We start from the raw sequence: 111748 nt of genomic DNA on the forward strand, positions 1-111748 counted from the left end.
GCATCAGCGCTTCGGAACGCCGCGGTGGTGGCCGGTTGTCGAATGCGCGGCGAGGACATGTACCGCTTGTACCGCGCCGCCGCGGACACCGCGCGTAGTGCCGGAGATACGGCCCGCGCCGCTCGCGACCTGGCCACGGCCGCAATCACCGTCTATCGGATGGCCGACACATTCTCCCAGTCGCCGCCCTCGGGCGAGGCCGCGGCGCTGCTGTCGCAGGCACGCGAGCTGGCCGGCGACGACCCGGCCGCCGAGGCCGCGGTAGCCCTGGCCGAGTGCGGTGTTCTCGTCGACGCTGTCGACTCGAATCACGGTGTGCCCGAGGCGATCGCGCTCGCCGAGCGGGCAGTCGACCTGGCCGACCGGACCGGCGATCCACTGGCCCACAGTGCGGCCCTCGACGCGCTCGCCGCGGCTCAGTGCTGGGCAGGAGATCCCTTCGCCACCGCGGCAACAACCCATCGGCGAGTCGAGCTGCTCGCTGCGGTTCCGATGACACCGGCCAGCGCGCTCGAGCGGGTCAACGCGCTCTCCGAGGCGTCCGAGACCTGCATCGGAGCGGGTGATTTGGCGGGGGCTCGCCGGTGGGGTGAGCAGCTTCGCGACCTGCCGTTGCTGGCCGAACGGGGTGACTTCGCGACATCGCGGCTGCTGGTGGCGGATGCGCTGGCGGGCAATGTCGACAACGTGCTCGCCGGCAGCAGACGGTTCATCGACGCGTGGGAGCTCTCCGGACGCCTGCACGCGCCCAACCTCGCCACGGCAGCGGCCGCGGTGGCGCTGGTCCACGGCCTGCGCGGTGACGACGCGGCGCGAGCCGAGTGGCTGGCCATCGTCGACGAACTCGGTGTGACACCCGAGCAGAAGGCTGCCTACAGCGCCGTGTTCGACGCTATTGTCCTGCTTCACCACGGACAGGCCGACCGAGCCTTGGCAGCACTATCGGCCGAGCCCGACGAGATGGACGAGCAGGTCATCTGGGTGTGGCGGCATTGGTACTTCGCACTGCGTGCCGAAGCCGCGGCGCTCGCCGGTCATCCGGATGCCCGTGGCTACCTCGCCACGGCTCGAACCGTGGTGGCCGGTAACCCGATCGCCGGCGCGATCGTCGACCGAGCCACGGCTCTGCTCGACAACGACCCCGCACGCCTACTCACCACCGCAGCTGCCTTCGAAACAGCCTGCTGCCCCTATCAACAAGCCCGTACGCTGACTCTCAACGGCGGCGACTCCGCGGCAGCCGACAACGCCGCCCGTACCGACCAGGCCTAACTCTGCAGGAAGGGGACGAAGTTGTCGGAGCTATCAGGAACCCTTGCTGACGATCCGTTCGGTGATCGGCACCCAACCAGTCACGAGCGGCTGGCGGGACTGTCCTGGGATGCGTCGTACCACGACGGTCCTGCGCCTTGGGATATCGGTCGGCCGCAGCCGGCAATAGAGCGGGTGGCATCCGACGGCGGATTCGCCGGAGCGGTGCTCGATGCGGGCTGCGGGACCGGCGAGAACGCTCTGCACGTCGCCTCGCTGGGATTGTCGGTGCTGGGCGTCGATGTGGCCGAGACGGCACTGGCGATCGCCCGGGAGAAGGCGCAGGACCGTGGGATCGAGGTCGAGTTCGCTGCGGCTGACGCGTTCGGGCTGGAGCGATTGGGGCGCAGGTTCGAAACGGTGCTGGATTGTGGACTGTTCCACACCTTCGACGGCGACGAGCGACCCGGATACGTGGCGGGCCTGGCGTCGGTGACCGAGCACAACGGAACCCTGTATGTGTTGTGCTTCAGTGACGATGGTCCCGATACCGGCCCGCACCCCGTCGGTCGGGACGAGCTGAGGGCGGCGTTCAACCCCGGCAATGGATGGAATGTCGCCGCAATCGAACCCGACCGGATTCACACGAGATTCCACGACGACGGCGCACCGGCCTGGTTCGCGACAATCAAACGGATCTAGACTGCGACGTTCTGCAGGGGTGACCGAGTCTGTGGCAGTAGGCATTTCGGTGCCACGCCGTAGTCGGCGTGCTGAGTGCACGCTCGTCGTGGCGATCGTCTCAGGGTGCGGCGGCCAGGGACAGGGCGTCGGCGGCGCGGTGTTCGGCCGCAGGTAGGTCGGCTATGCAGGCTGCCAGGTCGTTGTGGTCGGGGGAGTCGGTGGTGGCGAGCGCGGCGAAGCGGCTCCAGATGTCGGCGCAGTCGCGGTAGGCGTCGGCGGCTGCGCGGAAAGGTTTGTCGCCGGTCAGGTCTGCGACTTCCTTGCAGAAGTCGGATTGCAGGCGGCGGAAGAAGCCGCCGCCGGTGCCTGCCTTCTCCACGAAGATACGGACGGTGCGCAATGCGATGCCGAGTTCGTCGGGAGTGAGGTCCGCGGGCCATCGGGCGACGTCGTGGCAGAACTTCTCGACTCCGGCCAGGCCGAGGGTGCGGGTGGAGCCGGGCGGGAGGGACGTTTCGGCCGCTCCGATCGGTTCCTCGGTCTTGCCGTGCAGGTTCGCGACGGCGGCCGTTGCGGCATCGCGGGCGGCGAGGAGCAGGTCGGGGAACCGGTCCGGGAAGTGCATCGGGTAAGTGGCGTGCCGGTTGGAGTCCGGAAAGCCGCTGGAGTAGCGGGCTTTCGCGAGTGCCTGTAGGGGGACCGTCTGTACGTCGTCGCGGTCGTTGTCGACGATATAGGCGATCTCGGCGTCGGTGTCGTAGCCGATGACGACGATGTCGTGGCGGGTATTGGAGAGTCGGACGCGCAGGTAGGGGAGTTCCATGATGTCTGCCCAGACCATGACCGGTCGGCCCGCGTCGAGTTCGCCGGTGACCCATGACCAGGCGAGGGCAGGATCATCGGTCTGGTCGCGGCGGGTGTCGATGCCGAGGCGGGCGCACAGATCCAGCTCCATATCGGCCGTGCGGCCGACAAAGTAGAGCGGTGGCATGAGGCCGGGGATCTGCAGGTATTGGAAACTCAGCCCGCCGCCCATACCGAAGACCAGCGCCTCACCGGGCGGGCCGTTCCAGCCGAGTCCAGCCCATTCGATGAGGTCGCGCAGGGCCCCGGAGCCGCAGTGGCCGCCGAGGCGGTGCGGGTAGTCCTCGATCAGCACGCGTGCCACGCGGGGTCCTCCATTGTTAACAGTCTTGTGTGGTCTGTAATGGAATAGCATGGGTTCGGCGCAGTGCGATGTCAACCGGAGGTGAACAGTGTCGGTGCCGATGACCCCGTGGGGTCCGGTGGCGGCGGACCCGCCCGCGGAGGATCGCAAGAATCAGATCCTGGACACCGCATGGCGTTTGGTGGTGGCCCAAGGCGTCTCGGCGACCTCGATGTCACAGCTGGCTGCCGAGGCGGGCATTTCCCGGGTACTGCTCTATCGTCACTACGAGAACCGGGACGCGGTCGTACGCGACCTGCTGGCCCGCGAGCTGTTCCGGTTCTATGCCGAACTGCACCGGCTGCCGCAGCCCGGCGAGGCGGTCGAGGGTGCCGCACGCAATATCCTGCACACCATTGCCTACCTGCGGAATAGTGTTCTGCTGCGCAAACTTCTGGTGGCCGAACCGGCGCTGCTGCCGTATTTGACGCTGGAGGCCGGGCCGCTGCTGGAGGCGTCGAGCCGGTGGTTCGCCAGCCAGATGATCGAATGGAGTGTGCCGCCGGAGCGGGCCGGCAGGGCGGCCGAGCTGCTCACGCGCTTCGTCGCCTCGGTCGCGCTGACGCCGCGAGTGAATATTGACTTCGATGATGTCGCCGAGAGTCGCGAGGTGGTGACGGCGCTGGTGCGCGGGCTGATTGGTCCCGGCGCTTCGATGTGACCGGCCGGGTGTCTGTCCGACGAGGTCTTGACATGCCGCGTTCGCGGACCGAGTCTGTCTGTTAACAACAGTGCATGGTGTGTCAACAGATTAGCCGCGCTGTCGGACAAGGAGCGTGCGCGATGACCGCTACCGACCAGCCGCCATCCTCGGCGGGACAGCTCCTGGCAGAGGTGCTGCTCACCGACTTCGGCGCCGCGGGACCCTATGACGGCTATCGGCGATTGCGGGAACTGGCCCCGGTATTGATTACCGGCAGTCGCACACTCGTGCTCTCCCGATACGCGGATTGTGATGCCGCGCTACGTAATCGGGCGATCGGCAAGGCCGACGAGTCGCTCGGATTCCGGCTCTCGCCGATTCCCGAGGAACTGCGGCAGCGGGCCGCGTACCGCTTCCGCCGGACAATGTTGTTTCGCAATCCGCCGGATCACACGCGGCTGCGTCGGCTGGTTTCCTCCGCGTTCACCGGACGTCACGTGGAGGAACTGCGTGCCGCCGTAGTCACGCAGATCGAGACACTGCTCGACGGCTTGGCCGAGTACGACACCGTCGACATCATTTCCGAACTGGCGCTTCCCCTTCCGGTCGGCGTCATCGGAGACCTGCTCGGCGTACCCGAGGGCGACCGCGCCGCCGCCGCGCCATTGATTCGCGACATGCTTGCGCCACTGGAGCCGAGCTCGGACGCCGCGGCCGTCGCCCGCTCCGCCGTCGCCGAGGACGAACTGGCCGCATACTTCGCCGATCTGCTCGCGGCCAAACGCCGCCGCCCGGCCGATGATCTGCTCAGCCGCCTCGCCACCGCGCGCGGGGCGGACGGGCTCGACGACGACGAATGTGTCGGCAGCGCCATCCTGCTGTTCACCGCCGGATTCGAAACCACCACCAACCTCATAGGCAACGGCCTCGCCGCCCTCCTGGCTTTTCCGGATCAACGCGAACTCCTGCGCAGCAGACCGGAACTCGCCCCCGGCGCGGTCGAGGAGCTGCTGCGCTACGACGCCCCCGTGCAGACCGACGGCCGCACTGTCCTGGAGTCGACGACCGTGGCGGGTATCGAATGCGAGCCCGGCCGCGTCATCCTCATGCTGCTCGGCGCGGCCAATCGCGATCCGGATCGCTTTTCCGATCCCGACCGCCTCGATCTCACCCGCTCCGGCTCCCCGAATCTCGCGTTCGGCTCCGGCATCCACTTCTGCCTCGGCGCACATCTGGCCCGTATGGAGGGCATCGAACTCTTCCCGCGCCTGCTGGCCCGGTTCCCTGCCATAGCGCCTGCGGGGGAACAGATATGGCGATCGGGGCTGTCCTTCCGCGGGCTGCAATCGCTACCGATCTCACTGAGCTGATCAGGAGTCGAACAGCTCGAACGATTCCGCCACGCCTGCCCAGTCGCCACCCATGTTCAGGTCCAGCGGTCTTATCGATGAAGAGTGCGGCGAAATTTGATCGCCGAGCGGATCATCCAGGGCGCAGCGAGTCCGGCAGCGATCGCGGTCAACGGCACGATGACATGGCCCCATGCATCACGGATCGGGTGGTAGCGCGCGACGCCGTGACTGATTTCGATGTAGCCCACCGGGCGCGCGTCGATGCCGCCGCCGACACTGTCGCCCCCGCCACCGAATCCGAAGCCCGCGCGCGCAACGGGGATGATGGTGATGCCGTCGGCGGTGATCGGTTCGCCGAAAACTGTTGCTGCACCGGCTCGTCCACCGATCGAGTCCACTATTTGCTCCAGCATTACCGTGGGGTAATCTGCGGCACCGGGCCCAATGGGCTCAGCTGTCGGGGAAGCAGGATCCTGCGATGCCTGCATGATTGTGGACCTCCGTAGCCGTTGAAATTGTTTGAGCACCGGTGGTGGCGTACCAGGCTGAGCGACGCGGTTCATTGCAACGCGTTCGACCGCTTCTTACCTGGCCGCCACGGCCGACCAGCCGTAATGTGTCGCCAATCCACCCGGAGCCACGGTCGCAGTGGGCTCACCTGTGCAATCGTTGGATGCGTACACCAGGAAATTGCGCTTACTGCGGTTTTCGAAGCGTATGTCATGCGGGAAACCACTAGCCCAGCACGAGTCCAGGTTACTCAGCTCCAGGGTGCCTTCGATGATCACCACTTCTCGGTCGTCCCCACCCCCGGCTGAGCCGGTGGGGAGGGCCGAGACAGTGGGAGCCGCGACCGACATTGCAGCGACGACGAGAGCGCCTGCGACAGAGCACATTCCAATTTTCACCAGCTGATGCTACAAGTGACCGCCCCCCGGCCCAGCCATCGCCTCACCCGCCGCTCGGATCCCCGACTGTCGGAAGCGCGGTCACCTCAGCGGCACCCGCAGTGGCGGATGTGCAGCGTTTTTCCTGGCCGCGGCAAGTTCAGCCCATGGTCGCTGTCACCAGGCGCGGCCCGGCCTTTTCGAGGGGTTGTCGGGCGTCGATTCGGCGACAGCTTTAGGGGTCAGGTCGCCGCATCGTGGCCGGTTCGAACAGCACGATATGCGGCTACCGTGCATTCTGAAACCGCCGAAAACCTCTCCTGTATTGAGATTCCCCCGCTTTCTCGGATAGCTCTGCGATTGCCAGTGGTGGGAAGTTGGTCGAGGCCCGGATGCCTAGTCTCGGGAGGGACCATGCCGGTCCTTTCATCATCGAAATCGAACATTTCCGCGTTCCTCTAGAGGATGTATGACTCACATTACGCCGCCACGCCCGGTCGATCTCGTGGCCGTCTTTCCCGAGCTGACGTCAGTGGCCCGCACCGCGACTCGGCTGCATCCGCGTCCGGGAACACCATCGGTGCACGACAGCTCGATCGGCGGGCCACTGTTGTGGCCGGCAAGCGAGCCATGGCCGCACTGCCACGCCGAGGATCACGACGCAGAACGGCTCCCGTCGATCTCTTTGGCGGACGCCAGGCTGGAGCGACGGATACGCGCGGCCAGAAACAGTGAGGGCAGGGAATACACCACGGAGGAGAGGGAAATCCTCGACCGGATGGAGGAGCGCCCGGCGACCGACGGTCCGATAGCGATGCTGCCGGTCGCGCAGTTGTACGTCCGTGACGTGCCGGGTCTGCATCCGCCCGAGGGAGCGGACCTGCTGCAAGTGTTGTGGTGCCCGTACGAGCACGACGACGATGGTATGCCCAAGACCGCACTGTTCTGGCGGTCCGCGGCGGCGATCACTGACGTTCTGGTGGATCCTCCGGAACCGGCGGAGTACGAGCAGGACCTGGTGCCCGAACCGTGCATGATCGATCCGGAACAGGTGATCGAATACCCGAAATCGGGGGAGCTCGAGGGGGAGCTTCGGCAACGAGTGAACCAGTGGACCATGGCTCAGATTCCCGGCGTCGAGTTCGACGGTCTCGAAGACGACGATCAGCCGTACGACTTGTTGTGTATCGCGCCCGGATGGAAGATCGGCGGATGGATCAGCTGGAACATGCAAGACCCTTATCCGAACCCCTGCCCCACCTGCGGCACCCCAACCGAGCCGCTACTGACGATCGCCAGCCGCGAGTGGGAAATGAACGGCCGCCACTGGGTCCCGTACGAGGACCAGGCCGCCGACATCTTGTGGGGTGCTGTACAAGGTGGCCCGAGCAGCCCGACCCGGATCTGTGTCTCTGACGTCAACAACCAGATCATCCGAATCTGCCCGACATCACATGAGCATCCGCACATCCAGATGATGCAATAACCAACTACGCGGCGAACGATCAGTTCCACGGACGCCGCACAACCGCTCATCGGCATTTGCGCACGTTGGGAAGCCATGTCGACCAACGGATCTGGACGATCGACCAACGCGCGATCAGCGGCATGTGAGTGCGTTGGAAGCTGTCGGCAAACCAAAGTTGACGGTCTTCGGCGTCAACCGAGCAATGGTTCGGCGATGGTTGTCGGCGCACACGTTGGAGATCCGGCGCTCGAAACTGCTCTACCCCGGCAAACCAGGATCCGGCCTGGTCGAGCTGGTGGCCAGATCCCGGTACCGCACGGCCGACAACCTACACCGTTACCTCATACCATCACTGATGGTCTTGCGCGGTATCGCCAGTCTGCTCGGACCCGTCCTCGCCGGTCGCCGATAATCCAAAGAGGTTGCTGACGTTTTTCGTTTGGCCCGCTGATACCTTCGCGATGTACCGATACCAGTAGCGTTGGCCGGCTGAACCGAACTCGAGCAGCTTCACGTAGCCGCTGATGGCCTTCATGTACAGGTCGTACCCGGCCGGCACGTCTGCCGAGTCGCGGGGAGTCAGCACGAACAGTTCATAATGCCGACTATCCCATTTTATGATGACCTGAACGGGTAGGGGGTAATCGTTGTACAGCCTGCCATAAGCGGTAACGTCTTGCTGGGGGTGGCCCGTCCCCAATGAATGAGACCGCTTGATATTAGAGTCCTGTTGGCCCTGGTGAGGGCTGGAAGGGACGATGAGTGACATGGCTGGTCGGAAGCGGCATTCCGCAGAGGACATCGTGCGCAAGCTGCGCCGCGCCGATGAGTTGGCCGCGGAAGGCAAGACCGGCGAACAGATCGCGGCCGAGTTGGGAGTGTCGGCGGCGACGCTGTACAACTGGCGCCGCCAGTTCGGTGGCATGGACACCGACGCCGCCAAGGAGCTCAAGGAGTTGCGGGAGCAGAACACGCGGTTGAAGCGGCTGCTGGCCGATGCGGAGTTGGAGAAGGACGCGTTGCGGGAGATTGCGAAGGGAAAATTCTAGGCCCGGCTGCCAAGCGTCGCGCCGTGGACATGCTCAGAGAAGTTCAGAGCCTGTCGGAACGGTTCGCGTGCAAGGTTGTTGGGCTCGCCCGAGCCACCTACCGGCGTATCCCGGTCGCGGCGACCCCGGCCGATCCGGACGCCGATCTGCGGGCCTGGCTGCGCGCCTATGCCACGAAACATCCCGGCCATGGGTTTCGCCGTGCCTGGGCCGCGCTGCGCCACGACGACGGCCGGGAGGTGAACAAGAAGAAGGTGCACCGGTTGTGGAAAGACGAGGGGCTGCAGGTGCGGGCGCACTCACCACGCAAGCGGGCCGGCGCCTCCTCGGCGCCCAGGATCGACGCCGACGCACCAAAAGTGGTGTGGGCGTTGGATTTCCAGTTCGATTCGACCGTCGACGGCAAGGCGGTAAAGATCGCGTCGATGATCGACGAGCACACCCGCGAGTCGGTGCTGCACCTCGTGGAACGCTCGATCACCGCCGAGAAGCTCGTGACCGAGCTGGAGAAGGTGTTCACCGCCCGAGGCGGCCCACCGCTGGTGCTGCGCATGGACAACGGGCCGGAGATGATTTCGGCAGCGCTGCAACAGTTCTGCGCCGACCGGGTGGGTATCTCCTATATCCCGCCCGGGACGCCGTGGAACAACGGCTACATCGAGTCGTTCAACCGACGGCTGCGCGCCGAGTGCCTCAACCGCAACCACTGGACGAGCCTGCTCGAGGCCCGGGTGGTCATCGGCGACTTCAAGACCGAGCACAACCTGCGGCACCGTCACTCGGCGCTGGGCTATCTCACCCCGGCCGAGTACGCTGCCCGCTGCAGCCACACCCACCACCCCGTGGCCTGCGACATCAACTGAACCTGGATCGAATACCACCCGGCTCTACTACCGGGCGGACTCGATATCGGGGACTCGCCAGGGGGACTCCGTCGAGACCGCCTCCGAATCCGGCACGACCAGTTCCTTGTCTTCAATGTCGACTTCAGTCACGTGCGCTCCTTTTCGGTTGTGCTCTCGGACAAGGCATCAGTAGCGCGAGCCCGACCGGATAACGCTGCAGCCCGCGTCGGTTGGTTGTGAAGACCCGGTCAAACACAGTATGAGCAGGGTTCCGCACCACCGCAGTCGTTTTCGGTCAACGGGAAGCAGGTCGTGGCGCACTTGGTTCGACGGCAGTTCGGCTCCCAGACGTACTGAACCGTCGTTCGAGCGGTACTCCACCCCTGTATTGCTCGAACATCCGAAGGGCGGTAGCTGACACAGCCCCGCCCGCGAAGTTGGACAGCGACGCGGGCGGGGCTGTTTCTGGGAGTTGACTGCCCGGCCTGACCTCCCGGACGCGCTCGATCGGGTCCGCACCTGCAACGACCAGCCTCCGATCGGGGGAACTCTGGCATTACAACGTCCGGAAATCGGCATTTGCGCGCGCTGGGAAGCCATGTCGACCAACAGATCTGGACGATCGACCAACGCGCGCCCAGCGGCATTATCGTGCGTTCACTCGGGGCTGACCGGGTGGCGTCGACTGCCGATGCTCGAGCGGCAGCGACCGGGCTGTGGCGCTAGACCCGCTTCTGTCGTTCGAGATCCCGGGAGCCACATCGGGCCAAGTCTTCGCGACGGCGGGCCAGCCCCCAGCGGCTTGCCTGTGGAACTGGAAGGCCATCAAGCACAAGCCGGTTCCGTCGCATTCGTGTCGACGGATATGTCGTAGCGGTGCCATAGCATTCGCCGAGAATCTGACGGATGCAGTTCGCCGAACGAAATGCACAGGTTGAAGGGCAATGGCACAACATGAGCAAGGACGACCGCGACTCTGATGAGAACTGGAGCGTGAGTGAGGATCCGCCCGCTGCTGTAGCGAGTCTCACCAGAATGCTGTCATGCATCGGGCCGACGTGTGGGGACTCTATCGACTGGGGTTCGGCGGAGCGGATCTACGGAACCTCCTTCCCGGCCGACTATCGAGCCTTCGTCGCAGCCTTCGGCAGCGGCACGATCGAGGAGATGGTCATGGTCTTCACCCCCGCCGTCTCTTCGGCCGAGTCGCACACGCTCGAGGTCTCGAGGCTCTCGGAGAGCGCGCTCGCCGACGATGTAGTAAACCACTGGGCACTGGCCGACCAAGGCCGGTATCGGCTGGAGGACCTGCTCATCTGGGGCTCAACAGCCGCAGCCGACACTTTGTGCTGGATCACCACAGATCCGAACCCGGACCTATGGCCGATCGCGGTCTACACACGCTTTGATCTCGAGTGGACGGTATACCCGTGTGGTATGGCCGAGTTCCTGCTCAAGCTCCTCCGCGACCAGTGGCACCCATGGCCGATCAGCGACACCTCGCTCCGGCACGACACGCACCCGCGCTTCCTGCACGACAAGGACGAGGCAGCCGCATACGAGGCGGGCCGCGACCCCTGGGAGCACTGATCCGACCGACCTGCTCGATCACTTTCGGAGAACCTCGGCTAATGGCGGCTCAGAACCCGATCGCACATCGGCATTTCAGTGCGTTGCGGGAGGCTGAACCGGTGGACAGCGTTGTTCGCGGGCCGCAGCCGCGCGACTCGATATTGTGGTTCGCGCGAGCCACCGCTCGAGGTCGGCGGTCCCCGGAGCCGTGCTGGACCCCGGGCCGGTGGTGGCTGCCGTTCCGCACGCCACGGCGGCGGCGAGGCATTTCGCCGGCGGCCAGCCGACGAGCAGGCCATGAACGAAACCGATGTTGAAGCAGTCACCGGCTCCGGTGGTATCCAGAGCCGAAATCTGTGGTGCGGCAACGTCGTAACGTTCGCCGTCGTGTGTTGCGGTGGCTCCGGCGCTGCCGAGTTTGATCACCACGGTCGGCACAAGTTCGTTCAGCCGCGATATCGCATCATCTATGGTCGGCGCCCTGGTCAGCCGCAGTGCTTCCTCGGCGTTGGGCGCGAAGATATCGGTGGAAGCCAGCGCGGCTCGCACTCCGGGGGTGTCGACATCGACGGCGACGTCTTGGCAGTCCATCACTACGGTGATGCCGAGGTGGCGGGCGAGCTTCAGTGCGTGCACGGTGTCGGCGTCGTAGCGTAGTTGCGGCACGATCAGGACACGCGGTCGGTATTGCCGCAGCAGCGACGAGAGCGGTTGCGGGGAGCTCGGGTCCTGGAAACTGACCATCGCACGGTCCTCGGGCGTCGACAGGGCGACGGTCAGGCTGCGCAGCGGCGTCGGCTGATGTCGATAGGCGCTCTCGTCCAATCCTTCTGCGCGTGCCGCCTGGAGGACATGGGTGCTGAAGGGGTCGGTGCCGAAGTCGGTCGCCCACACAACATCGTGCCCGAGCCGATGCGCGGCCATGGCCAGGGTGTAGGCGCCACCGGGCATCATTGTGAACCCATCAGCGAAGACCTCTCGGCCAGGTCGGACGGGCTCGGGTAGCCCGTGGAAGATGAGATCCACAAAATAGGCGCCCACCACGAGAATTTCCCGCCCACCCGGCTCGTCTGTGCCCATCCGATGAGCGTACCGGGGGTGCGGTGCCGGATGCGGGTGTCGGTCGAGATGGTCACGGCGGCAGGGGGATTCATGCTGCGGGTGTTAGCTTTGGATTGGTGATGAGGATTCTGGTCACCGACTTGGACGGTACGTTGCTGGGCGGGGAGATCGCCGACCGGCGTCGGCTGTGTGCGATGTTGGCCCGCCATCCCGAGGTGACGGTGGTTTTCGCCACCGGCCGCGGCGTGGCGTCGGTCACCGAGGTGCTGTGTGACCCGCTGGTGCCGAGGCCACGCTGGATCATCGCCGATGTCGGTGCCACCGTGGTCGACGGCACCGACCTACAACCGGTCGGGGATATTCAGGCCCACCTTCGTACCGGATGGCCTGGGACACAACAAGTTCGGCATGCGTTGAGCCGCTTCGGGCAACTGACGTACCAGCGGGTGGCGCAGGACGGGCGCTGCTCGTATCACCTGGCATCGGGCCAGCTGACCGACGAACTCACCGCCGCTGTCCACGCGCTCGGATGCCGGTGGCTGTACTCGGCGGACCGCTACTTCGACGTCGTGCCGCCGAACGCATCAAAGGGCAACGCCGTGGCAGCGTTGGCCGAAAAGTTCGGTTGGCCAATGGATTCCATCCTGGTGGCCGGTGATTCGCTCAACGATGCATCGCTGTTCGAACTGGGCACACACGGCGTGATCGTCGGCGCCGCCGAGCCCGCCCTATACCGGGCGGTTCCCCTCGACGCGCGTATCCATCGCCCCGAGCGTCCGGGCGCGGGCGGGATTCTCACAGCACTACACGCGCTGGGGTGGGTCGCACCGGACAACTGCACCGAGGACCGGCACTGCCTGATAGTCGGCTATCACCGACCACCGGTCTCCCGGGGTGAGCGACGATCACCGTCCAGCCCCAACGGGATTCTACCCAGCCTGACCGCCCTGTTCGCTCAGGGGTTGCCGGGCATCTGGGTCGCCGCTCAGGTCGGCGAGGACGGTGTCGACGCACGCGAGCACGACGCCCCGATGTCACTGCTGCCGGTGACCCCCGACGAATGGAGTGGCTACTTCCATCGCGCATGCAAGGACACACTGTGGCCGATCCTCATGTCCGAGCCGCACCGCATGCGCTTCGATACCGCGGCCTGGGCCCACTATCGTGTAGTCAACCAGCGATACGCCGAGCGTATCGGCGAGCGAGCAGCACACGGCGCGACCGTCTGGCTACACGACTACAACCTGTGGCTCGTCCCCGGCATGCTTCGCCAGGTCCGACCCGATCTGTGCATCGGACTGTTCCACCACACTCCGTTTCCGCCGCCGGAGGTGTTCGCCGCCCTGCCCACGGCAGACGAAATCCTTTCCTCGCTCATACAGTTGGACTGGGCTGGATTTCACACCAATGCCTTCGCCGACAACTTTCGACAAACCCTGGTTGGCCGGCCCACGCTGCCTGCCGTGGGTGTCCATCCGCTGGGTATCGATCGTCCAGCCATCGAAACACTCGCCCGCAGCCGTGCCCCGCGCATACAGCCCAGCCGTCACGCGTTGGTGCTCTCCGTCGAACGTCTCGATTACACCAAAGCCCCCGTACACAAGGTCGACGCCATAGCGGCGTTGCTGGAGCACCGCCCGGACCTGCACGGCCGATTGGTGTTCCGGCTCGTCTGCCCACCACCGGAACCAGGCATCTCCGCCTACGACACCACTCGCCGCGCGCTCGAGCGACGCATCACCGAGATCAACGACGCCTGGCGTGTCCGCACTTGGCAACCGATCGACTACATCCCGCACAACCTGCCGCTCGCCGAGGTGATGGACCACTACCTGGCCGCAGACGTGTTCTGGGTGACATCCCTGCAGGACGGCATGAACCTGACCGCAAAGGAATTCGTCGCCGCCCAGTCGGCGGTGATCGGACCCGGCTCCCGGCCCGGCGTGCTAGTGCTGTCCCGCTACGCCGGTGCCGCAACAGAACTCGGCGACGCCGCCCTACTCACCGACCCGCATTCCCCCGAAGACCTCACCGCCACACTTGCCCGCGCACTGTCCCTCGACCGCACCGAGCGCCGCACTCGCGCGAAACGTCTGGCCCACCTCTTGGGCCACGACCGCCCCATCGACTGGGCAACCCGCATCATCGACGCCATCCGCGGCCGCACCCCCGACCCGGCCGCAGTGCCGATCACATACCAGCCGTCCTGATCGCGCAACTCGGCAGATTCGGACATCGCGAAACACGCGGAAATCGGCATTACCGCGCGTGCACACCGCCATTCATTCACCCGGTCGACGCAGCTTTTCGACCGACCGACGGCCGCCAATAGATTCACGCACGACATGGGTCTGTATTTCGATGTGGACACGATATCGAGGACTGCCACTTCAGCTCACCGCACCCAGCACACACTCGAACGGGCCAAAGATCCAGTAATCACCTTTCATGCTTGGACACCTGTATAGGTTTGCTAACTCGAAAGGAACTGCGAAATGAGCGCTTTGGGCACCCCAATCAAGAAGATCGTCGCCACCAGTGCGATTATTGGCGGGGCCGGCATGGCATTCGTTGGCCAAGCTTCCGCCGCTACCGATCAGGAATGGGACAGCCTCGCCGCGTGTGAGTCGGGTGGTAATTGGAGTATCAACACCGGCAACGGGTTTCAGGGCGGCCTGCAATTCTCGCCGGGGACCTGGGCTGCATATGGCGGTGCCGCGTATGGGCCGACTGCCGACAAAGCCAGCCGTGAACAGCAGATCGCCGTCGCCGAGCAGGTACTCGCCGCTCAGGGCTGGGGCCCTTGGGCAGGTTGTTCGGCAGCGCTGGGCGTTTTCCGGTGAGACAGCAGAGCTGTCCGGCGGGTAGGCCCGCGCCATGACACTGCGGCTCGGCGGGCGCATTCAGATCGCCGAGTCACGCGCTCCGCGACTATCGCAGCACTATCAATGCGCGGGCCAGGTTCCGAGATCGAAGCGGATACCGGCACGCGGCATTGTTGTGGCGGACAGTCAGATCATGTCGCGGAAGGTTTCGCTGAAGTGGGACGGGGTGGCGAAGCCTGCGTCGATTGCGGATCGGGTGAGGTCGTGTCCGGCCACAGCCTTGCAGACCGTGTGGACCATGCGGTTCCACCGCTGATACCCGCGGAATGTGGTGCCATACTGCTGGGTGAATAGCCGCAGGAAATGGGTGGTGGACAGGCCCAGGTTCGCGGCTATCCGGTCGGCGCGGAAGGTTCGGGACGGGTCAGCGCGAATAGTGGCGGCGACCTGCTCGATTCGCCGGTCGGCGGGCCGTGCGGTGCCGGCGATGGCACAGGCGTAGATGTGGTCGGGGTCTACTCTCTCGGCTCGGCACAGCTCCGCCAACTCACGTTCCCGGCGATGGTTGAGTCCGAAAGATCCTGCGGCAGAGGTCATCTCGTCAACAATTGCGGTGGCCGGTGCGCCCGCGGGCTCGACGAACAGCGCCAGGATCCATCCCTCGGTGGCGACTATGCGCTGCGTCGTGCGGGCGGGAGCGAAAGAACTGCCGGTGCGTATCCGCCCATGCGTGCCGGTATGCAGCACAAGTGGCGCGTCCAACCCGACGCTGAGCATCGCGACCGAGGGAGAATGCGGGTCGACGCCGAGATCCGGCCCGACGTATCCGATATGACCAGGCCGCATCCACGCCACCGGTGTCCGCGCGGGGCCGCGGACCTCGGAAAGCGCATCAGTCGTCACGCCTGCCAGGTTAGCGCTACGCCGCCTGCAATACAGCGGCCGACGGATGGCATCACGAAGAGCCCGGAGGGCGCATCACTCGAAGCGACCTGTATCGATTGACCAGGAACGTTCCGTTTCGCGTAGTCGCGAGTAGTGCTGACACTACCTGCCATTGGGGCGGCAGCAGGCTGCTCGCTGCAGGTCGCTTTCCGTAGCTTGATGCCGTGAGGTTGAAACTTGCGTTGCTAGTGGCGGCGATTTCGACAGCAGCGTCCTGTGGCGTGGACAATTCGGCCGATACGAGGGAAGCGGGTCGGGAGCAGGTCACCGCTGCCTTGAATGATGCTGTGCGTCTGGGGTATCCGGGTGCACAGGCCGTGATCGACGATAAAGGTCACACCTGGACGGTCACCGCGGGCGTCGGTGACCTAGCAGTGGGCAAGCCGTTCCCCGACGATGCCCGGGTACGGATAGGCAGCATCACCAAGACATTCGTGGCGACGGTAATGCTGCAGTTGGTGTCCGAGGGCAAGGTCGAATTGGATGCGCCGGTGGAACGATATCTGCCGGGAGCGGTGCGCGGGCCGGGTACCGACGGGAATCGGATCACGATCCGAAATCTGTTGCAGCACACCAGCGGATTACCCGAATACGCGGCGGAGTTCGGGGCGACCCCCAAGCCTGGACAACTCGAGATCCTCACCGAGCAGGTGCGGTGGGGAAAAACGGATATGGCCGAAGCGGTGCGCAATGCGCTGACCGCGCCCGCCGATTTCGAACCCGGAGCACAGTGGGCATATTCCAACACCAACTACGCCCTGGCGGGGATGGTGATCGAAAAGATCACCGGAGGCTCGGTCGGCGCGGAGATCACCCACCGCATCATCGAGCCGCTCGGCTTGCGTGGCACCTACTATCCGGATCCTGACGAAACCGATATCCGCGGTCCGCATCCTGTCGGCTACAGCGAGGTCGGCGGCAAACGGGTCGACTACACAAGCCAGAACGTGTCGTCGGCTGGTGCAGCGGGCGCGATGGTCGGCACCGGCGCGGACCTCAACCGGTTCTTCACGGCACTCCTGGCCGGAAAACTGCTTCCGCCAGTGCAATTGGCAGAAATGAAGAATGTCAGGTCCACCGGAGAGAGCAGCGAAATGGCATACGGTCTCGGGTTGATACGGATCTGGATGCCTTGCGGAAGAGAATTCTGGGGGCACGCCGGAGGCATACCGGGGTCGCTGACCTATGCCGGCGCGGTTCCGGCTACAGGGCGGACGGTGACCATCGCGCTCAACCAAGACTTCACCGATGAAGAGCGTTCGCCCGCTGGAACTCGTGCGCTCAGTGCCGCGGTCTGCGCGGCGCCCTAGAGTCCACACCAGCACGTCGACACCCCGGTCGCCGGATTACCAGCCGTATGAGCTGGGTCGGAACGCTCATCGGCGTTACCGAGCGGTCGTGGTTGACGTTCTGTGGTGAAATGCAGCGACATGTTGTGAACCTGCAGGTGAGAAGGATCCCCGCCCGGATCGGTACCAGAGACCATAACGACTCCCGGCTGCTGCACGGCAGGGGAGAGACCGGGCAGGACGGCATCCGGTCTCGAGTCTGTCGCGCCGTCGCGCGGCACGCCACCTCGCCTGGTACCGCCGGATCACCGTCATGCCGGCGGCCCCCGAGAGCACGTCGTCGGCTCGGGTCGCGCCGTGCCGGGATCGAAGGTCCGCCGGCTCCGCCGCCCGCCGATACGCGGCGCATCGGATAAACCAACCGAATTCGATCACCGAATTTGATCTTCGAATCCGCATCCGGGGTGAAGATCAAATGCGAGATCGACTCCGCCGCACACCGATACGGGCACCGTCGAATAAATCAACCTAATTTGATCTTCGAATCCGCACCCGGAGTGAAGATCAAATTGCGTTACCTCGACACAATAGAGTGTTAGCCCATTATTAACGGTGATTCATCTCACAATAATATAAGTGGATTTACAGATCTCTTTTTCATAACGTTGCTGGTGCCGCCCGTTATGGCGTCGTTATCCATCTGTGGAAGGAAGCCCCGTACATGTTCTCTCGCAAGATCCTCGCCGCCGCCGGCACCGTCTCCGCCGCCGCCCTGTTCTTCGGCCCGGTCGCGGTGGCCTCCGCCGCCACCTCCGCTGACTCCGCCGCCACCGGCTCCGCGGGTGCGGCCTCGGGTTCGGCCTCGGGTTCGGCCTCCGGTTCGGCCGGCTCCTCCACCGGTTCGGCCGGCTCGTCCTCCGGTTCCGCCATGCTCGACTCCGGCAGCTCGGCCCTCGACGGCGGCACCTCCGCCATCGTCAACATCATCGATGCCATCACCGGCGTCAGGGACCTGAGCCAGCCCAAGCCCGCCGCCTGATTCGGTCTCGGTAGATCACCGCTTCCTCCATGGCGCCCCCGGGGCCGGATCTCTTTTGTGCCGCGACGCTACGCATCAGCGAGCGCACGCTATTGCAGTGAATTTGCCAGAACCGCACCGGTCATTCCCGGTGTCGGACGCCTCGGGGCGCTAGCGCATTCGATGTGCATGCCCCGGGCGCGTGAACGGTTCGCTCGCCGAGTCACCGGCCAGCCCACAAGCATTCAACGCCGAATGCCATCCGCGCCAACGCCGCCGCGGTCGGGAGTACGTCACGAAACTGGTCGGTGCCGGGAGCGGTTACCGCGGTCGGCAGATGGTGATCGGACCCGTCCATACCGCAACGGAAAGCCCTTCACCGCACGCCGACTTCCTACCCCTCGGACCCGCGTCGGCCAAACACCGGCGTCTGCGCGGGCAATACCGTAGCTGAAGGTGCGTTCGACTCAGATCCTCGCCTAGCGGCGAGCCGTTATCAGCCAGGCGCGCGAGTCGAACCACACGCCGCCGGTTGTGCTGTGCGCGGCCATCACCAGGCGCAGCCGTTCGAGCGCCCGCTCGGTCTCGTCGGCATCGAGCTGCGCGAGCAGATCGCTGGCCATGCACAACACCAGCACCGCGTCAACAGCGGCGTCGGGGTCCGCGCCGTAATAGACGGGCTCGCATACGTCGGTGATGCGTACGTCGGTAAACCCGGCCGTGGTGAGAATGCCGTTCACTGTGGCCGGATCGGCCAGGGAGAACGGGCCGTCACCCGCAATGGGGACCGGTGGGTCACCACCCAGGAGTGCGCGGTGTATCGCGGCCACCCACTCTTGTCGACTACTGTCCTGCCAGACCAGTTGCACCAGCCGCGCCCCGGGCAGTAGCGCGCGCCCTATGTTGGTCAATGCCTCGACCGGATCGGCGAAGAACATGGTGCCGAACCGACTGATCCCGAGAGTGAAATGCGCCGGTGGGAACGGATGGACCTGTGCATCCGCCCGCTCGAATCGCACATTGGAGTCCCTCGGCTGCGCCGAGTCGGCGAGCACGCGCCACCATTACCGAGGATGCGTCAACGCCGAGTGCGCTGCCCCGGATCGCGAGCCTGGCGGCATCACGGGTGGTCTGCCCGGCGCCGCAACCGATGTCGAGGACGTTGTCGTCGGGTGCCACGTCGATGGCGTCGCGCAGCCGCTGATGATAATGGCGTAGCTCAGCGTCGTAGTCGAACACTCTGTTCGAGTCCGGTCCTACGCGATTCCCACGGTCAACCATGGAGCCATCTTGGCAGCCACGCCGCGCCGGGGCGCGGCAACGCCCGCGCGAATGTCTGCACCGAGATCGCGGGTCCGGTTCGGCTGTTCGAGGGGGGCATGGATGGACTCAGACATGGAGGGTGGGCCGGTAGATGAGCTCTTGGATGTTGCCGTCGAGCGTCCGGCTCTCGATCAGTTCGAGGTCGAAGTCGGCCGCACCCTGGAAGATCGGGTCATCACCGGTCTGACCGGTGATCACAGGGAAGAGCGTCACCTGGACGCGGTCGACCAGGCCGGCGGCCATCAACGCCCGGTTCATCGACAGGCTGCCGTGCGAGCGCAACGGCACCTCGGACTCCTTGAGCCGGGCGACGACGTCGACGGCGTCACCGCTCACGACGGTTGCGTCCGGCCAGTCGAGGGGTCCTTCCAGGGTGGTCGACACCACCGTTGCGGGCAGGCTCCTCATCCGGGTGACCCATGGGTCACGCACTGACTCGTCGGTGCCAGAGGCCAGCATCTGCGCGAACGCCCGATAGGTGTTGGCCCCGAAGACCATCCGCTGCTCCGTCTCGTACAAGGCGAGGCGGTGGTCGAGCAGTTCGGGGCCTTGCTTGCCCCAGTAGCCGCCCCAGTCGCCGCTGCTGACGCCGCCGTAGCCGTCGAGGCTGGAAAAGACGTCGAAGGTGTAAGTGGCGGTCATGATGCTCTCCTCGGGTGCGGTTGATCGGGTGTGTGGATACAGACGGGAAACCACGGCGAAACTCATCGCCGTTCGACTCCTGGAGTCCGCTCGCCCCGTATGCGGCCCAGGACTTGACCGCGTCCAAGCGTGGTCGGCAACACGGGCGGCATGGCTCTGCTCGATCGGGCAGCGACGACCCGAGCATCGAACGAGGCCGCCGCGGCTGGTGGCGTCGCTTCATATTCTGATTTCGGACACGCCTCTTACCGCACTGAATTCGGCACAATGGGACATTCTGCGCCGCAATCGATCTCGCCGCGCAGACCGCCCGCCCAGCGGCTATTACAGTGCGTTGCTGAGCGCTATCTACTCAAAGTGGATGAACGAGAAGACCTCTCGAAATCGCTGCAGGGAGGGGAGTTGGCGTCGTCGTTGCGGTTGTGCTGCGCATCGTAGGCTTCGGTGCTGCCGATCAGCACGCCAGGGTTGTCAGTTCCCTTGCGCCGGAACATTTCCGGGAATGCTGTCCGACTTCTTCGCGGACGCCGGTGGAGTGGGCTCGGTGTTCGACCGGGCATTGTGCCTGTAGGGTTCGGTGATCAATCCGGGGAGGACTACCGCATGGCGCAGCTTCAGCATCGGATCGACGAAATGACTGATGACTCGGGATTCCTCGGGCTTGTCGACCCACACGCGTACACATCGTTCGTGGGCGAAGACTGGACCTTGGAGATGCTGTTCGAGCGCGTCGAATCGGAGCTGCGGCAGCGGACGATGCTGCTCTGGGGAACCGGCGGCGAGGAGCAATGGCGGATCGACCTGTCGGATTCGCCGGTAGATCCGCGGCTGCCGATCATCAGGCAAATCGCCGGCCCCATCACCGTGACGCGCGGTGAGCTGGTCGTCGTCAATTTGGACACGGTCACCATGGCTGCCCAGTTCGCGGACTCCGCCGTGGACGACGACAAGGATATATACGGGTCCAGTATCGAACTCCCGAACGGCGACTACATCTGCACCATCAGTCAACTCACCGATCCCGAAAAGGATCGGACACATGAAGGCCCCGACTTCCACCTCCAGCTGCTAGCTGGACGAACCTCACCATGGTTCGAGGTCGCGTGGTCCGAACTATGACCCTCCGACGGATGGTCCGCAGCTCCGCCCGAGGGCATGCTCGGCCCGCGCGGTACGCGGCATTACGGTGCGTTCGTCGCACGGTCGAGAGGATCAACGCCGGTGAGAGCCGAACTGGCGGCCCATAGCCCGGCGGCGGTGTCGAGGTCGGTCATGTGCGGGTAGGGCGTTTCTTGATGTGGTCGTCCGCGGAGACCGAAAATTCGTGGCCCCCAGAGTTGCCCGCTCGTGATCTCGGTGTCCAGAACAGCGCGGACGATAGTGTGGGCCCCCGTGTGTTTGCCGTGCAGCACAACATTCGCGGGAAGTCCGCGCAGGCGTTGAGCGATGGTGCGAGCGAACAACGGTGGCCGTGCCGGGGTCAATGTGTCCAGGGCACCGCCGGGGTGGACGACAATGCTGGCGGTGCTCGCGGCACGCGCGCGCAAACGGCGATCCAGTTCGAAACCGAACAGCATCTGCGCCAGTTTCGATCGCCCATAGCTACGCTTGGGCCGATAGTCGTGCTCGGACTGCAGATCGGCAAGATCGAGCCGCTCCGTCCGGGCCGCGAAGCTACCCACGGTGATCACCCGGCTGTTGGCGACGGCTGTCAGCATCGGCGCCAGGTGAGCGATCAATGCGAAATGCCCGAGATGGTTTGTCGCGAACATCAATTCGTGCCTCTGAGCGCTCACGCGGCGTTCCGGACCCGACAGCATGACCCCGGCATTGAGCACGACCGCGTCCAAGCCGTCGACGCCGAGGGCATCCACCGTCGCAGGCAGAGAGCGCAGATCCGCCAGATCCAAGTACACCTGACGCAGCCGAGCACCCCTGACACGTGCCCGGATCGCCTGCACCGCCAGGTCGGCCTTGACGGTGTCGCGGCAGCCCAGCACCACGGTGGCGCCGCTGGCCGCGAGTTGTTCTGCGGCGAAGTACCCGATGCCCGCGTTGGCGCCGGTCACCAGAAACGTCTTCCCGTCGGCACGATGGCCGCTCTGCCAGGTCATGGCATCGACCCTCACACCAAGCTCTTGCACCGCCCTCACATCGCACTGGCATGGCAGCGCCGCGCCGGCTCGCAGGGTCCGTTCCGCTGCGCCGGAGCCCATCGACAGCTATCCGGTATTCGGGATGAGCGGGCGTTGGGCCTTCGTGATCCGGACCGATGAGTGGTACGCAACTTGCCCACCGGTGTTTCCTGGGTGGGTAGTCGCGGCGTTGCGACTACCCACCAGGCATATTGCGGGTCGGGTTCGCGTGCGGACTGTCCGTCCGACATGACTTGTTGAACACCAACCATTTCCGGCACGTTTGTTGCACCGTGGTCGTTTTGGCAACCGTCAGGGCTGGCTCGTACTCGGGGTCTCACATCCCAGGCAGTTCAGCGCCTGCATGGCCTCGCGCTCTATTCGTGAAAGATCGCAGAGGATAGTGCCTGCCTGCACGAGGTACTGCGCATCGCCCGATTCGCCAGCTTTCGTGATCAGTGCTGCGTCCCAGTAGATGAAGGACAGACCGGAGCCCGGGCCGAAGAGCATGGGCTCGGACAGATCGAGTCCTTGGTGCCGCAGCAGCACCCCGAGAGCTGTCGTTTCGCAGTGCTGCGTATCGCGGGCATCGATGTCCATTACCGTGGTCATGCCGTGCTCTCCTGGACGGGGATGATCAGCCAGGTCATCAGTGCTTCTTGCGGTGCTTCTGTCGGTCCGACGGGATAGGCGCGAGCGAGACGCCCGATGGTGAGAAGTTCGTCTTGCACGCGATCATGGTGGACCCTCCTGCGATGGGAGAGTCCAACGCTGTACCCATTGGCTTCGAGGCCGTCCTACTCTTGTTCGCCGTCGTCATCGCTTGGGACGGCCTGGGCACACACGGGCGCAGTCCGCGGCTGGGCCTGCCGGCGACGATGTCGAATTGGTGAGGATCGACTTGCCGATAGTCGAAGCGCCTTCTCTCGATCACGCGGCTGCGCCGGGGCCTGGGAGGAGATCGACGTCGCCGGCGTGCATCGGCTCGCCGCAGTGAGCGCAGCGCAGGTCGACTCTGCTGATCTCACCGCATGCGTGATGGCGGTAGAGCACCGGCGGACCGGCCGCACCCGCGAGCCACTTGTCTGCCCACCCGACCATGACCATGAGCATGTCGACGAGTTCGGTGCCCTTCTGTGTGAGGTGGTATTCGTACCGTGGCCGCTGGTCATAGGCCTTTCGCTCGAGTACGCCGTGCTCGACGAGGTGGTTCAACCGCTCGGTCAGCACCTTGCGTGAGATGCCGAGGTCGGCCTGGATCTGCTCGAACCGGGTGAGCCCGACCCACACGTCGCGCAGGATCAACGGTGACCACGCCTCGCCGATGACATCGAGGGTGCGCGCGATCGAGCAGGTCATCTCACCGAAGTTCGTACGTTGCATGCCAGCAGTCTAGCAATTGGGGTTCCCTTAGGGAACTTTGACTGCTACGGTTTTGGAGTCTCTTGAGGGAACTTCGAAAGGATTACGGCGATGAGCAAGGTCTTCAGCGCCCACGCAGTCTCGGTCGACGGGTACATCACCGGTCGCGATCCCGGTGCCGGGCGCGGACTCAGCGACGGGGCGACGCTGTTCGACTGGTACACCGACGGGGACACCTCCAGCGCGGTGTTCGACATGTTCGAACTGAGCGAGCCGAGTGCCCGCGTTTTCGACGCCCTGGCCGGGCGAGTGGGTGCGATCGTGGCGGGACGCAATACCTACGAGGATTCCGAGCACTTCGGCGGCGGCAGCCCGCATCCGACGGCCAGGCTCTTCGTCCTCAGCCATCGGCCCGCACCGGAGATGACCGAGCGGCAGACCCTCGTCACCGGGATCGAGGAGGCGATCGCGGCGGCCCGGAAGGCGGCCGGCGACAAGGACGTTGGTCTGATGGGCGGCGGCGTCGTGACCGCGGCGTTGCAGGCCGGGCTCGTCGACGAGGTGATCCTGCATCAGGTGCCGATCCTGCTCGGCGTCGGCCGGCCCTTCTTCCAATCACTCCCCGAGCACGTGCGCCTGCGTCTCGTCGAAGCCATCCCGGCGCCGGGTGTCACCCATCTGCACTACGAGGTCCAGCGATGATCCTCGACCCCGCCCTACGCCGGGTGCTCGATGGCACCCCGCTCGCCCACCTTGCCAGCATCCTCCCCGACGGTGCTCCCCACTCCGTTCCGGTCTGGATCGGCACGCACGGTGACCACATCGCGATCCTCACTGGGCCGGGCTCCCGCAAGGCCCGCAACATGCGGCGCGACCCGCGGGTCGCGCTCTCACTGGCCCTGGCCGACAACCCATTTCAGCCGGTTGCCGTCCGAGGCAGGGTCGTCGAGTGGCTCGAGGGCGACGCCGCTTGGGCGGTTATCGACCGGATCTCGACGAAATACATCGGCGGTCCCTACTCGCGCGGCGAGGATCGGGTCGTCGCTCTCATCGAGCCCGACCAACAAAGCATCAGCTGAGAAACGGATGGTTCGAGCGCAATTCGCTTCAGGGTCGGCGCGAGATCGTGGCCTGATGCCGAGATCATCGACAACATGCCACTCGGTGTCGGCACTGGCATCGGCTACTCGAGAGGGCGCCGCTACTTCGAGCTCGGCCGAGTTCCGCTGTCTTCAAATCACCCACATGCCTTGGCGGCCAACGGAATTCGATACCGTCGCACGCATCCCCCGGATCGGCATCGACGCAGCATCCGCCGACTTGACTGCTGGCCCCCCACGTTAACTACGCAGCATTGGTGCTAGAGGGTCAAAGCAAAAATTCCCATCTTTGGGAATGTGCATTTTGTGGAGCAAGCTGGGGCCACCTGAGGAAGGAACCATGAGATGAATGTAATCAGAATCGCGAGCCGAGCGGTGGTGGCCGCCATAGCGGCCGCCACCATGCCGCTGGTCGCGCTATCACCCGCAAATGCGGCTACACCTGCGGGGGTGTGCGGTTCGGGATTCTACGAAATCGACCATCACGCCGGGTTGCGCTACGGCACGATCTACCTGATGTACAACGGTAGCGTTAATTGTGTTGTGACCATGAAGACCTCGTATGTGGGGACTGCCTCGCTCACAAACGCATATGTGTTGACCAGTCCTAGCAACATCAGCCAGGATCAGAACCAGTACGCATACTATGCGGGCCCAGCAAAGCTCTCAGCGAAGGGCCAATGCATCCAATGGGGTGGCGGGGTTTCGCCTCCTGGTGCTAACGGGTGGGATGTGCGCGATACTTGGACATCCGATTTGGGTCATTGCAAATAGGCGGGTGACTACGACCAAAATCGGTGCGGCCGGCGCGAGTGGATCAGACTGAAGGTCTCGCGCCGGTCACATGATTTGTGCGCCGCTAGCCCAGATCTTTCGCGTGGCTGATGTGCCGGCCGGTGAACCGATCCACCTGCGACTGGCCCCCACTCGCCGACCGGCACCTGGTTGCGCGATCCGGTCTACGGTCCGCCCGTGCGTGCCGCCCTTGTGCGCGCCGCGGACGGCTTGGTCGGAGCCCTGTTGGGCGATCCCAACCTCGACCCCGGCCGCTACGAAACGACGCAGCATCCGCCGACTTGACGGCTGGCCCGCCACCTTGACTACGCGGCATTGGGACTAGGCGGCGTGCACGATATAGCGGCCGATGCCGCATCAGCCCTCCACCGCCCAATCCGATTCTCGAATCTGCGTCCGGCTGTGAGTATTTCGGCGTCGCCGACTTTCTCGATGCCGTATCTCACATGCTCAGTCGACGCGGATCACGATGGCGGTGGCGTTGTCGCTCCCGCCCGCCGTATCGCTGGCAGTCAGAATGTCGCTTACGACGGACTGTGGCCGTGTATCACGACCGAGGAAGGTCCGTAGGCCGTCGTAGTCGACCTGATCGGACACGCCGTCGGTGCACATCAGGTATCGATCGCCCGGTCTCATCGTCACGCTGAGCACATCCGGTTCCGGTGCGCCCCCATGCCCGATGTAACGGGTCAGCTGATACCGCGCCGACGCGGCCTGCGCCGAGTCGAACGGGTACCAGCCGTGCACGGCCCCCAGCCACGCCATCGTGTGGTCGGTCGTCAGCAGTTCGAGCAGCCCGGCACGCAACCGGTACACACGGGAATCACCGATCTGTACGAGCCAGCAGCCCTGCGGCGCGGCGGCCATGGCAGTCAGCGTGCATCCGGCCAGACTCTGCAATTCGTGGCCGATTCGGCTCACCTGGTCATGAGCCGCTGCCACCGCAGCTCGCAGCATGTCGGGGGTTGGTTCCGGCGCACGCATGACGTAGTCGACGAAGATATCGACTGCGGTCCGACCTGCGGCCGCACTGCCCGGTCCATCTCCCATGCCGTCGGCAAGCACCGCCAGCAGCGGTCGCTCACGGAGGTAGGTGACATCGAAGTTCGCCGAATAGCGTTTGCCGATATCGCTGCCCGCGGCAACGTCGATCAAGGGACTGCGCACCCGCGAATTCTGGCATGCCGAGTCGGCGTAGGTGGGTGACGAAGTCGCCACCCGCAGAGCGCGAGCCCACCCACCCGAACCCGCAGGCATTTTCGGACGTTGCCGGACCGTTCCGGAACTCGGCGTCGCTCAGCGATTCATCGTCACCACGCATCGGCTGCCCCGGTCGGTGTTTCCGTCGAAGGAACACGTTCAGGTGGACATCTGCCTCGTCCGGCCTCCGGAAACCGTCGGGGCTCACGGTGTTTCCGTGTTGGTGGGGCGTATCGGGATCGCTTCGAGGTTGTCGTGGCCCCTTGCCGTCGCTGACCTCCACTCCTGGGCAGATCTCCAACCTGACACCAGCTCCATTGCTCGACTGACACGCCGGGCGGTGGACTGGGATTACATCGAATACAGAGCGTTCAGCGGGAGGTCGCCGCGGAGGGCTGGTCCGAACCAGATTCGGTTCGTCGGCGCGATGTTCAATGGCACCATGACAATCGAGATCACCAAGGCGGCGGACCCCACCTTCGAGTGGCTGGCCGCGCAGGTCGGCGTCGGTGCCCTGTGGCGTCCGGCCGAGCTGCCCGAGCGGTTGGAGCACGCCGAGTCGCGGGCCTTCCTCACCGAGGTGGGATTTCCTGCGGTGGCGTTGGACGGCGAGTGGTTCGACTCGGCGGACCTGCCGGAGAAGGGCATGTGGGAGGCCGACCCGGACGAGCTGTTCGGCCGCCGCTATCCCGACGACGACTCCCCGCCCGCGAAGTACGCCTATGGTCTGGGCGAGTTCTACGGTGAGATGACCCTGATGCTGGACGGTGAGACGGGCGTGGTCCAGGTCTACGCGCCCAGCGGCTGGGACCACGGCGAGGGCGACCAGGGCGTCGCGTTCACCTCGGTGCGGGAGGCGGCCGGGGCGGTCGCGTTGATGGCGGGACTCGCCTCGCAGCTGGAGGGTCCCGACTCGGACGAGGCCGCGCGGGAGCTGATCGCCGCGATCCGCGCCCACGAGTGGGGGGAGTCAGCGTATTGGGCCTGGGCGTTGGAGCGCCTCGAAGAGGACTACCTGGACTGAGGAAAGGAACGATCAAGCGCGTCAGGCGATTATATGATCGGCGGATCGAGGTCGGTTAGTGGTGGGGCAGATTCATTCGTACGTTTTCGAACTGAGCGATAGCCGCGCAACCCAACTGCGGTCGAGGTTCCGTGCGGCCGGTGACCCGCACGTTCCTCGGCAATATCGGACGTTGCCGGACCGTTCCAGAACTCGGCGTCGCTCTGCGATTGATCATCGCCGCTCGTCAGCCACCCCAGGTGGTGTTTCAGCCGAGCTGCTCAGCGTCGTTGCTGAGGGTTCCAGAAATAGCCGCTCATTGGGCAGCCGTGCCAACCCGGTCGTGTCGCCGGGGATCACGTGCACCGCATCGACGTAGTGGCGTGCTCGGTGGTCTTCGATGAACCGCAAGGCCGCAGCCGGGCACGCGGCGAAGTCCAGCCGCATGCCGTGCAGGAACACGCTCAGGTGGACATCCGCCTCGTTCGGCATCGGGGAAGCGTTGGTGCTCATGGTGTTTCCGTGTCTCGAACGCTGGTGGGGTGTACCGGGATCGTTTCGAGCTCGTCGAGGTTGTCGTGCAGTTCGGGCCAGCCGTTCTCGTCGACGGCACACAGGGTTCCGTCCGACCGGTGGACGATGGGCGGACTGTCGGTGGGGGCGATCGCGAGTTTGTGGGCGGTGTCCTCGTGAAAGACCGCGAGTAGCGCTCGGACGTGTGGGGCGATCTCGCCGGGTGGTAGGTGAGGGATCATGTCGCACATCGGTTTACGTCCTCGTCGTGTCGCCGAGATGGGTGCGATCTGGCCACGCGATTGCTGGCCTGCCGTCGTTGTCAGGCATGTGACACCGCTCGCACCCGGCCCGGTCCCACGCACGCGCGAACCGATTCGATGACGAGAAGACCGGAGGGGCGGAAGGTGTCATGTGGTGGTTCGATCCATTGCCTGATCGCTCCGGATTGGGTGGTCGGTGACGGTAATGCCACTGTTCCGCCGTTGCGGATGACAGATGCGTTGTGGCGGAACAGATCAGCGAACAGCGGCACATCGTCGGGTACGTCGGGTCGGATCAAGAAGGTCCATCTGTTGGACCGGGGATGCGACAGGATCGGACCGATCGCGGCTCCGCGTCGGCTCATGTCGTGTTTGACTGCCTGGCCCAGTGGTGCGGGCATCGTGAGCCCTCCGACGTGGGTGGCTTTCATGATGATGCGGCCCAGGCTCGGCGGATCGATGGTCGCGGGTAGATCGCATACCCGCCTGTAGAAGACGCAGCGGGATATGGGGGTGTCACCGAACGGTATGTGGTCCATCGGGTTTGGCCTCTGCTCAGTTCGACAGTGGGTTGTGTGCGCCTGGTACCGCGGACTCGTTAGCCCAGCGCAGGGTTGATTCGGTTGCGGTGGGCGGGCCTGCCCATTTCCGTAGCGCGGTTGCGAAGCGATCGACCACGTCGGCCTTTGCCCCGGCGTAGGCGACAGGTGGACCGTTGAGCGGATCTCGTTGCGGGAGATGGTTGTTCGGCATTTGCCGACCTCCGGTGCATCGACTGTGGCTGTAGGTGCGCCAGGCCCTTCAGCTCCTGATGAAGGGAAGGGGGTCGTCTCTCCGGGCGCACGCTCAGCAGATCACCTTCTCCCATTCGGGACCCGGAGAATTGGGAACCCGAGTTGAGTTGGACCATTTCCCAACGACCCGACCCATGCCCGCGGTACAACAGACCCATAGGCGGGGTAGAGCAGACCCACTTATAGAGACCAGCTGATTCGAGTTTGCAACGAGAGGAGCGAAGCAATGGCAAGCAGGGACGACGAGGAAGGTCCAGCCTCAACGCTGCCTCGACGTCAGCTTGGCCGGTTCCTACGTGACTGGCGCGAGAGGAACGGTCTAACGATCGAAGCGGCAGCGAATCTCGTTGACCTGTCCAAGTCGGCGTTGCAACGGATCGAGGCCGGACGCAATCAGCGGGTGCGCAAGCAGGATGTCCAAGCGTTATGCGAACTGTATGAGGTGGAGCCCGAAGACACACGGCATGCTGTTGATCTGTCGTTGCAAGCCAAGCGCAGGAGCCTCTATCACACCTACGGCGGGTTGTTCTCCGACACGTTCAACATGTACCTCGGGCTTGAAGCCTCTGCGCGGCGGCTGACGCTGTATCACGAGCAGATCCATGGTCTATTGCAAACACCTGACTATGCGCGCGCACTGATCTTCGCCTTCTATCGAGACGGCGACCAGGACGACATTCACCGCCGTGTCGAGCTGCGTATGAAGCGGCAAGCAATCATCACCCGGAAGGCGAGCCCGCTCGAGGTAGAGGTGCTGCTCCACGAGTCGGCGCTTCGTCGGAACATCGGCGGGCGCAAAGTAATGGCGGCCCAGCTGCGGCACCTGGCCGAGATCAGCAAGCTCCCAAATGTCACGGTGCGGATGCAGCCGTACGACGCTGGGTCGACTTGGGGCATCTTGCATGGCGCGTTCACGATCGTTGAGTTCGGGACGAACGCCAAGGGCGAGCCTGTGGAGCCGCCAATCGTCTACCTCGAAGGGGCTCCGGCAAGCGATGTGTACCTTGAGAAAGCCGATGAGGTACAGACCTATAGTGAGCTTGCGGCGGACATCCGACGCACGAGCCTAGATGAAGACAGAACCCGAGAGCTGATACGGCGGGTGACGAAGGAGTATGAGCGTGAGCATTGACCTGTCCGGAGTCCAGTGGTTCAAGAGCAGCCACAGTGACACAGGGGGACAGTGCGTTGAGGTCGCACACCTTGACGCGGGGATGGTCGGCCTTCGCGACTCCAAGAACCCCGATGGTCCGGCATTGGTCTTCACGCCCCGAGAGTGGGATGCCTTCACCGGTGGCGTACATAACGGTGAGTTCGACCGTCCGTAACCACGATACGAAGACGACGCGCAGTTTCCACACCGCACGATGCTTCGCTGAGACCTGCTGACGCACAGCGCTGCTGAGGAACGCAAAGGAGTGCAAATTGTGAACGTGAACCTTACTGGTGCCGAGTGGTTCAAGTCGAGCCGCAGTGGTTCGACAAAGGATTGCGTGGAGGTAGCGCACCTGGATGGCGGACTGGTCGGCGTCCGGGACTCCAAGAACCCGACCGGCCCGGCACTAGTCTTCACCCCCAACGAGTGGGACGCCTTCACCACAGGCGTCAATGACGGCGAGTTCGACCGCCCGTAGCGTGGAGCGACTAGAACGGCCCCTAGCTCGGATGTGGGGGCCGTTCGCACAGTCTGGTGTCAACTCGCCCGCATCCTGGATCTGGCCAAACCATCCGTGATGGACTCCGTTGAAATGCATACGGGCGCTTGATGATCTACGGTTTGCGCGCGATCGCATCGATCTCCACCTTGAACCCCAGAAGGTTGGTGACGAGGGTGGCGCGAGCGGGATACGGCTCGGTGAAGTACTGCTGATAGATCTCGTTGAACGTGGCGAAGTCCGCCGGGTCGACGATGTAGGCCGTGAATCCCCCCCGGTGAGTCCGGGGACTTCATCTTCTGTGAAGGATGGAGTTGTGTCGTCGAGGAAGAAGTACCCGGCCGAGCTGCGCGAGCGGGCCGTGCGAATGTATGCCGAGGTTCGGGAGCAGCACGAGTCGGAATGGGCGGCTATGCGTGCGGTCGCCGAGCTGCTGGGTGTCGGGACACCGGAAACGGTCCGCAAATGGGTGCGGCAAGGCCAAATCGACACCGGTGCCCGCCCGGGCATCACCACCGACGAGTCCGCCGAGTTGAAACGACTGCGGCGGGAGAACGCAGAACTCAAGCGCGCCAACGCAATTCTGAAATCTGCGTCGATTTTCTTCGCGGCCGAACTGGACCGGCCACAGCGCTGACCGTCAAATACATCAGCGAATATCAGGGCCATCGTGAGAACGGTGGCCTGCGATGGGGTGTCGAGTCGATCTGCGCCGTGCTCACCGAGTTAGGCGTCGAAATCGCCCCATCGACCTATTACGAACACCGCAACCGGATCCCGACCGCACGGGAGCAGCGCGACGAGGAACTGAAAGTAGAGATCACACGGGTGCACACGCAGAACTACGGTGTCTACGGCGCGAGAAAGGTGTGGCTGCAACTCAATCGGGAACGGATCCGGGTCGCCCGCTGCACCGTGGAGCGGTTGATGCGCGAGCTGGGACTGCGTGGGGCGGTGCGGGGGCGGGTCAAACGCACCACGATCGCCGATCCGGCCGCGCCGCGGCCGGCGGATCTGGTGCAACGAAGATTCGCGCCCACGGCACCGAATCGGTTGTGGGTGGCCGACATAACCTATGTCCGGACGTGGTCGGGGTGGGTGTATGTCGCGTTCGTTGTCGATGCCTATGCCCGACGCATCCTGGGCTGGCGCACCGGAACGTCGATGACCACCGCATTGGTGCTCGACGCGATCGAGCACGCCATCTGGACGCGCGAACGCGACGGCTGGGATGTGAAAGACGTTGTGCACCATACGGATAGGGGGTCGCGATACGCATCTATTGCGTTCAGTGAACGACTCGTCGACGCCGGGATCCACCCCTCGGTCGGAGCGGTCGGATCCTCCTATGACAACGCGCTCGCCGAGACGATCAACGGTCTCTACAAGACCGAACTGATCAAACCACGCGGCCCCTGGCGCACGGTCGATCACGTCGAGTTGGCCACCGCCGAATGGGTGGATTGGTTCAATCACCGGCGGCTCTATCAACACTGCGGTGACATGCCGCCTGCCGCGATGGAGACCGCCTACTACTGTCAACAACCAGCCCCAGCAAACCGCTGAGCTGTCACACCCGTAAGTCTCCGGACTCGCCGGGGCGGTTCACACCGACACGCCGGTCGAGTGATGGCGAAATTCGCGACCAGAAACGGGCCGCAAGCGGCTCGACCGATGCCCGAATTCGCGATCAACTGACGCCAATTTTCACGACTGAAGCCACGCGGCCGGCGGCACCCAGAAAGGCGATGTATGCCGTTGGCGCGGTGAGGATTCCATTCAGCCCTACTACGGCGATCTCTACCTTCGAGAGCGGGGCTGCTGGTGGCCGAGGTGATCGAGGCGTTCCGCCACCGCGGGAAACTCAGTCGCCGACGTGCACGTGGGCGGCCCACCTGGTCGGCACGGCTGGATAGGCGTTCCGCATGCGGCGCAACGTTTCGGTGAGCGCGGTGGCAGCCTCGGCCGTGTCGGCAGAACGGGTGCCGTGCGCAGTGAGCGCAGCGTAGACCGCCTCAGCGGTCTCGGTGCTGTCCGCGGTGTGCCACAGCGTGCCGATGACGCCGCGGAAGCCCGCGAGGTGGAACGCCGACGCCAGGTTCAGCGGCTCGTCCAGCAGTGCCGGGTCGGGGCCCGCGGTGTCGCACGCGGACAGGAACGCGAGCTGTGCCTGGGTGGTGCGCAGGTCGCGCACGAACGAGGGCACGAACATCCCGTCGCTGAGCATCAGTCCGCCCTGGTCGGGGTGCTTGGCCGAGCTGACCGCCCGGCCGTGGCAGGCGAAGTGGGCGATCGCGTGCTCGTGCAGGCCCTGCTCGATGGCCTCCGGGTCGGCGGCGGAGTCGATGAGCACAGTGGAGCCGGGCAGCAGCCCCGCCACCGCCTCGGCCTCGGCGCGGGCGCTCGGCAGCACGGGCACGCCTTTCCGCTCGCCCACGCCGACGACGAGCGCGGTGTGGCGGGCGTGCTGCGGCCGAGGCGTGGTCAACGTGTCGGCGAGCGCGGTCAGCGACGGCGTGTACGAGGAGACGACCCGGTCGAACACGGTCTGTCCCGCACCGTCGCGATGCCTGCCCGCCGCGTGCAGTGGCAGCTGGGCCGTGATTCCGATCGGGCACCACCACAGCCGCGTCGTCGTGACCCGGTCCAGCACCGGCCCGGCCGTGGTGTCCCACAGCCATTCCAGCACGGCGTGCACGTCCAGTTGGGCCTGCTCGCGTCGGTCGAACGAGCACGCCGGGTCCTTCACATCGGCGAGGGCCGCTCGCAGCCGCCTGACCTGAGCGCGGGCGGCGGTCTCGGTCATCTGCCGTAGCGGCACAGCCTCGACGGGCTGCCAGTAGTCGGCGGGAACCACGAGCGCGGTGCCCGCGGCGCTGACGACCACCGCGGTGTGCCCGGCTGTGCGCGTGCGCAGGACTTCGAGGTTCGGCGGCGCCAGCAGATCCTCGAACCCCGGCACCGCCCGCGCTTCGGCGAGCAGCCGGTCCCGCCGCATCGCGTGCTGCCGGATCCGTTCGACGGCCTGTGGTCGCGGGTCCCAGTCTCGGGTGGACGTCCGGCCGTCGAACTCGACCTCGATGTGGAACTTCACGTCGGCGTACGCGTCGGCATCAGCCAGCTTGCGCTCGACCTCGCTGAGCTCCTCGGCCAGCTGCGGCCGTATCTCGCGCAGTCGTGCCCAGCCGCGGCGGATACCCCACGCGTCGCCGAACAGCACGCCGCGGCACTGTTCGACCAGCTCCAGCGCCCGGTCGAGCTGGCCCGACCGCACCCCCGCGTCCACCACCCGGTCGGCGAGGCCGTCCAGCTGCCGCACGGCCTCCAGCCTGCGGTACCGCGGCAGCGCCCGGCTGACCGTCGCGGGGATGGCGGCAATCACGCGTTCCTGCGCGTCCAGCCACGTCGCCGGGTCCGCTTCGGCGAGCATCGCGGCCTGGGCCTGTTCGCAGATCATCTGGTGCTGCGCGCTGGTGGCCGGGTGCGCGGAGACTGCCCGGTAGTGGGTGATCGCGAGCTGGCGCAGCTGGTCGGCACGCGGCCCGCCGAACATGGCGAGCTCACGCGCCGAGCGTGCGAGTGCGATCGCCCGCAACGGCCACCAGTGGTGGGATTGCGGTGTCAGATCGACGGCTCTCTCCGCGAGCTCGAGCGAATCCTCCAGCGCGTCGAGGTCGCCGCACTGCCGGTACCGGTGATACAGCACGTCGGCGATGGTGCTCTCGATCCGCGGAACGTCGGGGTGATCAGGACCCACCAGCGCGAGTGCGGCCCGGTAGGCGCGTTCGGCCTCGCGGAACGGTTCCGCGTCTGTCACGTTCGTGTTGACCGCCTGGGTCTGCACGGCGCCGGCGTAGTTGTAGAGCATGCCGATCCGGCGTACATCGTCCGCCGGGATGGTGGCCACGGCGGACGCGCCCGCGTCGACAGCTTTGGTGAACATATCGTGGTCACCGGCCTCGGCCACCTTCTCCGCCGCCCTGGACAGCGTCGACCAGCGCAACGGGAGGTTCGAGTCGCCGGGTGGGGTCAGCGCGACGGCCTCCTCGGCGACGGTGACGGCCTCCTGGCCCGCCGCGGGGTTGCCGCCGACTTGGAACTGCATGATCAGCGCGGACGCCAGTGTGGAGAGCCGAAGTGCACGCTGGCCATGGTCTGTGGTCGGCAGGTCCAGCGCGGTGCGGGCGGCGGCGACCGCCTGCTTCGCCTCGTCGCGGGAGCCGGTCCACATGGCGGCGGTCGTCGCGGAGTGGGCGAGTGCCGTCAGCAGCTCCGCCCGGCCTGCGTCGTCCGGTGACGTGGTGAGTAGCGCTTCGGTCACCGTGTCGTAGACGAGCGCAATCGCATCCGTGTCGCCGCCGATCTCCCAGAGGTCGTCGTGCGCGTGGTAGAGGTCCAGCAGCGCGTCCAGTCGGCCGTCATGGTCCAGCGGCAGCCCGATGGCGAGCACCCACGCCTGGTCACGTCGCTGCACGAGCACATCAAGCGTGATCGACTGCTGCTGCAGGCTCCCGACCAGGTCGTACTGCGTCTGGAGAGCGTGGGGATCGCGATGGCATGTCATCAGGAACCGCGCTATTTCGGGACCGATCCGGCTGCTTACCTCTTGCTCGAGTTGCCGGAGCGCGGGCACGGTAGCCGTGTTGCCGAAGTCCCGCTCCAACGCGTCGGCGAGGTCACGGCATGCGACCAGCGCACCTGCCAGGTGGATGGGCGCCCCGCCGTCCGCGTAGAGATCGGACTGGTACTGGGCGAGCTCGAGCACGACGTCGCGCCAGACCGGGCGTTCCCGCAGCGCCAGCTGAGCAGCGGCCCGGTAGTCGGCGAGGATCTTCCCCGGCCGCCTGCCTGCGTTCACCTGTGCTCGGGCGCGGTCGACCAGCCTGCGGGCGCGTTGCGGATCGTCGCGGGGTGTGTGGGCGATCATCCAGTTCAGCGCGTTGAGGACGATCTCGCGGTAGGCGTCCGTACCGTCGTGCTCGTCGAGCATGAGCAGCAACGTGGCGTGGTCGGCGGTGAGCGCGGCCTTCATTCGCTCGTCGTCCAGCGCGTTCATCAACGTCGTGTAGGCGTTCGCGAGCAGCGCCAGCGACTCGCGGTCTTGGTAGTCCTGGAACTCCTCGCGTGCCTCGTCCAGCGCCCGGTACTGCGGCATGGCGGTGACGCGCGCGACCGTGGGATCACCCGGACTGTCGGCGAGGGCGGCCGCGATCTCCCGGTCGACCAGGCCGGTGAACCCGCTCTGCGCCTGGAACCGGTGCCAGTGCGCTTGGGCGAGGTGCGGCAGCAGGTGCCGAGGGCACTGCTGCGGTGGCGGCAGGCCGGCGGCGAGCAGTGCGCCGACGTCACCGGTGTACTCGAAGTTCTCGACCACCAACCGGACGTCGTCGTACACGTGCAGCCCCAATCCCTTTCAGTCCACGGTAGCGTGATCTGGTTGGCGGAGAAGGAGGTTCGGAGTCGGCATGGCACCAACGACGGGTCCGCGGGTCGAAGTCCTGTGCGCACAGGCTGGAGAGGCGCTGGCCGAACGCGCTTCCCGCTACGGCGTCGCGGACGTGCTGGCCAGAATCGTCGCGGCGGCCGAGCGGGGCGAAGTGTCCGAAGCAGACCTCGACCTGCTCGACAGTGCCTTCGCCCGGCACGGCATCGACAACCTGACGCGGGCGCACCGCGGCTTCGAGTCGTGGAAGGGAGCGCGGGGCGTCGTGGTCACCGCATGGGTGTGCCCCACGAGTGCGTGTACGCGTGCCGCGACCGGCGAACGTCCGTTCTGCAGGCTTTCCGCGCGGCCGTTCCGCGAGACCAGGATCGACCTGTGAACGCGTTTCTCACCGAGCTCGGCAAGAACCTGGCTACCCGCTGGGCTTCCGCGATCGCGCTGCCCGCCGCGGTGTTCGTGGCCGTTGTGGTTGTGGCGGTCGTGCTCGGGCCCTCTCACGCACTCGATTTCAACCTGTTGCGGACGCGAATGACAGCGGTGTCGACCGGGCCCGCGCTGGTGTGGGCCGCGGCGGCCTTCCTCGCTGCGACCGCCGTGGTGGGGTTGGCGATGACCGCGCTCGGCGGCGTCGTGATCGCCGCGTGGGGAGCGACAGGCACGGGTGCCGGCCGGCCGTTCGTCGCGCTGCGCCACCGCCGTTGGCGGCGTGCGGCGGCGCAGGCGGACGCCGCGGTCAAGGCGGTGCTGGTCGACCGATCGAACCGGCGAGCCAAGAGCAAAGCGCGTCGGGCCGTGCTGCGGCGCGACGCGATCTCCGAGATCGAACCGGCATGCCCAACGTGGGCGGGCGACCGGCTGCGGACCGTGGACGATCGTGTCAGCCGTGGCACGGGACTCGACCTGACCACGACGTGGCCGCGGCTGTGGCTGGTGCTGCCCGACGCGGCGCGGATCGAGGTGACGATGGTCCAGGAACGGTGTGCCTCCGCCGCCCGCACCCCGGTGTGGGGCTTGGCCTATCTGGCAGTCGGTGTGTACTGGTGGCCGGCGCTCGTGTCGGGGGTGTGCGCGTTGCTGGTGTCACGCCGCCGGATTCGCCGTGCGGTGGGGGTATACGCGGACCTCGTGGAGGCCTCGGTCGACCTGTACGCCCGGGACGTCGCCAACCAGCTCGGGTTCGAGCTGACGGGCAGGTTGACACCGGCGATCGGCGAGCAGTTGACCGAGGTGCTGCAGAAACGGCCTAGGTAGCTGGGCAGCGGTTCTCATGGCCGCTGTCTCCGCTCACGATTACGCTCGAATAGGGCGATTTCGGTACGGCGAGACCAGTGGGTTGCACGGCTTCGCGGTTCGGCATGGACGGGATTCCTTTCGGGGAGGGATTCTCGGTCTTTAGGTGAGCCCCGGCTTCCTTTCGAATGATGCCTCGCGGGCGAGGGTTATATCCCGGTCAGGGTTGTCCCGAATATGTGCGGTCCTGGCCACAGGCCGGGTATTCCCGGTGGCGGGAGAGCTGGTGACCGCTGGCTCGGCAGGATGTGGGGTGTTGGATCACTGATCTACTCGGAGGAGGTATCAAACGTGGGAGCCAAGACTGCATTGATCGCATACTCCGACGGTGATTTGGTTGCGGCGCTGCGGGATGCCGTCGGCACCGATGCGGACAGAACTGATGCGTTCGTCGAGCTGATCCGGCCGGGTCTGACCCGCACGCTGATTGGACGGGAAACGCTGCTCGAGTGCACATATCCCCCGGAAGGCATCGTATACGCGGCGAGTATGCCAGGCGTGGACATTGCCTGTGGTTGGCAGCTGGTCGGCGAATACCCGTCCGAGCTCCCTGCTCATCTGGTCGCTGCGAGCGCGGGTCGGCGTCTGGTTCTGCATGCGATGCACAGCGTCGTGGATTTTCTGGCGTTCGCGGTGTGGGAGGACTGCCGGCTTGTCCGGTCTCTCAGTCTGTCTCCCGGTAGCGGGATCATGGAGAATATCGGTGAACCATTCACGTTCGAGGCACCCTACTGGGCCGGATACCGCACCGTGGAGCCCGAACCAGGGTGGACCGATCGGCCACCGTACCCTCTGCCGTTTCACCCGTTGGCCCTCGGAGAGGACGCGTTACAGGCGTTGTTCGGATTCGTGCTCGAAGGCATGCCCAGTCCCGAGGACATCGATGCCGACCGGATCGAGGTACTGGGCTTCCGGGTCCTTGCCCCGCAAGAAGAAGCCGCCCGGGAAGCCGCACGCCGTGCAGTGGCGAAGAAGATGGTGGGCACGCCTCGGTTCTACAAGTCCCGCCCCGACGGCTCCCGCATGGAGGTCGATCCGCTGGGGCGGTGACAGTCACTCCCGACCGTGTCTCCGCCCGCCGCATCCGCTTTCGCGACCTCGGCTTGCTCGCGTCGATCGAACGAGCACGCCGGGTCCTTCACGTCGGCGAGGGCCGCTTGCAGCCGGCTTTTGTGGCACTGTGGCGTCGTGGGATATCGATACTGGAAGGTAGCTGCGGGGATCAGCGTATGGTGCGTGCTGCTCGTCGGATGCGCGCACGACTCGGCGACTGCGCGCCCGAGCAAGCCGACCACCAGCGCAGCGCCGGAGTCGGCTGCTGGTTCGCCCGATGCCTCGACAGTCCCCGTCGCCGACGACCGTGTCGTGGTGCTGGATCCTGGTCACAACGGCGGCAATGGCGCGCATCCCGGGGTGATCAATCAGCAGGTCCCGGATGGTCGGGGGAGGACCAAACCGTGCAATACGACGGGGACGTCGGCGAACGACGGGTATACCGAGCACGAGTTCAATTGGGATGTCGCGACATTGGTGCGTGACGCGCTCGTCGCTCGCGGTATCCGCGTCGTGATGACGCGGCCCGACGATGCCGGTGTCGGGCCGTGCATCGGAGAACGTGCCGCCATCGGAAACAGCAGTGGGGCAGCGGCGGTAGTGTCGATTCACGCGGATGGCGCGGCCGCCGGCGCGCACGGTTTCCATGTCGCGTACTCCTCGCCGCCGCTGAATCCAGCCCAAGGTGAACCGTCGATTCGGCTGGCGACGACGTTGCGCGACACCATGGTCGGTTTCGGATTCGTCACCTCGACCTACATCGGCTCCGACGGGCTGAACCCCCGCGCGGACCTGGCGGGCCTCAACTTCTCCGAACGCCCGGTGGCGCTGGTGGAGTGTGGAAACATGCGCGATCCCGGTGATGCGGCATTGCTCGAATCACCTGACGGGCGCGCGAAATTCGCCGATGCCATCGCGGCTGCGATCGTCGCCTATCTCGGGTAGTGCCGATGAATCATGGTGGAGTGCAAGCCTTATCGCAGTAGTGCGTCGGCGGCTGCGGCGATAGCGGTGGCGATGCTGCTCAGCGCGGGGGACTCGAGCCGCCACTGCTGCCAGTAGAGCGGGACATCGATATAGGAGTCGCCGTCGATGGGCACCAACCGGCCTGCGGCTTGATCCGCCTGGGTTTGCAGGTCAGGAAGCATGCCCCAGCCGAGCCCGCTGCGAACGGCGTCGCCGAAGCCGGTCGAGGAGGGGATGTAGTGGCGGGGCGGGTCGATGGGCTGTCTGCTGCGTCGTCGCATGTGCCGGTCCTGCAGGTCGTCCTTGCGGTCGAAGAGGACGACCGGCGCCACCGCGTAGGTCTTGGCGGTGGCACCGTCACCGAACCAGGTTCGGGCGAAGTCGGGGTTGGCCATCGGCCGGTAGCGCATCGCGCCGAGCCGTTCGACCTTGCAGCCTTGCACCGCCGCCGCAGTGGCGGTGATCGCCGCCATGACCGTCCCGTCGCGCAGCAGCCGGGTGGTGTGCTCCTCGTCTTCGCGGTGGATCTCGAAACACACGCCGGACGATGCCCGGCTCAGCGCGGGCATCACCCAGGTCTCCAACGAATCGGCGTTGACCGCGATCGGCAGCCGAATCGGCCGATCGATACTGAGCTCCTGACCGGTGTCGCCCAATTCGCGGGCGGTGTCACCGGCGAGCAGTTCGATCTGCCTGGCCAGCCGTAGCACCGCCAATCCGGATTCGGTGGCGCGCACGGGCTTGGTGCGCTGCAACAGGATGCGACCCGCCGCATCCTCCAGCGCTTTGATCCGCTGGCTGATCGCCGAGGGGGTGACCCGCAGGCTGCGCGCGGCGGCGTCGAAGGTGCCCTCGGTGACGGCCGCGTTGAGGGCACGGAGCTGGTCGAGCTGGAGGTCCATTAAGAAATGGTAAAGGTACGTGAGAATCTTTAGCTGGTCTTGCCTCGATTGCCCGCCTAACGTCGGCGGACGTGACGGCTTCCTCGGCAGCCCTGGCTGCGCTCTCAGGTCTTGGTTTCGGGCTCTCGCTCATCGTGGCGATCGGCGCGCAGAACGCTTTCGTGCTGCGACAAGGGCTGCGTGGGCAACATGTGCTGGCTGTCGTCACGGTGTGTGCGGTGTCGGATGTGGTGCTGATCGCCGCGGGTATCGGCGGCTTCGGGATGGTCGTGACCTCCGTCCCCGCAGTTGTCGAGGTCGCACGCTACGGCGGGGCGGTCTTCCTGGCCGGATACGGTGTGCTCGCGGCGCGCCGGGCGCTGTCGAGCGGCGCGCTCGCCGCGGCAGCCACCGGCGCCTCGGTCGCCCTCGGCGCCACCATTGCTACCTGTCTGGCGCTGACCTGGCTCAATCCGCATGTCTACCTGGACACCGTGGTGCTGCTCGGTTCCTTCGCCAGCACCTACGCCACCCCGGACCGCTGGTTCCTCGGGGCCGGCGCGATGCTCGGCAGCATTATCTGGTTCACCGCACTCGGCTACGGGGCCCGGCTGCTCGGCCCGCTGTTCGCCCGTCCCGCCGCTTGGCGGGTACTGGATTCTGGTATCGCCGTGGTGATGTGCGGTCTTGCCCTGGGGTTGGTGCTTACCGGTTAATCAACGCTCGGTCCATGGCTCGCCGAGCGAAGAAGCCGTCCGGCTGCTCGCCTGGCGGGTACCGGGTTCTGTTATCGCATTTGGTGACATGCGGTCCGGCCTTGGGGTTTGGTGCGCACCGGTTGAGCATTTCGCCAACCGTGCGGAGCTGGTGCTCGCCATTGCCGACGAGGTCCGCGACCAGCTGCTCGCGGCGATGGTGCAGGCGCGTGGCTGTTCGCCGGATGCACCGGAGTAACTGCCGCGCTCGGCGGGTTCAGGCCGGATACAGCTCCTGTAGCTGCCGCTTGTAGATCTTGCCGGAGTCGTCGCGCGGCAGTGCGGTGACGATGCGCAGTGTGGCGGGGATTTTGTAGTCGGCGATCCGTCCAGTCAACCCGGCACGCACCCGCTCTTCGGTGACGGTCGCGCCGGGCCGGGCGACGATATGGGCGGCGACGGACTCGCCGAGGTCACCGGTGTGCGGAATGCCGAAGACCGCAACATCTTCGACATCGATGTCGGCCATGATGGCGGCCTCGATTTCGGCAGGGTAGATGTTGACACCGCCGGAGATGATGATTTCGCTGGAACGCCCGGTCAGGTAGAGATAGCCCGCGTCGTCGAGGTAGCCGGTGTCACCGACGGTGAGGTAGCCGGGCACCGCACTCGCCGGGGCATCGGTTCGGTTGAGATAGGTGAAGTCGGGCCAGTAGTCCGCACCGTGGACGAACACCTGCCCGATTTCGCCTGCGGGCAGCGCAGTTCCGTCGTCGGTGGCGACCACGACACCGGACCCGTCGACACCGCGGCCGACGCTGCCGGGATGCGCCAGCCATTCCGCGGCGCTGATCCAGGTGATGGTGCCCGCCTCGGTGCAGCCGTAGAACTCGATCAGAGCATCGCCGAACCAGTCGATCGCCGCCCTTTTCACCGCCGGTGGGCACGGTGCGGCGGAGTGGATGAGATGGGTGAGGCTGGAAATGTCGTAGCGGTCGCGAACCTCGGTGGGCAGCGAAAGCAGCCTGGACAGCATCGTCGGCACCACCTTGGCCTGCGTGATGCGGTGTTCGTCGACGAGTTGCAGGAACCGCTCGGCGTGCCAGCGAGGCATGATCGTGATGTCGGCGCCCATGCGCAGCCCGAGCACGGCGACCGCGTTGGGGCTGGTGTGATACATCGGTCCGGCCACCAGCATCCGGCCGCCGGGGGTGAGACCCATGCGCTGCGCGGTACCGCCCGCTATGGACAGCAGTTGATGTGGCGTCATGCGTTCGCGGAGTACACCTTTCGGTGTTCCGGTGGTACCGGAGGTGTAGATGAGTCCCATCGAATCCGCGATGGCGCCGTCGAGATGGCCGAGCGGTTCCGGATGATCCAGGATCCAGTCTTCCAGGGTGGCGTGCCGGTGGGTGAGCTGCATTCGGTCGAGCCCGGCTTCGTCGAGGAGTTCGGCAGGCATGGCCACCTCGACGACCACCGGGTCGACGCCGGCCAGGGCAATGGCGTCTTCGACGATGCCGATGAACTCGGTATGCGCGATGATCAGACGGGCTCCGCTGTCGGCGAGTACATGCGCGACCTCGCGGGCCTGCCACCGAGTGTTGATGGGCACGGGATTCGCCCCGCACGTCGCGATGGCCAGCGAGACCTCGAGGAACTCGATGTCGTTGCGCAGCATGACCGCAACGCGGTCGCCGCGCGCGAGGTCGGCCGCGGCGAGAGCTGCCGCGAGCTGCCCGGCCCGCCGATGTGATTCCGCCTGCTTTCTGGTGCGGGCGCCACAGCTGATGGTGGGGATTGGTGAACCGGCCGGAGCATCGTTCATAAACCGCAGTCTGCCATGCGGATTCGGTGCGGCGAGCCGATCACGACCGGTGCCGCCGTGGGTGGATTCGGGCCGCGTGAGGCCGAAGAATTCGGTGATGACGGCAACGGCGTCGAGCCCGCGGGGAGCTGGGCCGAACCGCAGGCGCGTGCTGGTGGAGGCCCCGGGAATCTGGTGGCCGCCGCCGACCGCGGTGTAGAAATTGCGCAATCTCCGGTCGGCCGATCTACCAAAATTTGTTGGTGGCACCCACAACTGTTATTGTTGGTTGCACCCACGTTGGGGCAACCAACAATAATGTCGAAAGGGTCGTCCGATGAACAAGCTCCGCCGTACACTTCCGATCCTTGCGTTGCCGTTGCCGTTGCCGTTGCCGTTGCCGTTGCCGTTGCCGTTGCCGTTGCCGTTGCCGTTGCCGTTGCCGTTGCCGTTGCCGTTGGCGCTGCTGGCCGCCGCGTGCTCGACCGACGCCACCGCGACCGAGGATGATTCCACTCGGCGGCAGTTGCGAGAACTGCTGGACCGCCAGGAGATCCATGCCTTGGTCGACCGTCTCGCAACCGCCCTCGACGAAGGTCGATTCGACACGTTCAACACGATCTACACCGCCGACGTGAAAGCCAAGTCCCCTGGCGGCGAGGCGCAAGGACGCGACGCCGTGATCGCGCTGGCCAGTCGGACCCATTCGATAAGGAACGGTGGACCGGGCCGCGTACACCTTGTGTCTGCTCGAGCAGTTCCACCGGCATCTGAAGTACCGCAACATCTTCGCCGAACACTCGTCGAAGTGGCGTGACCCGCGCACGCATCTGCTGTCGGGAATGGCGTGGGAAGCCGCGCGCGAGCGCGGCGTGAACGCTCTCGGGCTGCCCGACACCCCGCGTGAGCTGCTGGCCGATCTCGGCGAGGACCTGGGCGCCGCCTACCGGGAGCTGACCGGCCGCCTGGGCAACGACACCCCGGCCTCGGTGGATGAGGACGGGAAAACTGCATGTGGCCGCGCTGGCGGCGTTGCCGGATCCGCCGAGCCTGATCGATCCGCGGCGCCGCGTCGCGGCGAAGATGCCGCGGGTGGATCTGCCGGAGATGGTGCTCGAGGTGATGAGCTGGGGCCCGGAGTTCGTCGAGTCGTTCACGCACGTCGCCGGGACTGGCGCGCGGGCGGCGAATCTGGGGGTGTCGGTCGCGGCGGTGCTGTGTTCGCAGGCGATGAATGTCGGTCTGGCGCCGGTGGTTTCCCCGGGCGCGGACGCGCTGACCCGCAACCGGCTGCGGCACGTCGATCAGCATTATCTGCGGGCGGAGACGATGGCGGCGGCGAACACGGTGCTGGTCAACGCGCAGGCGGCGGTGCCTTTGGCGCAGCTGTGGGGCGGCGGGGTCCTCGCCAGCGTGGACGGGATGCGGTCGTGGTGCCGGTCCGCACCATCCACGCCCGCCCGAATCCGAAATATTTTGGCCGCAAGAAGGGCGCGACCTGGTTGAACATGCTGAACGACCAAGCCGCCGGCTTGAACGCGGTCGTGGTGTCCGGCACCCCGAAGGGCTCGCTGAACTTCATGGACGTACTGCTGCGTCAGCCCGAGGGCAGCAAGGTGCCCGAGGACATCATCACCGACTCCGGATCGTATTCCGACATCGTGTTCGGGCTGACGCACCTGCTGGGGTACAAGTACCGGCCACAGCTGGCGAACCTGCCCGATCAGCGGCTGTGGCGCATCGACCCGGCCGCAGACTACGGGCCGCTGGACCGGGCAGCGCGAGGGAAGATCGACGTAGGCAAGATCGCCTCCCACTGGGAAGACATGTGCCGGGTCGCAGTGTCGATGTTCCGTGGAGAGGTGTCCGGCCACGAAGTGACGCGGATGGTGTCCCGGGACGGGAACCCGACCAGTCTCGGACAGGCGATCACCCACGAGAACCAGCTCTCGGCGCTGGGCCTCATTTTGAACTGCGTCGTGCTCTGGAATTCGGTGTACAGGGACCGGGCACTGACCGCGCTGCGGGAGCAGGACTACCCGGTGCGCGACGAGGACGCCGCCCGGCTCTCGACGTTCGGGCGCCGCCCCATCCGGCTCGAAGGCCACTACAGCTTCCAGCTGCCAGACCTCGGTGGCCGGCACCGGCCGCTACGCGACCCGGACGCCCCCGAGGACGACGACTGAGCCCGGATCCACTTGCGAGGTTTCTGGCCTGCGTGCAGGCTTTACCGGTCATCGAAGTATTGATATCAACTCATCCATCGCGCCGAAAAGTTTGCATTTCGATATCAGGAAACGACTCGAGAAACAACAGATTTCGTTTTCGGCGGTCATGCCCGAGATTTGTTGTCTCTTATATTTCAATCCGAAAGGCGTGCCATTCTCTCCATAATGCAAAAAAAGTATCGTGACCTCGATGAATGGCAGAGAACAAAAGTCGGAGGAATTGTCAAGGTTCTCGAAGATATTGGTTGTCCGGCCACTCTCGGTGTACCGTCGATCCGGCGGCCCGATCCCTTATCCGAGCGGGTTTCGTGCTGCCTATTTCCGGCTACCGAATCAGAGGATGTAATCGAATGACAGTCGTGGTGACGGGTGCGACCGGAGCGGTCGGCCGACATGTCGTCCAGCAGTTGATCGACGCCGGCCGGGCGGTACGCGCGGTCACTCGAAACCCGATGGGGGCCGCGTCGGCCGCGCCGGCCGAGATCGTCGGCGCCGACCTGGACGAGCCCGACTCGTTGACCCGGGCGTTCACCGGCGCGGAGAGCCTGTTTCTGTTGTCCCGCCCGGCAACCGCCGTCGCGGTGGCCCGACTGGCGCAGCGCTGCGGGGTAAGCCGGATAGTCACCCTGACCTCCATCTTGGCCGACCGCGAGCTCGCAGGTGAGCACCACCATCTGCGGGTCGAGCACGCGGTGGAGTCGACGGGCCTGGAATGGACCCACGTCAGGCCGGGGATGTTTGCCTCGAACCTGCTCGGCTGGGGCGAGGCCATCCGCCGGACAGGCGTTGTCCGCGAGCCGTATGCGGACGCGTCACAGACCCCGATCCACGAAGCGGATGTCGCCGCGGTGGCGGCGGCCGCTCTCCTGCACGACGGGCACGCGGGCAAGATCTATCCACTCTCGGGTCCCCAGACCCTCACCAAACCCGAACAGTTGGCGGCGATCGGCGCCGCTCTCGGGCGGCAACTCGACTTCGAGGAGATCGAACCGGATGCCTGGCGCCAAGCGCAGGCTGATTCCGTACCGGGGTTCGTGCAGGACTTCCTGCTCGAGATCTGGACTCGCAGCACAGAAGCCCCGGAGCCGGTCCTGTCCACGGTCCAGGAGGTGACCGGTCGGCCGGCGCGAACACTCACCGAATGGGCCACCGATCACCGAGAGCACTTCGGCGGTGAATTCCGGTGACATCCCGAACGATCCACGTCGAGGACGTTGAACTGTGGACCGAAAGCCTCGGCGAGCCAACCGATCCGGCCCTACTGCTCCTGTCGGGGGACACGATGTCCTCGACGGGCTGGCCGCAGCCGCTCGTGCAGCGTTTCGTGGCCGCTGGACACCGGGTACTCCGCTTCGACTACCGAGACACCGGCAGATCGACGTGGCGGGAATTCTCCCAAAGCCCCTATACCTTCGACGACTTGGCCGCCGATGCTGTCGCGGTGCTCGACGGCTGGGAGGTCGGCGCCGCACACATCGTGGGTTTCGGAATGGGCGGCGGGATCGCGCAACTCCTGGCGCTGGACCACGCGTCGTGGGTGCGGACCCTCACTCTGAGCAACTGCTTCGCGCTCGGAGTCGACTTTTTCGGCAACTGGGAGCGCGCGTTGACCGGCGAGCCGACACCAGACGGGCTGCCCACACCCGATCGAGGGTTCGTCGAGCTGGCCTTCGGTCTGAGCACACCGGGTAACAACATTCGGCAGGTATTGGCCGGCGAGTTCTACGACGAGGCAGAGGTCCGGGCCGCGGAGCAGACCTCGCACAGACATGCGGGCCGGAGGGACACGCGACAGTCGCACCCGCACAGCGAAGTTCGTGTCGGACTCGATGGCCGCGGTCCGGACCTGTCCGGAATCGCCGTCCCGACTCTGGTGATCCAGGGCATGCGCGACCCGATAAACCCGCCGCCACACGGTCGTCACCTCGCCGGCCGAATCCCCGGCGCGCGGCTTGTCGAGATCCGGGGAATGGGGCACTCGCTGCCCACCACCGTGCATCACGAATTCGCCGCCGCGGTCCTAGAACACATCGAGATGGCCACACCGCAGCGAAACCACCCCCACCCGACAGAGAGGCAAACACAATGACAAACCTGCTGCACCGCTTCCGTGCCGGCACCGGAAAACTTGGCTGGAACCATCCCAGTGCCACGAACGTGCCCGAGACAATAACCGTGTCCAGCCCCGCATTCTCCGAAGGCGGACCGATTCCGAGCCGCCACGCCGGGACGGGCGTGGGCGACAACATCTCACCACCCCTGAACTGGGACAACATTCCCCCCGGTGCACGGGAACTCGTACTTCTGGTCGAAGACCCCGACGCACCTCTGCCGCGGCCGTTCGTCCACTGCGTCGTCACCAACATCGCAACCGACACTTCCGGCATCGAAGCCGGTGCACTGTCGGTGCCCGCGGACGGTCCGCAGGCACCGTTCACCATCGGCAAGGCGTCGATGGGGAAAACCGGCTACCTCGGCCCCGCACCGATTCGCGGCCACGGTCCCCACCGCTACATCTTTCAACTCTTCGCCCTCGACAAGACGGTGGACCTGGCAAGGCACCGAGTGACGAAAAGGCGAGTTCTCAAAGCCATCAGCGGCCACGTCATCGCACGCGGACAGCTCACCGGCACCTACGAACAAGCCTGAACCACGTGCCGTGCCGGGCAACGGCAACCGCCGCGGCACGGCGCGTCTGTCCGGAATGCGCCAGCGTGTGTGTGCGTCGCCGCTGCGAGTGCCTCATCGAATGTCGGCTCACGACAAGGTATGCGCCAGCGGCGTCAGGGTGCGTACAACTACCGAGTGTGGCCGACGAAGCGGCGACCGGCCACCCATCGGTCCTACTAGACTCGCACTCCGGCGGCACAGCCTGCCCGTTCGACATCGTTGATCCCGCCGGTACGGCGGTGCGTAGCCAGGAGAGTTCGCGCGGCCCGACGGGGCACGGGAAGGGGTGGGCCGGATGTGGTATCTGATCGACGTCGCCGAGCCGGATCGGGGAATTCGGTACATGCCGGAGGAGGGCATGGCCCGCGAGCGGTCGCTGCTGCGGGCGATCCGGCCGAGTTCTCTCGCCGTCTTGGCGAACTCGGCTCTCGCGCAGGCGATCGAGTCCAATGAGCAGTGTGCACGTGAAGTTCGTATTCGCGGCGAGCTACATGGTGTGCTGGCGGTGCCGGTGGCAGGTCCGGACGGGAAGCCGATGGCCGTGCAGCTGTGGGCGGGTGCACGGCCCGCTGATCGGGTAGATCCGCCGGGCATCGATGTGTTCGTGTGGGACGACAGGCAGTGGACCTTGATGAGTCACGGTTCCGGTGGCGCGGTGCTTCCCGCCGGTCACGAGTTGCTCCACGGCGCGTGGTTCCTGTCGCGGATCATCGAGTGTGAGGAACGAGACCGGCTGATCACCGCGGCCCTCGACCCGCGGCCGGGCGTCGAATGGCAGGGCCCGATGCGGATGCTGACCGTCGAAGAGGATCGGACCACCCGCGTGTTCGGCTTCTTCCGCTACCACGGACCGCATGCGTTGCGTGGTCTGTTGTTGCAGGGGGAGGCGGAACGGGCGGCGGGCATTGTGCTGCCGACCTACCACAATGACGCGGCCGCCGCCCTGCTCGGCGGCACCACCGCATTGATCGATATCGAGAGCATGCAGATCATCGAATGGCTGACGCCGCCGCTGGCCGCAATCGCCTGGCGGCACCATCCCGCATCGAAGGGTATGGATCCGGCTGATCGCGATGAATTCAATTTGGCCACAACACATCTCATCCACCCTGACGATAGGGAATGCTATCTCGCCGTCATGGCCGAGCTGGCCGCGCACCGCATCGAATACGCGCGCGCAGTGGTGCGATTGCTGACCGTGGATCGCGACTGGCTGCGCGTCGAGCTCTATTGCATTCGGCTGCCACGCGGCCTGCCGCGCTTTCTGGCCTGCCTGATCCGGCCGGTCGGCGCGGAGACGCCGACGGGTGTGGTGTCCGGGCAGTCGGTCGACGGCGCATGGGCGATTCCGGCATATCGGACCGAATGAGACGGGGGTCACTGAACGGTTGCCGACGGGCTCTGTTCGTTCTATGTTAACGGCGTTACGCTAACCCTGTTAAACCCACGGGCAATCGAACAAAGGGGAGTTGCTCATGCTCGTTCGGATCGCGCACGCGGCCACCAGGCACCCGCGCACCATCCTGCTGGCCGCGGCGCTGCTCGCGGTGCTCTGCGGGGTGTTCGGCGCCTCGGCGACCTCCCACATGAAGACGGGCGGCTTCACCTCTGGCGATGCCGAATCGACGCGGGTGGCGCAGCTGATCGCCGACAATTTCGGCGGCGCCCAACCCAATGTCATCCTGCTGGTCAGCACCGAAGCGGGCGCCGACAGCCCGGCGGCCCGGGCCACAGGTGCCAGGCTGGTCGACTCCCTGCGCGCCCGCGGTGACGTGATCGGCGTCCAGTCCTACTGGAACACGCCACAACCGCTCGCCGCCGCGCTGCGCAGCAAGGACAACAAGAGCGCACTGGTACTCGGGTACATCACCGGCGACGAGACCGCGGCCCAGCAGGTGGCGGGCGATATCGCCGAGCAGCTCACCGGGACCGCCGACGGCGTCACCGTCGATCAGGGCGGCCTCAGCTCCGTCTATCACGATGTGAATACCCAGATCACCCACGATCTCGCGGTCGCCGAGGGGGTCGCGATCCCGCTGTCGTTCATCGTGCTGGTGCTCGTCTTCGGCAGCCTGGTCGCCGCGTTGCTGCCGCTGGCCGTCGGCATCTTCGCGATCCTCACCACGCTGGCGATCCTGCGCACGCTGACGGTATTCACCGACGTGTCGATCTTCGCGCTGAACTTGACGACCGCACTCGGACTCGCTCTCGCCATCGATTACAGCCTGTTCATCGTGAGCCGCTACCGCGAGGAACTGGCCAACGGCCTCGAGGTGGAAGCGGCCGTGGTCCGTGCGGTGCAGACCGCAGGGCGCACGGTGCTCTACTCGGCGCTGACCGTCGCGCTGTCGGTGGCGGCGCTCGGTGTGTTCAACCTGTACTTCCTGAAATCCTTTGCCTACGCGGGCGTCGCGGTCGTCGTCGCGGCCGCGGCGGCATCGATACTGATCCTGCCCGCCGTCTTGATACTGCTCGGAGAGCGGGTGAACGCGGCCGATGTCCGAAAGCCATTGGGACGCCTGCTCGGTCGAGCCCCACGCGCCGATGTCCCGCTGGAGGAGACGTTCTGGTATCGGACGGTGAGCCGGGTGATGCGCCATGCCGCACCGGTCGCCATCGCGATCATCGTGCTGCTGCTCGCTGTCGGGTCCCCATTCCTTTCGGTGAAATTCGGCTACCCGGATGATCGGGTGCTCAATGCCAACGCCGCCGCGACCAGCCGCGAGGTCGGTGACGCGCTGCGCGACGACTTCGCCGCCGATGTGGCCGCGAACACCACCATCGTGCTGGACGGCTACCAGGGCAGCCCCGCCGCGCTCGGCGACTATGCCGCCGGATTGTCGAAGGTGGAGGGCGTGGCCGGTGTGCTCTCCGGTGTCGGTGTGTACTCGGGCGGCATGAAGGTGTCGGCGGGCCCGCCGACCATGTCGAACAACACCGGCGCATTCCTCACTGTCGCAACGACGGTCGATCCGTTCACCGCGGCGGGCAAGACCCAACTGGCGCAGCTGCGCGTGGTGCCGAGTCCGGTGCCCGCGCTCTTCGGCGGCGCCGCGGCGACCAATGTCGACGCGCTCGACGCACTGGGCGCCCGGATCCCGCTGGCCGGTGCGTTGATCGTGCTCGCCACCTTCGTCGTCTTGTTCCTATTCACCGGAAGTGTGCTGCTGCCGCTGAAAGCGCTTGCCCTCAATACACTTTCGCTGACAGCGGCCTTCGGCGCGATGGTTTGGATCTTCCAGGACGGGCACCTGTCGAACCTGCTCGGCAGCTCCCCGACGGGATATCTGGTCCCGACGATGCCGATCCTGATGTTCTGCCTCGCCTTCGGTATGTCCATGGACTATGAGGTATTCCTGCTATCCCGCATCCGCGAGGAATGGCTGGCTTCGGGACGCACCGCCGCCGACAACGTGCGCGCGGTCGCGATCGGCGTCGCGCGCACCGGGCGAATCTTCACCGCCGCCGCGTTGTTGATGGCGATCATCATGGCCGCCATGGTCACCTCGAAGGTATCGTTCATCCAAATGATGGGCCTGGGGCTGACTTTGACAGTGCTCGCGGACGCGACACTGATCCGCGGTCTGCTCGCGCCCGCGCTGATGCGGCTGCTGGGCACTGCGAACTGGTGGGCGCCGGCTCCGTTGGCTCGGCTGCACGCCAAGATCGGGTTGAGCGAAGAGCCCGCCGTCCCCGCGTCCGACGAGCACACCCTGGCCGGTCGCCGATGACCTTTGCGCGCAGACAACGGTCGGCCCGCGGCTCCGGACAGCAGCTGCGTGCCGAAATCCTCAGTGCCGCCAAGGAATTGCTGGCCCGCACCGGCAGCGTCGAAGCGGTGTCGATCCGTGAAATCAGCAAAATGGTCGGTGTCAGCGCGCCCTCGATCTACCGGCATTTCGCGGACAAGGATCAGCTCATCGAGGCGGTGGTCGCGCAGGTCTTCGAGGACCTGGAGACGGTGATGCGCGCCGTAGGCGACCCCGCGGCCTCGCCGATGGAACGCCTGCGTCAACAGGGTCTGGCCTACGTCCGGTTCGCCATCGAACACCCCGAGCAATACCGGCTGGCCACCACCCCCGGTCAGACCGCAGGTGCGGTCGATCAGGTGCTCGGCAGCGGCGCCTTCACGCATTTCGCCGCCGCGGTGAGCGAGTGCATGGCCGCCGGATTGTTCGAACCGGCCGACCCCATCCCCGTGGTACTGGAACTGTGGGCGAGCGCGCACGGCATCGCCTCGCTGCTGATTGCCAAACCGTATCTGCCGTGGGGTGATCTGGAAGCCGTCGCGGATCGAGTGATGCGCGCGGCCTGCGCCGGTCGCGTCGTGATCGATAACGTGCTCGGCGACGACGCGACACCGGAAGACCTCAGCCGGTGGGTGATCGAACAGCGACAACACCGCTGAGCGCGCGGTCAGTCGACGGCCGCAGGCACCCGCCCCGACGTGATCGCCGCAACGAGGGCTCGATGGTCGGCGATCGTCTGGTCGGCATAGGCGAGGGCGAATTCACCCATGGCACGGTCGAAGGCGTCTCCGGCGCCGAGATAGGCGGCGATGGCAATGCGCTCGCCGGAGCGGGCGTGGGCACGGGCCAGGGCGAGCCCGCACAATGCCGAGTACTGGCGCAACGTTGTGCGGGACATGTCCTCGATCACCGCGGAGCCCTTCATATCCCGTAGCTGCCGCAAGTAGTAGTGGCGTTCGTCGGATCCGGTGGCCCAGCCGAGGAAGATATCGCTCGCGGCCTGGATCAGCCGCTGTCCGTTGACGACTCGGTGTCCATGGTGGCGGAACTTGCTGGGTGTGGTGTGCGGTGCGAGCACCGATGCCTGGGCCTCCTTCACCTGAAGGAACAACGGATGGCCGGTCTGGCGGCCGGCCAACAGCACGATGAAGCAGCGGGTGCCGACGCTGCCCACCCCGACCACTTTGCGTGCGATGTCCAGCACGCGGTGCCGTTCCAGCAGCACCCGGCGTTCTTCGGCGAGCGTCCGGCTGTAGTCGGCCAACACCTGATCGAGCGCGAGCGAGTCCACCTGCGTGATCGGTGTGAGCAGCGGTGGGCGGTTTCGGATACGCGGCATGCCGTAGGTACCGGCCTCGGTCAGCTTGCCGAGTGCCTGCAGGCTGGTATTGGACTTGGCCTGAGCGAGTGCCTTCTCGACGCCCTTGCGGTGCGTGGGTTTGGTCACCAGCGCCGCCACCTGTTCGGCGTCGACCTGCTCATACCAGACGCTCAGCTCGTCGAGACCGGACAGGTGATTCATGGACTCGCGATAGGAGCGGGCGGCGGCCTCGGCCGACCGGCGCGCGTCCGCGTCGTCGCCGCCGTTGCCGCGCACGGCCACCGCGATGCTCGCGACGAGCCGTTTGACGTCCCACTCGAAGGGGCCGGGCAGGGTTTCGTCGAAATCGTTGAGGTCGAACACGAGCGAGCGTTCCGGCGAGGCGAACAGCCCGAAATTGGACAGGTGCGCGTCACCGCAGAGTTGCACGGTCAGCCCGGTATTCGGCGAGCCGGCGAGGTCGGCGGCCATGACCGCCGGCGCGCCGCGCAGGAATGGGAACTGTGCCGCCGCCATCCGGGCGTAGCGGAGGGGGACGAGCTCTGGCACCCGGGTGGCAGCCTGTCGCTCGAGCACCGAAATCGGGTCGGCGCGGTCCGGGGCAGCCGCCCAGCTGCCGAGCGCGGAACGGGGGACCCGCTGCCGGGCCGCACGGCCCATGTCCACAGCGGCCTGCGCGGTCATCGCGATGGTGTGGTCCGCCATCCGCTCAGTCTTGCCCGCCGGTCCGGCTACGACAACCATCCGGCAATCAGCTGGCGCGTCGCAGCCCCGTGCCTGCCCGGACCGCCGGACACGCACGGCGCAGCGTGACCTGTGTCAGAGCCTGCTCACTGCTGGGCGGGGACGATCGGTGTGCTGCCACCGGGACCCGGTGCGGGGGGAACCAGGGCGCCGGCCGGTGTATTCCCGCTCGGCGCGGGCTTCGCGGGCGGGGGTGCGAGCATGTGTAACGGCAATGGCGGTGCTTGGGGCGCCGGGCCGCGCGCGGGCGGCGGACCGGCGTTTTCGCATGCGGTGGCCTGACTTTCGCTGCACGCCGCCGGACCGATCGGAACGATCGGTTCGGCAGCGGCGGTCGCCGCGGCGAAAACAAGCGTGACCGATGCCCCCGCAGGCACGATCCACGAGCGCCACCCGCTCGATCGAATCACAGCCATATCGGGTCACCGTAGACCGCGACCGAATTGTCGGCCGTCGCCGTGGATATCGAGACGATCGCGAACGAGCGCAGGCTGACCGCACCGGCACACGCATCGATCTTGATCTGTACCTGGTCGACCGAGATCGAACCATGTGCTCCGGCAAGCGTTTTCGTGCCGAGCGTGATGCTGCTGATGGTGCCCGGCTTGATCGTCGCCGACATATTCGGCAGCACGAGTGCGCTGCCGCCGACCGCGAGGCCGGGTTGCGGGACGATGGTCACCATCGCGTTCGGGCCGATCGCGGCCGACAGTCCGAGCGACAGACCATTGGTCACATCGGCCTGGCACCCGATCTGGTATCCCAGCTGCACCGTCCCCGAATTCACCGCAGCCCGGCCTTCGCCGCTGATGTCAGCGGCTGCCGACAAGCTGACGAAACCCTCACGGGTAAAAGGCGTCGCTGCCAGATTGGGGACGTGTTGAACGTCTTCCGCAGTCTTGCTGACCTGCAGATCCCAGCCGTCTTCGGTGCTGATGGAGCGGGATTTGTCCGCTAGTTGATCCGCGGTGGCGGTGGCGGCAGTCATGCCGAATGTCGCCACCGCAGCGACGCTCAGCATCGCTATGGTCGAGCCCTTCAATGAAAATCCTTAACGCTAGTCACAGTCCGGCGCTATAGTACGGGCTCGACCCCGCAGCGCGGCATCGGACGAATGCCCCCCATTGCTGGGTAATGGCTGGTTTGACGGTCAGTCGGCAACCAAGTAGTGCTGGGCACGTCCGTATTCGCGTTGGCGGCGGATTACATAGCGCCCCGGTGCATTTGCGCTCGCGCCATGTTCGGGATGGATGAGGTAGGCGAACTCCGATGCCTCGAGCATGCCGATTGCCAAGCGGGTGGTATCCCGAATGGTGGTGGTCCACCGGCACGTCCGGTGGTCGGCGACCAGTGCATGGGGATTGCCGCCCGCCGCGCTGCCATCGCGCTCGACCGAGCCGTTCACCACGAGCAGCACTCGGACGTTGCCGCCCCACTCCGGTGGCGAATCGTAGAGTTGCACTGCCGAGCCCGGATTGCCTGGATCGTCGGCCTCGCCGATCAAGCAAATGGGGCAACGCCACCGCATGCATCGCTCTGGCGGCGCTACCGGTTATCGCCGCTCTGGCGAGCGGCTTTCACGCGCGGCAGCGCCGCAGGTGCTCAGAAGGTCTTGTGCGGGACGCCGACGGTGAGGCCGCCGTCGATGACGAATTCGGCGCCCGTCGAATACGAGGACTCGTCGCTGGCCAGGAAGGTCACCAGTGCGGAGACCTCGGCGGGTTCGGCGGCGCGGCCCATCGGGATCTGCAGGAAGTCGGCGGGAATGCCCTCGGTCATCGGGGTGCGGATCAGGCCGGGATGCACCGAGTTGACTCGAATTCCATACTGCGCCAATTCGAGTGCGGTGGACTTGGTCAGGCCGCGGACGGCGAACTTGGTCGCGGTGTAGCCGTGCAGGCCGGGGCTGCCGCGCATGCCCTCCACGGAGGAGATATTGATCATCGAGCCACCGCCCGCCTCGATCATGGCGGGGGTGGCGGCCTGCATACCGAGGAAGGTGCCGGTGAGATTGATGTCGACGATCCGCTGCCATTCGGACAGTTCGAAGTCGACCAGCAGGTTGCCGTTGACGATGCCCGCATTGTTCACCAGAACGTTCAGTGAGCCGAATCGGTCGACCGCTGCGGAGACCGCGTCGCGCCACTGCTGCGGCTCGCGGACATCGAGGTGAACATAGGCGGCGTTGTCGCCGAGTTCCTTGGCCAGCGCGGCGCCTTCGTCGTCGAGGAGATCGCCCAACACCACGCGCGCGTCCTCGGCCACCAGCGCCTTGGCGTGCGCGGCGCCCATGCCGCGCGCCCCGCCACTGATCAATGCCACCTTGCCGGTCAACCGCGCCATCGCGGCACCTCCGTTTCTCGTCTGTTGCCGAACACCGTCAACCTACTGGAACGCGTTGCAGAAATGTGTCGATCGCGCTGCGTCGACGAGCCTACCGACGGCCGCTCGCGCAGTGTCTCGGGCGGATACTCCGGGTGGAACGTAGGGTGCGGCGTATGAGCGAGCCCACCTCTTTCACCATGGAATCGCTGCGGAAAGCCGCGGGTGCCGAGCTTGGCGTGAGCCGCTGGATCGAGATCGGCCAGGACCGCATCGACGCGTTCGCCGAGGCGACCGAGGACCGGCAATGGATCCACGTCGATCCCGAGCGTGCCGCGACCGGCCCGTTCGGGACGACCGTTGCCCACGGTTATCTCACGCTGTCGCTGCTCCCGCCGATCATGGCCGACTTGATGGTCGTCACCGACGCCGCGGCCCGACTCAACTATGGCCTGAACACCGTGCGGTTCCCGTCGCCGGTGCCCGCGGGGTCGCGCATCCGCGGCAGCGCCCGGATTGTGAGTGTCGAGGAGGTTCGTGGCGGTCTGCAGGCCGTCGTGCGGGTGACGATCGAACGCGAGGGCGGCGACAAGCCCGCATGCGTCGCCGAATACATCGTCCGCGCCCTGGACTGAAGCCGAGATTCCGTCGGGAGCACTGCGCGGTCCTGTGGCATCATCGATATGGAACGCGTTCTAATTCTGTTCGGTGAACCGTGCGGAAGGAGGCTCCCGATGTCGAACCCGAACCGCGATGCGGCGATGGCGATGCGACGGTTCGGGCGGCGCACTCGGGTGCCCGATATCGCCGAGGTGCCGGGTGGGCGATTGGTGGACTTGCCGGGGCGCGGGCGGACCTACGTGGTCGACATACCGGGGCCTGCGGGTGCGCCGACGCTGGTGTTGTTGCACGCGACGGCCTGCACCGGATACCTCACCTGGTTTCCCGCGCTCGACGCGCTCGCCGAGCGGTTCCGGGTGATCGTGTTCGACCAGCGCTGGCACGGCCGCGGCATTCGCTCGCCGCGGTTCTCGGTCCAGGACTGCGCCGACGATGTCGTCGCGGTGCTCGACGCAGTGGGTGTGCAACGCGCCATCTGCGCGGGATACTCCCTCGGCGGAGTCGTCGGATTGCTTGCCGCGCACCGTCATCCGGATCGAGTGAGCGGTCTGGTGTTGTGTGCGACGCCGTATCGGTTCCAGGAGAAGTTGCGCGAGCGAGCGTTTCATCAAACCTTCGGTGCACTCGCGGATGCGTTCGGCCCCTATGCCTTTCAGCGGGCCGAGCTGTATCACGAACGGCTGCCGGAACTGCCGGATCACACCTGGCCGCCCGGCAAACTCGAACGGTGGGCGCTGGCGGAATTCCGCAGCACGAGCGGATGGGCGCTTGCGCAGGTCATCGCGGAGGTCGGTCGATTCGATTCGACCCCGTGGCTCGCCGGCCTGAAAATGCCGACAGCTGTTGTCATCACGACCCGGGACCGGGCGATTCCCGTCTATCGCCAGCTGGAGATGGCAACCATGATTCCCGGTGCGACCATTCATTTGGTCAAGGGCGGCCACGCGTCGTGCGTGCTGGCGGCCGACCGCTTCGTGCCGGTACTACTCGACGCGTGCGCCGCGGTTGCCGCCCGAGTGACCTCGAGCAAGGCTGCGACAGGGGAGTGATTGCGCACCGGCCGCGCACGGCTATCGGTCTCGCGCGGGCTTCGGGAAGGCGATTTCGCGCCGGGCGGCGGGCTACAACCTGCCGGGCGCGGGGAGAGGTGTCGCCGGCTGGCTCGGGCGTCGATGCCCGGTGAGCCTGGTTGGCAGACCCTGTTCGGCGGCGATGGCGAACAGGGCGGTGGTGGATCAGCGCAAGGTGCGTGCCGCGGCGAGTAATTCGTCGACTACGTCGGGTACGGCGTCCGCGAGCGTCGCGACGTCGGGCACCAGTTCCTTGCAGGCGATGAAGCCGAAATCCAGATCATCGTTGTTGGACAGCACAGTGACCGTGAGCCCGGCGCCGTGGAAGACCGGACCGAACGGATACATGCCGTCCACGCGGACGCCGAGGAAATACAGCGGCATCGGCGGGCCCGGCACATTGGAGACCACCAGGTTGTGCACCACAGGATGGTGTTCGGCCAACTTCAGCGACGAGTAGACGCGGGCGGCGAGCTGAAAAGTGTTCGGCGGGGCGTACTTCGACCAGTCCTGCAGGAAATCGGCGCCGATGAGCTGGTACTCCTCCTTGGCGCCGCGATTGAACTCGGCCACCTGCCGCAGGCGCTCCACCGGATCGGCGATATCGGTGCCGAGGCGCGAGAACAGCGTCGAGACCTTGTTGATGCCCGCGTCGTGGCGGGAGTCTTCGTGCGTCGAGACCGGCACCGAGGCGATCAGCGAGCGGTCGGGCAGTTCGTCGTGCTTCTCCAGATAGGTGCGCAGCACTCCGGCGACGATGGTCAGCACCACGTCGTTGACCTTGACCCCGAAGGCGGTCTTGATCTCCTTGATGGCATCGAGTTTCGTCTCGGTGAACGCGACTGCTCGATGTGGGGTGATCGCCCGATTGAACGGTGTCCGCGGTGCAGTCAGCGGTAAAGCCATGCCCGCCTTGTTCTCTCGGCGTCGCTGTACGAATCCGGCCACCATGCCGAGAGTCTTCGGCACCATGCCGACCAGGCCCGCCTTGTTCGGAAAATTGATCAGCCCTTCGGCGGCCAGCTTCCAATCGTTCGGCTTCGGCTCCGGTTGCCATTGCTCGGTCGGTTCGGGTCGCGTTGCCCCGGGTTCCAGATCGCACAGGTGCATCATCATGTTGGTTCCGGTGATGCCGTCCACGGCTGCGTGGTGGTACTTGCAGATCACCGCGATCTTGTCGCCCGCGAAGCCCTCGACCACGTTCATCTGCCACAGCGGACGGTTGCGATCCATCGGCCTGCTCGCGATATCGCCGACTAGTTCGGCCAGCTGTTCGCGCCCGCCGGGGCTCGGAATGCCGATGCGTCGAATGTGGTAGTCCAGGTCGAAATCCGGGTCCTCCACCCAGACCGGATGGTCGAGATTGAAAGGCACCTCGTGCACGCGCCGTCGCATCTGCGGGACCAACGGTAATCGTCTGCCGAGTTCGGCTTTGAATGTGTCGAACGAGTAGTGCGTGCCCCCTGCGGTGGGATCGAGGATCAGCAGTGCACAGACGTGCAGGTGCTGGGTCCCGGTCTCGAGGTACAGGAAGCTGGCATCCAATCCGGTTAGTCGCTCCATAGCAAAACCCTACTAGAACGCGTTCTAGCGTTCTGGGTAACGGGAGGGAGGTGAGTCACAGTGGAGGTCTCTATTGTCACGTCGGTCGATACGGCCGGTGGGCGCGGTATATCCGGCACGCATTGTGTGTTACCCGTGGTTCCATGTATGTGTATGATCGTTGCTACAGCCACGCAGGAAGGTGTGCAACGAAGCGGTGTGGCTCGTGCGGAAAAGGAGTACCGATGAAGCTACTTCGCCGGGCTGAGCGGCGGCTGGACATCGATCCGGGTGAGGTCGCGCTGCATGCCCGCAATGTGCAATTCGACTGGGCCGACACGCCACTGCACTGGATGCCGGCCGAGCCGATCGCGTCGCATCTGATCAACGCGCTGAATCTGCTACTGCCCGAGGGCGAGCGCATGTTCTGTGCCGCGTACACCGAGGCGCTGCCATTCGTGAAAGACGAGAAGCTGCGCGAGGCCATGTTGGGCTTCATCGGCCAGGAGTCGATGCACGCGGAAACGCACGACAAGGTGCTGCACGAGGTGCTCGCCGCCAACGGCATCGACCCCGGGCCGTATGTGCGCCAGGCCGAGTTCCTGTTCCGCAAGACGCTGGGGCCGAAGGATGTAGCGGGTATCGCGCAGCGTCAGGTGATGGTGGAACGACTCGCGGTCATCGCGTGTTTGGAACACTTCTTCGCCTACCTCGGTGACTGGGTGCTCAATGCTGATCTGGAGAGGTTCGAGGCCGACCCGCGCGTCGCGGATCTCTTCCGCTGGCATGGTGCCGAAGAGGTAGAACACCGGCATGTCGCGCACGACGTAGCGGTCTACTTCCACGCGGGCTACCTTCGGCGTGCGGCCGTGATGATGATGGTGTTCCCGATCTTCATCACCCTGGTGGTGCGCGGGACCAAATTCATGGTGTATCAGGATCCGGCGCTGCCCGACCTCGGCTACCCACGGTTGATCACACGTGTCTTCGGATCGATGTGGCGAGGCGCGCTGCCTGGTGTGCCGTCACTGCTGTGGAGCGCGTTGACGACCTTCAAGCCGGGCTACAACCCGGAATCGGTCGGATCTACCGCGCAAGCGGTGGCCTATCTGGCCAAGTCTCCCGCCGCCCGTGCGATCGCCTCGTGAGCGAGCGGAACATGGTTGCCGGGCGTCACGAAACGGTGGCGGCGAGCACGAGTCGGGCGGCGTTGTGAGCTACTTGCCTGCCCCGGGACAACTGCCGGCGGACCTGTTCGGCAAGCGCGATCGCGACCGGGCAGTTCGAGTGCTCGACGTGGTCGCCTCCGCGCGGCTGCGTTGGAGCACGCTGATCAACCGCAAAGATCTCGCGCCGCGGATCGACGACCGCCGTCTGGCGCTGATACTGACCGGCCGACGGATCGAGGCGCACGATCAGGACGTGGTGAGCCTGCGATTGGAAGCGCCGGACGGTCGCGAACTTCCGCCGTGGCGTCCCGGCGCGCACCTGGATCTGGAACTGCCCTCGGGGCGGTTGCGCCAGTACTCACTGTGCGGTGATCCGGCCGATACCCGTGCCTATCGGGTTGCGGTACGCCGTATTCCGAATGGTGGCGGTGGATCGATCGAGGTGCACGACGAGCTGCCGGTCGGCTCTCGCATCATGGTGCGCGGGCCGCGCAACGCGTTTCCGTTCGCGGTGCCCGGCCACGGATCATCTGCCGCCCGCCTGCATTTCATTGCGGGCGGCATCGGGATCACGCCGATCCTGCCGATGGCACGACTGGCAATGCGGCTCGGCATCGACTGGTCGATGGTGTACACCGGCCGCAACCGTGACACCATCCCGTTCCTCGACGAGATCGAGACATTCGGTGATCGTGTCACCATCCGCACCGACGACAACCACGGGTTGCCCACTGCCGCAACGCTATTGGCGGGCGTCGACGCCGACACCGCCGTGTACTGTTGCGGCCCGGTGCCGATGATCACCGTCGTCACCGACGCGGTGCGCGAAATGCCGGGCGTGGAGTTGCATTCCGAACGATTCGCACCGCCACCGATCATGGACGGTCAACCCTTCGAAATCGAATTCGCCGCTACCGGTGAGGTCGTCGAGGTGGCTGCGGACCGGTCCGCGCTCGACACCATCCTGGAGAGCCGTCCGGACCGGCCCTACTCGTGCCGCCAGGGCTTCTGCCGAACCTGCAAGGTTCGGGTGCTCTCCGGTGCGCCCGATCATCGCGAAACCGTGCTGACCGCGGCCGATCACGCGGCGGGCGACATGCTCGTCTGCGTCTCGCGGTCGCAGGGCGGGCGATTGGTGCTCGACCTATGAGCGCGCACCCGCGCCACAGCGGCCACGAGCGACCGGCCGACCGCCGACAGCACGCCGCTGGGCACAACGGATCCGAGCGCCCGCACGGCGCGGTCATGAGCACGAAACCGGGGAACAAGGAGACACGGCAATGACGACGACCGACATCGGCTCGGCGGTCACCGAGCGCATCGTCCGCAGCGGCGAATTCGACATCGCGGTATACGAATACGGCGATCCGAGCGCGGAAACCATTGTCCTCGTGCATGGTTGGCCGGACACCCATCATCTCTGGGACGCGGTCGTGCCGTTGCTCGCCGGACGGTTCCACGTCGTCACCTACGACACCCGCGGTCACGGTCGATCCACCCGCACCCGGCGCACCGAGGACTACCGGCTGGACGCCCTCGCGACCGACTTCTTCGCGGTCGCCGACGGGGTCAGCCCCGACCGGCCGGTACATGTGCTCGCGCACGACTGGGGTTCGGTGCAGGTGTGGGAGGCGGTCTGTGAGCCGCAGGCGGCCGAGTGGGTCGCATCCTTCACCTCGGTGTCGGGTCCCAACCTCGATCACATCGGAAAGTGGATGCGCGACAGGCTTTCCCGGCCGACGCCGCGCAATATCTGGCAGCCGTTCAGTCAGCTGCTCTCCTCGGCGTACACGTTCTTCTTCATGACACCGGGACTGCCGCGGGCGACCTTCGGGTTGCTCGGCACCGAGCGGCGGTGGCAGCGGGTGGTCTCGATCATGAACGAGACCCCGACCTCGAACATCACGCTCGGACCGACCTTCCGCAAGGACATCGTCGATGGTCTGCTCATCTACCGGGCCAATATCGTGCAGCGCATGCTCGCCCCGCGCGAGCGGCATACCGAGGTCCCGGTGCAGCTGATCGTCGCAGGTCGTGATGTCGCCGTCCGGCCGGCGGGCTTCGACGACGAGCCCAAATGGACCTCGCGGCTGTGGCGGCGCGATATCCCGGCCGGGCACTGGATGCCGTTCTCGCACCCCGAGTTGCTCGCCACCGCGACCACCGAGCTCATCGATACGCTCAACGGCGGATCGGTGCCGCGCGGGCTGCGTCGCGCCGAGGTCGGCCGCAGCAAGCGGCCCTTCGAGGACCAGCTGGTTGTGATCACCGGCGGCGGCAGCGGCATCGGCCGCGAGACCGCGCTCGCCTTCGCCCGGCTCGGCGCCGAGATCGTGCTGTCGGACATCAACCTGGTGGCCGCCAAGGAAACCGCGGAGCTGATCGGCGCCGAACACGGCGTTGCGCACGCCTATGAGCTGGACGTGTCGAACGAGTCGGACATGACGGCACATGCGGCGGCCGTGCTCGCGGTGCACGGTGTGCCGGACATCCTGATCAACAATGCCGGAATCGGCCAGGCGGGCGGCTTCTTCGACACCCCGTCGGCGGAATTCGATCGTGTGCTGCGGATCAATCTGGGCGGTGTGGTCAACGGCTGCCGCGCCTTCGGCTCCGCCATGGCCGAGCGTGGGCTCGGCGGGCACATCGTCAACCTGTCCAGCATGGCCGCCTACAGCCCGCAGCAGGGGTTCAGCGCGTACTCCACGAGCAAGTCGGCGGTGTTCATGTTCTCCGACTGCCTGCGCGCGGAGTTGGCCGCGAACAATATCTCCGTGCACACCATCTGCCCAGGCGTCGTACACACCAATATCGTTGCCACCACGACCTTCTCGGGTGTCAGCGCCGATGAGGAGAAGCGCAAGCAGGAGCAGTACGACAAGCTCTACCGGATGCGGCGCTACGGGCCGGAGAAGGTCGCCGAGCAGATCGTGCGGGCCGTGGAACGCGACCGCAGCATCGTCCCGGTCACTCCGGAGGCGCGGTTGCAGTACCAGTTCAACAAGTTCGCTCCGGCGATCGTCCGGTTCGTAGCCGCGCGGGTGAAGCTCACCTGAGTCTCATCCGGATGACTCCGACGCTCGGCCGAGTTCGGCTTCGATAGCCGCGACTCGCCGGGCGTCGATGCCCCACGGATGGTCGACGCCGACCTTGGTGTCGAGGTCCCAGAGCACGCAGGTTTCGCCGGGCGCGGCGACCATGGACCACGCGACCACGGTGCGTCCGAGTTGTTCCGCCATCGTGCCGTGCGAGGACTTCTTCGGCGAATTCTCCGGTGGCCCAACGCCGTCCGGATAGTGGTGCAGAAACCGCCCGTAGGCGGTAGCGCAGAACGCGGCGTAGCGCTCGGTGCAGAGAATGAACCCGTGCCATGCCTCGTCGACGGCGTGCGACGGCATTCCGATCACCTGGCCGTCGCGCATCGCGGCACCACAGCAGCGCAACCACTGCCGCAGGCCGGTTTCCACCAGGTCGCGTGGCTGCCACGGGCTGGTCTTGAAGACGGCCTCGGGCAATTCGAGCGCGGCCACGGTGCTGTCGACTTCGTGGAGATCGATTCGACGCCGTAGTCGGTTTCGGAGGCGCAAGAGGACCACAATTCACTGTACGGCTCTTTCGTATTCCGCCGCGATCTTGGTGGTGTGGAACCATTGGCCGGACAGCGAACAACCGCTGCTCGCCGGTGAAATAATCGGGCTCCGATCCGTGCACGTGGACGGTGCGGGCCGATACCATTTCCGTATGGTGTCGTCGATCGGCCTCGCGCTCGTCGTTTTGTTTGTTTTGGTGGCTGGGGTCGGCGGCATAATCGCGGTCGTCATCCTGGTAATCGTCAAGGCGTCCAGTACGCCGCCACCGCGCCGCCGGCGTCCCGGGCGTGGTTCGCCGTGGATGGCCGGGGGCTCGGGCGGTGGCAGTGATTCCGGCGGGAGCTGCGGTGGCGGAAGTAGTTGTAGTGGCGGCAGCAGCTGTAGCGGTGGAAGTAGCTGCGGCGGCGGTGGAAGTAGCTGCGGCGGCGGCAGCAGTTGCGGGGGCGGGGGCAGCAGCTGTGGCGGCGGTTCCTGACCGATTCCGGCGGCGGCCGGAACTGCTGCGGCCTGACAGTTCAGCGTCGGCGTGACGGCGCGTCCGTGCGACGCTCGACGCGCACCCTCGGCAACCGAGAAGCGTGGCAGCAGCGAGCGGCTCGGAGTCGTGGCCGGTGTCGACCCCGCCGTCGGGTGATTCTGCTCGAAGAGTAATCGGCAGTCGTCGGCTTGACCTGAACAGTGCTTCAGGTTTCATGCTCGTTCACGAACCGATCGAGCAAGAAACGATGGAGGATGTCATGCGGGCCGTGCAGGCAACAGAATTCGGTGGACCGGAAGTACTCGCGGTGCGTGAGGTGCCGGAACCGGTGGCCGGGCCGGGTGAGGTGGTCGTCGACGTCTCGGCCGCCGACGTGATGTTCCTCGACACACAGTTGCGTAGCGGTTGGGGCACCGAATTCTTCGAGCTGGAACCGCCATATGTGCCGGGCGGCGCCATCGGCGGGGTGGTCTCGGCGGTCGGTGCGGGCGTCGAGGAATCCTGGCTCGGGAAGCGGGTTGCCACGGCCACCGTGGCCAGTGGCATCGGCGGTGGGCGGCCGATCGGGGGATACGCCGAAAAGGCACTCGCCAAGGCGGACACTCTGGTCGCCGTAGCCGACGGCCTGAGCGTGCTGCAGGCGGTCGCGCTGGCCCACGACGGCAAGTCGGCCCTCGCGGTATTCGACAGGGCAGAGATCAAGCCGGGGGAGTGGGTGTTGATCACCGCGGCGGGTGGCGGTTTGGGCACCCTGCTGATCCAATTCGCCCGCGCCGCAGGCGCACACGTGATCGCCGCGGCGCGCGGTGCCGCGAAGCTGGAATTGGCCACTCGGCTCGGTGCGGAGGTCGTCGTCGATTACTCCGAGCCCGATTGGCAGGCTGCCGCTCGTGCCGCGACCGGTGGTACTGGTGCGAACGTCGTATTGGACGGTGCGGGTGGCGCTTTGGGTGGGGCCGCCGTCCAAGCTGCCGCCGATGGTGGTCGATTTATCGGATATGGCGCTGCCGCAGGTGGATTCGCCGAGCTGGATCAGGCCGATGCCGCAGCCCGCGGCATCAGCGCGCTCGGGCTGTTCGACATCACCGGTGACAGCACCGATTGGCACGCGCTGGCACAGCGCGCCCAGTCCGCGGTGGTGGCGGGCAACGTGGAAGTGGTTATCGGCCAGACCTTTCCATTGGAGGAGGCCGATCGTGCGCACGCCGCAATCGCCTCTCGCGCCACGGTGGGGCGCACCTTGCTGACGGTGTGAGCTGAGACCGGCGGAGCCTGGGCGACCGCTGGTCTGTGCTCCAGACCCGGGTCTTTACAAGGGCAGGCTGGTTCGGATCGTCGGCTGGTACATCGCACAGCGGACGGCGGTATTTCACTGTGTGAGCTGACAGGCAGACTCGCAAAGTAGCTGCGGCAGTGGACAACTGGTCGTCAGACTGGCTGCAGACGTACCGACCAGGCGCTAATGTGCCTGCGTGCAAACTCTGATTGTCGTTGTCGTTGTCGTCGCGGTGCTGGTCCTCGCGACCGCGGTCGTGCAGTTCGCCAGCAGGCCACCGGAGGACGATGGTCGTTGGGATAGCGGCGATTCCGACGAAGACTGGGATGACAGCGAGGACGACTGAGGGCGCTCAGCCGACCGGGGTCAGCACCACCACCGCGATCGGCCGCTTGGTCAACTTCTGATACGCGGTGTACCGCCCCTGATTCACCTTGTCCACGATCTCCCACCGCCGCGCATAATCCGGATCATCCGGCAACGTCGGCCGTGCAACAACCTTCATCTTCCGTCGCCCGACCTGGATTTCGCACTCCGGCTTCGCCTTCAGATTCGCCAACCACCCCGGTGGCCGCGGCGACCCACCATTCGACGCGGTCACCAGATAGTCATCCCCGTCCCGCCCGTACGTCAGCGCCGACGTCCGCTCCTGCCCCGTCCTGCGCCCCACCGTCCGCAACAACAAGGTCGGATTCCCGAACAACACCCGATGCCCCACCACCCCGCCACTGTTCTCATAAACCCACTGATGAACCTTCAGCACATTCTCGAACACACTCGCCACGGCCCGACCCTCCAAATGGTGGTGTTGACGCCCCACCCTAACCACTCCTGGGTATCCGACTGGTGCAAGCCACGCCGCACCCGGTAGCATCCCCCACGCCTGCGGGACACCCGCAGAAGAGGGGCGGTAGCTCAGTCGGTTAGAGCCGTGGACTCATAATCCATTGGTCGTGGGTTCGAGCCCCACCCGCCCCACAAACACCCGCTGACCAGCGGGTTTTTGTTTTTCTGGAGAGGTTTCGATCTAGAACAGCGCTCTTCCACGAATAGATTATGGGAGTACCATCGCGGGATGGGGAGCGCTTCGCTGGACGTGAAAGACGACTTCGCGACCGAACTGAGGCGGAAGAACCGGGCCAAGAAGACGATCGATGTGTACCTCGTCCACATCGGCTACTTCGCCGATTATCTGATCTCCAAGTCCCTCTCTACGGAGGCACCCGACATCACTCGTGATCACATCGGTGGATACATCGAGACGCTGCTGGCCGGGACGAATCGGCGGACCGGGGAACCGCTCTCTCCGCAGTACGCACGCAGCCAGTACCGGAGTCTTCAGCAGTTCTTCAAATACCTTGCGGTTGAAGAGATCATCGATGTCGACCCCTTCATCAAACTGAGCCTGCCGGACGCGCCGGACAAGCTAGTTCCGGTGCCGACTGTCGAGGCGCTGCGAAAGCTGCTCGAGGAGTGCGCTGGCACGGATTTTGTGTCGCGCCGGGACAACGCGATCATCCGCCTGTTTGCCGACACGGGCTGTCGCTGCGGCGAAGTCGCGAACCTCGCTGTCGACGATCTCGATTTCGAGGAGGACACCGCGCTGGTAGTCGGGAAGGGCGGTCGACCGAGGTCGTCGCCGTTCGGCGACAAAACGCGGATCGCTCTGCGGCGCTATCTGCGTGCCCGCGGTCAACATCCGTTCGCGAAGAAGAGCGAGCGATTGTGGCTCGGCCGGCAAGGGCCGATGACCGATCACGGCATCCGGCAGATGCTGGAACGCCGTGCCCAAGCGGCCGGGATCGAGCACATTCACCCGCATATGCTTCGGCACTGGTTCGCTCACAACTGGCTCGCTAACGGCGGTCAAGAGCAGGACCTGATGATGCTGGCTGGATGGCGCTCGCGGCAGATGCTCGACCGCTACGGCAAGTCTGTGGCAGATGAGCGAGCCAAGTCTGCGCACCGCCGTGCGCGACTCGGCGACAAGCTGTAGGAACGGACCTGACCACGGCTGACTGCACCCTCGTGCACGCCGTCGTGGATGGGCGATAACGTGAATGTCATGACTGACGATCTCGTCGCATGGGCCGAGCAGATCGCCCGCGAGCAGCTTGGGGCGCTGCCTCGTCGGCTCAAGCATGTTGAGGGCGTCGTCCGGCAGTCGGAGCGGGTTGCTGATGCGGTCGACGACCCGGAATTGCTCGTCGCAGCGGCCTGGCTGCACGACATCGGGTACGGGCAGGGAATCGCCGCCATAGGGTTCCATCCGGTCGACGGTGCGGAGTTTCTGGAGGCTCAAGGCGCGTCACATCGGCTATGTGCCCTGGTCGCTAACCATTCCTGCGCGCATGTCGAAGCGCACCGCCGGTCCGTGTCGCTTCCCTGGCCGGACGAACGCACCGTGTTGCGGGACGCCCTGTGGTGGGCCGACATGACCACAACGCCGACAGGTGACACGACTGACGTTCACCAACGTCTGTCCGAGGTGTGTGAGCGGTATGGACCTGACCATGTCGTCACTCGGTCGGTCACCGAGGCCGCGCCGGAGCTGCTGGAAGCAGTCGCTCGCATCGAGTCGTTGCGACAAGCGGCTAGGTGAAGAACGGGCCGTCTGTCTGTTGGAGTCCGCGTTCGATTCGAAGGGCAATCGACGGGTGAATGTCCAGTGCCGGGATGTCCTGCGCGGCGATCCACAGAACCTCTTTTGACTCCGAGCTGGTGCGAAGGGTGCCGCCGACGGGATCGGCGCGAAAACAGATCGAGAATTCCTGTCGGACTTCGCCGTCGTCGTAGGCGATGACATGGTCCGGGTTCGAGAAGATTCCGACCAGCCCGGAGACCTCGACATCTATTCCCGTTTCCTCGCGAACCTCGCGAACGACAGCCGCGGTTACAGTTTCGCCCGCATCGAGCCCACCGCCGGGTATCGAGTACTTGTCGTTATCCGTACGCCGGATCATCAATATCCGGCCGTCGTGATCTCGGACGAATGCGCTGACGGCCACTTTGATGCTGTTGGCTCCCGGCGCGTCCGGGTCATTGAAGTAGTCGACGCGACTCATCCACTCACCTTTCGGCCGTTGCGTTCAGCCAGACGTGTTCGAAACTATTCATGTAGGTCTCGAAGAGATCGCCTGCCGGTAGTTGACGCAGGTGCATCGCCGGGGCGTACGCCCCGGGCAAACCGTACGCATGCATGTTGACGATCATCTCGTCATCGAAGCGGAACACCGAGTTGTACAGAGTGGTGTCGTGGTATCGCAGCTCGACGCCGTCGATATCACCGAGCGGTTCGACCAGCGCCAGAGCGTTGTTGATGCGTGCAGGAACAGTGCCTTCGGCGAGGCGTTCCTCAGCGCTTCGCTTACATGCCTCGGGTGCTTCCGGGCGACCGAACAGGAGTCGTACCCTCAGCCCCTGCTGGGTCTTCTTGCGAACGGCTCGGGTGAATTCGGGTTCCTCGGCGAGAAAAAGTCCGGCCAGGACCAGCACGTCGAGGCGTTCCGATGCGCTCGCCAGCAGGCGCTTCCATAGATCGCTCGGAATCGAACTGCGGTGCGGATAGACCTTCAGCACCTCTGATTGGGCGACTTCAGCTTTCCTCTCGGGCGCCAGGGCGTCAGGCCACAGATAGTTCTCAGTCTCCTTGACGAGCGCGGCGATGGCATGCCGATGCCGCGGGTACGGCGTGCGCGCTTTGGTGATCCAGCGTTCGACGGTCTTGGCCTCGACTCCAACTTCGGTGGCGACGGTCGCGATATCGAGACCTGCTTGCTGCAGCGCGTTGCGAAGGCGTTCGTTCGCCATCTCGCCTCCCAATTGAGGGACGTCTAGGGACGACTTAACGGTACCGCAGACGTCCACAGCGCGTCTACCCATGGGGTGCTATGGATTCCTGATTTCGCGAAAAGTGGTGAATAGCAAGGAATTTCCCACTTTTGAAGGAGCGTCGACTTCATGGACAGAACTTCTATCGAGGCCCGAAACCTGATCAGCCTCAAGGTGGCCGCAGCGATGGTCGACGTCAACACCAAGACGATCCGGAACTGGATCGCAACAGGTGATCTCGAGGGCTTCCGCGTCAACGGACATCTGCTGCGAGTAAAGCGCGACCAGGTGCTCGCACTGATCGAGCCGACTGCGGTCGTTGCCGACGGTGGTGCGGCATGAGCACCCCGGTTGAGAGGAGCCTAAAGGCGCGTCTGGCTGCCCACGAGTCGTGGGTAAAGACCCCGGACCGTGCTGCTCGGACCGAGAAGGCGCGCGACGCTCTGCTGACCAAGTTTGACCGGCTGGTGGACCCCGATGGCCTGCTCAGCCCTGAGGAGCGTGCATATCGCGCAAATCAGGCCCGCAAGGCGCACTTCACTCGACTGGCGCTGAAGTCTGCGCAGTCTCGCCGTCGGCGTTGCCAGAACCGACACAAGGGTGGTGCAGCGTAATGCGCGCCCGGACTGCCGGATTCATTGTCGCTGCTGTATCGGTTGGGCTCGTGGCGTTGACCGCGCCGTCCGTCGTCGGCGTCATATTGATGCTGCTCGGTGTAGTCGCCCTGTTCCGGTCGACTCGCAAGTGGGGTGTGCGGCGATGAGCATCAATGAGCCGCAGCATGATCCGGCCGATCTGCTGGATGAGTTGGACGCGATCATCCGTGAGCAGCAGCTGTTGCAGGCGCGGACCATCGCGTTGCAGGCCCGCTACAAGTCGCTGGAGGCCTACGCCGATCGTTACGACAAGCCGGGCCCGTCGTGGGCGCATAGGGAATTCGGCAGCGTCAACGTCAAGAGCACAGTCGACCGTCTCCGCTACGCCGCCCGGGACATGAAATGGCCGGTGGAGTGGGCGGTGATGGCGCGGGAGGAGGCGGAGAAGCTCCAGGAGTACCCGCAGCCGGACCGTGAGTTGGACGGCACTGGGCGGAGGCGGCCGCTGTGATCGGCCCTGTCGCCAGAACGGACGCTGCGGCCGCTCGCGCAGGCTCCCGGCTGTTCCAGGCATTGCCCACTCAAGTGCAGCTCGCACTGCTGGTGCTGGGTTTGCTGGTCGCGTTAGTCGGATGCGGTGTCGCCTTGGTCGATCAGCAGAGCTACCAGCCGTCACCGAGTATCTGCCGCGCCGACGAGGTGCACCGGACCGATTGCGTGCACCCGGTTCGTGTGGCGCCGACCGCGCCGACTGAGTGGGTGGCGCGATGATCGGGCCGAAGGACGCGCGTACCCGGGATCTACCGGACCTGGAGGGCGAGAAGTTCGGGGTGCCGACCTTTTACTGGGGTACGGCGCCTGACGGGCTCGCGACGGTTCGTCAGCTGCGTATGGACGGGATGCGCCCGCGCAATCGCAATGAGCCTGCAGCGCAAGCGATCCGGCCTCGGCGTGGTGGACGAGACCCGTTGTCGGCACACCTGTATCGGGTTGAGGAAGCGGTGGCGAAGCGACCAGCTACGCCAGCCCAATTGGCAGCGGTCGCTCGCGCGACACGTGCCCGGCAAGAGCTGGCGATGCTCCGTCACGGAGTGGACCCGCACCCCGAGCCCCCAGAGATCGAACACGACCACGACCGGGAACCGGCGTGGGAGTGGGACGGGTTCGAGCGATGAACCGCCGCCGAAACCAGCAGCCCGCCATGCCGAACGAGCCGCCGGTGCCTACCGATCTGGTCTCGATCACCGACCTGCCGCACCTGGCAGCCGCCGCGATCCGGCTGGGACAGACCGACCGCAAGATCCACGTCGAACTCGCTCAACCGGTCGAAATCAAGACACCAGGCCGCATGCCCGGCCAGTGGCTGAGGTCCGGCCAGCAATTGGAACAGCCTCCGCCGCAATACCTCTCGTGGTCGGAGATCGACCGCGACGCATGGGAAGGGTTCGAACGATGACCAGCATCGAAGACCGCGATACCCGACCGGGTCGGGCCGCCGGCATCCCTGTGAATCAGCGTGCGGACCTGGTCGCCGAGATTGAGCGGCTGCGTGCGGTGATCGCTGATCGTGATCGCCGGATCGCGGGCCTTTCTGGGGAGCTGGCGAGCATGGGCCGCGTGGTGGATGACCTGCTGGACCGGGAGTCCATGCACGTCTACGACCCGGACCTGGAGCGGCTGGCGACCCCAGCAGTGATGCAGCGCCTCGGGGCGCCGCGGGCTCGCCACATCGAACTGCCCGAGCTGTCTGGTCCCGCGACGATGCCCGGTTTGGACACCGCCATGGGTGGGGGATGGGAGGGATTCGACCGATGAGCGTGCGTATCGGCCCGCGTGACATGTGGGCGGTGCAGTGGATCGCCGAGATGCGTGGCGTGCCGATGACGGTTCTCGCAGCACTGCTGAGCACGAGCGAGAACAACGCCTACCGGGTGTGGCGGCGCCTGCGGAAGGCCGGTCTGGTGCTGGATGTGCACGAGCAGTTGCGTCCGGTGCCGGGGCCGTCGTGGGTGGTGCCGACCGCGCCTATCGCCTCGAAGCTGTTGCAGTTCGAGGTCGACGAGTGGTTGCCGCGCCCGAAGGACGCCCGCCACCACGAGATGGTCGCGCTGACCCGTCTGGCGTTGGCGGGCAACGAGATCGGCAGCGATGACGGGTGGATCAGCGAACGGCTGCTGTGGCACGCCAACGCTGGCCAGGTCCCGCTGGGTGCTTCCCGCCCGCATCTGCACGACGGCCAGTGGACCGACAACCTCGGTCGTTTGCACGCGATCGAGGTCGAACTGACCCGCAAAGGCAGCAGCGACGCCCGGACAACGCTGGCTGCGGCATACAAGGCAGCAGCTCAGGTCAAGGCACATGACCTCATCTACTACTGCGATTCACCGGAAGTCGCGACCCGTGTCCGCGCGGCGGCTTCCGTTCTCCCGCAACCAGGTCCGGGTGATCCGGGCCTGCTCGTCAAAGACCTCAACCAATTGCTCAACCCTCCGGCCGTCGATGGCCAGGGTTTGCGTGCTGCTGGAGGTGCAGCCTCATGACCAACGAATTCCTCGAATCGCCTGCGTCGTGCACTCCGGTGCTGACCCCGACCGACTGCCAGCCCTACGCACCGACACCGGTCACACAGCCGCCAGCGGCGGGTGTCCCGCAGATCACGCCGGAAGCGCCACCGATCTCGGGCGCGCACATCGGCCCGCTGGAACACCTGGACGGCTGGAGCTTGCCCGACTTCTTCGACGGCGCTGACGCTTTGGGATCCCTCGAAGTCGCCGCAGTGTTCAGCGGCGCTGCCGCCGCAGTAGGCGCGACCGCGCTCGCGGCGTCGTGGCTATGGACATTGACACCAGTTCGGTTGCGTAACTTCGCATTCGGTGCCGGTTCGCTGCCGCTGGCGGCTCTGGCGCTGGACGGCTGGTCCGGGCCGCGTGAGGACGTATTGCGCGGCGTCGACGAGGTGCTGGCCGGTATGCCGGTCACTGGTGTCGCGTCGGCGAGTGTGGCGATCGTGCCGACCGGGATGATGCTGGCCGCGCTGGTCAGCGCCCGCTATGCCGATCTGCTGGAAACCCGTGGCCGCAAGTCGCCTGCTCGGACGCAGCGGGCGAGCTGGGCCCGGGATCAGCGGGAGATGGCGGCGGCAAAACGGATGTCGCGCAACACCATTCCGTTGACCTGCGGCATGGTGCGCCCGGAGCCGGTGATCGGGCGGGCGGCTCGCCGCTCGTCGATGGATCCGGCCAAGTCGATGGCTGGTCGGCTCACCGGCCGTCACGAGTCGTTGTTCACGGTTCCGTGGTTGGCGTTGCGGGAACACGTGGTGTGGCTGGGCAATCCCGGCAGCGGCAAGACCACTGCGATGGTGCGCACCATCCTGAGCTTCTGGGCGACGGCGTGGCGGATGCATCAGCAGTGGTGGCGCAGCGATCGGCCCGGTCGGCCGTTGGCGATCACGATCGATATCAAGGGCGCGCGCGATGCCCGCGCCACGGCCCGCAAAGTGAAAGCCGCGGCGCTGAAGCTGGGCATCCCGCCCGAGCGGGTGTTGATCTGGCCTGACGGTGGCCAGTTGTCGCTGTGGGTCGGTACGGCCGATGATCTGCGGCCGCGGTTGGAGGCGCTGGTCGGTGCGGGTATGGACGCCAGCGGTGTCGACCCCGCCGAGGCGTACTACCTGCAAATGCGTAAGACGATCATCCATTTGGTCGTCGACGCACCCGACCCTGACAAGCAGCTCGGCGAAGGTCAGGACCCGCCGCGCGACAGTATCGAGTTCCTGCGGCGCATGGATGCCGGTGTGCTGCGGGCTCGGTGGGCGAATTACCCGGGTGAGCTGAGCGACATCACCGCGGTCACGACCAGCAAGACCGCGACACCCCTGGCCGCAGAGCGGGCAACGATGGCGAACCTGTTCCGTGAGCTGGGGTCGGCGTTCGACGGCGACCGCGACCTCACCGACTACGACCTGGTGTATTGCTGCCTGGAAGGCACCACGGCACCCGCGTTGGCGAAAGCGCAGTTCTCGGCGCTGATCGCGATGATCGCGGGGCTCGCGAACACCGACCACGGTCGATGCATCGAGCTGTTCTGCGACGAGTTCGCCCAAGTCTGCGGCGACGACGGCGCCGCGCGCATCGTGGAGCTGCTGCGCTCGGCGGGGGTCGGGTCGGTGTGGTTCGCACAGTCCTGGATGGGTGTCGGCCCGAATGACGATGCCCGCCACCGCCTCATCGATTCCTGCTCGGGCGGCATTTTCGCGATGCGTTCCTACGGTGCCGGCCAGCTCGCCGAGAAGATCGGCACCCGCCCCCGTCTGGCGTTGTCGCGGAAGTTGATCGGCGGGCACCGCATCGGCGACGAGGGCAACGTCCAACCCGAGGACACCTTCCTGGTCCCGCCCGCTGTGCTGGCGAATTTCGGGCCGGGCGACATCGTGCACGTGCGTGGCGGCAAAGCCGTCTTCGGGCACGTCTCCCCGCTCGACATCGAGCAGTTGCGTCCGCTTCCCAAGCTCGCTGAATCCACATCCCCGCAGGCGGTTTCGCCTGCCCTCACCCCGAAAGCAGCGTGAATTGCCATGAGCATCGACCCGAACGAACCCCACGCCGATGACGAGATCGTCCTCGCCCGCTATGACGCGGAACTGGCTTCCGATAACAACATCGCCGACCTGGTCGCCCACGCCGACGTGGTGGCTCCGATCCCGGTGCCTTTGGTGGCTGGCGGTGGCCGCGCCGAGGAATGGGTGAAACCGGCCATCAGCGGCGCGAACACCGTCCGTGACACCGTCCGGTTGTGGGCGCCGGGAATTGTCGATACCACTGCGTTCGGTGTCGTGTTGTTCGCGCCGGTCCCGGTGCCGATTACCGGCCCGCTCACTGTCTACGCCGGACTCTGGGCCGGATTCGGCTGGTGGACCGCCGCCGGCCGACCCGGCCCGAGCGATTCGGTCGTGTTGCTCGGTCGCGCGATCGCTACCGGCGCGCGGTGGATCGCTATCGCCGCGGTCGCGATCGGCGGCCACATCGGTAAGGGCGCTCACACCATCACCGCACCGATGCGCCGCACCGTCGTGCAGCCGGTTCTGCCTGCAGCCGAGGGGCGGTAATCCGATGGCCGAGAACATGACCGCGAGGTTCCGCGCCTGGCGCCGCCGCACATTCCTGCGCCGCGATCCGTTCTCCAACTACGGCAATTCGTTGCTGTTCCTGGCGGCGATGTCCGGGCGATCGGTCGCGATGGGCCGCGATGGCAGCCGGACCGGAATGCAGCTCGACGGCCGAGTGCGGATCGTGTTTGACCCGGACGCGGACCGCATCGATGTCCTGGACGGCGACGATCCGGCCCCGGTGCAGAACTGGGCAAGCCTGCCGCCGAGTTTCGACGCGCTGGCCGACTTGGTGGCGGCCCGGCTCGGGATCGCCACCGCCCGCCCGCAGCCGGACGGCGGTGCACAGCGATGACCTCTGACCTCAACAAATCCCCTCAGCCGAAAGAAAAAGGAATCGTCATGAACCGCACTCTCATCCAGACCGCCATCGTCGCCGTTGTCGCGGACGCTGCTGTGATGGCCGCGATCTACGCCGGGACCAGGGTGGTCGATGCCAGGGCCAGTCGCCGGACTCGTGAGCTGCTGTCGGAAGCCGAGGCGCGGAAGGCGGGTCGGTCGTTGGCCCCGGCCGAGCAGGCCGAGCTGCGCAGCCTCCAGCTGGCCCGGGCGGGCATGGCGGAGCTGCCGGACTATTTCCCCTCTCGCGCTGCCTATCTGGAAGCCGTCGACGGCTACAACGTCGATCTGCTGGCTGGTGACCAGGCGGATTTGCTGCTGTTGTCGGTGACGGCCTTGGTTGGCGAGATCACGTACGCGAAGGCCCAACTGCGTCGTGTCCGTCAGGCCGGGCCGCCGACCTGGAAGTGCAAAAGCCAGGCCGTGATCGATATGTGGGCGCTGCACCTGGGGGCGCTGCGGGCGGAGTTCAACCGCCGCTACGACCGTCAGACGACCTTCTCGGAGCTGGACCAGGCCATCCTGGACGCCGCTTTCGTGGATGTGGCGACTGCTCGCGACGAGTGGCCGACCTGGGGTATCGCCGACAACGACGACGACCTCGACGATGTCGACGACTCGACCGAGTGCCCGAACTGCCATGCGGACGCGTTCCGTGCACCGGGCATGGATGTGCCCGAGTACCAGTGCGCGGGCTGCTACCGGCATTTCACGGCCAAGCCCTACAGCTGGACCGCTGAGCAGTGGCGCGACTGGCAGGCCCGCGATGTCGACGAGCACCAGGCCGCCGATGACCAGGCCGCCACTGACTGACACCTCCCACGACATCAAGCAACCAACCTCAAGGAGATATCGCTATGTCCGATCTGACGCCCGAAGACGAAATGACCCGCGAGATTACCCGTTTGGGCCGGTCGGCCGCTGCGGTGGTCGCGGCGTGGCAGGCCCGCAACCCAGGTAAGACCAAGGTTCCGCGCCGGGTGCGCAAAGACGCTATGAAGCAGCTGCGGGAGGCGATGCGCGCACACGAACTGCTGCTCGCCAATCAACGAATCCAGCAGCGCGCCGGCGTCGAAGAGGTCATCGGTAGACACCGCTCCCACAGTCTGCGGATGCACGAGACCCTGCCCGCCACCCCCGAGGAGTTCTCGCGGTGGCAGTGGAATCACGCCCACCAGCGCCGCGCCATCGCTGAGGTAATCAACGTCCAGCAGCACTTGACGCGTGAGGAGCGCGGTCAGGCGGTGATGGCGTTGGTCAGCGCGCATTACGCCGACAATCCGAACGTGCCGCAGCGCCCGGTGTGGGGTCCGGCCCCGACTGGGATCTCCGCGTTGAAGGCGCGCCTGGCTGAGCGGGTTTCGCGGGCCAGGGAAGGGCTGGAGCAGCGCCGGGATATCCGTTCGGCACGGAAGGCGCCGCAGTGGCCTGCCGGGCCGAGCGCAGCTGGTCTGCATCAGTACTGGTCAGCGCCGATGCCGCAGCAGGATCAGGCCGCGAACGCGCGGATCGCGCAGATGCAGCGTCAGGATCTGGCCGAGGAAACCTGGTGGCAAGAACGGTGGGCCGAGGCCGGTGCCGTACAGGATCCGATGCTGGATCAGGCCGCGAAGGCGCAGTTCGCTCGTCTTGAACAGCAGCTCCGGGAGCTCGCGGACTTCCGCGAGCGCGAGCGCGCCTTGATCATCGAGCGTGACGAGTTGCAGGCCAAGGTCACCGAATTCGAGGGACCGGAGGCGACCAAGCCGGTTTGGCATGATCCCGAAATCGACCGGCAGGCAGCACAACTTGACCTCACCATCGACGAACGCGCACTGCTGATCGAGGAGTCGCCGCCGTGGGAGTTCGACTCGCCGCAGCAGTGCGGGGTGTGGGTGCGTGACATCGTCATCGCTCACCGCGGCTACAAGATCAACACTCTCGAACAGGATGTCGTCCACGCCTACGAGACGGTCACAGAGATTCGCGATGAACGCGACAGCGTCGCTGCGACGCTGGACTACCTTCGTGACGACCGCTCCGACCGCCGAGTCGAGCTCGACGGGCTTCGCAGTGACGTCGATGAGATCTGCAAGGAGCTGGCGAGCGTGACCGGCGAGCTCAACCGGGTCACCGAGGAACGCGACGCGCTACTGCTGGAACGCGACCGCGGCTGGGAACGCACCGACATCGCCGACACCCGGTTCGCAGCCACCGAGGAGCCTCCGGACTTCGCCGACACACCCGGCTACGCCGATGCCGTTGCCGGACCGCCGAGCGTGAACGGTTCGGCGCCGGAGATGGAGTGGGAAGGGTTCGACCGATGAACGGTGCACAGACCATGGCAGCGGTGCGCAGCGATTCCGGTGCGCACCACCCGACGCCGAGCGGTGCGCAGGCTGGTGCGCGCACTCGCGAGGAGGTGTCGGCGGTGCGGTTCTTCTGGGGCGAGTTGCTGTTGGTCGCGGCGATGTCGATCGGCGGGAACATCGTGCACGCCTGGATGAACGCACCGGAGGACAAGAAGGTGGTGGCCGCGGTCGTGGCCAGTTTCCCGCCGATCGCGTTGCTCGCAGCAACCCACGGCGTCGGCCTGCTCGTGCGCGCTCAACGCAAAGCGAAGCTGGCGTACTGGGCTGTTGTCGCACTGACAGCGGCGATCGCGGGTATCGCGTTCCGGTTGTCGTTCGACGCGTTGAAAGAACTGTCGATCCAGGTGGGAATGAGCGAACACCTGGCATGGCTGTTCCCGCTCATCGTCGACGGCGCGATCGGGCAGGCCACCGTCGCTCTGTTGGTGCTCGCGCGCACCGACCGCACCGAGACAGAACCGACGGAGCGCACCGAGTCGGCAACGGAGTGCATGCCTGAACCGGTACGCACCGTCTCGGTTCGGGAGGTGCACACCGAAACCCGGTCGATGACTAGTGAACTGACCGCCCACAGTGGTGCGCCGGAGCTGGATGGTGCGCAGCGGATTGGGATCGAGGTGGGTGCGCACCCGCAGCGCACCGATTCGATTCAGCGCATCGACCGGTGGGCCGCAGTCGCCGAACTGGTGTGCAGCGCGGATCCGGCCGGGCGCCGCGACCCGGACACACCGTGACCGCGATCCTGCGGATGAAGCACGAACAGAGCTGGTCGCACTCGCGGATCGCCGACCAACTGGAGATCAGCAAGTCGGCCGTGACTCGCACGCTCACCGCGGCGCAGCGAGTCACCGAAGAACACGGCGACGAGCGTCAGGACCCGCCGGAGGACGAGGAGGCCACCTTGACCTTGATCAGCTGAACGGGATTCGCCGATAACCGATCTGGGTGGTTCGGGAGTGTGCGGGGTGGCGCTTCTCCCGCGTCAAGGGCGCCGACGGCGTCACTGCGTGATGAACACCCTGGACCCGCGAGCCTCCGGCCACCCCACCGGGCAGAGCCCTTCGAGGGCAGGTGCACCCGCTTGCCCCATCAATTCCCTTCACCACCAGCACAACCCACCTACTTGGAGGAACCGAAAATGACCATCAGTGACCTGGACCAGATCAACGCCGACCTCATGGGCGGCAACGCCCGCAACGCCTTCGGCCGCAACGTGCAGCCCGGCGACGAGCTCACCGGTGAAATCATCGCCGCGGTGCGACGCCAACGTCGCAACAGCGAGGGACAGCCGTTGTTCTGGGTGAACCGCAAGCCGACGCCGGCAGTCGACGGTCAGCCGGTCATCGACTCGATCCTGATCGTGGACACCGGCATTCGCGCCGACGAGGAGGACGAGGGGATGCGGTCGCTGTACATGGACCGTGACGTGCAGCGCGCGCTGTTCGCGGCGATCCGCCAGAGCGGTGCCGAAGGCATCAAGATCGGGGCCCGTATCGAGGGATTCGTGTACGTCGGCCCTGCGGAGGTCGGTGTCGGCCGCGTATACAGCGGCGGCACCTACCTTCCGCCGACCGTGTAGTTCGCTCGGCGACCAGCGCCTCGGCCCTCGTTGGGTCGGGGCGCTTTCGTGTGCTTGGGGGTTGCCGGGTTGGCGATCGTTGGTTCTGTGGTGTGCACGGTATTCGCTGTGCCGGTTGGCGAATCACCTGTAGATAACCGGTTCTTTGCCCGCTTCCTCCCGCAGTGCGGCCGGCCGTCATCCGCGGCTGGGTCAAGGGTGAGGTGGCCGAAGGCCATCGGCGCAGCCGACGCGTAGCGCCTCGCCCTTGATGCAGACGTGGGGGCGGCACACAATCAGGCCGCTGAGGGAGCGGGCGTCGGCATCTCGGCCCTCGATTCGGCGATCTTCATCGTGTCGTGAGGCTGACTGGTCGGACCGGTTTGTGTTCATGACTTGTTGAACAAGTGGTCAACAATCGATCGACAATCACTCGACACTCGGTCAACAAGTGATGAACAGTTCGACTGTTCATCACTTGTTGAGGTCTTCTTCTCAGATCCACACTCTGACCTGGGTTTTCGGGGTGGTCCCTCCCACCCACCACCTTGGAGATCAAACACACACTGCGTGCGCATTTGATCTCCAAGGTGGTGGGTGGGAGGGACAGTTGGGTGGGTAGGTAAGTCAGAGTGTGGATCTGAGAAGAAGAGAAAAGAAAAAAGAAAAAGAACAGTTGGCATGGTGGTTGCGTCGCGTGCGGATCTTGCGTTGGGTTGGTGGTATCGACGCCGTCGGCGTCGCTTCCAGTGGCTGAGTCATGGTGTTGGCTGGCGGTTTACTGATCCGTGAGTTCGGTTCTCGGATAGGTTCGTTCGGCGGCTGGCGTCGTAGACGTGGTGCGCGGGCGACAGGGCGCCCGCGTGCGCGAGCTGGCGCTCACGGAAGAGCTTGCGCGGCCTTCGGCCGCGTGGCCCTGGTGTGGGTCGGCCTGCATTGTGTTCCCGCGCCACTCACGCTTCAAGGGCGCTGCGCGTCGGCTTCGCCGATGGCCTGCGGCCACCCTTGACCCGCGAGCCTCTGCGCGGAAAAGGCAGGCCTTATCGGGCAGGCGGTGCCTGCCCGCCTTCGTGTGCAGAACCGACCCACACCAGGGGCCAAAAGCGGGAGTGTCTCGCGACTCGAACCCAGATCACGGCGCAGCTGATCCTGAGCTACTTTGCTGTTCAGTCGCTGTTCCAGCCGTCAGTGATCACGGACAAGTCGTGTAGTCCGCTGTGGCTGACCAAGATATCTGTCCCTTGATCACGCTATTTGTCACCATTGAGCGTGAGCGGCGGCCTATTGGCGGTATGGGATGGGCTGCTGTAGCGTCGCGACACAGCTAACGCCGTCCTTAGAAGGCGATCTAGGCTTTCATCCCCTCGATGGGCGCTAAGGTGACCAACGTGTCAGCTACCAATGCAATTCTCCTGGAACGTCCGGCGTTGGCAGCGTTCACAGAAGCTCTCCCAGACGCCGCTAAGATCGCTGATTTCGCTGCAGTGAGTGCAGGCGCCGTACTCGAAATTCCTTCCCAGCGGCCGGTGCTCACACCGAGCTTCGAGCCGCGTGCAGAGGCCGCGCTGAACACCACGCTGCGTGAGGTAGCTGCTGGTCTCCCAGGAGCCCGTGGCGGTGTAGTCGCGATCGGAGAGTTCCGCGGTCCGTGGGGAGTCCCTGACTTGGTTGCGCTTGCGCCTTCTCGTGTTGGGCAGCGCCTAAGCTGTGCCGTTCCACCGTTGTTGTCGCAGCACGACTGCCGCCTTGTTGCGGCGGCAGGCCGCTGGATGGAGCCAGCAGCCTTGGCAGCTGCCGCGAAAGTCTCACAGAATGCTGCCGAACGGTACATCCGGAGGCTTACTAGTATCGGTGCGTTGGAGATCCGACGAGGTCGGCTCAAGCGCGCCGCGGGCATGGTCCCCCTCGGCCGACAATGGGCGATCGAGGCAAAGGTTGATGACTGGCGGGCTGGCTTGTCTCAAGTTCACCGATACCGGCTGTGGGCTGATGGCGCCGTTCTTGTCCTCGGCCGCGCGCGAGTGCCGACCGAGACGATTGCCGAACAGGCACGGCTGTACCGGGTCGGCCTCGTAGTTGACGGCCGTTGGGTTACACGCCCGAAGGCTGTTCTGCCGGACGACGCAACCCGCCTCCACGCGTCCGAGCACATTCTGGCTGCTCTGATCGGCGCACCGCCGACTTCACGTTCGTAAAGTTTCACCGCTCAGCGCGGACATACGCCTCAAAGCCACTACGCATTCCCTCCAACCACATGGCCTTCTCTCGGCGGCCAACGTCCTTCGACCTGAGGGCGATCGCATGGTTCCAAGACAAGTCCGCACCGACGAACATGCGGTGCACCTCCGCAAACCGGTCGGTATGCAATGGTCCTGATTTCAGAACCGAGGCCACTTGTTTGCGGAGGGCGCTGAGGTGCTGCTCGCGATGTTCGCGCATGTCGGCCGGGATTGGTTCGCCCCATCGCATTGTTTCAGCGAATTTCGGTGCGAGGTCGTGAAGGCCGCGGGCGGTCGTTTCGGTAAAGCGCGCCAGTAGAGCTGGGTGAGGGCTGTAGTTAACGTTCTTGCCGCCGGGTTCGGTCCCCCTGAAGCTGTCCGGATTACACACCCGCTGTCCCTGGTCCCATCCTGTGCCGACGGTGTCGGCGCCCGCTGCCGCAGCGATGATTCCAAGATAATCCGTGTAGCCGGCGACGACTCGACTACGCAGCGCGAGCGAGTGGATCGAACGGAGCCAGCCAGCGATTGCGTCAGCATCAGTCAAATCGGCTGGATAGCCTGACCGGTCGCGTAGTGGGATCACGTAGTAGGCCTTGGGGCGCAGGCGCGCGACCTTCCCCATAAACGCGTCGAGGGCGGGCCCAGCGCGCCAGAAGCTATTCACCCCGCAGATGGTGAGAATGCATCCTCGCTGTTGTCGGATGGATTCTGCGGCAAGTTCGAGCGCCGTTGCAGCAGTCTGGCCGGTCGGACTGTCGACGGCCACTGTAGGCGCTAGGAACGGAACATCGAGATCAGACTGAATGGCGAATACTCCGCGGACGTGGTCAGCGATCGCGTCAGCATCGCGGAGATCGCCGCGAGTGTGGTGCGGCCAGAGCGGCCACTGGTCGTAGACCTCCCATTGATCAGTGCTAGGTAAGGTCGCTGCCCATGTTGCGGAGTCAAAGAGGATCTCGGGTCCGATCTCCTCAAATATTGAGCCGCCGCGCAGGTCCGCTATAACATTCTGAGCCGACGGATGCCGAGGGACCGATACTGGTGGCGTACAGAATGGGTTGAGGATCGCACCACCTGCCAAGCCCGCAGTCACCGTCTCCTTCAGCCAACCCAAATGTCCTGGGCGGCGGCCATCGTGCAAAAGGATCGTCACCGGGCCGTCCCGGTAGTGATCTCGTTGAGGGCTTCGAGCAATTCAGCCGCATCCAGGTACCGTCTGGCTGGTTGCCTGTTCAGGCAACAATCGATGATCGTGGCAAACCCGTCATCGAGGTCCGGCCGTAGTGTCTTGACCGGCGCGGGCTGCTGTTGCACTAGCCGTCTGAAGTACTCGTCCTCAGCGCCGCTGGGGTCGATCGGATACATCCCAGTCAGCACAACGAACCCGAGGATCCCGACGCCGTAAATATCCGAGAAAGTGTCAGGGGTCCCGCCAGGAACCTGCTCCGGGCTGCGGAACCCAGCCGTCCCTGGTTGGTACAGACCGGTGAGCGACATCTCGGCGAGGTGGCGGGCCAGGCCGGGATCGAGGAGCGTCCACGTGCCGTCGTTCCGGCGACGGACGTTCCCTGGGCTCAGATCACGATGAACGACCTCGTCGTCATGAAGGTGGGTCAACGCTCGCGCGAGACCAAGGATGAGATCGAGCGCCTCTTCCTGGGGCCACGGGTTGCCAGTAATCAGATCGAGGAGGTCCTGGCCGTCGAGCATCTCTTCCAGCCAGCCGACGGCAGATGGCTGGGCGGGGTCGCCCACTGTTGCCAGTCCGCTACGGAGAGCGACAATGCGCCGCCCGGCAGCATTCGACACCTTGGCCAGCAGCGCGACCTCACGCTTGGCTCGCTCTAGTACGACTGCCTGGTTGGGCGGTAGGACTTCGACCGCCTTCAAGACGACGTTCTCTGTGCCCCGTTTGGCTGCGAAGACTCGCTTCTGTCCACCCGGTCGAAGTGGCCGGAGATCTGTTACCCCCAGCGTCTTGGCCACATCTTCGTAGAACTCAGTCACCCCACTGCCTCCCGTGTCGCTGTGCGGAGATTGCCAGCGACCTATAGGTATACGCCACTTGCCGACTGATTCGGAGCAGAAGTATGCATTAAAATGAGAGGTCCAGGTTGTGGCGACCGGGAACCCGTTAGATGTAGTCGTCGGACCCTGTTCGGAATCGTATTCGCGGATGTAGGCCCATTCGCGGGCCAGGGTGCCGTTGAATCGTTCGACTTTCCCGTTCGTGCGGGGCGTATAGGGCCGGGTGCGTTTGTGCACGGTCGCAGTCGATTCCAGAACGTGCCCACCGGCCGGACCGGTAGCACGAACCGTTGTCGGTGAGAACGCGCCGCAGGTCGGTAATGCCGTGCTCGGCGAAGAATCCGGCCGCGCAGCCACCAGTCCGCGGCGGTGACAGCCTTCTCGTCGTCGAGGGCCTCGGTGTAGGCCAGCCGTGAGTGATCGTCGAGCGCGGTGTGCAGGTAGGTGTAGCCGCCGCGCCCGGTACCGGGGCCGACGTGTTTGGCGGCCAAGGCTTTCGGGCTGCCGCGCCCGTGTCCGCACCAGCCGCCGCCGGTCGGGATGCGGCCGAGCTTCTTGACGTCGACATGGATCAGGCTGCCGGGCTCGGTATCGACGCGTTCACAGAGTCGTCGGCGGCCTCGGGGGTCAGGGGTGCGTTTTCGGTGAGGCATTGTCCGCGGCAGCTGCCGCAGAGCAGATCGCCGTGGCGAGGGTGTGCGGGTGGTGGTACATGCGTTCCTCCCGACTGGACCGCATCGTCGCGAACCTCTTCGAGCAGAGCAGGTCAGGCGATGTCGAACAGTGCCGGATCCGTCGGATCGGCTTTCTCATGATGGCCTCGGGCACCGACAGGTTCGGGGGCGGTGTCGGCGAGTTCGGCGGCGGTGAGGGTGGCGATGATGTGATCGGCGGCGGCGCGGGTCGCCGGTTCGCTGTCGACACCCCATTTCTGTCGCAGCGCGCGAAGTTGGTCCACGAGCTGCCCGTGATCGGGTTCGGCGAGGATCTGTCCGACTCGGGCGGGGCTGAGATCCATGAGGGTGGCGATCTGGCGCACGCTCATGCCGTCGCGGTGGGCCCACCGGATGCTGGTGTCACGTTCGAGGCGGGCGGCTTCATCACGGAATCCAGACAGCGCCAACCGGTGTGAAGTGCGGGTGGTTCTGTCCAGTTTTCTGGACACCGAGCGACGGGAAGGGTTCTGGCAAATCGGGGTTCGGGTGGCGTGCCCGGCCAACGAGGCGAGGACCTTTTCGCGCCATTGGAAGGCCCAGCGCAGACAGTTGGCGCAGTTGATGTGTCCGGTGCAGCCGGGTAGCAGGATCTTCTCTTTGCGGGCGGTGTCGGACCAGGCGGTGCTGTCGGAGGAGGCCAAGAGTGACCCGTAGTCGGCGAGCCCGGAGGTTTTGATTCCGAACCCGTGCAACCGGATTCCGGGGACGGCGTCGGTGATGGCGGTGATGATCTCGGCGGCTTCGCTGGTGTTCTGGCGGCGGCAGACACTACCGATCGCGACGATCGGTTCGGCGGCCAGATCGATACCGGCCTTGGCGTAGAGGTCCAGGCACAACTCGTAATCGGCGCGTGTGAAGCCTTGAACGGTGGGTGCGATCGGCAGATCCGGTGCCAGCGAACGCAAGTCGAGCAGATTGCCGACGCTGCGGTGCAGGTGCTCGGTCACCGACAGTCCGGTGCCGGCGAAGACGGTTGGGACTGCTGCACGGATAGGTGACAACTTGACCTGCCCCACCCCTTGGGTTCCAGTTCCAGTGGCTAACTGACAGCCTTTACGAAAGGCTGAACGCCGTGCCCCGCCCCTACCCTCCCGAGTTCCGTGCGCGAGCAGTCGCGCTGGTACGCGCAGGCAGACAAGCCAAGCAGACAGCCGTCGAGCTAGGCATTCATCCAGTGACGCTGTCAAAATGGGTCCGTCAAGACGAGATCGACCGCGGACTGCGACCCGGTACCTCCTCTACCGAGTCGGTGCAGTTACGGGCGGCGCGGCGACGGATCTCCGAACTGGAAAGCGAGTTGGCGATCATCCGCCAAGCAACGAAATTCCTCGGCGAGGACAAGCCCCGCCCAAAAGGGTCTACCCGGTGATCGACGCTCTCGTCGACGCCGGGGCCCCAGTGGACCGATGCTGCCGAATCCTCGGAATTACTCGCCAGAACTACTACAAGCACAAACGCACCCCGACCACACCCACCCAGCTGCGGCGCCAGTGGCTGACCGGGCTGATCCGTGAGGTCCACGTCGCCTCCCGGGGCACTTACGGGTACCGCAGAATCCATGCCGAACTCACCCTCGGTATGAGCGTGCAGGTCTGCTCGCGAACGGTGTCGGTTCTGATGACCCAAGCCGGCATCTACGGGCTGCCCGGGCCGACGCGGGTCAAACGCCTGCGCGGCGTCGCGACTGCCGATGATCTGGTTAACCGCAAGTTCCACCGGCTGGCGCCAAATGAGTTGTGGGTCACTGACATAACGCAACACAGGACGCGAGAAGGCTGGGTCTACTGCGCTGCGGTTCTCGACGCGTTCAGCCGTCGGATCGTGGGCTGGTCGATCGATTCCAAGCAGGACGCGACCTTGGTGGTCAACGCCTTGGACATGGCTATCCGTAATCGCCATCCCGCTCCCGGTGGGGTCGTGCATGCTGACCACGGCACCCAATTCACGTCCTGGGTCTTCGGCGAGAAGATCCGCTCCGCGGGTCTGCTGCCCTCGTTCGGCACCGTCGGCGACGGACTCGATAACGCGATGATGGAAAGCTTCTGGTCCTCGATGCAGATCGAGCTACTCAACCGCAAGAAATGGAAGACCCGAATCGAGCTCGCCAACGCGATCTTCGACTACATCGAGATCTTCCACAACCGCCAGCGGCGCCACTCCGCCCTGGGCTACTCCACTCCGATCGAGTACGAATTATCCTTCGACAACAACAACATCCGCGCTGTCAGTTAGCCACCACAACTGGAACCTAACTGGTGGGGCAGGTCAACCTGTCACCTGGTCGTGCAGCAGTCCCCTGCTCGGCGAGACGCTGGTAGCTGGCTGTCTTTTGGTCTCGCCGCCACCGCGCCGACTCCGATCGGGTATCCCACAATCGACCGATCGCCACCCCGAGAACTCCTGCCAATGCTGCTAATAGCGCGGCTGTCACAACGCCCCCATCCCCGGACCGTCAGGTAGACAGCCCGACATGCCATCGTTCTTTTGATGTTCGGCTCAGGATAAGGCGGCTCGGTCGCCACAACGTCTTTCGCCGCATTTCTTGGCGTAAGTCCGCCAGGCTCGCTTCCCGTGTGGGTGAGGGTCAGTACTGTGCGCACATGGTCTTCCCTGACGGCGGGCCAGATTCATCGGGTTGGCGATAACGCAATGAAGGCGCCCCCCGAGTGGAACCGGTGGCGCGCCTTCATTCTGCCCTCTGGGCGCGGTTCCCTCAGGGAGCACGCATCTGTCGCCCCATCTCAGGGCGAATCCCCGCGTGTGCGGGGCAGGTAGTACGTCGATCCCCGCGTGTGCGGGGTACCCAGGCGGGAGCTAGTCAGGCCCACTGCTGGTTTGGCCGTGTCGGGTGACTAGTCCAACAGGCGGCCGACGACGTCTTGAACCCAGCGAGCGAATGAGAAGACCAAAGGACTCCACGTCGCCGCCCGATCCTTCCACTTTTCTCGACGGTTGCGAGCCTCGTGGTCATCAGACATCTGCCACACCTCCTCTCTCAGCGATTTCGGCCCCCCGTACGGGTGGGCCGAGTGCGCCGATGAGTAGGTGCGTTCCGAGGATACCCCTTGTGTGACTGCTGGTTTGCTCGCTACATGGTGGGGGGAGCGGGGCGGCTGCTGGTTGCTGGCACGACTCCCATCGCCGAGTTCGGGAACGTACTTGTAGATCGTCGAGCGTGAGACCCCAAGCAGGCGGGCGACCGAGGAAACCGTCTCCTCCGGGCGGGTTCGGATCGCTTTGGCCTGGTGGGCGTGCGTGGCCATCACCAGGGGCCGGCCGAGGCGTTGCCCGCGGGCGCGGGCGGCGGCGAGGCCCTCATTGGTGCCGTCGATGACCAGCTCGCGGATGAACTCCGCGAGCGCGGCGAAGGCGTGGAAGACCAGGCGCCCGCCGGGGGTGGTGGTGTCGATCGCTTCGTGCAGGGACCGGAATTCGATGTCGCGCTTGCGAAGACCGGTCACGATCGAGATCAGATCTTGCAGGGAGCGGCCGAGCCGGTCCAGTGACGGCACAACCAGAGTGTCGCCGGATCGCACGCAGTAGCGATGGAATCATCTGTCGCGCAACAAGTCCGACAACAGAATGTGTCGGTGGGTGCCGTCATACTCCGTGGCTATGGCTGTCCATCAAGTACGAGCTCATATGCGCAAGGGGCGCTCTGTGCGGGCGCATGCACGGCGGTCACGGGGACGTGCGCTGATAGTCGGGGGCGGAGCAAGCTGGTCGCCGCTGGGGTTTCTTGCGGTCGGCGGAGTTGCGGTATTCGGTGTCGTCGCCGTACTCGTTGGAGGGGGCGGGCATCGTTCCTCCCATGTCCGGCCGACCGCGCCGGCGGTTGGGGTTCCGCATCCGGTTGCGCCGACGTCGGTGCCCCCGCGCGGGAATGTTCAGTGCTTCCCGTTCCAGGTGGACTGCTGAACGATGAGCTCCGCCGCCTGACCGCGATAAGGCCCGCATCGCAGTGGTTACGGTGGAGCGGATGAGCGAAACCACCGCGCCGCAGGATCCGGCGACGACCCGGTTGTGCACGATGTTGAGCCCTCGTGTCGCGCACATGCTCGGGCGGGAAGGGATCGACACCCTCGCCGATCTAATGGACTACACCCGGTCCGACCTGGAGGCCCTTCGCAGTTTCGGCACGCTGACGATGGCCGAGATCGACGACGCGCTGGCCGCCCGCGGACTCTGCCTGGCCGGCCGCGACCCCGACCGAGGTTCCACTCTCGCCGAGGAGTTCCGTACGGTGCTCGACCAACGCAACCAGCTCTTGGCGCTGATCGAGCGAATCGCCGATGCAGTCGGCACATCCGAGGGACTCCGCGACATCACCACGACGATGGACGGCATGGACCTCACGCCCACCATGCGCCAGATCGCGGCCACTCACCACCACACCGCCCGCTGACCCGGTCTCACCCCGGCCCGAGACCCCGCTTGACCCTTCAGCTTTCGGCCCGACAAACATCCGGATAGGTGTCGGTGCCCGAGCGCACCCCGGATCCATGAGCGACTACGACTCCGTGAACGCCGCCAACGCCGAGGCCGCCCGGGCGGCGGGTTGGCCGGACCTCACAGGTGCACCCAAGCAGATCTCGTGGGGGATCACCTGCCGCGCGGACAAGGTGCGTGAACTGGAAGCCACGGACCACGGACCTGCCCGAGGCGGAGAAGACCCGGTGGCGCGAGGCGATGCTGCGTGAGACCCACGCCGGCAATTGGATCGACTACCGCAGCCAGCCCTGGGCCGTGGCGGGTCTGGCGAACTTCACCGAGGAGGAGCGGACCGCCCTCTTCGGCTTCTGACCTTCATGGAGATCATCGACCGCTGGGCCGACAACGCCTTGCAAGGCATCGGCCTCTGATCGCACGACACGCCAAAGTTCGGTGTCGCCGGTGAACTTCAGATCCCAAGGAGGATGCGCTTACTCCGGGCTGTTGAGTCAAGCGGGAACAAGTCGGGGGCGCCGAGGATCTGTTTGAAGCAGTCGATTGCATCCTGTAGACCCCGCTGCGCCCGGCTACCTCGGGCCCGAGCGCGGCTGCGGGTTCGTCTGGCACACCGTGGTCGGTGTCGGTGTCGGTGTCGGTGGTGTGTTGGTGATGGTGCCGCGGTCCGATGATCCCGACACTTTCTGCAACGGGGCCCAACGGCAATGTGGTCAGGTAATTTCCGTGTCGATCAGCGTGGGATGGAGGCAAGCCGGAACGGTGCGGCACCGGTGGGATTCAGGAAGATCTCGACACCGGTGGGTAGAATTTCGGCGAGTTTCGCCCCGTGTATGGACTGCCATCGGTCGACGTCGATTCCGGTCTTCTGCAGTTCCGCGGTAGCAACGACCACACAAGGGATTCCGTCCGGGCTGGCACCGATCAGCGGCCTGCCATGCTCATCACACCCGACCGCCACGACCGAGTCGCGGACCATCGCGGTCAATTCGTCACCGAGCCGACCATCTCCACCGGCAGTGATCCGCCGCAGGACGGCATCAATGGGGTCGGTCGGGACGGTTTCGGCGCTGGGTCGATACTCGGGATTCGGTTGAAAAGGACCGATCGTGCCGTCGTCTTCTTGAAGCCATCCGCCGACCATCATGTCGGACGGAAGCGCGGACTGCGCGCTCGTCTCCCACGCCGGGTCGACCAGCACGAACCAGTCACCTTGGCGGATCACTCCGGGAACCGACTCGTCCACCGCCCTGCTTTCTGCCGGAGCCTCATCGTTGCCAACACCTCGTGCGGCTGTCGCTCAGGCTAGCATCGCGCACTTCACGAGCGGTCTTCCTTCCCAGTGTTGGCATGGCACTACAGTGTTTCCGGAGATGACATGACCTCGCCGATCCGCATAATGCAGAATGCCACCAAACGCGTGGCCGACGGTTTCTTGGCCGTAGCGAAACATACACCGGAAAGCCATTTCGGTGCTCCTCTTGGGGAAGTAGCGACGGAGCTGGGCGGCGCAGACTTCGCTTCCAGCCGGAATATTCTGGTGGGCACCGATCCTCTCACCGGAAAGTCTCGCTCATTCGAGATCGGCGACATCGAGAGCTTCCCGTTGGCGGATTCGAGCGGAAAGGTAATCGGCGTAGGGTTTCCGACCCGGCAAGATGAGAACTGGGTCAATTGGGCCCGCGCCGATCAGCGATGGTCCGACCGTTGCTATTCGACCAGCGAACCCGTCGCTGTCGAAAACCCCGACGGAAGCCGACGGCTCGAATTTCCCGAAGCCAAGCAGGCACCCTGGGACAGCGGCGAGGGGCAGCCGCCGACCTATGTCTTCGCCCACGGCACACCCGACGGTGAAGTTGCGGTTCGAATACCGTCGGAGAGTGGAGAGACTGCGAACATCCTTGTAGACAAGCCTTCCTTCGGCCGCATCCTCGCCGCCAACCGCCACTATCGCCAAGCCATCGAAGAGAACAGCCGGAAAACGGTAGCTGCCGGATGCTACGCAGACTCGGCGGATGCGGAAGCAATGGCCTCGGAGCTGTGGGCAGCCGGAATCGATACCGAAGTCTATGCATTCAAACCGGCGACCGCCACTTTGTGGTGGAACGACCCGACGAACTCCCGCGTCGCCGGATCATGGCTTTCGGCCACAACAAGCCATCCCTCGGAGCAGGAACTTCTCACGGACCCCATCACGCACTACGCGCCCTCTGTCCGAAAGATCGACGACAGTGGTTGACACTCGACAGGCGACAGGCGACGAGCGGCGACACTATCCGGCCGTGAGCGAGGTCGTTGTCCGGGTTCGTCGGATCGGGTGGCTATTCGCTCGAGGGTTTGCGTGCTGATTTGGATCGGTTCGTGGGGGTGTTGGGTGCCGGTGATCGTGGGGACGAGGTTGTGGTTGTGGAGTTTTGACCGGTCCGTGTTTTGGCGTGTTGTGTTTTCGAGTGGGCGAGTCGGTAGCTGTCGGTGCCGGTGTGGATGATGGTTCCGCCGTAGGTGAGTCTGTCGACAATTGCGGCGCAGAGGCGAGGGTCGGTGAAGGTTTTCGTCCATCCGGAAAATGCTTCGTTGGTGCGATAGCGACGCTGTTCTTTTCCTCACGCTCGGTCAATACCTGGAACAGGAGTTCGGCTCCGCGTTTATCCAGTTCCATATAGCCGAGTTCCTCGATGCATAAAAGATCCACTCGCCCGTAGCGGTTGATGGTTTTGGCGAGTTGTTTCTCGTCCGCGGCTTCGACGAGTTCATTGACCAGTTTCGTGGCGAGAGTGTAGCGCACTCGATAACCTTTTTCCGCGGCGGCGGTGCCGAGCGCGATGAGGAGGTGTGATTTGCCGGTGCCCGAATCGCCGATGAGGCAGAGGGGTTCGCCTTTGCGGATCCAGTCGGCGGCGGCGAGGGTGTGGATGGTCGCGGCGTTGATGTTGGGATTGGCCTCGAAGTCGAAGTCCCCGAGCCATTTCTGGCGGGGGAACGCGGCGGCTTTGACCCGGCGCAGGGTAGAGCGGCGGTCTCGGTCGTCGCATTCGGCGAGCAGCAACTCGGCGAGGAAGCCCTGGTAGGTCAGTTGTTCGCGGTTCGCGGCGGTCAACGCTTCGTCGAGAACGGCGCGGATCGTGGGCAGGCGTAGTCGCCGGCAGGCCTGGTCGACGGCCGCGGCGGCGGCTTGTTCGGTCAGCCCGCGGCGTCGCCGCAGGGTGGTGGTGATCTGGGAGGGCGGGGTGGCTGGGCTCATGAGGCGCTGCTCTTTTCGCTGTCGGTGGGTGGTGTGGTCGGGGTGGCGCGGCGGGGCAGGAGCTCGTCGTAGGCGGTGACACTCGGCAAGGGCCGCGGATCCGGAGGCAGCCCGGCGATGATCGCGGCCGGATCGGTGAGCCGGCGTTGTGTCAGGCTGACGACTCGCTGCCGGGGGCCGACAGTGCTGTGGTGACGGCCCAATTCGGCCCCGCCGGGGTTGCTGGTGGCGTGGCGTCGGGCCTCGACCGCGACGATATCGGCGTTGACAGCGCCGACCTTGAGGGCGGCGCTGATTCCGGCGATGACATCGGTGGGGTTCATGCCGCGGTGCAGCAGCAACACCTCGATCATCTCCCGGGTGCCTTCGGCGTCGCCGTTGACCCGCCGCGCCGCCGCCCAGAACGCTTCGTGGGCGGGGGTGAACACTCCCGCCGCGCGGGCCTGGGCCAGCGCCGTCGAACCGGGGAACGCACCCGGTTTGATCTTCAAAACTTCCAGGTAATGGTCCAGTTGCACCGAACACCCGGTGCGAGCGGCAATTCTGCGGTGACGGGCAACGACTTTCGCTCCCTCGTAGATCACCAGCTGGGATGCCTGCAACGACACCCGCACCTTGCGACCGATCAACCGTGCGGGCACCGAGTACTTCACCATCCTCACCGTCACCAACGCTGAGCGATCCACGCGCGGATGCAGGATCAGGCCAGGATCGAACTCCTCGACTGGCAGCGGCGCCAAAAGCGGTGCCTCGATCGAGAAGTCGTGGGCGATCGTGTTCACCCGCCCATCGATCCGCCGCTGCTGGTCACCGATCTCCCACTCGCGGATCAGGTCGTTGAGTTCGTCGAGGGAATCGACCACCGGCATCGGCGTCAACCGGTTGCGTCGGAAACGGCCGACCTCGCCCTCGACGCCGCCTTTCTCATGCGACCCGGCCAAACCCGGTTGGCAATAAAACGGATCGAAGCCGTAATGCGAACAAAACAACACCCAGCGCGGATTCTCCGCCCGCCGCCGATCACTGCCATGCAATACCAGCCGCACCGCGCTCGTCAGATTGTCGTACCGAATATGACGCGTCGGGACACCGCCGATCGCGGTGAACGCCTCGATACGGCCTTCCAGGAACGCTTCCTGCCCCGCCGTCGGATAAACACGGTGAAGCGACCGCCCCGAATAGGCGAGCCAGAAAACAAACATATGACACCGGGTTTTCACCCCGCCCAGCATCACCCACACCTCACCGAAATCGACCTCGGCTTCCTGGCCGGGTAGGCGCTGCTGCGGGATGAACGCCTCGACACGACGACCGGCCTCCAGATCGATCTGCACGCGCCGGACCCGCACATAATCACGGACCGTCGAATACGACAGCTCCCTCGCACCGTGTTCCTCGATCAGCCGGGCCAGAGTCCGCCGGACGGTATGGCGCTGTTTGCGCGGCGCGGTCGTGTCCTCCACCAGCATCGCGTCGATCGCGGGTTTGAACGCGTCCAGCTTCGGCGCCCGCCGCACTGGCGCTTTCCGCGCCGGTGGCACCGCGCCCGCCAAAGCTTGGCGCACCGTCCGCCGATGCACCTGATGTCGGCGAGCCAGCTCACGAATAGAAAGACCCTCGACACGAGCATCACGCCGAATGGCAGCAAACAACTCCACCCGAGGCTCCATCCCGGACCCCTTCCACCAGCTCGAAAACGACCATGTCGAAAACGAGCTTGGGGGTGGGGCCAAATCAAACCGTCACAACCCACCCGGCGCGCCGCAAATGGGGCCACATCAGACCGTCACGCCGGGGCCAAATCAGGCTGTCACAGCCAGCCAAGCAGACGCACACCATCAGGCTGTCGGTCATCTGGCGAGTTAACGTCGCCCGCATTCGAATCCCCACTCGTCACGATGCACCATCCTGCACGGTCTAGTGCAAATAGCTACCCGAGACTGGCATTGCGACAGGTTTCTCCGACGCCAAGAACGATTCTCAACACCTCGGGCCATCCGTCCATAAGCGCCAGAGGGGGTTACGTGTGGAGTGTCGACCTTGGTCGCGTTCTGTATGTCGTGCGCCGAACGTCCCTGTCGTGTGCCAACTACTCCTCCTTTCCGATAGGTCGCCGTTGCCGCGCACCCGAACTCATCTGCGGGGAAGCGCCAGCTCGCCGATACGCCAGTACTCGCCCAGCGCCGTATAGGTCTCGGGCCTAACCATGGGCGCGGGGCGCAGCTGGAACTGCACGCCCCGAACATCGACGATCGTGCAGGAGAGACCTTCTCTGAACCGCACGTCGCCGGGTCGCAGGACCCTGGTCATGTCGTCGTCGGCCGCGGCGTCGAGGAGGTATTCCGCGACCTCGCTCTCGGTGGGCGTGACGCCACACCAAGACAGCGCATACCCGCCGCCGGTCAGAAGGGGCCACAGAAGAGGCGCAAGGCAGTCGGCCAGCGGACCAGGGTTATCGCATAGCAGGGTCATGACCCGCCCGAGGACCTCAAAGGTGTGTGGGTCCTCGCGCCGTCGCGCCCGAGTGCTGCTGTCAGCGGTTGTCATGTTCCGCGATCCTCCTCGCGTGCACGGCGGAACACCCCGATGACGCGCCGCGACGACTAGGGGTTCCGGTAGTAATCGCCGAAAAAACAACGGATATGGCATAGCCCTGGTCAGGAGTGGTCCGTCGTTTTGGGCTATGGGGCAGTGTGTTTGGTGCTTGGCTTGGCTGCCGATGATGATGGTCGGCGCGGTGGAGGTTGTGGTTCGTGGCGCCGGGGTGTATGCAGCACCAACACGAAAACCGGCTTGTACCAGCGCGCTATGCCATATCCGCCCAAAATTCGGCCGATACTACGGCGACCCCGATGGTCACTGATCAATGCCGATAGCTCTTTCGGCGGCGCCAGCCATCTATTTCTTTTGTTCGCTAACTGTTTGCCTTGTTACCGTCCGGCAGTGAGCCTCACTGATCTCCGCGGCCGATTCCGCGATGATGCCCAGCGCCGGCGGACCCAGCGGGTAATTGAGAAACGACTGGCAGACGACCGGAACCAGGACGAATGCCGCTACCTGATGCGGTTCGTCTGGCAGCTCCACATGACCTACTGCGAGGTGACCGAACAGAACCTCCAGGAACACGTCGGCGCGGACAAGCTCAGGGCCATCGAGGTGCTGGTCGAGGCTGCCCGGCGATCACCGGAATCGATCGACGCGTGGATCGATTCGATCGAGCAAATCTTTCCCGTCGTTCATGATCGAGGCTACGAGACCTTCGGCTAGTCACGGACCGGGCCGGAAACCGGACGACCGCCGAGTACCCGCCGCCAAGAGAAATATTCGGACCCCGCTGCCGGGCCTGCCGTTCTGGGGGGTACACCCCCAGTCCCTGCAGCGGAATACAGACCACTTGAATACGGTCCTCTGCCAGTCCCGCGTCCCGGTCAGTCGCCGAGCTGTTCCAAAGCCGCGATGACCAGTGGCAGAGTTCCTGCGGCGAGGCGGTATTCCCGAATCGGCTCGGCCTGCGAATTGCCCTCATGCCGCGACTCGACCAGTGACGGCCGCGGCACCCTGTCGGTTGTGTGGTGGCCGGCGCGGCGCATGTTCGAGGTCATTCCTCCCAGGTTCTTGGCACCGATAGCTCGTTTGAGTTGGTCCGGTGTCGCAGTGCCCCCCGGCAGCGACCAATGCTCGAATCGCCTGTAGGCCGGTTGGGCCGAGATTGCCTATGAACCGCTGTACCGTGACCTCGTCCCACACAAACTTGTCCTCTTCGGCGATGCTCCCGGGCTGCAGCGTGCCGTTGGTTCGCGGTGGTAGGCGCTCGGCCAGCCGACCTGTGCGGCGAGCAGGCCCAGCTGCAACCGCATCTCGAGGGTCATCGGTACCGAGTTGGCAACCATCGCGTAGTGCAGCTGCTCACGTGCCACTCGCGGGGCATCGATATCCATCGGCATCACGATAGGCCAGATCGCCACTGGTCCAATCGAATTCAATCCGGCCCGTGGGGTCCAGATTTGAGAAATCCGGCGCTTAGGATGCCCGGGTGATCCGGTCTGGCTGGCTGAATGCCGTTCTAGCCCGGCTTGATTCGATGGATTCGGGTGGCGGGTCGGGCGGTGCGGTGGTTGCATGGCGGGCTGTGCATGATGAGGGTGTGGCCGGGTACGGCCGTTTCGGTGTGTTGTCGCGGGCGGAGTTGGATCGGTTCTTCTACCTGGATGATGAGGATCGCAAGCTGATCGCGGCGAGGCGCCCTCACCTGAACGAGTAGATTGAGGGCCGATCAGGGATCTGGTCCACTGAGCCGGTGCCCGGATGTACTACTCGCGGCGAGGGCGTAGCGCTGCGAAGAGACCAAGTACGACGACGCCAACCAGCCACACCGCTACTCCGAGGCCTGCGAGGACGACCGTTCTTCCCCACGGCATGATGAACGGCCCGTAATACGCCACTCGGGCCCAGTATCCGCAGGGGCCCACGTCTTCCGGTATGGTCGCGCACTCGGGGTGGCCGATGGCCGCGAAGGCCAGGGTCGCGAGCATCGGAATCTCAACGGCCACACCGAGTATGACCGCCAGGCTTACGATCGCCAGGCTTACAGTGGGGCGGGAGGGGACTGCCATGCGGTCAAACCCTAATGCGCGGCCGGGGACGATTTCCACGCGCACCCGCAGCCATCAAGGGGCGGCCAGTTCCTCGTGCCAGTAATCCAAGTCGGTCAGCAGTGCGTCCAGGCGTACCGCGGCACATCGTGGCGCAACTGCTCAGCCGAGTCGTCGCCGGAGACCATGCACCCAAGTCCGGTTGATGACATCCAGGAACTCTTGGACCGACACGTTCGGTGTCCTTGCCGCTCTTCTTGTCGGTGTAGATCTTCTGGCATCCCGCCGCGGTGAGCGCATGGATCTGGCGGTCGAGGTTCTGGTCCTTGGTGGAGACGCGGCCGTAGCCGATAAGCGCGCCGCCGCCGCCGATCGGATCGAGGGCGTCGCCGTCGAGAGTGAGCGGTGCAGGGATGTCGAGATCGTGTGTCGGCGTGGCCATGCCACGGACTGTACGAGAAAGGGCCGACAAGAATTGTTGGACACCAATACTTTTCGACACGTTTTATCGACAGTCGGCGGCTTCGGCCGACCTGGGCTTCCGGACCGCACCGCCCCGAACTGGCGGAGTGTCGAAAAACCGAACGATTTACAACATGCCGATCGGCAGCCCGGACGGGACCGGAACGGTCAGTTACGCCAGCTACCCACGACAGTTCCTTCCGGCAGCATCATCGGCTGTGGCAGCTTTCCTTCTACGGCCCGCCCGAATCGATATTTGGATGCGCACGCTGGTGGTCATGGTGCATGGTTGCATCCATGAATTTGGCGGCGAACTCGCCAGAGTTCGATGATGTCTACCCTGCGTTGGGCAGGCTGGTTGTCAACAGCAGCTTCATGGAAGGGTGCCTTCGAAACTTCGTCCATTGGCTGGCTGTGAGCGAGGACGCCTGGATCTTGTTCGCTGGCCAGTCCGTCGATTGGCTCATCCAGTCCGGGAAGGCGATGCTGTCTGAGCTCGAGGACACTGATGAATTCGCTCTCCAGAACATCGAGCGGTTTAAGGCTGCGCTTGAGGGGGCGAAGACCCTCAGCGAGCAGCGTAATCACCTCGTTCATGGTGACTGGCGGTTAAAGTTCCTGGACGATTACGAGCCGCGGCCCCGGAGCAGTCCGGCCGATGATCGGGTCTTCTACGTCGCCCACAGCAGGTTGCGGCGTAACGACAGAGTGCGTCAGATAACGGTCGTCGATATCGAACTGCTCGCAGACCAGATGCGGGAGTTGGGCGAGGAGATCGAGGCAGCGACTCAGGAGGGCGCGCGTGTCCGCTACTCGTGGAACAACCTCCGCAATCGGCCGTCAGGGGAGTTTGTGGATTGGGACCCAGACGTGATGCTCGATGCCCTTGCTCGAAAGCACGGCGTCAATCCTCGTTCGAGTAGGTACGCGGAGCTGTATTCCGACGCTGAAGATCTCGAAGATCCAAGCGACGACGGTAAGGCCCCACGAACGATGCCGGCGGATTCGTGAGCGGGTTGCAGGAGAGCAAGTCGGGGACGGTGGACTACCCAGCACTGTCGGGTGAACGAAAACGCGGCCAGACTCGGACAGTCTGCGTGTTGCCACGTCGCTGAAGCGGATGCCAGAACACGCGATCAGGATCAAAAATGCGCTCCGGCGGCGCATAGCGCCGCTGGAGCGCATTTGATTCAGAAGAGGCGGATTTGGCAGTGTCGCTGTGGCGTACGTTGTTGATCCCTGGTGTGTGCGGGTGAGCAATCAAGATCATCGGGACGCGATACGACAGCAATGTATTTTGTTGTTATGGTCCCGGTTGACCAGCGTATTGCCAGGTCAGGACACTGTTTGGAGAGTTTGATCTCATAATCCATCGGTCGTGGGTTCGAGCCCCACCCGCCCCACAAACCCCCAGGTCAGCGAGCCAGGGGAGTGTGGAAGCATGCCTATTTGGGGCCAACTCTCTGTTTATTCTTCATTTTCGTTGGGGAGGGCGAAGGCGTCGAAGCGCTCGCGAGCGTCAGGTCCGACGTGAGTTCGCTGGATGTAGTGGCGACGCGTGATTGCCTCGGTGTTGCCAAGCTGAGCTGCGGCGATGGAGATGTCGGACTGGCTGCCGTCGGCGTCTTCGGCCAGCTGTGTGCCGACGGTCTTGCGGGCGGTGTGGGGGTTCTGCGGGATTTCGGTGAATCCGAGCCTTGTGAGGATCCGCTCGAGTTGCTTGCGCGCGTTGCGTGGATCTCGCAGGGTGCCGCGCGCCGATGGGAAGACCAAGTCCTCCGGGTCGTGCGCCACGCGGGCACGCCGAGCTGCCAGCTTCAGTACGGTCCAGTTGTGCAGGAATAGTCGTCGCTTGCCGTTGGGACCGCCTTTTGGATGAGGCTGGATGAACATTCCGCCACCGCGCAGCCGCACGACGGTGCCCTCGATCAGAACACTGGGTTTGGGGCCATCGAGGTCGAGATGCTTCCACTTGAGCGCCAGTGCTTCACCGATCCGGCCGCCGGTGCCGAGCAGGGTGTCCAGGAGGTCGGCTATTGCGGTCCGAACGGCTTGCTCGTCCTGACGCATTGCCGCGCGAATGCGGAGGACTTCGGTAGCCGACCACGCGACGACAGGCTTGTCATCCACAGTGATCGGTGCCAGCAGTTTGACGATATTCCCCGGTGCTGCCCCGTACCGGCTTGCGATGGTCCACATTCCGGATAGGCATGTCTTCGCCGGCTTCGCGGTGGGTTTTCCGATCCGTTCTCCGAGATCGTCGAGGAAGCCTTCCAAGATGGCGCTGGTGGCTTCGCCGATGGTGAGTTTGCCGAGTTCCGGCACGATGTGCAGATCGAGGATTTCGCCATACCGGCGCTTGGTATTCGACGATAGGTTCGATCGTTCGATTCTGGTTCGCCAGCGGTCGGCAAGCGCGCCGATGCGAGCTCCCGGGTCACCGCATCGAACGGATCCTCCGCGTGCTCGACCCCACCACCCGGAAGAGTCCAGCTGGTTTCGCCACTCGGTGGAACGTGGCAGGCGAGCAGAACCTGTCCCTGCTCGATGCATACGGCGTACGCCGCCAGTCTGAAACTCATCCCATAACCTCTACCGGACCTGTCCCGACCTCGTCCGCCTGAGGTGTGGGTGTGTACCGAGCGCATCTGTGTGCAGGCTCCGAATTCGTCTACCCAGCAGACAGTTCTAGGCGTGAGGTGGAATCCTGGCGTTGCTGGCATTCGGCGGGCGCGGACGTTCCGCCGACACCAAACGGTCCGAGATGACCTCGGGCCGTTGATCTTCGGATGTGGCGTCTGGCCGCTTCGAGACGCGCGAGTCGCGGCATGTGTGGGCATCGACGTGAACCGTTATCTCACTCTCGTAGCACCGCCTGGAACCGGCGGAACGCGTTGATGCGTCGCGAGACCCACGACTGGCCTGGTGGCGCGTGGATGTGCTCGGCGTGGATCGTCGCTATGCCGTCGTACCACCTGCGTAGGCGCAGCAGGGCTGCCTGGAACGTGCCGTCGTCGAGTGCGTGCCCGATCGTTCCGTCGCTAAATCGCTCGGCCCGTGTTATCGCGGTCAGCATTCGGCAGGTGTCGGCGACCGACGCGTCGGCCAGACCCTGGCCGCCTCGATATCGCCGGATACCGTCCCAATTCGTCCAATCGAACCTCACGATCGCGTCCGCTTCGTACAACGCGTGCTGGACGTGACCCACGGCGGCGCTGTAGACGGCGTAGGGCATGCACAGAGAACCGTCGGCGTTCTGGGTGCGGATTTCCCACGGGCTGCTCGGCGAGCAGCTCGTCCACCGCGGACCACAGCTGCTGCCAACGCTCGGGTGGTGAGATGAGCAGCTGTGCCTTGATATCGGAATCGCTCGGCTCCACGCCGGCACCCTACGTCATCGGAGAGACCGGGCACTGGTTCCTCGGCGACCGCATCGGCGCCACCGCACCCGGCGACGACACCTACACCATCCGCATCGACCGCGTCCGCGAACTCACCCTCGCCTGGGACCGCGACCAATTCCCCGAATGGCGCCCCATCATCGGCGACCCCACCAGCAACCGCGACCGAGGCCAACGCACCTTGGACGTGGTCTCCGAACTGGTCGCTGGCGTACATGAGCTCGGGGTACTGGCTTGACAGAATTCAGCCAGCCTGTCTTGGTAGTGCTTCTTCGGGGAAACCGGGGGATGGGGTCGGCGGAAGTGGAAGGCGAAACCACTGCTGACCAGGACAGGTGCATGCAACGGTGCCGCCAAAATTGTTCGTACACTATAGGATTCGTTGTCCTGCGATGGATGTGCATCTTACAATGCAGTGAGGCCGCCCAGGCGGTCCTGTAAGCACTCGTGTCAGGGGGTTCACGGTGTCACCGCGATCAGATCTGCGCTCGCTGTTCAGCCCGGGACGCGACGGCGTGGACGCGCAGGACGTTTTCGCCAATCGCCATGATGAGTGGCTGGCGACGACCGACAGTCTGCTGGCGCACTGGGCCGCGGTGCGAGCGCCGGGCTTCAGTGTGGAGGATTTCGCCACTCCGCGCCGCAATGTGCTCGTCTTCTACGGTGTGGGCGGCATCGGGAAAACCACTCTGTCCAAGCGGCTGGAAACGCACCTGACGACTGGTTCGGAGTCCGTGGGCTCGGAATGGGGGCCGGTACCTGCGGAGGTCGGCCGAGTGCTGCCGATCCGGATCGATCTGTCGCGGCAGGGCGGAGTCCAGTTCGAAGATGTCATCCTGGCCATGCGGTTGGCGGTGGCGCGGGTTGGGCATCCGATGCGGGCGTTCGATCTTGCGTTGCGGCGGTATTGGGAGGTCAATCATCCTGGTGAGCCGTTGGAGGGATATCTGCGCCGCAACGGATTTCTGCGCCGGGCAGGTGAGGTGACCGATCTTCGGGAGCAGATGCGTGCGGTCGCTGAGGATGTCGTTCAGGCGTTGACGTTGCCGACCGTGGCCGGGGTGGCCGCGACCACTGCGGTGCGCGAAATTGTGCGGGCGTTGCGGCAGCGTCGCAGTGCCGTGCGGGCCTTGGCGCGCTGCACAAGGTTGGCCGACCTGTTGGAAGCCGATCAGGATGCGGAGACTCTGAGCTATTTCCCGCATCTGCTCGCCTGGGATTTGGCGCAGGTGCCGGTCGATCGCTCTGGTGTGCTGGTGGTCCTGTTGGACACGTTCGAAGAGGTCGGGGACCGCAGTCACCGAGATCTCGAGCGGCTGTTCCAACGGATGGTGTGGCTTATGCCCAACGCCCTGTTCATCGTCACCGGCCGCAACCGGCTGCAGTGGGACGACCCCTCGCTGGAGGGGCAACTCGACCAAGCCGGACCGTTCCCGTGGCCGCAGCTCGCATCGGCGGCGTCAGCGGATCCCCGCCAGCATCTGGTCGGCTTCTTGTCCGACGACGACCGGGAGCTCTATCTGCGCACCCGGCTGACCCGCAACGACGAACCGGTTATCCCGCCAGAGGTGCGGTCCGAGATCGCTTCTCGCTCTTACGGTCTGCCGCTGTTCCTCGACCTGGCCGTGATGCGGTTCCTCGACATCCTCAACCGCACCGGCACCGTGCCGGGACCAGATGAATTCGATCATGACTTTCCTGCATTGGTCGCCCGGATCGTGCGGGACCTGACCCCAAAAGAACGCACGGTCCTGCGGACGGTCACCCTGCTGGACTCGTTCACCGTCGACCTGGCCACCGCCGCGGCCGGACTGGACAGCGACGCCTCTGCGCTCAACCTCGTCGAAAGACCGTTCGTCGGTAACGATCCCGCCGCGCCGTGGCCGTATCGGCTGCACGATCTGATCAGGTCCGCGGTCCGCGAAGCCGACGCAACCAGCGAAGACCGCTGGTCGCCGAGCGACTGGCGCCGCGCGGCGCAACGCACCCTCGACGCGGTAGGCACCCAGATGCCCGCGCCGGGCGGCTACCAACATCGACGCCAGCTGATGGCCTGTCTGACACAGGGACTACGGATCGCCTGCGACTTCCAACTCGAACCAGGCTGGATCGTCGACGCCGCGTGGCGGTACGTGATCGAGTCGGTCTGGGAACCCATCGACATCCCAGATCCCCGCACTCGAACCGACGACGAGCCCGACACTCCTTGCGCCGCAGTCGCGTTGGCTCGGGTCCTGCATTCCGTGTCCCGGGGGCAACGCGCACACCGGCAAGACACTGCCGACGAACTCGAAGCCGTTCTGAGCCTCGGTGTCTTGCCGGAATCTGCCGAAGATATCGCGCACTATTTCCTGGGTGAAAGCCTGCGCCATCTCGGACGCTACGAAGCCTCGGTGGAGCACATGGGCCATGTCGCGGCCGGGCGCAGTCCGATGGCCGGCGAAGCGCGCCGCGGACTCGCCCACATCGCCCGACACCTGGGAGACTTCCCGACCGCCCTCGACACCATCGAGGCACTCGACCACGACACGCATTACTACCGGGCACTCGGCCACCTGTGGTGGACACAAGGCGATCTCACGCTGTCATGCTCCACCTACGGCACCGCACGCGAACTGGCACTCGCCGACCACAACCCCGGACATGCTGCGCTCGCCCAGGCCGGGCTCGCGTTCGCCGCGGCACTCGGTGACCGCACTCGTGCCGACCAGCAGATCGAGCTGGCCCGCAGTCTGCTCGAGAACGTCAAGCAGAACTGGTCGGAAACACAGGTCCGTACCGCCCGCCTGCTGCGAGACGCGGGCTCGGACGCACACGTGCCCGCCCGCGCCAGAGAGCTCGAACGCGACGCCGCCGAGGCCGGTCTCGGGTCCGCGCTCGCATACATCCGGTTCGCCCGCTGCTTCCACCACGCTCTACGCGCAGAAAACGACCAACTCTACGTAGCCCGCGATCAGCTCCAACTCAGTGTCGATTGCGGCGAATACGCATACCTCGTCGAAATCACCCACTTCTTCGACGGCACCGAACCCGACCCGGACCTGCGGCGCGCGAACTGGATCGACGGACCCGACACCGTGGTAGCCCGATGGCAGAGACTGATCGCCGAACGACGCGCCGCACTCGGCTACGAACCCAATACCCAACCACCCCAACCGAGTTAGACTCGCGCAGATGACCGTCGACTTCGACGCCCCCTTCTCCGATACCACAGCCCGCCACGCCCTCGAACTAGCCGGTACCCGCCTCGGTGTAGCCACCGACAACGCACGGCTGATCCGGATGGGCGAGAACGCCATCTACGCGCTCCCTCACGCCGACGTCGTCGCCCGCATCGCCCGCAGCGAGCAACGCCGGGCGCGCGTGGAGAAGGAACTGGCCGTCGCACGGTGGCTCGCCCGACACGACTTCCCAGCCGTCCGGGTAGCCGAACAATTCGAACAGCTCATCCCCGCCGACGGCCGCCTGATCACGTTCTGGCAGCTGGTCGACATCGCCGGCGAACCGACCGAGGTCGAGCTGGCTGCCCTGCTTCGTGACTTTCACACCCTGCCCGAACCCGGGTTTCCGCTACCGACATTCGACCCGTTCAGCGCCGTGCCGACTCGGTTGGCCAATCCCGGGAACGCTGACCCCGCCGCGGTCGAGTTCCTCACCGAGCTCTACTACACACTCCGAACTCGTTATGCGGAACTGGAACTCACCAGCCCGCACACGGTGATCCACGGAGACGCGCACATAAACAACGTCATTCCCACTCCTTCGGGCCCGATACTGTCGGACTTCGAAGCCGTCGCCCGTGGTCCCCGGGAGTGGGACCTGACCACCGTCGCCATGACCGTCGACCGATTCGGTCTGCCCCGCACCACCTATCAGGCATTCGCCGACACCTACGGCTACGACGTCACCGGCATCCCCGGGTATCCCGTCCTATGCGCTGTCCGAGAACTCACCATGGTCACCTGGCTCATGCAGATCATCGACGTCAGCCCGCGACACGCTCAGGAGTTCGCCCACCGCGTCGACTCCCTGCGCAGCGGCGACCAACAACAGCGATGGCACATCTTCTAAGCCCCCGGCGACGCTAGGTGTGCTGTCTCATGAGATTGGTGGCAGTGGTCGGTCGCCGTACCGATGACGACGTTGCCAGAGACGATTGATCCGTGGGGTGCCTGGGGGACGAGCATTGCGATTTGATCTGTGGCTCAGCATCATTGGAGCGTGCTCGAGCTCCCGACAGCCTGTTGCCAGCTGCGCTGCTGCGACGGCGACATCCGATTGCCCGCCGTCCTCGTCCTCCGATAACCGCGTTCCCACAGTCTTGCCTGCAACATGCGGGTTCGTGGGTATGTCGATGACACCGATGTGGTTCAGTGCGCGCAGCACCTGCTTGCGCTAGTTGCACGGATCAAGCAGCGTGCCACGCCTGGAGAGGAGTCCGCGGTCTTCTGGCCCGTGGTGCAGAAGATGCGTCGGGCTCGCAGCCGTGCCGCCGCCCAGCCGGGCAGCATGAGACGCCTCTTTTCCAGTCGCCGATTCAGTGCCGCAGTGTCGTGGCGGCGATGTCGAGAAATTCGCGCAGGAGCTTGTCGGGGTGGTCCGATGCGACGACCAGGCATGTCTCAGCCCCGGGGGCGTCGGTGACAGGTCGGTGGACGAGGTCGGGGCGGACGTAGGCACGCGCCACACTCAGGGGGGCGAGTACCAGGCCGTGCCCGGAGGCGATGAGCTCGAACTTTTCTTCCAGTGACGACGTCCGCCTGTTCCGGGAGTCGAGCATCCGCTCGCCGTCGAGATCGGCCAGGGTGAGTTCCCGGCGCGACGCCAGCGGATGGGTCGCGGGCATGCAGGCCACTCGGGGTTCATGGCCGACGGGGATGGTGCGCAATCCGGATTCGTCGAAAGGTCTTCGCAGGTAACCGATCTGAGCTCGGCCGTCCCGCAGCGGCGCGTCCGGCTCCCACCAGCGCGCCGGGACGACATCGGTTTCGATCTCCGGGTGACGCATCGCGAATTCCCGGATCGCCTCCGATACACGCAATCCGGGTGCGAAGGCGACCACCAGCCGTCGCACGCCGCGGTCGACATCGTGTACGCGCCGCACCGCCGCGTCGACGGCCGCGAGAATCCCCTGCGCCTCCTCGTAGAGCTGCTTCCCGGCGGCAGTCAGCTCCACCTTGCGGGTGGTTCGCAGGAGCAGTGCGCAATCCAATTCCTGCTCGAAAGCCTTGATCTGACGGCTCAGCACGGGCTGGGCGATGTAGAGCTTTTCCGCCGCCCGGCCGAAGTGCCGGTGCTCTGCCACCGTGGCGAAGTATCGGAGCTTGCGCAGATCCAGATCCATACCTTCACGGTATCAATCTGCGGAAAGGGTCTTGGACGCCGCGACGAACCGTCACCAGACTCGAAGCATGATCGTTATCACCTCACCCACCGGTCACATCGGCAGCCGAGTGCTGGACATCCTGCTCGAAACATCCACTTGCAGTGAAGAATTGCGCGTCATTGTGCGCGACCCGGGTAAACTCCCGGAGGCGATCCGCCCCCGTGTCGATATCGTCACCGGATCGCACGGCGATGCCGATATCGTGGACCGGGCCTTCGCCGGCGCGGATGCGGTCTTCTGGCTGATCCCGCCCGACCACTACGCGCCGAGCCTGGACGCCGCGTTTTCCGGATTCACGCGCGCCGCCGCGAAGGCGTTCACCACCCACGACGTCGGGCACGTCGTGGGCGTCTCGGCGCTCGGGCGCGGTACTCCCGTCGCGGGTCGCGCCGGGCACGTGACGGCATCGCTGGCGATGGACAGTCTCATCGCGAGTACGGGTGTGGCCTATCGGGCACTGGCGAACCCGACTTTCATGGACAACCTGCTGTGGCAGGCGGTTTCGATCCGAGACGACGGCGTGTTCACCGGCACCGTGGCCGCCGACCGGAAGGCGCCGACGGTCGCCACCCGCGATATCGCCGCGGCGGCCGCTCGCCTGGTGCTCGACCGCTCCTGGACGGGAACGGGCGAGGTAGCGGTGCTGGGGCCGGAGGACCTGTCGCCGAACGACATGGCGCAAACCATGTCCGAGGTGCTCGGTCGCCGCATCCGTTACCAGCGGCAGTCTCTCGACGACTTCCGCGCCGCACTGACCGCGCGAGGCGTCGGGGACGCGATCGCGACCGCCTACGTCGACATGATGCGCGCCAAGAACGACGGCCTCGACGACGGCGTGCCGCGCACCGATACAACCGCGAGCCCGACGAGTTTCCGCGAGTGGTGCGAGCAGATCCTCGCGCCGACGGTCCGGGACTGAGCGCCAAGACCGTCCTCATCGTCCGGGCGTCGCGCAACGTCGCTCTCGCCGTCGCCTCCATTGGTCGTGGGTTCGAGCCCCACCCGCCCCGCAAACACCCGCTGACCGGCGGGTTTTTGTGTTTCTGCCGGACGAATCGGCGGACCGGGGAACCGCCGGAGTCCGAGTCGGTTCGCGGGGCACTGATGGGACTGTGCGTGAGAATCGACGACTCACGATGGTGGCGAGCTGAGCTCCGCCCACTCGGTCGGTGAGTAAGCCTGTACCGCTACAGCGCAAACATCTCCATCGCAGATGTACTCCGCCAGCGCTGTCTGCACCGCCAGCTGGCGTTGCACGCGGCTCATGCCCGCGAACACCTCGCCGACCGCAATCACAACGAACTGGTTGGGAGTGCCCGAGACCTGCACTTCCTGGAGCGACAACCTGGTTCGAAGCTTCGCTTCGAACTCGCTGAGACATAGACCGTGGTCGGGCCACTGGGATTCGCTGGTGCTCACCGTCTATACGCCCTTCGGGCCTTTGCCGTCACGGATCTTGGCGACGTACTCGCGGGTGAATCCGCTGTCGCGGGCGATGGCGGACGGGCCGACGTCGTCCAGTAGGGCGGCGCGGATCTTCGCGAAGAGTTCCGCGCGCGCCTTGTCGTAGTGCTCCCGCGCGGCGCGGATCGCGGCGCCGTGGTCGGCTTCCTCGGTCATGCCGTCAGAATGCCACAACTCTGTTCGCGAACATAGTTGTCACCACCCGAGCCGGAATGTGAATAATGTTCGCTAACATAGTTCACGTTAAGGGGTCTGGCGTGACGCTACAGCGCGTCCTCCGGCCAGCCTGACGGAGCCGAAGTCCTTACCGCCTAAGGTCTGACTCGGTCCGCCCATCAGGGGCAGTTGAGTGGAGGGATTCGAAGAATGAAGTTCGAGAAAATCACTGCTGCCGTTTTCATGGCCATCTCGGCCGTGGGTATCAGTGCGGCAACCGCCCATGCAGAGCTGGCCGTAACGGCGCAGTCGACTGCGGTGAGTGCGGGGGACACGACTTCCGTTGTGGATCACGGAATCAACTACCAGATCACCGTTTCGCCAGTCGACAGGGTCACTATCCCCACCGTCGAGAATGGCAAGTTCGAGATCGCGCAGAACGGTGCGGTGGTGCTCGAGTCCGGCGACGGCGCGGCGGTGACACCGACCCCGACGGCGGAAGATATTGCGCAACTGAACGACATCAACTCCTACGAGCGGCTCAAGGAGCAGATCAACAAGAACCTGCCTGGCGTCGTCGGCGGTGCCCTCGTGGGCGGTCTCCTCGGTGCGTGTATGCCCTTGATTTGGGGGATCAGCATCCCCGTGGGTGCGCTGATCGGTGGAACCGTTGGCGGATACGTCATGGGCGGCCCGGAGTTCCTCGACGCCGTACAGGCGTTCGCCGCCGGCCAGCCGTGATCATGGGCAGGTGAAATAGCGGCCAACTGGTCAGGGGTTGAGGAGATCTGCGAGAAATCGGGGTTCCGGGAGTAATCGCCGAGAATCCAGCGAAGTTCGGCATATCTCCTGGTATGGGTGATCTATCGGCGGGGCTTCTTTGGACCCGGCGTCACGACCGATGGCACCCTCAGCTGCGGTCACTCCGATATCCGCCCGATTTTCGGCGAGTACTACGGCGACCCCTTCCCTCTGGGGCGAGGCAAGAAACGAGCAGGCAGGTCGCCGCTTTGGCTGCTGATGCGGGTTCACATCTCAGGTAATTTCGGCGGTCAGGTCGGCGGTAGGGCGTGTTGTCGGACAAGTGCCCCACTTGGAAACCGAGTGGGGCACTTGTCCAAAGGCTGAAGACCGCTACCGCTATGTGGCGGCCTGGTCGTTCAGTTGTTGACGGGCACGCGTGACACGGTGGTTCCAGACCGTGTCGTTGCGGATCCGCCAGGACCGTAGTAGACCAATAGATTACGGCGAAATGCTTTGTGGCATGCAGGTTTTTGCTGGTACGCACACCGCCGACAGCGATTGACCTCATAATCTGTGGCTCGCTATCGACCGGCAGCGCGTTCATGTGGGAGTTCGGGCAGGGCTGCCTTCGACTTTGGAGATATCGAATGTCACGGGGCTTGGCGCAGAGGCCCTGTCGGGGCAAGGCGTCTTGCGTGATAGGTCGGGTGAACCCACAATCTTGCTATGGGACCCATACTGCAACAGTTGATTACGCTCGCTGGGGTCCTGTTGGGGGCGGGTGCTACGTTCGCGGCTACGACCTACGTTGAGCGGACCAAGTGGCGACGAACCATCGATACACGCTGGGACGACAAACGCCTAGTCGCGTATAGCGAGTATGGCAATTCGGTGAAATCTAAGTTAGAGGTTCTGTTTCGCCACGCAGCGGAGAGGGGGCTGCCCAATCTCACCACGCCGGCGGACGAACCGCTTGCACCCAATGCCCTCGCTGGTGCCGAGGCTGAACGGACTGTGAAGTGGGAGCAAGTACTGCTTCTCGGCTCCCCGGAAACCATTGCCGCTGCTCGGTGCTGGCACATGGCCGTATACGATTTCGGCTTCATGGTGCTCGAGGAGACTCCGAGTCAGGAGTCCTTCCTGGACCAGTATCGGCTCCTGGGCTCCCTTCGAAATGACTTCTACACCTGCGCACGTGCTGATCTCGGAATCCGAGGTGCCAACCTTCCGGGCGAGGGTAGGAACTGGATTCCCCCTTACGCTCACCTGCCGGAGTTGCCGAGTGGTGACCCTGGGCCGTTGATGCCTACCGAGGTGCAGCCATGAGGACTGGACGCAACCGGTGTAGTGCGAGCAGCGCTGACCTTGGAGCGAAGGGTCGGCCGCCGCAGCCTCTGGCACTAGTCGGTGACAAACCAAGGGGAGCGGGAGCCCGACCTCTGTGCGTCGAACGTGCCAACAGGAATGTACTTTGGGTTTTTGTTCGTTAATGAGCACTGTTTGTGCTGGTCAGCACACTGTTCGCAGTGTTTGATCTCATAATCCATTGGTCGTGGGTTCGAGCCCCACCCGCCCCACGAACACACGCTGATCAGCGGGTTTTTGTTTTTCTGGAGAGGTTTCGATCTAGAATCCGGGCCATGAGCAGATCGAGCGGGGGCGGTGACGATGACGGTCCAGGCCCAGAAACCCCTTCTCGGTGGTCAGATCAACCACCCGTTCTGTCGGCGGTGCTGGTAGTAGTCGTCCTCGTCATCTAGATCATGCGGGGTGTATAGCGCATCCCGATTAGGCTTGCGTGTTCCTGGAATGACGTGGCCAGTGGGACCCGCAGGAGCGGGCCGGGGCTGTGGTGGTTCGGGCGTGAACGTATGTGTCGGGGGCGCAGGAGGTTCGACTGCGGCGGGAACCGGGTAGAGCGCATCCAGATCGGGGGCCTGCGGCGCCGTCTCGGATTCTCGAAGGTCTGGCTCCAGTGCATCGGATCGGGATTCGAACAGTGCACGCGCCGCTCTTTGCGTCGCCTGAACGATCGCAGTCTCCAACCGCGTGACGGTGCTTCCACGAAAGACGCTCGGCGAAATATCAATGGCGGTAACGATTCCCATCGCATTCACCGTTGCTCGGACCGTCCGGTCGTTCGAGGTCCCGTAGCCGCCGACCTCCGCACGGAGGGCCTCAGGACGTGCTGCAGGAATCAGGGTTGCGGGCGACAGTTCCGGGATCGCCTCCGCCAGGTCCGAGAAGTCTCTGCGGATCGCGGCGCTCGGCGCCATCGCCTGTTTTCTGGACGGAGCTACATTGCGGGTGGCTTGCTGGATGGCCGCTACCAGCGAGCCAGCGAGGTATTGCGGACTGCTACGGCGAAAGACTTCTGGAGCGAGGCGCACTGTCTTCACCGCTCCGGTCGCACTGACCACGACTTCGACCAAGCCGTCCTGGGATTGTGCTGTGGCGGAGATAGAGGACAGTTGTCTGTTTGCCTCTTTCAGTTCGGCCTCACGCCGATCGATCTCGGCCAGCAGAGCCTGGGGGTTGAACTCGTCCACGTCACACTCCCGCACCCGTATCTGTTGCCGTCGATGGTAGCTCTGGCCTGCGGAGTCTTGCGCACTGCCCCTTGGGGATTGGGCGCGGTCGGATAGCATGTTTTGTCCTGCAACAAGATTGGGAGAGGCTACGTGGCCGATGTACTGAACGTGCCGCCGACCGAGGACTTCACGGCCTTCAACACATTGCTGGCCGAACAGGCCGAGCACTTCGCGCCGATGATCGACTGGGCCGGCAAGGAGTGCATGGAATCCGAAGGCTTGGATGGCCTGTTATCGCTCTTGAAGCCACATGTGCATGAGCCTGCGGATTTCTTCGCGGAAAAACTGAAACAATGCCAGGCCGGTATGGGGACAATCCAAGGGAAGATCACCATTGTCGACGATCGATTCGGCGCCCAGGATAGGGCCAGAGCCGCTGATATTGCGAAGCTCTTTCCCGATGACATCTCTTCTTTTCCGGATATATCCGCGATACCGGGAGCGTCGTCACTAGGCAACTTCAATGACGAGAGTGTCACGCTGAAGGCACCCGAGAAGCCGGACTCGATCAACAAGGGCCTGCTCGGGCATCTGGTGGAGTACCGGAGTCCACTCAAGGCTAAGGGCGTCGGTGGAAAATGGTCAGCGGTAATGGGTGGTAATCATCTATGGATCGCGGACAAGGCGTATAAGATGGTGACCGGGGACAGTCTCATAGAT

General features: G+C 65.1%; 116 protein-coding genes, 1 tRNA gene and 6 pseudogenes (2 of these 123 only partly in view). 72 read left to right on the forward strand and 51 right to left on the reverse strand.

The genetic code is table 11. From position 1 onward, the window contains the following. Both OHQ90_RS14485 and OHQ90_RS14490 read left to right on the forward strand, forming a co-directional pair. Nucleotides 1–1272 carry the 3' end of a LuxR C-terminal-related transcriptional regulator gene (locus OHQ90_RS14485; protein ID WP_328410854.1) on the forward strand. 1572 nt of this gene lie to the left of the window's left edge, so only the last 1272 of its 2844 coding nucleotides appear in the window; its start codon lies beyond the left edge, outside the window; it ends in the stop codon at nucleotides 1270–1272. 21 nt (nucleotides 1273–1293) lie between these two features. Beyond that, nucleotides 1294–1953, forward strand: coding sequence for a class I SAM-dependent methyltransferase (locus OHQ90_RS14490; RefSeq protein ID WP_328410855.1), 660 nt, complete (start codon nucleotides 1294–1296; stop codon nucleotides 1951–1953). A gap of 100 nt (nucleotides 1954–2053) precedes the next feature. Here OHQ90_RS14490 and OHQ90_RS14495 read toward each other — a convergent pair whose 3' ends face one another. Further along, nucleotides 2054–3103 carry a BtrH N-terminal domain-containing protein gene (locus OHQ90_RS14495; protein WP_328410857.1) on the reverse strand — a complete coding sequence of 350 codons (1050 nt, stop codon included), beginning with the start codon at nucleotides 3101–3103 and terminating at the stop codon, nucleotides 2054–2056. Between the two features lie 100 nt (nucleotides 3104–3203). Here OHQ90_RS14495 and OHQ90_RS14500 point away from each other — a divergent pair, with 100 nt between their 5' ends. After that, entirely contained in the window at nucleotides 3204–3803 is a 600-nt protein-coding gene (locus OHQ90_RS14500; protein WP_328410859.1) for a TetR/AcrR family transcriptional regulator, read from the forward strand. Between the two features lie 122 nt (nucleotides 3804–3925). Next, a complete protein-coding gene (locus OHQ90_RS14505) occupies nucleotides 3926–5155 on the forward strand; it encodes a cytochrome P450 (protein WP_328410861.1) in 1230 nt (409 codons plus the stop codon). Nucleotides 5156–5226: 71 nt separating this feature from the next. Here OHQ90_RS14505 and OHQ90_RS14510 read toward each other — a convergent pair whose 3' ends face one another. After that, on the reverse strand, nucleotides 5227–5550 hold the full coding sequence (locus OHQ90_RS14510) for a hypothetical protein (RefSeq protein WP_328410863.1): 324 nt from the start codon (nucleotides 5548–5550) through the stop codon (nucleotides 5227–5229). Nucleotides 5551–6493: 943 nt separating this feature from the next. On the opposite strand from OHQ90_RS14510, the gene OHQ90_RS14515 reads away from it, so the two are divergent. Further along, nucleotides 6494–7510 (forward strand): hypothetical protein, encoded by a 1017-nt coding sequence (locus OHQ90_RS14515; protein ID WP_328410864.1) that lies wholly within the window; start codon nucleotides 6494–6496, stop codon nucleotides 7508–7510. 331 nt (nucleotides 7511–7841) lie between these two features. Here OHQ90_RS14515 and OHQ90_RS14520 read toward each other — a convergent pair whose 3' ends face one another. Continuing rightward, nucleotides 7842–8078 carry a hypothetical protein gene (locus OHQ90_RS14520; protein WP_328410866.1) on the reverse strand — a complete coding sequence of 79 codons (237 nt, stop codon included), beginning with the start codon at nucleotides 8076–8078 and terminating at the stop codon, nucleotides 7842–7844. A gap of 181 nt (nucleotides 8079–8259) precedes the next feature. On the opposite strand from OHQ90_RS14520, the gene OHQ90_RS14525 reads away from it, so the two are divergent. Next, nucleotides 8260–9404, forward strand: a protein-coding gene (locus OHQ90_RS14525) for an IS3 family transposase (RefSeq protein WP_442941243.1) whose coding sequence is annotated in 2 segments (ribosomal slippage) — nucleotides 8260–8527 and nucleotides 8527–9404 — 1146 coding nt in all. Because the reading frame shifts where the segments join, the coding sequence is not laid out codon by codon here. A 936-nt stretch (nucleotides 9405–10340) separates the two neighbouring features. After that, a complete protein-coding gene (locus tag OHQ90_RS14530) occupies nucleotides 10341–10976 on the forward strand; it encodes a hypothetical protein (protein WP_328410868.1) in 636 nt (211 codons plus the stop codon). 75 nt (nucleotides 10977–11051) lie between these two features. Here the strand turns inward: OHQ90_RS14530 and OHQ90_RS14535 are convergent, their stop codons facing one another. Next, nucleotides 11052–12038 carry a carbohydrate kinase family protein gene (locus tag OHQ90_RS14535; protein ID WP_328410870.1) on the reverse strand — a complete coding sequence of 329 codons (987 nt, stop codon included), beginning with the start codon at nucleotides 12036–12038 and terminating at the stop codon, nucleotides 11052–11054. A 101-nt stretch (nucleotides 12039–12139) separates the two neighbouring features. Between OHQ90_RS14535 and OHQ90_RS14540 the strand changes: the two genes are divergently transcribed. Then, nucleotides 12140–14230, forward strand: a complete 2091-nt coding sequence (locus OHQ90_RS14540) for an HAD-IIB family hydrolase (RefSeq protein ID WP_328410872.1) — start codon at nucleotides 12140–12142, stop codon at nucleotides 14228–14230. Nucleotides 14231–14515: 285 nt separating this feature from the next. Then, nucleotides 14516–14854, forward strand: a pseudogene (locus tag OHQ90_RS14545) (transglycosylase family protein); the annotation flags it as partial. A 177-nt stretch (nucleotides 14855–15031) separates the two neighbouring features. On the opposite strand, the gene OHQ90_RS14550 reads toward OHQ90_RS14545, so the two are convergent. Beyond that, nucleotides 15032–15748, reverse strand: a complete 717-nt coding sequence (locus OHQ90_RS14550) for an AraC family transcriptional regulator (protein WP_328410874.1) — start codon at nucleotides 15746–15748, stop codon at nucleotides 15032–15034. Nucleotides 15749–15954: 206 nt separating this feature from the next. Here OHQ90_RS14550 and OHQ90_RS14555 point away from each other — a divergent pair, with 206 nt between their 5' ends. Together OHQ90_RS14555 and OHQ90_RS14560 are read left to right on the forward strand one after the other, a co-directional pair. Next, nucleotides 15955–17100, forward strand: coding sequence for a serine hydrolase domain-containing protein (locus OHQ90_RS14555; protein WP_328410875.1), 1146 nt, complete (start codon nucleotides 15955–15957; stop codon nucleotides 17098–17100). Between the two features lie 700 nt (nucleotides 17101–17800). Continuing rightward, the gene (locus OHQ90_RS14560; protein WP_328403398.1) at nucleotides 17801–18118 is read left to right on the forward strand and encodes a hypothetical protein; all 318 of its coding nucleotides are present in this window, start codon (nucleotides 17801–17803) and stop codon (nucleotides 18116–18118) included. 458 nt (nucleotides 18119–18576) lie between these two features. Here OHQ90_RS14560 and OHQ90_RS14565 read toward each other — a convergent pair whose 3' ends face one another. The 3 genes from OHQ90_RS14565 to OHQ90_RS14575 all read right to left on the reverse strand — a co-directional run bounded on the left by OHQ90_RS14565 (nucleotide 18577) and on the right by OHQ90_RS14575 (nucleotide 20062). Then, on the reverse strand, nucleotides 18577–19053 hold the full coding sequence (locus OHQ90_RS14565) for a hypothetical protein (protein WP_442941462.1): 477 nt from the start codon (nucleotides 19051–19053) through the stop codon (nucleotides 18577–18579). After that, entirely contained in the window at nucleotides 18941–19378 is a 438-nt protein-coding gene (locus tag OHQ90_RS39400; RefSeq protein ID WP_442941395.1) for a class I SAM-dependent methyltransferase, read from the reverse strand. Before OHQ90_RS39400 ends, OHQ90_RS14565 begins: the two co-directional genes overlap by 113 nt. 108 nt (nucleotides 19379–19486) lie before the next feature. After that, nucleotides 19487–20062, reverse strand: a complete 576-nt coding sequence (locus OHQ90_RS14575; protein WP_328410878.1) for a dihydrofolate reductase family protein — start codon at nucleotides 20060–20062, stop codon at nucleotides 19487–19489. A 633-nt stretch (nucleotides 20063–20695) separates the two neighbouring features. Between OHQ90_RS14575 and OHQ90_RS14580 the strand changes: the two genes are divergently transcribed. Continuing rightward, nucleotides 20696–21181, forward strand: coding sequence for a hypothetical protein (locus tag OHQ90_RS14580; RefSeq protein ID WP_328410880.1), 486 nt, complete (start codon nucleotides 20696–20698; stop codon nucleotides 21179–21181). 62 nt (nucleotides 21182–21243) lie between these two features. Here OHQ90_RS14580 and OHQ90_RS14585 read toward each other — a convergent pair whose 3' ends face one another. The 4 genes from OHQ90_RS14585 to OHQ90_RS14600 all read right to left on the reverse strand — a co-directional run bounded on the left by OHQ90_RS14585 (nucleotide 21244) and on the right by OHQ90_RS14600 (nucleotide 23580). Next, nucleotides 21244–22176, reverse strand: coding sequence for an SDR family NAD(P)-dependent oxidoreductase (locus OHQ90_RS14585; RefSeq protein ID WP_328410882.1), 933 nt, complete (start codon nucleotides 22174–22176; stop codon nucleotides 21244–21246). Between the two features lie 333 nt (nucleotides 22177–22509). Further along, nucleotides 22510–22809, reverse strand: a complete 300-nt coding sequence (locus tag OHQ90_RS14590; RefSeq protein WP_328410884.1) for a BtrH N-terminal domain-containing protein — start codon at nucleotides 22807–22809, stop codon at nucleotides 22510–22512. After that, on the reverse strand, nucleotides 22806–22928 hold the full coding sequence (locus tag OHQ90_RS14595) for a hypothetical protein (RefSeq protein WP_328410886.1): 123 nt from the start codon (nucleotides 22926–22928) through the stop codon (nucleotides 22806–22808). Before OHQ90_RS14595 ends, OHQ90_RS14590 begins: the two co-directional genes overlap by 4 nt. Nucleotides 22929–23127: 199 nt before the next feature. Next, on the reverse strand, nucleotides 23128–23580 hold the full coding sequence (locus tag OHQ90_RS14600) for a winged helix-turn-helix transcriptional regulator (protein WP_328410888.1): 453 nt from the start codon (nucleotides 23578–23580) through the stop codon (nucleotides 23128–23130). Between the two features lie 90 nt (nucleotides 23581–23670). Between OHQ90_RS14600 and OHQ90_RS14605 the strand changes: the two genes are divergently transcribed. Together OHQ90_RS14605 and OHQ90_RS14610 are read left to right on the forward strand one after the other, a co-directional pair. After that, nucleotides 23671–24261, forward strand: a complete 591-nt coding sequence (locus OHQ90_RS14605; RefSeq protein ID WP_328410890.1) for a dihydrofolate reductase family protein — start codon at nucleotides 23671–23673, stop codon at nucleotides 24259–24261. Continuing rightward, nucleotides 24258–24638 (forward strand): PPOX class F420-dependent oxidoreductase, encoded by a 381-nt coding sequence (locus tag OHQ90_RS14610; protein WP_442941396.1) that lies wholly within the window; start codon nucleotides 24258–24260, stop codon nucleotides 24636–24638. The genes OHQ90_RS14605 and OHQ90_RS14610 overlap by 4 nt, the downstream gene beginning before the upstream one ends. Before the next feature lie 1266 nt (nucleotides 24639–25904). Here the strand turns inward: OHQ90_RS14610 and OHQ90_RS14615 are convergent. Beyond that, nucleotides 25905–26621 (reverse strand): PP2C family protein-serine/threonine phosphatase, encoded by a 717-nt coding sequence (locus OHQ90_RS14615; RefSeq protein WP_328410892.1) that lies wholly within the window; start codon nucleotides 26619–26621, stop codon nucleotides 25905–25907. 475 nt (nucleotides 26622–27096) lie between these two features. Here OHQ90_RS14615 and OHQ90_RS14620 point away from each other — a divergent pair, with 475 nt between their 5' ends. Then, entirely contained in the window at nucleotides 27097–27678 is a 582-nt protein-coding gene (locus tag OHQ90_RS14620) for an SUKH-4 family immunity protein (protein ID WP_328410894.1), read from the forward strand. A gap of 213 nt (nucleotides 27679–27891) precedes the next feature. On the opposite strand, the gene OHQ90_RS14625 is transcribed toward OHQ90_RS14620, so the two are convergent. The 4 genes from OHQ90_RS14625 to OHQ90_RS14640 all read right to left on the reverse strand — a co-directional run bounded on the left by OHQ90_RS14625 (nucleotide 27892) and on the right by OHQ90_RS14640 (nucleotide 29186). Further along, nucleotides 27892–28170, reverse strand: a complete 279-nt coding sequence (locus tag OHQ90_RS14625) for a hypothetical protein (RefSeq protein ID WP_328410896.1) — start codon at nucleotides 28168–28170, stop codon at nucleotides 27892–27894. After that, nucleotides 28167–28421, reverse strand: coding sequence for a hypothetical protein (locus OHQ90_RS14630; protein WP_328410897.1), 255 nt, complete (start codon nucleotides 28419–28421; stop codon nucleotides 28167–28169). The genes OHQ90_RS14625 and OHQ90_RS14630 overlap by 4 nt, the downstream gene beginning before the upstream one ends. A gap of 71 nt (nucleotides 28422–28492) precedes the next feature. Beyond that, on the reverse strand, nucleotides 28493–28972 hold the full coding sequence (locus tag OHQ90_RS14635) for a DNA-directed RNA polymerase subunit beta (protein WP_328410899.1): 480 nt from the start codon (nucleotides 28970–28972) through the stop codon (nucleotides 28493–28495). Nucleotides 28973–28988: 16 nt separating this feature from the next. After that, on the reverse strand, nucleotides 28989–29186 hold the full coding sequence (locus tag OHQ90_RS14640) for a hypothetical protein (RefSeq protein WP_328410901.1): 198 nt from the start codon (nucleotides 29184–29186) through the stop codon (nucleotides 28989–28991). A 267-nt stretch (nucleotides 29187–29453) separates the two neighbouring features. On the opposite strand from OHQ90_RS14640, the gene OHQ90_RS14645 reads away from it, so the two are divergent. From OHQ90_RS14645 to OHQ90_RS14655, 3 genes are all read left to right on the forward strand, one after another. Next, on the forward strand, nucleotides 29454–30359 hold the full coding sequence (locus OHQ90_RS14645) for a helix-turn-helix domain-containing protein (RefSeq protein WP_328410902.1): 906 nt from the start codon (nucleotides 29454–29456) through the stop codon (nucleotides 30357–30359). Then, a complete protein-coding gene (locus tag OHQ90_RS14650) occupies nucleotides 30349–30555 on the forward strand; it encodes a DUF397 domain-containing protein (RefSeq protein ID WP_442941397.1) in 207 nt (68 codons plus the stop codon). Before OHQ90_RS14645 ends, OHQ90_RS14650 begins: the two co-directional genes overlap by 11 nt. A gap of 99 nt (nucleotides 30556–30654) precedes the next feature. Next, the gene (locus OHQ90_RS14655) at nucleotides 30655–30861 is read left to right on the forward strand and encodes a DUF397 domain-containing protein (RefSeq protein WP_328410906.1); all 207 of its coding nucleotides are present in this window, start codon (nucleotides 30655–30657) and stop codon (nucleotides 30859–30861) included. 136 nt (nucleotides 30862–30997) lie between these two features. On the opposite strand, the gene OHQ90_RS39405 is transcribed toward OHQ90_RS14655, so the two are convergent. Beyond that, on the reverse strand, nucleotides 30998–31138 hold the full coding sequence (locus tag OHQ90_RS39405; protein WP_442941463.1) for a RidA family protein: 141 nt from the start codon (nucleotides 31136–31138) through the stop codon (nucleotides 30998–31000). 111 nt (nucleotides 31139–31249) lie between these two features. Here OHQ90_RS39405 and OHQ90_RS14660 point away from each other — a divergent pair. Next, nucleotides 31250–32448 (forward strand): IS3 family transposase gene (locus OHQ90_RS14660; RefSeq protein WP_442941464.1). Its coding sequence is split into 2 segments (ribosomal slippage): nucleotides 31250–31511 and nucleotides 31511–32448, totalling 1200 coding nucleotides; the frame shifts between segments, so codons are not numbered across the junction. 298 nt (nucleotides 32449–32746) lie between these two features. On the opposite strand, the gene OHQ90_RS14665 is transcribed toward OHQ90_RS14660, so the two are convergent. Next, the gene (locus OHQ90_RS14665; RefSeq protein ID WP_328410910.1) at nucleotides 32747–36277 is read right to left on the reverse strand and encodes a CHAT domain-containing protein; all 3531 of its coding nucleotides are present in this window, start codon (nucleotides 36275–36277) and stop codon (nucleotides 32747–32749) included. A 70-nt stretch (nucleotides 36278–36347) separates the two neighbouring features. Between OHQ90_RS14665 and OHQ90_RS14670 the strand changes: the two genes are divergently transcribed. From OHQ90_RS14670 to OHQ90_RS14685, 4 genes are all read left to right on the forward strand, one after another. Then, on the forward strand, nucleotides 36348–36704 hold the full coding sequence (locus OHQ90_RS14670; RefSeq protein ID WP_328410912.1) for a hypothetical protein: 357 nt from the start codon (nucleotides 36348–36350) through the stop codon (nucleotides 36702–36704). Further along, nucleotides 36701–37576, forward strand: coding sequence for a hypothetical protein (locus OHQ90_RS14675; protein WP_328410913.1), 876 nt, complete (start codon nucleotides 36701–36703; stop codon nucleotides 37574–37576). Before OHQ90_RS14670 ends, OHQ90_RS14675 begins: the two co-directional genes overlap by 4 nt. Before the next feature lie 330 nt (nucleotides 37577–37906). Next, nucleotides 37907–38665: a DUF6928 family protein gene (locus OHQ90_RS14680; protein ID WP_328410915.1), complete on the forward strand. Its 759-nt coding sequence runs from the start codon at nucleotides 37907–37909 to the stop codon at nucleotides 38663–38665. Between the two features lie 186 nt (nucleotides 38666–38851). Then, nucleotides 38852–39613, forward strand: a complete 762-nt coding sequence (locus OHQ90_RS14685) for an N-acetylmuramoyl-L-alanine amidase (protein WP_328410916.1) — start codon at nucleotides 38852–38854, stop codon at nucleotides 39611–39613. Nucleotides 39614–39642: 29 nt separating this feature from the next. Here the strand turns inward: OHQ90_RS14685 and OHQ90_RS14690 are convergent, their stop codons facing one another. Beyond that, nucleotides 39643–40536, reverse strand: a complete 894-nt coding sequence (locus tag OHQ90_RS14690) for a LysR family transcriptional regulator ArgP (protein ID WP_328410917.1) — start codon at nucleotides 40534–40536, stop codon at nucleotides 39643–39645. A gap of 71 nt (nucleotides 40537–40607) precedes the next feature. On the opposite strand from OHQ90_RS14690, the gene OHQ90_RS14695 reads away from it, so the two are divergent. Both OHQ90_RS14695 and OHQ90_RS14700 read left to right on the forward strand, forming a co-directional pair. After that, complete coding sequence (locus OHQ90_RS14695) at nucleotides 40608–41231, forward strand: LysE/ArgO family amino acid transporter (RefSeq protein ID WP_328410919.1); 624 nt, start codon at nucleotides 40608–40610, stop codon at nucleotides 41229–41231. A gap of 88 nt (nucleotides 41232–41319) precedes the next feature. Next, nucleotides 41320–41469: a hypothetical protein gene (locus OHQ90_RS14700; protein WP_328410920.1), complete on the forward strand. Its 150-nt coding sequence runs from the start codon at nucleotides 41320–41322 to the stop codon at nucleotides 41467–41469. An 18-nt stretch (nucleotides 41470–41487) separates the two neighbouring features. Here OHQ90_RS14700 and OHQ90_RS14705 read toward each other — a convergent pair whose 3' ends face one another. Beyond that, complete coding sequence (locus OHQ90_RS14705) at nucleotides 41488–43248, reverse strand: AMP-binding protein (protein ID WP_328410921.1); 1761 nt, start codon at nucleotides 43246–43248, stop codon at nucleotides 41488–41490. 106 nt (nucleotides 43249–43354) lie between these two features. Between OHQ90_RS14705 and OHQ90_RS14710 the strand changes: the two genes are divergently transcribed. The 9 genes and pseudogenes from OHQ90_RS14710 (at nucleotide 43355) to OHQ90_RS14750 (ending at nucleotide 52323) form a co-directional block, all read left to right on the forward strand. Then, on the forward strand, nucleotides 43355–43834 hold the full coding sequence (locus OHQ90_RS14710) for a nuclear transport factor 2 family protein (RefSeq protein WP_328410922.1): 480 nt from the start codon (nucleotides 43355–43357) through the stop codon (nucleotides 43832–43834). 305 nt (nucleotides 43835–44139) lie between these two features. Further along, nucleotides 44140–44894: pseudogene (locus tag OHQ90_RS14715) on the forward strand (Tn3 family transposase); the annotation flags it as partial. Nucleotides 44895–44903: 9 nt separating this feature from the next. Beyond that, nucleotides 44904–45203, forward strand: coding sequence for a Tn3 family transposase (locus OHQ90_RS14720; protein WP_328412841.1), 300 nt, complete (start codon nucleotides 44904–44906; stop codon nucleotides 45201–45203). A gap of 392 nt (nucleotides 45204–45595) precedes the next feature. Beyond that, the gene (locus OHQ90_RS14725) at nucleotides 45596–46432 is read left to right on the forward strand and encodes an SDR family oxidoreductase (RefSeq protein ID WP_328410924.1); all 837 of its coding nucleotides are present in this window, start codon (nucleotides 45596–45598) and stop codon (nucleotides 46430–46432) included. Further along, nucleotides 46429–47334, forward strand: coding sequence for an alpha/beta fold hydrolase (locus OHQ90_RS14730; RefSeq protein ID WP_328410926.1), 906 nt, complete (start codon nucleotides 46429–46431; stop codon nucleotides 47332–47334). Before OHQ90_RS14725 ends, OHQ90_RS14730 begins: the two co-directional genes overlap by 4 nt. Then, nucleotides 47331–47894, forward strand: a complete 564-nt coding sequence (locus tag OHQ90_RS14735) for a YbhB/YbcL family Raf kinase inhibitor-like protein (protein WP_328410928.1) — start codon at nucleotides 47331–47333, stop codon at nucleotides 47892–47894. Before OHQ90_RS14730 ends, OHQ90_RS14735 begins: the two co-directional genes overlap by 4 nt. A gap of 316 nt (nucleotides 47895–48210) precedes the next feature. Beyond that, nucleotides 48211–49284: a hypothetical protein gene (locus tag OHQ90_RS14740; protein WP_328410929.1), complete on the forward strand. Its 1074-nt coding sequence runs from the start codon at nucleotides 48211–48213 to the stop codon at nucleotides 49282–49284. Nucleotides 49285–49390: 106 nt separating this feature from the next. After that, a complete protein-coding gene (locus OHQ90_RS14745) occupies nucleotides 49391–51646 on the forward strand; it encodes an MMPL family transporter (RefSeq protein ID WP_328410930.1) in 2256 nt (751 codons plus the stop codon). Next, on the forward strand, nucleotides 51643–52323 hold the full coding sequence (locus OHQ90_RS14750) for a TetR/AcrR family transcriptional regulator (RefSeq protein WP_328410931.1): 681 nt from the start codon (nucleotides 51643–51645) through the stop codon (nucleotides 52321–52323). Before OHQ90_RS14745 ends, OHQ90_RS14750 begins: the two co-directional genes overlap by 4 nt. An 8-nt stretch (nucleotides 52324–52331) precedes the next feature. On the opposite strand, the gene OHQ90_RS14755 is transcribed toward OHQ90_RS14750, so the two are convergent. The 5 genes from OHQ90_RS14755 to OHQ90_RS14775 form a co-directional block, all read right to left on the reverse strand. Next, nucleotides 52332–53690 carry a DUF2252 domain-containing protein gene (locus OHQ90_RS14755; protein WP_328410933.1) on the reverse strand — a complete coding sequence of 453 codons (1359 nt, stop codon included), beginning with the start codon at nucleotides 53688–53690 and terminating at the stop codon, nucleotides 52332–52334. 125 nt (nucleotides 53691–53815) lie between these two features. Then, nucleotides 53816–54145: a hypothetical protein gene (locus tag OHQ90_RS14760; protein ID WP_328410934.1), complete on the reverse strand. Its 330-nt coding sequence runs from the start codon at nucleotides 54143–54145 to the stop codon at nucleotides 53816–53818. Then, nucleotides 54136–54771 (reverse strand): MspA family porin, encoded by a 636-nt coding sequence (locus tag OHQ90_RS14765; protein WP_328410936.1) that lies wholly within the window; start codon nucleotides 54769–54771, stop codon nucleotides 54136–54138. Before OHQ90_RS14765 ends, OHQ90_RS14760 begins: the two co-directional genes overlap by 10 nt. 108 nt (nucleotides 54772–54879) lie before the next feature. Then, on the reverse strand, nucleotides 54880–55191 hold the full coding sequence (locus OHQ90_RS14770) for a hypothetical protein (protein ID WP_442941398.1): 312 nt from the start codon (nucleotides 55189–55191) through the stop codon (nucleotides 54880–54882). A 140-nt stretch (nucleotides 55192–55331) separates the two neighbouring features. Next, nucleotides 55332–56072, reverse strand: a complete 741-nt coding sequence (locus OHQ90_RS14775; protein ID WP_328410938.1) for a glucose 1-dehydrogenase — start codon at nucleotides 56070–56072, stop codon at nucleotides 55332–55334. 155 nt (nucleotides 56073–56227) lie between these two features. Between OHQ90_RS14775 and OHQ90_RS14780 the strand changes: the two genes are divergently transcribed. Continuing rightward, a complete protein-coding gene (locus OHQ90_RS14780; protein ID WP_328410939.1) occupies nucleotides 56228–56686 on the forward strand; it encodes a MaoC family dehydratase in 459 nt (152 codons plus the stop codon). 99 nt (nucleotides 56687–56785) lie between these two features. Then, nucleotides 56786–57721, forward strand: coding sequence for an alpha/beta fold hydrolase (locus OHQ90_RS14785; RefSeq protein WP_328410940.1), 936 nt, complete (start codon nucleotides 56786–56788; stop codon nucleotides 57719–57721). 186 nt (nucleotides 57722–57907) lie between these two features. Here the strand turns inward: OHQ90_RS14785 and OHQ90_RS14790 are convergent, their stop codons facing one another. Continuing rightward, nucleotides 57908–59305, reverse strand: coding sequence for a WS/DGAT/MGAT family O-acyltransferase (locus OHQ90_RS14790; RefSeq protein WP_328410941.1), 1398 nt, complete (start codon nucleotides 59303–59305; stop codon nucleotides 57908–57910). A gap of 224 nt (nucleotides 59306–59529) precedes the next feature. Between OHQ90_RS14790 and OHQ90_RS14795 the strand changes: the two genes are divergently transcribed. The 3 genes from OHQ90_RS14795 to OHQ90_RS14805 all read left to right on the forward strand — a co-directional run bounded on the left by OHQ90_RS14795 (nucleotide 59530) and on the right by OHQ90_RS14805 (nucleotide 63509). After that, the gene (locus tag OHQ90_RS14795; RefSeq protein ID WP_328410942.1) at nucleotides 59530–60432 is read left to right on the forward strand and encodes a metal-dependent hydrolase; all 903 of its coding nucleotides are present in this window, start codon (nucleotides 59530–59532) and stop codon (nucleotides 60430–60432) included. A gap of 73 nt (nucleotides 60433–60505) precedes the next feature. Further along, the gene (locus OHQ90_RS14800; RefSeq protein WP_442941465.1) at nucleotides 60506–61603 is read left to right on the forward strand and encodes a PDR/VanB family oxidoreductase; all 1098 of its coding nucleotides are present in this window, start codon (nucleotides 60506–60508) and stop codon (nucleotides 61601–61603) included. Nucleotides 61604–61733: 130 nt separating this feature from the next. Beyond that, complete coding sequence (locus OHQ90_RS14805; RefSeq protein ID WP_328410945.1) at nucleotides 61734–63509, forward strand: SDR family oxidoreductase; 1776 nt, start codon at nucleotides 61734–61736, stop codon at nucleotides 63507–63509. 3 nt (nucleotides 63510–63512) lie between these two features. On the opposite strand, the gene OHQ90_RS14810 is transcribed toward OHQ90_RS14805, so the two are convergent. Beyond that, the gene (locus tag OHQ90_RS14810) at nucleotides 63513–64040 is read right to left on the reverse strand and encodes a glycine-rich domain-containing protein (RefSeq protein ID WP_328410947.1); all 528 of its coding nucleotides are present in this window, start codon (nucleotides 64038–64040) and stop codon (nucleotides 63513–63515) included. A 695-nt stretch (nucleotides 64041–64735) separates the two neighbouring features. Here OHQ90_RS14810 and OHQ90_RS14815 point away from each other — a divergent pair. Both OHQ90_RS14815 and OHQ90_RS14820 read left to right on the forward strand, forming a co-directional pair. After that, nucleotides 64736–65776 carry a zinc-binding dehydrogenase gene (locus tag OHQ90_RS14815; protein ID WP_328410949.1) on the forward strand — a complete coding sequence of 347 codons (1041 nt, stop codon included), beginning with the start codon at nucleotides 64736–64738 and terminating at the stop codon, nucleotides 65774–65776. Between the two features lie 217 nt (nucleotides 65777–65993). Next, entirely contained in the window at nucleotides 65994–66143 is a 150-nt protein-coding gene (locus tag OHQ90_RS14820; protein WP_328410951.1) for a hypothetical protein, read from the forward strand. 6 nt (nucleotides 66144–66149) lie between these two features. Here OHQ90_RS14820 and OHQ90_RS14825 read toward each other — a convergent pair whose 3' ends face one another. Beyond that, nucleotides 66150–66581 (reverse strand): nitroreductase family deazaflavin-dependent oxidoreductase, encoded by a 432-nt coding sequence (locus OHQ90_RS14825; RefSeq protein ID WP_328410952.1) that lies wholly within the window; start codon nucleotides 66579–66581, stop codon nucleotides 66150–66152. A gap of 120 nt (nucleotides 66582–66701) precedes the next feature. Between OHQ90_RS14825 and OHQ90_RS14830 the strand changes: the two genes are divergently transcribed. The 3 genes from OHQ90_RS14830 (at nucleotide 66702) to OHQ90_RS14840 (ending at nucleotide 68399) form a co-directional block, all read left to right on the forward strand. After that, nucleotides 66702–66775: transfer RNA gene (locus OHQ90_RS14830), tRNA-Ile, on the forward strand. Between the two features lie 97 nt (nucleotides 66776–66872). Continuing rightward, nucleotides 66873–67793 carry a tyrosine-type recombinase/integrase gene (locus tag OHQ90_RS14835; RefSeq protein WP_328410954.1) on the forward strand — a complete coding sequence of 307 codons (921 nt, stop codon included), beginning with the start codon at nucleotides 66873–66875 and terminating at the stop codon, nucleotides 67791–67793. 69 nt (nucleotides 67794–67862) lie between these two features. Beyond that, nucleotides 67863–68399 (forward strand): HD domain-containing protein, encoded by a 537-nt coding sequence (locus OHQ90_RS14840; RefSeq protein ID WP_328410956.1) that lies wholly within the window; start codon nucleotides 67863–67865, stop codon nucleotides 68397–68399. On the opposite strand, the gene OHQ90_RS14845 is transcribed toward OHQ90_RS14840, so the two are convergent. Together OHQ90_RS14845 and OHQ90_RS14850 are read right to left on the reverse strand one after the other, a co-directional pair. Beyond that, nucleotides 68392–68862 carry an NUDIX hydrolase gene (locus OHQ90_RS14845; protein WP_328410957.1) on the reverse strand — a complete coding sequence of 157 codons (471 nt, stop codon included), beginning with the start codon at nucleotides 68860–68862 and terminating at the stop codon, nucleotides 68392–68394. The genes OHQ90_RS14840 and OHQ90_RS14845 overlap by 8 nt on opposite strands. Nucleotides 68863–68866: 4 nt before the next feature. Continuing rightward, nucleotides 68867–69664, reverse strand: coding sequence for an XRE family transcriptional regulator (locus OHQ90_RS14850; protein ID WP_328410958.1), 798 nt, complete (start codon nucleotides 69662–69664; stop codon nucleotides 68867–68869). 93 nt (nucleotides 69665–69757) lie between these two features. On the opposite strand from OHQ90_RS14850, the gene OHQ90_RS14855 reads away from it, so the two are divergent. The 15 genes from OHQ90_RS14855 to OHQ90_RS14920 all read left to right on the forward strand — a co-directional run bounded on the left by OHQ90_RS14855 (nucleotide 69758) and on the right by OHQ90_RS14920 (nucleotide 79660). Continuing rightward, nucleotides 69758–69970: a helix-turn-helix domain-containing protein gene (locus OHQ90_RS14855; RefSeq protein WP_328410959.1), complete on the forward strand. Its 213-nt coding sequence runs from the start codon at nucleotides 69758–69760 to the stop codon at nucleotides 69968–69970. Nucleotides 69971–70387: 417 nt separating this feature from the next. Further along, complete coding sequence (locus OHQ90_RS14860) at nucleotides 70388–70735, forward strand: hypothetical protein (RefSeq protein WP_328410960.1); 348 nt, start codon at nucleotides 70388–70390, stop codon at nucleotides 70733–70735. Further along, nucleotides 70732–70995, forward strand: coding sequence for a hypothetical protein (locus tag OHQ90_RS14865; RefSeq protein WP_328410962.1), 264 nt, complete (start codon nucleotides 70732–70734; stop codon nucleotides 70993–70995). The genes OHQ90_RS14860 and OHQ90_RS14865 overlap by 4 nt, the downstream gene beginning before the upstream one ends. A gap of 119 nt (nucleotides 70996–71114) precedes the next feature. Further along, a complete protein-coding gene (locus tag OHQ90_RS39410) occupies nucleotides 71115–71399 on the forward strand; it encodes a hypothetical protein (RefSeq protein ID WP_442941466.1) in 285 nt (94 codons plus the stop codon). Further along, nucleotides 71396–71680: a hypothetical protein gene (locus OHQ90_RS14870; RefSeq protein ID WP_328410964.1), complete on the forward strand. Its 285-nt coding sequence runs from the start codon at nucleotides 71396–71398 to the stop codon at nucleotides 71678–71680. The genes OHQ90_RS39410 and OHQ90_RS14870 overlap by 4 nt, the downstream gene beginning before the upstream one ends. Then, the gene (locus tag OHQ90_RS14875; protein ID WP_328410966.1) at nucleotides 71677–72039 is read left to right on the forward strand and encodes a hypothetical protein; all 363 of its coding nucleotides are present in this window, start codon (nucleotides 71677–71679) and stop codon (nucleotides 72037–72039) included. The genes OHQ90_RS14870 and OHQ90_RS14875 overlap by 4 nt, the downstream gene beginning before the upstream one ends. Further along, the gene (locus OHQ90_RS14880) at nucleotides 72036–72764 is read left to right on the forward strand and encodes a hypothetical protein (protein WP_328410968.1); all 729 of its coding nucleotides are present in this window, start codon (nucleotides 72036–72038) and stop codon (nucleotides 72762–72764) included. Before OHQ90_RS14875 ends, OHQ90_RS14880 begins: the two co-directional genes overlap by 4 nt. Then, the gene (locus tag OHQ90_RS14885; RefSeq protein WP_328410970.1) at nucleotides 72761–74794 is read left to right on the forward strand and encodes a hypothetical protein; all 2034 of its coding nucleotides are present in this window, start codon (nucleotides 72761–72763) and stop codon (nucleotides 74792–74794) included. Before OHQ90_RS14880 ends, OHQ90_RS14885 begins: the two co-directional genes overlap by 4 nt. Before the next feature lie 6 nt (nucleotides 74795–74800). Then, on the forward strand, nucleotides 74801–75331 hold the full coding sequence (locus OHQ90_RS14890) for a hypothetical protein (RefSeq protein ID WP_328410972.1): 531 nt from the start codon (nucleotides 74801–74803) through the stop codon (nucleotides 75329–75331). Between the two features lie 4 nt (nucleotides 75332–75335). Further along, on the forward strand, nucleotides 75336–75686 hold the full coding sequence (locus tag OHQ90_RS14895; protein ID WP_328410974.1) for a hypothetical protein: 351 nt from the start codon (nucleotides 75336–75338) through the stop codon (nucleotides 75684–75686). 47 nt (nucleotides 75687–75733) lie between these two features. After that, the gene (locus OHQ90_RS14900; protein ID WP_328410976.1) at nucleotides 75734–76543 is read left to right on the forward strand and encodes a hypothetical protein; all 810 of its coding nucleotides are present in this window, start codon (nucleotides 75734–75736) and stop codon (nucleotides 76541–76543) included. A 44-nt stretch (nucleotides 76544–76587) separates the two neighbouring features. After that, nucleotides 76588–78036, forward strand: coding sequence for a hypothetical protein (locus OHQ90_RS14905; protein WP_328410978.1), 1449 nt, complete (start codon nucleotides 76588–76590; stop codon nucleotides 78034–78036). Beyond that, entirely contained in the window at nucleotides 78033–78815 is a 783-nt protein-coding gene (locus tag OHQ90_RS14910) for a DUF2637 domain-containing protein (RefSeq protein WP_328410979.1), read from the forward strand. The genes OHQ90_RS14905 and OHQ90_RS14910 overlap by 4 nt, the downstream gene beginning before the upstream one ends. After that, entirely contained in the window at nucleotides 78812–79000 is a 189-nt protein-coding gene (locus OHQ90_RS14915; RefSeq protein ID WP_328410981.1) for a hypothetical protein, read from the forward strand. The genes OHQ90_RS14910 and OHQ90_RS14915 overlap by 4 nt, the downstream gene beginning before the upstream one ends. A 219-nt stretch (nucleotides 79001–79219) precedes the next feature. Next, nucleotides 79220–79660, forward strand: coding sequence for a hypothetical protein (locus OHQ90_RS14920; RefSeq protein WP_328410983.1), 441 nt, complete (start codon nucleotides 79220–79222; stop codon nucleotides 79658–79660). Between the two features lie 1784 nt (nucleotides 79661–81444). Here OHQ90_RS14920 and OHQ90_RS14925 read toward each other — a convergent pair. The 5 genes and pseudogenes from OHQ90_RS14925 to OHQ90_RS14945 all read right to left on the reverse strand — a co-directional run bounded on the left by OHQ90_RS14925 (nucleotide 81445) and on the right by OHQ90_RS14945 (nucleotide 85621). Beyond that, the gene (locus tag OHQ90_RS14925; protein WP_328410985.1) at nucleotides 81445–81789 is read right to left on the reverse strand and encodes a hypothetical protein; all 345 of its coding nucleotides are present in this window, start codon (nucleotides 81787–81789) and stop codon (nucleotides 81445–81447) included. Between the two features lie 49 nt (nucleotides 81790–81838). Next, nucleotides 81839–83014, reverse strand: a complete 1176-nt coding sequence (locus tag OHQ90_RS14930) for a hypothetical protein (RefSeq protein WP_328410987.1) — start codon at nucleotides 83012–83014, stop codon at nucleotides 81839–81841. After that, complete coding sequence (locus OHQ90_RS14935; protein WP_328412843.1) at nucleotides 83011–83868, reverse strand: serine/threonine protein kinase; 858 nt, start codon at nucleotides 83866–83868, stop codon at nucleotides 83011–83013. The genes OHQ90_RS14930 and OHQ90_RS14935 overlap by 4 nt, the downstream gene beginning before the upstream one ends. A gap of 204 nt (nucleotides 83869–84072) precedes the next feature. Beyond that, nucleotides 84073–84411: pseudogene (locus OHQ90_RS14940) on the reverse strand (hypothetical protein); the annotation flags it as partial. A gap of 244 nt (nucleotides 84412–84655) precedes the next feature. After that, nucleotides 84656–85621: a deazapurine DNA modification protein DpdA family protein gene (locus tag OHQ90_RS14945; protein WP_442941400.1), complete on the reverse strand. Its 966-nt coding sequence runs from the start codon at nucleotides 85619–85621 to the stop codon at nucleotides 84656–84658. A 56-nt stretch (nucleotides 85622–85677) separates the two neighbouring features. Here OHQ90_RS14945 and OHQ90_RS14950 point away from each other — a divergent pair. Next, nucleotides 85678–86837: pseudogene (locus OHQ90_RS14950) on the forward strand (IS3 family transposase). Between the two features lie 620 nt (nucleotides 86838–87457). On the opposite strand, the gene OHQ90_RS14955 reads toward OHQ90_RS14950, so the two are convergent. Continuing rightward, entirely contained in the window at nucleotides 87458–88141 is a 684-nt protein-coding gene (locus OHQ90_RS14955; RefSeq protein ID WP_328410991.1) for a recombinase family protein, read from the reverse strand. A gap of 443 nt (nucleotides 88142–88584) precedes the next feature. On the opposite strand from OHQ90_RS14955, the gene OHQ90_RS14960 reads away from it, so the two are divergent. Further along, nucleotides 88585–89010, forward strand: a complete 426-nt coding sequence (locus OHQ90_RS14960) for a DNA-directed RNA polymerase subunit alpha C-terminal domain-containing protein (protein WP_328410992.1) — start codon at nucleotides 88585–88587, stop codon at nucleotides 89008–89010. 221 nt (nucleotides 89011–89231) lie between these two features. Continuing rightward, nucleotides 89232–89408 carry a hypothetical protein gene (locus tag OHQ90_RS14965; RefSeq protein ID WP_328410994.1) on the forward strand — a complete coding sequence of 59 codons (177 nt, stop codon included), beginning with the start codon at nucleotides 89232–89234 and terminating at the stop codon, nucleotides 89406–89408. 376 nt (nucleotides 89409–89784) lie between these two features. Here the strand turns inward: OHQ90_RS14965 and OHQ90_RS14970 are convergent, their stop codons facing one another. Continuing rightward, nucleotides 89785–90297, reverse strand: coding sequence for a type VII secretion system-associated protein (locus OHQ90_RS14970; protein ID WP_328410995.1), 513 nt, complete (start codon nucleotides 90295–90297; stop codon nucleotides 89785–89787). 132 nt (nucleotides 90298–90429) lie between these two features. On the opposite strand from OHQ90_RS14970, the gene OHQ90_RS14975 reads away from it, so the two are divergent. Continuing rightward, the gene (locus OHQ90_RS14975) at nucleotides 90430–91290 is read left to right on the forward strand and encodes a hypothetical protein (RefSeq protein ID WP_328410996.1); all 861 of its coding nucleotides are present in this window, start codon (nucleotides 90430–90432) and stop codon (nucleotides 91288–91290) included. Between the two features lie 82 nt (nucleotides 91291–91372). On the opposite strand, the pseudogene istB reads toward OHQ90_RS14975, so the two are convergent. From istB to OHQ90_RS14990, 3 genes and pseudogenes are all read right to left on the reverse strand, one after another. Further along, a pseudogene (istB, locus tag OHQ90_RS14980) lies at nucleotides 91373–92292 on the reverse strand (IS21-like element helper ATPase IstB). Next, complete coding sequence (gene istA / locus OHQ90_RS14985) at nucleotides 92289–93962, reverse strand: IS21 family transposase (protein ID WP_328410998.1); 1674 nt, start codon at nucleotides 93960–93962, stop codon at nucleotides 92289–92291. Before istA ends, istB begins: the two are co-directional and overlap by 4 nt. Nucleotides 93963–94425: 463 nt before the next feature. Beyond that, a complete protein-coding gene (locus OHQ90_RS14990; protein WP_328410999.1) occupies nucleotides 94426–94839 on the reverse strand; it encodes a hypothetical protein in 414 nt (137 codons plus the stop codon). Nucleotides 94840–95001: 162 nt separating this feature from the next. Between OHQ90_RS14990 and OHQ90_RS14995 the strand changes: the two genes are divergently transcribed. Further along, the gene (locus OHQ90_RS14995) at nucleotides 95002–95559 is read left to right on the forward strand and encodes a hypothetical protein (RefSeq protein WP_328411001.1); all 558 of its coding nucleotides are present in this window, start codon (nucleotides 95002–95004) and stop codon (nucleotides 95557–95559) included. Nucleotides 95560–95720: 161 nt separating this feature from the next. Here the strand turns inward: OHQ90_RS14995 and OHQ90_RS15000 are convergent, their stop codons facing one another. Next, the gene (locus OHQ90_RS15000) at nucleotides 95721–95894 is read right to left on the reverse strand and encodes a hypothetical protein (RefSeq protein WP_328411002.1); all 174 of its coding nucleotides are present in this window, start codon (nucleotides 95892–95894) and stop codon (nucleotides 95721–95723) included. A gap of 527 nt (nucleotides 95895–96421) precedes the next feature. On the opposite strand from OHQ90_RS15000, the gene OHQ90_RS15005 reads away from it, so the two are divergent. Further along, nucleotides 96422–96553 carry a hypothetical protein gene (locus OHQ90_RS15005; RefSeq protein WP_328411004.1) on the forward strand — a complete coding sequence of 44 codons (132 nt, stop codon included), beginning with the start codon at nucleotides 96422–96424 and terminating at the stop codon, nucleotides 96551–96553. A 49-nt stretch (nucleotides 96554–96602) separates the two neighbouring features. Here OHQ90_RS15005 and OHQ90_RS15010 read toward each other — a convergent pair whose 3' ends face one another. After that, nucleotides 96603–96905, reverse strand: coding sequence for a hypothetical protein (locus OHQ90_RS15010; RefSeq protein WP_328411005.1), 303 nt, complete (start codon nucleotides 96903–96905; stop codon nucleotides 96603–96605). Nucleotides 96906–96909: 4 nt separating this feature from the next. Next, entirely contained in the window at nucleotides 96910–97326 is a 417-nt protein-coding gene (locus OHQ90_RS39415) for a recombinase family protein (RefSeq protein ID WP_442941401.1), read from the reverse strand. A 317-nt stretch (nucleotides 97327–97643) separates the two neighbouring features. On the opposite strand from OHQ90_RS39415, the gene OHQ90_RS15020 reads away from it, so the two are divergent. Then, entirely contained in the window at nucleotides 97644–98357 is a 714-nt protein-coding gene (locus tag OHQ90_RS15020; RefSeq protein ID WP_328411007.1) for a hypothetical protein, read from the forward strand. Between the two features lie 456 nt (nucleotides 98358–98813). Here OHQ90_RS15020 and OHQ90_RS15025 read toward each other — a convergent pair whose 3' ends face one another. The 3 genes and pseudogenes from OHQ90_RS15025 to OHQ90_RS15035 all read right to left on the reverse strand — a co-directional run bounded on the left by OHQ90_RS15025 (nucleotide 98814) and on the right by OHQ90_RS15035 (nucleotide 100581). Further along, a complete protein-coding gene (locus tag OHQ90_RS15025; protein WP_328411008.1) occupies nucleotides 98814–99671 on the reverse strand; it encodes a tyrosine-type recombinase/integrase in 858 nt (285 codons plus the stop codon). A gap of 110 nt (nucleotides 99672–99781) precedes the next feature. Then, nucleotides 99782–100186 (reverse strand): annotated as a pseudogene (locus OHQ90_RS15030) (NUDIX domain-containing protein); the annotation flags it as partial. A gap of 17 nt (nucleotides 100187–100203) precedes the next feature. Beyond that, on the reverse strand, nucleotides 100204–100581 hold the full coding sequence (locus OHQ90_RS15035) for a DUF6508 domain-containing protein (protein WP_328411010.1): 378 nt from the start codon (nucleotides 100579–100581) through the stop codon (nucleotides 100204–100206). A 104-nt stretch (nucleotides 100582–100685) separates the two neighbouring features. On the opposite strand from OHQ90_RS15035, the gene OHQ90_RS15040 reads away from it, so the two are divergent. The 3 genes from OHQ90_RS15040 (at nucleotide 100686) to OHQ90_RS15050 (ending at nucleotide 104818) form a co-directional block, all read left to right on the forward strand. Then, nucleotides 100686–100985 (forward strand): Gp37-like protein, encoded by a 300-nt coding sequence (locus OHQ90_RS15040; protein WP_328411012.1) that lies wholly within the window; start codon nucleotides 100686–100688, stop codon nucleotides 100983–100985. 226 nt (nucleotides 100986–101211) lie between these two features. Beyond that, complete coding sequence (locus tag OHQ90_RS15045) at nucleotides 101212–103911, forward strand: hypothetical protein (RefSeq protein ID WP_328411013.1); 2700 nt, start codon at nucleotides 101212–101214, stop codon at nucleotides 103909–103911. Nucleotides 103912–103921: 10 nt separating this feature from the next. Then, nucleotides 103922–104818: a phosphotransferase family protein gene (locus tag OHQ90_RS15050; protein WP_328411015.1), complete on the forward strand. Its 897-nt coding sequence runs from the start codon at nucleotides 103922–103924 to the stop codon at nucleotides 104816–104818. 466 nt (nucleotides 104819–105284) lie between these two features. Here OHQ90_RS15050 and OHQ90_RS15055 read toward each other — a convergent pair whose 3' ends face one another. Continuing rightward, nucleotides 105285–106091, reverse strand: a complete 807-nt coding sequence (locus OHQ90_RS15055) for a LysR family transcriptional regulator (RefSeq protein ID WP_328411016.1) — start codon at nucleotides 106089–106091, stop codon at nucleotides 105285–105287. Between the two features lie 67 nt (nucleotides 106092–106158). On the opposite strand from OHQ90_RS15055, the gene OHQ90_RS15060 reads away from it, so the two are divergent. After that, on the forward strand, nucleotides 106159–107052 hold the full coding sequence (locus OHQ90_RS15060; protein WP_328411017.1) for an NAD(P)H-binding protein: 894 nt from the start codon (nucleotides 106159–106161) through the stop codon (nucleotides 107050–107052). Nucleotides 107053–107264: 212 nt separating this feature from the next. Here the strand turns inward: OHQ90_RS15060 and OHQ90_RS39420 are convergent, their stop codons facing one another. Next, nucleotides 107265–107399 (reverse strand): hypothetical protein, encoded by a 135-nt coding sequence (locus OHQ90_RS39420; protein WP_442941467.1) that lies wholly within the window; start codon nucleotides 107397–107399, stop codon nucleotides 107265–107267. 156 nt (nucleotides 107400–107555) lie between these two features. Continuing rightward, nucleotides 107556–107753 carry a hypothetical protein gene (locus tag OHQ90_RS15065; RefSeq protein WP_328411019.1) on the reverse strand — a complete coding sequence of 66 codons (198 nt, stop codon included), beginning with the start codon at nucleotides 107751–107753 and terminating at the stop codon, nucleotides 107556–107558. A 210-nt stretch (nucleotides 107754–107963) separates the two neighbouring features. Here OHQ90_RS15065 and OHQ90_RS15070 point away from each other — a divergent pair, with 210 nt between their 5' ends. Further along, entirely contained in the window at nucleotides 107964–108494 is a 531-nt protein-coding gene (locus tag OHQ90_RS15070) for a hypothetical protein (protein WP_328411021.1), read from the forward strand. A 1706-nt stretch (nucleotides 108495–110200) separates the two neighbouring features. Here the strand turns inward: OHQ90_RS15070 and OHQ90_RS15075 are convergent. Then, nucleotides 110201–111046: a YbaB/EbfC family nucleoid-associated protein gene (locus OHQ90_RS15075; RefSeq protein ID WP_328411022.1), complete on the reverse strand. Its 846-nt coding sequence runs from the start codon at nucleotides 111044–111046 to the stop codon at nucleotides 110201–110203. Nucleotides 111047–111178: 132 nt separating this feature from the next. Here OHQ90_RS15075 and OHQ90_RS15080 point away from each other — a divergent pair, with 132 nt between their 5' ends. Then, nucleotides 111179–111748 carry the 5' portion of a hypothetical protein gene (locus OHQ90_RS15080; protein ID WP_328411023.1) on the forward strand. 693 nt of this gene lie beyond the right edge of the window, so the window shows 570 of its 1263 coding nt (coding positions 1–570); its start codon is at nucleotides 111179–111181; its stop codon lies off the right edge, out of view.

Source organism: Nocardia sp. NBC_00403, from assembly GCF_036046055.1.
Classification (GTDB): domain Bacteria; phylum Actinomycetota; class Actinomycetes; order Mycobacteriales; family Mycobacteriaceae; genus Nocardia.

Coding starts and splice junctions, on each gene's coding strand:
- OHQ90_RS14500 (WP_328410859.1), top strand. CDS start 3,204: ATGACCCCGTGGGGTCCGGTGGCGGCGGACCCGCCCGCGGAGGATCGC.
- OHQ90_RS14505 (WP_328410861.1), top strand. CDS start 3,926: ATGACCGCTACCGACCAGCCGCCATCCTCGGCGGGACAGCTCCTGGCA.
- OHQ90_RS14510 (WP_328410863.1), bottom strand. CDS start 5,550: ATGCTGGAGCAAATAGTGGACTCGATCGGTGGACGAGCCGGTGCAGCA.
- OHQ90_RS14515 (WP_328410864.1), top strand. CDS start 6,494: ATGACTCACATTACGCCGCCACGCCCGGTCGATCTCGTGGCCGTCTTT.
- OHQ90_RS14530 (WP_328410868.1), top strand. CDS start 10,341: ATGAGCAAGGACGACCGCGACTCTGATGAGAACTGGAGCGTGAGTGAG.
- OHQ90_RS14535 (WP_328410870.1), bottom strand. CDS start 12,038: ATGGGCACAGACGAGCCGGGTGGGCGGGAAATTCTCGTGGTGGGCGCC.
- OHQ90_RS14540 (WP_328410872.1), top strand. CDS start 12,140: ATGAGGATTCTGGTCACCGACTTGGACGGTACGTTGCTGGGCGGGGAG.
- OHQ90_RS14560 (WP_328403398.1), top strand. CDS start 17,801: ATGTTCTCTCGCAAGATCCTCGCCGCCGCCGGCACCGTCTCCGCCGCC.
- OHQ90_RS39400 (WP_442941395.1), bottom strand. CDS start 19,378: ATGGTTGACCGTGGGAATCGCGTAGGACCGGACTCGAACAGAGTGTTC.
- OHQ90_RS14575 (WP_328410878.1), bottom strand. CDS start 20,062: ATGACCGCCACTTACACCTTCGACGTCTTTTCCAGCCTCGACGGCTAC.
- OHQ90_RS14580 (WP_328410880.1), top strand. CDS start 20,696: ATGACTGATGACTCGGGATTCCTCGGGCTTGTCGACCCACACGCGTAC.
- OHQ90_RS14585 (WP_328410882.1), bottom strand. CDS start 22,176: ATGACCTGGCAGAGCGGCCATCGTGCCGACGGGAAGACGTTTCTGGTG.
- OHQ90_RS14590 (WP_328410884.1), bottom strand. CDS start 22,809: ATGACCACGGTAATGGACATCGATGCCCGCGATACGCAGCACTGCGAA.
- OHQ90_RS14600 (WP_328410888.1), bottom strand. CDS start 23,580: ATGCAACGTACGAACTTCGGTGAGATGACCTGCTCGATCGCGCGCACC.
- OHQ90_RS14605 (WP_328410890.1), top strand. CDS start 23,671: ATGAGCAAGGTCTTCAGCGCCCACGCAGTCTCGGTCGACGGGTACATC.
- OHQ90_RS14610 (WP_442941396.1), top strand. CDS start 24,258: ATGATCCTCGACCCCGCCCTACGCCGGGTGCTCGATGGCACCCCGCTC.
- OHQ90_RS14620 (WP_328410894.1), top strand. CDS start 27,097: ATGACAATCGAGATCACCAAGGCGGCGGACCCCACCTTCGAGTGGCTG.
- OHQ90_RS14625 (WP_328410896.1), bottom strand. CDS start 28,170: ATGAGCACCAACGCTTCCCCGATGCCGAACGAGGCGGATGTCCACCTG.
- OHQ90_RS14630 (WP_328410897.1), bottom strand. CDS start 28,421: ATGTGCGACATGATCCCTCACCTACCACCCGGCGAGATCGCCCCACAC.
- OHQ90_RS14635 (WP_328410899.1), bottom strand. CDS start 28,972: ATGGACCACATACCGTTCGGTGACACCCCCATATCCCGCTGCGTCTTC.
- OHQ90_RS14640 (WP_328410901.1), bottom strand. CDS start 29,186: ATGCCGAACAACCATCTCCCGCAACGAGATCCGCTCAACGGTCCACCT.
- OHQ90_RS14645 (WP_328410902.1), top strand. CDS start 29,454: ATGGCAAGCAGGGACGACGAGGAAGGTCCAGCCTCAACGCTGCCTCGA.
- OHQ90_RS14670 (WP_328410912.1), top strand. CDS start 36,348: ATGGCACCAACGACGGGTCCGCGGGTCGAAGTCCTGTGCGCACAGGCT.
- OHQ90_RS14690 (WP_328410917.1), bottom strand. CDS start 40,536: ATGGACCTCCAGCTCGACCAGCTCCGTGCCCTCAACGCGGCCGTCACC.
- OHQ90_RS14700 (WP_328410920.1), top strand. CDS start 41,320: ATGCGGTCCGGCCTTGGGGTTTGGTGCGCACCGGTTGAGCATTTCGCC.
- OHQ90_RS14710 (WP_328410922.1), top strand. CDS start 43,355: ATGAACAAGCTCCGCCGTACACTTCCGATCCTTGCGTTGCCGTTGCCG.
- OHQ90_RS14720 (WP_328412841.1), top strand. CDS start 44,904: ATGGTGTCCCGGGACGGGAACCCGACCAGTCTCGGACAGGCGATCACC.
- OHQ90_RS14725 (WP_328410924.1), top strand. CDS start 45,596: ATGACAGTCGTGGTGACGGGTGCGACCGGAGCGGTCGGCCGACATGTC.
- OHQ90_RS14735 (WP_328410928.1), top strand. CDS start 47,331: ATGACAAACCTGCTGCACCGCTTCCGTGCCGGCACCGGAAAACTTGGC.
- OHQ90_RS14740 (WP_328410929.1), top strand. CDS start 48,211: ATGTGGTATCTGATCGACGTCGCCGAGCCGGATCGGGGAATTCGGTAC.
- OHQ90_RS14745 (WP_328410930.1), top strand. CDS start 49,391: ATGCTCGTTCGGATCGCGCACGCGGCCACCAGGCACCCGCGCACCATC.
- OHQ90_RS14750 (WP_328410931.1), top strand. CDS start 51,643: ATGACCTTTGCGCGCAGACAACGGTCGGCCCGCGGCTCCGGACAGCAG.
- OHQ90_RS14755 (WP_328410933.1), bottom strand. CDS start 53,690: ATGGCGGACCACACCATCGCGATGACCGCGCAGGCCGCTGTGGACATG.
- OHQ90_RS14760 (WP_328410934.1), bottom strand. CDS start 54,145: ATGGCTGTGATTCGATCGAGCGGGTGGCGCTCGTGGATCGTGCCTGCG.
- OHQ90_RS14775 (WP_328410938.1), bottom strand. CDS start 56,072: ATGGCGCGGTTGACCGGCAAGGTGGCATTGATCAGTGGCGGGGCGCGC.
- OHQ90_RS14780 (WP_328410939.1), top strand. CDS start 56,228: ATGAGCGAGCCCACCTCTTTCACCATGGAATCGCTGCGGAAAGCCGCG.
- OHQ90_RS14785 (WP_328410940.1), top strand. CDS start 56,786: ATGTCGAACCCGAACCGCGATGCGGCGATGGCGATGCGACGGTTCGGG.
- OHQ90_RS14790 (WP_328410941.1), bottom strand. CDS start 59,305: ATGGAGCGACTAACCGGATTGGATGCCAGCTTCCTGTACCTCGAGACC.
- OHQ90_RS14795 (WP_328410942.1), top strand. CDS start 59,530: ATGAAGCTACTTCGCCGGGCTGAGCGGCGGCTGGACATCGATCCGGGT.
- OHQ90_RS14805 (WP_328410945.1), top strand. CDS start 61,734: ATGACGACGACCGACATCGGCTCGGCGGTCACCGAGCGCATCGTCCGC.
- OHQ90_RS14815 (WP_328410949.1), top strand. CDS start 64,736: ATGCTCGTTCACGAACCGATCGAGCAAGAAACGATGGAGGATGTCATG.
- OHQ90_RS14835 (WP_328410954.1), top strand. CDS start 66,873: ATGGGGAGCGCTTCGCTGGACGTGAAAGACGACTTCGCGACCGAACTG.
- OHQ90_RS14840 (WP_328410956.1), top strand. CDS start 67,863: ATGACTGACGATCTCGTCGCATGGGCCGAGCAGATCGCCCGCGAGCAG.
- OHQ90_RS14845 (WP_328410957.1), bottom strand. CDS start 68,862: ATGAGTCGCGTCGACTACTTCAATGACCCGGACGCGCCGGGAGCCAAC.
- OHQ90_RS14855 (WP_328410959.1), top strand. CDS start 69,758: ATGGACAGAACTTCTATCGAGGCCCGAAACCTGATCAGCCTCAAGGTG.
- OHQ90_RS14860 (WP_328410960.1), top strand. CDS start 70,388: ATGAGCATCAATGAGCCGCAGCATGATCCGGCCGATCTGCTGGATGAG.
- OHQ90_RS39410 (WP_442941466.1), top strand. CDS start 71,115: ATGGACGGGATGCGCCCGCGCAATCGCAATGAGCCTGCAGCGCAAGCG.
- OHQ90_RS14870 (WP_328410964.1), top strand. CDS start 71,396: ATGAACCGCCGCCGAAACCAGCAGCCCGCCATGCCGAACGAGCCGCCG.
- OHQ90_RS14875 (WP_328410966.1), top strand. CDS start 71,677: ATGACCAGCATCGAAGACCGCGATACCCGACCGGGTCGGGCCGCCGGC.
- OHQ90_RS14880 (WP_328410968.1), top strand. CDS start 72,036: ATGAGCGTGCGTATCGGCCCGCGTGACATGTGGGCGGTGCAGTGGATC.
- OHQ90_RS14885 (WP_328410970.1), top strand. CDS start 72,761: ATGACCAACGAATTCCTCGAATCGCCTGCGTCGTGCACTCCGGTGCTG.
- OHQ90_RS14890 (WP_328410972.1), top strand. CDS start 74,801: ATGAGCATCGACCCGAACGAACCCCACGCCGATGACGAGATCGTCCTC.
- OHQ90_RS14895 (WP_328410974.1), top strand. CDS start 75,336: ATGGCCGAGAACATGACCGCGAGGTTCCGCGCCTGGCGCCGCCGCACA.
- OHQ90_RS14900 (WP_328410976.1), top strand. CDS start 75,734: ATGAACCGCACTCTCATCCAGACCGCCATCGTCGCCGTTGTCGCGGAC.
- OHQ90_RS14905 (WP_328410978.1), top strand. CDS start 76,588: ATGTCCGATCTGACGCCCGAAGACGAAATGACCCGCGAGATTACCCGT.
- OHQ90_RS14910 (WP_328410979.1), top strand. CDS start 78,033: ATGAACGGTGCACAGACCATGGCAGCGGTGCGCAGCGATTCCGGTGCG.
- OHQ90_RS14920 (WP_328410983.1), top strand. CDS start 79,220: ATGACCATCAGTGACCTGGACCAGATCAACGCCGACCTCATGGGCGGC.
- OHQ90_RS14960 (WP_328410992.1), top strand. CDS start 88,585: ATGAGCGAAACCACCGCGCCGCAGGATCCGGCGACGACCCGGTTGTGC.
- OHQ90_RS14975 (WP_328410996.1), top strand. CDS start 90,430: ATGACCTCGCCGATCCGCATAATGCAGAATGCCACCAAACGCGTGGCC.
- istA (WP_328410998.1), bottom strand. CDS start 93,962: ATGGAGCCTCGGGTGGAGTTGTTTGCTGCCATTCGGCGTGATGCTCGT.
- OHQ90_RS14990 (WP_328410999.1), bottom strand. CDS start 94,839: ATGACAACCGCTGACAGCAGCACTCGGGCGCGACGGCGCGAGGACCCA.
- OHQ90_RS15000 (WP_328411002.1), bottom strand. CDS start 95,894: ATGACCTCGAACATGCGCCGCGCCGGCCACCACACAACCGACAGGGTG.
- OHQ90_RS15010 (WP_328411005.1), bottom strand. CDS start 96,905: ATGGCAGTCCCCTCCCGCCCCACTGTAAGCCTGGCGATCGTAAGCCTG.
- OHQ90_RS39415 (WP_442941401.1), bottom strand. CDS start 97,326: ATGGCCACGCCGACACACGATCTCGACATCCCTGCACCGCTCACTCTC.
- OHQ90_RS15020 (WP_328411007.1), top strand. CDS start 97,644: ATGAATTTGGCGGCGAACTCGCCAGAGTTCGATGATGTCTACCCTGCG.
- OHQ90_RS15035 (WP_328411010.1), bottom strand. CDS start 100,581: ATGCCCTACGCCGTCTACAGCGCCGCCGTGGGTCACGTCCAGCACGCG.
- OHQ90_RS15040 (WP_328411012.1), top strand. CDS start 100,686: ATGAGCAGCTGTGCCTTGATATCGGAATCGCTCGGCTCCACGCCGGCA.
- OHQ90_RS15050 (WP_328411015.1), top strand. CDS start 103,922: ATGACCGTCGACTTCGACGCCCCCTTCTCCGATACCACAGCCCGCCAC.
- OHQ90_RS15055 (WP_328411016.1), bottom strand. CDS start 106,091: ATGGATCTGGATCTGCGCAAGCTCCGATACTTCGCCACGGTGGCAGAG.
- OHQ90_RS15060 (WP_328411017.1), top strand. CDS start 106,159: ATGATCGTTATCACCTCACCCACCGGTCACATCGGCAGCCGAGTGCTG.
- OHQ90_RS39420 (WP_442941467.1), bottom strand. CDS start 107,399: ATGAGCCGCGTGCAACGCCAGCTGGCGGTGCAGACAGCGCTGGCGGAG.
- OHQ90_RS15065 (WP_328411019.1), bottom strand. CDS start 107,753: ATGACCGAGGAAGCCGACCACGGCGCCGCGATCCGCGCCGCGCGGGAG.
- OHQ90_RS15070 (WP_328411021.1), top strand. CDS start 107,964: ATGAAGTTCGAGAAAATCACTGCTGCCGTTTTCATGGCCATCTCGGCC.